This is a genomic window from Actinocrispum sp. NPDC049592, assembly GCF_040675465.1.
In the GTDB taxonomy this organism is placed as follows: Bacteria; Actinomycetota; Actinomycetes; order Mycobacteriales; family Pseudonocardiaceae; genus Kibdelosporangium.
The window spans coordinates 113,838-225,834 of sequence record NZ_JBFAPA010000021.1 but is presented as its reverse complement, the minus strand read 5'-3'; the positions used below and the strand labels follow the sequence as shown (position 1 = coordinate 225,834).

Sequence of the window (111,997 nt, the reverse complement as noted above, 5' to 3'; positions counted from 1 at the left end):
GTTTCGGGCGGTTAGTTGCCAGACTCTTTTTCGGCGGCGGCGAGGGCGGCTTCCACTCGTTCGCGGGCGCCGGCGAGGTGGCGGTCGCAGATCTTGGCCAGGGCCTCGCCGCGTTCCCAGAGGGCGAGGGAGTCCTCAAGGGACAGCCCGCCCGCCTCCAGCTTCTGCACGACGTCCTGCAGCTCGTCGCGGGCCTGTTCGTAGCCAAGTTGCTCGTCGGTCACTTGATCATGCTTCCTACGCGCACCACCGCGGTGGCGACGGCCTCGTCGTAACCGACGAATGCCTCGGCGAACTCGGCGCCGTCCCGTTCGGCGATCGCTTCCTCGATGCGTTCGCGGGCCTGGGTTATCCGCACACGCAGCCGCGAACCGTCGCCGTACCACCATGCCGTGCCGGCGTAGATCGCCGTGGTGTCGGCCAGTTCGCGGAGCCTGGCGGGCAACATCCGGCGCCCCGGTGAGTCGCATCCGCCCAGCAGGGCCGACCAGCACTCGGCCGCCGCGGCATCCGCCTGCTCCGCGCTGCGGCGGACCAGATCGGCTCCGGTGCTCGCGGCCGCGGACATAGTCGATGGAAGGAAGGCCGGCCTAGTCGCCATCGCTGTCTCCCCTCCCCGGTCCAACTGACCCATCTACTGCTTCCTCGGACACCGTCGCGTACACGGCACCATCGCCGACCCGTACCCGCAGCGTGGTTCCGGGTGAGGCGTCGGTTACCGAACGTAGAACCCTGAGATTCTCATCCGAGGTGACGAATTGCACAACCGCGTATCCACGAGCCAGCGTGGCGGCTGGACCGAGGGTCGTCAAGCGGGCTTTGGTCCCGTCGATCAGGGCCCGTTCGTCCCGGAGCCGCGAAACGATCTCCCGGCGGGTCCGGTCGCGCAGGACTCGTACCTGCTCAGCGTGCCTTTCCAGCGGTTTCAGCGGGTCGGCGAGCACCGGGCGGGAACGCAGCTGGTCGAGCAAACGACGTTCACGATCCACCCAGCCGTGTAGTGCGCGCCGGGCCCGGTCGCGGAGCGTGCGGATACGTTGGCTTTCTTCTGCCACATCGGGTACGACCCGCTTGCCCGCGTCGGTCGGGGTGGAACAGCGGAGATCGGCCACATGGTCGAGCAGCGGCGTGTCCGGTTCGTGTCCGATGGCGCTGACGACGGGCGTGCGGCAATCGGACACCGCTCGGCACAACGTCTCGTCCGAGAACGGCAGCAGATCCTCGACGCTGCCGCCGCCACGGGCGATGACGATCACATCCACCGCCGGGTCCTTGTCCAGAACGGACAGTGCGTCCAGGATCTGCGGCACCGCCAAAGCTCCTTGCACCGCAACGTTTTCCACCCGGAACTGGACCGCGGGCCAGCGCGCGTGCGCGTTCACCAGCACATCGCGCTCGGCGGCGGAGGCACGCCCGGTGATCAGGCCGATCGTCTTGGGCAGGAACGGCAGCCGGCGTTTGCGGGACCGGTCGAACAGCCCCTCGGCGGCCAGCAGCCGGCGCAACCGTTCGATCCGCGCGAGCAGCTCACCGATCCCGACCGCCCGGATCTCGTCCGCGCGCAGGCTGATCGTGCCGCGGTTCATGAAGAACGTGGGCTTGGCGTGCACGACGATCCGCGCGCCCTCGCTCAGCGGCGGCTGGAAGTCCCGCAGCATGCCCGTTGGGCACGTCACGGTCATGGACACGTCTGCGGCGGGATCGCGCAGCGTCAGGAACGCCGTCTGCGTGCCAGGGCGCATGGACAGCTGGGTGACCTGTCCCTCGACCCAGACCGTGCCGAGCCGGTTGATCCACTCGGCGATCTTGCGCGCGACTGTCCGAACCGGCCAGGGCTGCTCCGCGGTTGTTTGTTCGGTCACTGCTCTTCGGGCGGTGAAGCGGCCGACACCGAGGTGATGCGGCGGGTGAGCATGCCGATGAACGACGGCCGGGCGGCGTTGCCCTCCTCGTAACGCAGTAACTCCTGCAGTTCCGCGAGGGAGAACCCGCGGAGTCTGGCCCGCAGCTGCGGCAGGGTCAGCTCGTCGTAGTTGGGCAGGCCGGCGGGCGGCTCGACGGCGTCCTCAGCCTCGGAGATCGCGGAGGACTCCATCTCCCACGGGTCGGGCGCACGGCCGTTGGTCTCCGGCTTGCTCACGTCGTAGGAGTCGATGTCCTCGTCGAAGGTGGCCCATTCGGGGGTCTCCTCGACCGGGCGGAACGCCGCCAGCGCCTCGTCGCCCTTGATCGCCAGCGCGGTGACGTGCTGCTGCACCCGCATGGACAGCTGCATCGCCTGACTGGCAACCGTCACCGGCAGGCCGACAAGCTTTTCCGGCAGCTCACGCGCCCGCTCGACGGCGGTGGCGGCGAGCCCGGCGGCGACACGGATCGGCAGCGGCAGAGGCGTCATGGTGCATAGCTTCCCGCAGACCGGCGTGATTACCCAACTGGGACACAGGTCACTTTGGGTACGCCCGTACCCTGGGAGGTATGAGCGATACGACCAAACGGGTGCTGCTGGCCAAGCCGCGCGGTTACTGCGCGGGTGTGGACCGAGCGGTGGTCACCGTGGAGAAGGCGCTCGACACGTATGGGCCGCCGGTGTACGTGCGCAAGGAGATCGTGCACAACCGGCACGTGGTGGAGACCCTGCGCGAGCGTGGCGCCATCTTCGTCGACTCGACCGACGAGGTGCCCGAAGGCGCGCTGGTGGTCTTCTCGGCCCACGGGGTGTCCCCCGAGGTGCACACCAAGGCCGCCGACCGCGGCCTGCGCACCATCGACGCGACCTGCCCGCTGGTGACCAAGGTCCACATGGAGGCCAAGCGGTTCGCCCGCGACGACTACGACATCCTGCTGATCGGCCACGAGGGCCACGAGGAGGTCGAGGGCACGGCCGGTGAGGCCCCCGAGCACATCCAGCTCGTCGACACCGCCGAGGACGCGGCCAAGGTCCAGGTGCGTGACCCGTCGAAGGTGATCTGGCTGTCCCAGACGACCTTGTCGGTGGACGAGACGATGGAGCGCGTGGACCAGCTGCGGGCCCGTTTCCCGATGCTGTCCGACCCGCCCAGCGACGACATCTGCTACGCCACGCAGAACCGCCAGGTGGCCGTGAAGGCGATGGCCGCGGAGTGCGACCTGGTGATCGTCGTGGGCTCGCAGAACTCCTCGAACTCCAAGCGCCTGGTGGAAGTCGCGCTGCAGGCGGGCGCGCGGGCGTCCTATTTGGTCGACTTCGCCCACGAGATCGCGGAGGAGTGGCTCGACGGCGTCACGACCGTCGGTGTGACGAGCGGTGCCTCGGTTCCGGACAACCTGGTGATGGACGTGCTCGCGTTCCTGGCCGAGCGTGGCTGGGAAAGCGTCGAGGAGATCACCACCGCGAACGAGAAGATCGCCTTCGCCCTGCCGCGCGAACTCCGCAAGGACCTTAACCCCACCAAGTAACCGCTCGGGTTTACCGGTTGCGGTGGCTCCACGGTCGGTCCGTTGTGGCCTTTGGCTGCGGGCGAGTAGGACCGCGAGCAGCCATGTCCGATGCGGACGATCCGATGTTCCTGACGCGGGCCTTGTCGGCGTCGGGAACATCGACTGCGGAATAACGGACATGGCCGAGGCGATCCGTAGGTCGCCGCGCTTCAGTGTTATCCCTTGGCGTCGGCACGTGGTCTCTAGTGGAATGCCGTCCGCGAGCTGACTTCTGGCGCGTCCTTCGGCATGCCAGTGAGGGCGCCCGAGTTCAGGCTCGATGCCGCGAACCACTCAGGTTTGCCCAAGCCGGACTGACCGTCCGCGTGCCCTCGAACGCGCAGGTTTGTCAGTATCGGACCAACTGTCCCGGCTACAGCGGCGCGCTCAAGTTCTGGCTGGGCTGGCAAAAGATGGCGCCTATGGGCGCTCGTGTGCGGCGACCGGGACGGATTTCGGGCTAGGGCCTTCCTGATGGGTCTCGGTCGATGAAAGCCGGGATCGAGGTGGCGTCAGTGGCCGCCTCGGCCCGGCTCATCCCGATCGAGATCCATCACAGAGACGCCTAGTCCAGGTAGTCGTCCTCGCGCGGACGGCGGCGCTGCTGGGGGCGGGGTTTGCCGCCCTGCTCGCGGGGGCGGGGCGGGTTGCGGCGGGGTGGGGCCTCGCTGCGGCTGCCACGGTCACCGCGATCGCCACGGTCCCGGCGATCGCCTCGGTCGGCCGAACGTTCGTCGCGGTCGCGTGGTGGGCGGCGCTGGGGGCTGCCCTGTTCGCGGCGGCGGATCTGTGGGGCGGCGCGGTCCTCCCGCGGACGGCGGTCGTCCCGGGACCCACGGCCGTCCCGGCTCGAACGGTCGTCGCGGCTTGCACGGTCGTCTCGGGCGGCGCGGTCGTCACGGCTGCGCCGCTCGCCCCGGTCGGCGCGGTCATCGCCCGATGGGCGCTCTCGATCGCCGCGAGAGCCGCGCGCAGGGCGGTCCTCGCGGTCACGGGACGGGCGACGCGCAGGCTCACGCCGGGACGCACGACCGTCGTCCTCGGCATCTAAGCGCCCCGCGCGGGCGTCCGGATCGCGCTGGGTGAGCAGGCGAACCACACCGAGCACGATCGTCGCCACGGTCGCGCCGGCCATCCACGGGAAGCTGCTGGCCAGCGGCAGGCCGACCTCGAAAACCAGCTTCTTCACGCCGGTGTCCGTGCCGGTGCTGGTCCGGGACATCAGCTGGATCGGCACGAACGTCACCGCGAAGATCAGCGGCGGCTGGACCATGGGGCCGAACAGGTTCCGGCGCCGCACGAGCAACACCGCGAGCACGCAGCCGGCCAGGAACGCCACCTGGTACACGCCCAGTGAGGTCAGGCGCTCGTCGTCGACCAGCCGGGCACGGTCGAAGAACGCGCCGATCGCGGAGAGCACCAGGGCCAGCAGGACAGCAGCCCACCAGGGCAGCCCGCGGAAGCTGCCGAAAGCGGGACGATCGTCCCACTCGACCTCGGGCGTGTCGGAGTCAAGATCGCTGTCGCGATCGCGCGTGGCGGTCACGCTTCCACACGGTAGACGCTCCAACTGCGCGTGCCACTGACCAGCCGCCTGTAGCGAGCCGGTTTAGCCCGTTCGGTGTGATTCCGGCCACTCAAGTGGCCTGCTTGTTGGCTACTTCAGCCGCACCTCCTACTCGGCGTATACATCAGTTGACCTGCATAGATGCTTCTTGTTGGCTGGCCGCGGGGCGTCGCCGCGAATGGCATCTGGGAATGAACTGGCATCCAGCTCATGTCCGCGCCACGTGCACGCTGCTACCCGGCCGGAGTCGCGGTTCAATCGGCTACCGGTTCGTCCTCCCGCTCGGCCGCGCCCGCGTTGATCTCGTCGGCCCGGCGGACTGCGGCGATGGGCGTGGGACTGGCGGCCGCGTCGGTCAGGGGCGTCACCGCCGAGCGGAACCCCTCAAGCGCGTCGAGCTCCCGTCTCCGGGCGGACAGGAACCGCTGAAGGTGCGTACTGGACAGGTTGACCGCGTCGATCGCCGCACCGGCCATCCGATGGGCGTTGGCGGCCTGCGCGCGCACCGCCTCCACATCGGCGGCGAGCGCCCGTTCGGTCGCCGCGAACAGCGCTCCGGACGCGATGACGGCGAAACCCGTTGGGCCGCAGAGGAAGACTCTTCGGTCCAGCAGCCAGCGCAGCAGGTTCGGGTCGGTGTCCAGCGCGGCGACGACAGCCGCGTCGGACGGGACGAACATGATCGTGCCGTAGATCGCGTCCGCCCACCGCTGGTAGCCCTTGGCGGCCAGTTCCGTTGCCCGCGAACGGATGTTGCGGACATGCACCCGCAACGCGTCGAGCCGCTCCTCCGCGTTGTCCGTCTCCACCGCCTCGGCCCAGCACGCCATGCTGGCCTTGGCGTCGACCGGCACCCGGCGGCCGTCGCCGACCAGAAGCACCAGGTCGGGCCGGGCCGCACCGCCACCGGCCAAATCGGTCTGCACGGTGAAGTGGATGCCCTCGCGTAACCCGAGCGCCCTGGCCGTCTCGACGAGTACCTGCTCGCCGAGCTCGCCACGGCCGGAGATGGACGCGAACGCCACCTCGTAGCGCCGCAGCGCCGTGTGCTGCTCATCGGAACGCGCCCGCTCGGCGGCGAGTTGCTGCATCGCCACCTCCGCGCGGTGCATCCCATCGGTGTAGAGCCGCCACATCGCGAACACCGCACCGATGAGCAGCAGCGCCAGAACGATCACTGCCCAGGCCAAGATCCCGCTTCCTTCCCGCTCGTCCCGGGTCTGCTGACCCGGTCGCCCCCCCATCATGGCGCGGGGGTCTGACAATTCCGGTTCCGGCACGCTGGAGCTGGGGATCGGGACACGCCGGGGGCGGTGACGGGCTTTGCCGGGCGGGCCGCTTAACTTGGAGCCCATGAGGTTGCTGCACACGTCCGACTGGCACGTGGGGCGGACCTTCCACGGTGCGGACCTGCTCGTCGAGCAGGAGACGGTGCTCGGCGGCCTGGCGGACATCGTGGCCGGCGAGCGAATCGACGTTGTTGTGGTCGCGGGCGACATCTACGACCGCGCGGTGCCGTCGGCCGAAGCCGTGCAGGTGTGCGCCCGCGTGCTCGCCCGGATCCGTGAGGCCGGCGCGCAGCTGGTGCTGACGCCCGGGAACCACGACTCGGCACCCCGGCTGGGGGCGTTCGGGGAGTTCGCCGCGGCCGGCGGCCTCCACCTGCGGACGCGCATCGCCGACATCGACCGCCCGGTGTTGCTGCAGGACGAGGACGGGCCGGTGGCGTTCTACGGCATTCCTTACCTGGAGCCGGAAATCGCCCGTCACGCGTTGAACATCGCCGAACGCGGCCACACCGGTGTGCTGACCGAGGCGATGAACCGGGTCCGCGTGGATCTCGCGCAGCGGCCGGGAATCCGGTCCGTTGTGCTCGCGCACGCGTTCGTGACCGGCGGTGAGCCGTGTGACTCCGAGCGGCCGATCGCGGTGGGTGGGGTGGAGCAGGTCCCCGGGTCGACGTTCGACGGTGTCAACTACGTCGCGCTCGGGCATTTGCATGGCGCGCAACAGCTTGCGGACCACCTGCGGTACTCCGGCAGCCCGCTGGCGTACTCGTTCTCCGAGGCGAGGCAGCACAAATCGGTGTGGATCGTCGACCTTGACGAGTCTGGACTGTCTACTGTGGAGCGCAGGAGCCTTCCGGTGCCGCGCCCACTGGCCAGGATCACTGGTCCGATCGAGGACGTCCTGGCCGATCCTGTACACGATGAGGTGAAAGACCACTATCTCTCGGTCACGCTCACCGACCGCGTGCGACCGGTCGACGCCTTGCGGCGCTTGCAGACGCGGTTCCCGTACGCCGTGCACATGGAATGGCAGCCGGAAGGCGGTCGTGCCGGGGAGACCTTGCGCTATACCGAAGCCGTGCGTAACCGGACGGACCATGAGGTCGCCTGTTGCTTCGTCGCCGACGCCCGGGACGAACCCACTGAGCGCGAACAGGGGTGGCTGGCCGAGGCCCTCGAGGCCGTCTACGCGGCGGAGGGCACCAAATGAGGCTGCACAGCTTGGAAGTGACGGCGTTCGGCCCGTATCCCGGCACCGAGTCGGTCGACTTCGACGTGCTCGGCGCGGACGGGCTTTTCCTGCTGCACGGCGAAACCGGCGCGGGCAAGACGACTCTGCTCGATGCCATCGCATTCGCACTGTTCGGCCGGGTACCTGGGGTGCGCAACGAAGCGCGGCGGCTGCGGTGTGACTACGCCGACAACGACACGCTGACCGAGGTCAAGCTCGAACTCACGATCCAGGGACACCGGCTGCGGATCGTGCGCAGCCCGGAGTACGAGCGGCCGAAGAAGCGCGGCGACGGCATGACCAAGCAGCAGGCCAAGGTTTCACTCGTGTGGGTGGGAGATCCACCGAGCGGGTACGAGCGCGACGGCCTGATCCGGATCGAGGAGGTGGCCAGGACCGTCGAACGGCTGCTCGGCATGGTGGCCGAGCAGTTCTTCCAGGTTGTCCTGTTGCCCCAAGGGGAGTTCGCCCGGTTCCTGCGCGCGGACACCACCGAGCGCGAGCACCTCCTGGAGAAACTCTTTGGCACGGACCGGTTCGCGGAGGTGGAGCGGTGGTTCCGCGACCGGCGGACCGAGCGGTACCGCGTGCTGGAGACGCGCCGGGCCGACGCCATGCGGCTCGTCGCCCGCGTCGCGCAGGCGGCCGGCGAGGAGCCCCCGGAGGACCACGCGGCCGACGAGGACTGGCTCACGGTGATCGCCGAGCGGCTCGGTCAGGCCGAGTCGTCGGCACGGGAAAAAGCCAAACTGGCAGGGGAAACGGCCGCCGCCGCCGAGCAGGCGCTGACTCGCGGCCGGGAATTGTCGGTGCGCGTCGCTAGGCTGCGCAACGCACGCGCTGAGCTTGCAGAGTGCGAGCAGATGTGGCCACAGCAACAGGAGTGGATCGCCGAGCGGGCGGCGGCTCGGCGGGCAGTCCCCGTTGTGGTGGCCAACCGGGCGGCCGTCCAGCTGCGCGCCGAGCTGGCGGACGCCGAACGGGCCGCGGCCGACGCGATCGGTGCGGCCCGGCGAGCCGGGTTCAACCGGGTCGACGCGGAGGAGCCGGTGCTCCGTGAGGAAAGTGCCCGCCTGCGTGAGGAGGCGGGTGGGCTCGCCCAACTGATGGAGGAGGTCAAACAGCAGAAGAAGGCACAGAACCGGCTCACCAGGCTGATCAACGCCGAATGGGACGCGGACGTCAAGGTCAACGACCTCGAAGCGGAACTCGTCGCACTGCCGGAACAGTTGCGAGCGGCCAGGGAGCGGCTCGTGCTGGCCAGCGAGGCGGCCGCCCGGCTGGACGGGCTGACCGCCCGGAAAGCCGAGCTGGTCACGCGGATCGCCTTACGCGGCAAGCTGCTCGACGCCGAGAACGCGGTGACGAGGACCGAGAGGGGCCTGCAGTCGGCCATCGACGTGCACCAGCAGGCACGCGAGCGTTCGCTCACCGTGCGAGCCCGCCGGCTTGAGGGCATGGCCGCCGAACTGGCGAGCCGCCTGGCCGACGGCGATCCGTGCCCGGTATGCGGATCGCCCGAGCACCCGGCGCCCGCGCAGACCGTTCCCGGAGCGGTCAGCGAAGCCGAGGAGGCGGCGGCCACGGCCGCGGAGCAGGACGCGCAGTCCAAGCGCGCGGCGGCTGAACGCGCGCATCAGGCGGCGGTCCTGGACGTGGCGGGGTTGCGTGAGCGGCTCGGTCCTGACGAGGACGAGGCGGCCGAACTGTCCAGAGTGGACGAGGAACTGACCTCCGCGTCCGCGCTGGCGGCCAACCGCGTTCCGGAGCTGGACCGCGTCCGTGAGCTGGACGAGCGGACGGCGTCCATCTCCGGGCTGCTGTCCGCGGCCAAGCAGGAGCTGGTCAGCGTGCGCACCGAACGGGAGCAGCTGGGCAAGGTCGTCAACGACCGGGCCAAGCGGCTGGATCCCGCACGGGGCGAGTACCCGGACGTCCGGGCTCGCCGCGAACACCTGGTGGCGCAGGCCGACGCGGTGGCCGAGCTGGTCCGTGCGCGGGCACAGTGCTCGCAGCTGCGGACCCGCGTGGCCGCGCAGACCGCCGAGGTCCAGTCCGCCGCGGCCGAGGCCGGCTTCGCGGACGTGGACACCGCGCTGGCGGCTGCCCGCGATGAGCTGCGGCTGGCCGATCTCGACCGGATGACCAGCGAGCTGGACAACCGGCGTGCGGCCGCGCGTGCGGTGCTCGCCGAGCCCGAGCTGGCCGATGTCGACGCCGAGGTGGTGATCGACCTCGAGGGCATGGCCGATGACCTGGCGACCGCCAGGGAGGCAGCCGACGCCGAGGTCGCGGTGCTGCGCGAGGTCGAACGGCGGTCCGCGGACGTGCGTGCGCTCGCGATGCGCCTGCGAGCCGAGTGGACGGCGTTGACACCCGTCGAGGCCGAGTACGCGGAACTCGCGGCGTTGACGGATGTGGTGAACGGACGTGGTCAGAACGCCCGGCGAATGTCGCTGCGCTCATACGTTCTGGCGGCGCGGCTCGAAGAGGTCGCGGTCGCGGCGACGGCCAGGCTCAGCCGGATGAGCCAAGGGCGGTACTCGTTCGTGCACTCCGACGCGGCCGGTTCGCACGGCACCCGCGGCGGCCTTGGCCTGGACGTGCTGGACGACTACTCCGGCAAGATCCGCCCGGCCAAAACCCTGTCCGGCGGCGAGTCCTTCCTCGCCTCCCTCGCCCTCGCACTCGGCCTGGCCGACGTCGTCGCCGCAGAAACCGGCGGCGCCCTGCTGGACACCCTCTTCGTCGACGAAGGCTTCGGCACTCTCGACGCCGACACCCTCGACGAAGTGATGGACACCCTCGACGAACTCCGCGCCGGCGGCCGCGTAGTCGGCCTGGTGTCCCACGTGGAGGAACTCCGCCAACGGATCCCCGTGCGACTACGAGTACGCAAGGCGCGCAGTGGCTCGACTTTGGAAGTCGTTGCCTAGGTCGCCGTGAGTGCTGCGGCTACGGATCCGGTGCGGGCTGTGGGGTGCGATAGGCGCTATGAGCCGACGTAGGGCGCTATGAGCTGACGCTGGGCGGTTGCCTGAGCCGGTTGGCTGGTTGGGGAGCGGCTGGGTCTGGGGATCCGGTCGATGCGAGTGCCACAGGTGTGCGCGGTGGCGCGGTGTGGTTGAGGTTTCGCTGAGTTCGGGGGGCGCGTTCGGGCTTCGGGCTGGATTTTCGGGGCTGCGGACCGGATTTCTCGGGCACGGGCTGGATCCCGGGGGCACGGGCTGGATCCCGGGGGATCGGGCCGGAACTCGCAGGTTCGGGCCGGATGTCGCGGGTTCGGACTGGGTGCCGGGGGATTGGGCTGGACATCGTGGGATTGAGCTGGGTGTTGCGGGATTGGGCCGGACGTCGCGGGATTGAGCTGGGTGTTGCGGGATTGGGGTGGATCTCGGGGGCCGGGCTGGATGTCGCGTAATCGGCTGGATCTGGGGGGCGGCCTGGATCTTGGGAGGATGGGGCCGGATGTCGAGGGATTGCGCTGGGTGTCGCGGGTTCAGGCCGGATCTCGCGGATTCCGGCCGGATTTGGGGCGGTTCGGGTTGCGCTGGACTTGGCGGTTCGGGCTGGGTTTGTTGTTGTCCGGGTGGGGGTTGAGGGGATGTGGTGGGGTGTTTGGTGGGTAGGGGCGGCGTTGTCGGGGTGAAGGCTACAGAGACGAGGGTTGTGGGGTCAGGATTGCTGGGATGAGCGCTGTGAGGTCAGGACTGGACGGGTGCGGGTTGTGGGGTAGGGGTTACAGACCTGATGGGGGTGGGATTGGAGGAGTGCGGGGGTGGAGTGGGGTTTGCAGGGCTGATGGGTATGGGGTTGGAGGAGTGCGGGGGTGGGGTGGGGGTTGCAGGGTGAGGGGGTGAGGTTGCGAGGGTGGGGTCGGCGGTGTGGAGGTGCATGGTTGCGTAGGAGCGCCAGGGGCGCCAGGCGCAGGAGTCGTCCACTGTGGACATCAGGATGTCCGGGGAGCCCAGGACTCTCATGTGGATCAGCGCGATTGTTTGGGGTGGGACGCCTAGGGTTTCCAACTGGGTGGTCAGTTCCGTTGGGTCCACGCCTACGTGGATGTCGAGGTCGCCGGTTGCCAGGGCGGTGCTGACGGTGTGGGCGAGGCCTGTTGTGCCGGCGGCGATTTGTGCGGGTGTGGGGAACAGGGCTGTCAGGGGGTCGTCGGGGTGGGGGAGGGGTTCAGCCAGGGCTGTGAGGGTTTCCGGTGGGGTGAGGGCGCGGAGCAGGGTTTCGGCGCCGTCGACGCTGCCCGGGACACGGATGCCCGGGCGGTTGGCGACCATGAGGGCGAGGCGGGGGTCGGCGCTCAACAGTTCGTCCACCGCGCAGGGGTCGGCGTCGAGGTCGAAGAGACGGCGGAGGCGGGCCACCGCGCTGCCGAGATCCCGCATGTCCGACAACCTCAGCGTGCAGTCAATGTGGTCGGGCATCGGGACCAGATGGGCGGTCGCAGTGCCGTGCGGCAGCCGAAGCGTACGCGCATAGGAGTCGGTGACCACCTCGATCCCCGGCAAGGCTTCGGCGCGCAGGAAGTCCAGCAGGCCCTGGGCGTCGAAAGGCGGGCGGAACGCCAGCCGGAGGTTCACCTTGCCCGCAGCCGCGGTAGTACGCCTGCGGCGCGCGCCGACACGCATCTGGGTCGGTGTGGCCGCGAACACCGCGCGGATGGTGTCGTTGAACTGGCGGATGCTCGCGAACCCCGCCGCGAACGCGATGTCCGCGAAGGACAACCCGGTCGTCTCGATGAGCAGGCGGGCCGAATGCGCGCGATGGGCCCTGGCCAGGGCGAGGGGGCTCGCGCCCAGTTCGGCGGTCAGCATCCTGGTCACGTGCCGCTCCGAGTAACCCAGCCGAGTGGCCAGGCCTGCCACGCCCTCCCGCTCCACCACACCGTCCGCGATCAGCCGCATCGCGCGTCCGGCCAGGTCAGCGCGCAGGTTCCACTCCGGCGACCCGGGCACCGCGTCCGGCAGGCAACGTCGGCACGCTCGGTAACCAGCGGACTGCGCGGCGGCCGCGGTCGGGTAGAACTCGACGTTCCGCCGCTTCGGGGTGGTCGCCGGGCAGGACGGGCGGCAGTAGATCCCAGTCGTACGGACCGCCAGGATGAACTGGCCGTCGAACCTCGGATCACGGGAGGCGACGGCGCGGTATCCGCGTTCGGCATCGACGAACATGCCCTCACGCTACGTCCGCCCGCGTCGCACGACTGGCGGAAATCGGACGCGGCGACCGGCAGCCAGCGCCCGGGGCACGGGTGTGGTGAGGGCGGCACATAGACTCGTTGGTGTGAGTCTCACCCTCGGTATCGTCGGCCTGCCGAATGTCGGCAAGTCGACGCTGTTCAACGCGCTGACCAACAACGATGTGCTGGCGGCGAACTACCCGTTCGCGACCATCGAGCCGAACGTCGGTGTGGTGCCGCTGCCGGATCCGCGCCTGGACAAGCTCGCCGAGATGTTCTCCTCCGAGCGCACCGTCCCCGCGGTGGTGTCCTTCGTGGACATCGCGGGCATCGTGAAGGGCGCGTCCGAGGGCGCCGGGCTGGGCAACAAGTTCCTCGCCAACATCCGCGAGGCCAACGCGATCTGCCAGGTCATCCGGGTCTTCGACGACACCGACGTGATCCACGTCGACGGCAAGGTCGACCCGTCCGACGACATCGAGACGATCAACACCGAGCTGATCCTCGCCGACCTGCAGACCGTCGAGAAGGCCTTGCCGCGCCTGGAAAAGGAGGCGCGCACCAAGAAGGAGGCGCGTCCCGCGCTGGAGGCGGCTCAGAAGGCACAGCAGGTGCTCAACGAGGGCCGCACCCTGTTCTCCGCGGGCAAGGAGGTCGACGCCGAGCTGCTGCGCGAGCTGAGCCTGCTGACCCTCAAGCCTTTCCTGTACGTCTTCAACGCCGACGAGACCGTCCTCGCCGACGCCGACCGCCGCGCCGAGCTGGCCAAACTGGTCGCCCCCGCGGACGCCGTGTTCCTGGACGCCAAGGTCGAGGCCGAGCTGCTGGAGCTGGACGAGGAGTCCCGCATCGAGCTGCTGGAGTCCATCGGCCAGGACGAGCCCGGCCTGCACTCGCTGGCCCGCGCCGGGTTCCACACCCTGGGCCTGCAGACCTACCTCACCGCGGGCCCCAAGGAGTCCCGCGCCTGGACGATCAAGCAGGGCGCGACCGCCCCGCAGGCCGCCGGCGTGATCCACACCGACTTCGAGCGCGGCTTCATCAAGGCCGAGGTCGTCTCCTACGCCGACCTCGTCGAGGCCGGGTCGATGGCCGCCGCGAAGGCCGCTGGCAAGGTCCGGATGGAAGGCAAGGACTACGTCATGGCCGACGGGGACGTCGTGGAGTTCCGCTTCAACGTCTGACGGGTCAGGCGTTCGAGCGCTGACGCCGGGCGAAGCAGTGATGGGCGTGTTGAGCACAATGCCGGTGTGAGTACCGGATCGTTCGCCGAGTACCTGGCCACTCTGGGCGAGAACGTACTGGCCGAGTTGTTGCAGGCGCGACCGGATGTGTGCGTTGAGCCGGTGCCGCGCGGGTTCGAGCAACTGGCGCAGCGGCTGAGCGGACCGGAGTCGCTGGTCGCGGCATTGCAGTCGGTCGACCGGGACGCGATTGTCGTCGGGCAGTCGGTTGCGGCACTGGGGTCGACGGCCACGGTGGACGCGATCGTGCGTCTGGTGGGAGCGCCAGAGGCGACCGTGCGGGACGTGCTGGGTGAGTTGTGCGGTCGGGGACTGGCCTGGTTCGCGGCCGAGACGGTGTCCTTGCCCGAGCGTTTGGCGATGCACTGGTCGGCGGAAACGGGTGGTGGCCGGTCGGCTGCGGCGATCGCCCGGTCGGTTCTGGTCGAGGATCTGCGGTCGGCGGTCGAAGCGTGGGGGATCGAAGCAACCGGACTGCGCAAGCCGGAGTTGATCGCCAGGCTGGTCGATGTGTTGTCCGACTTCCGCCGGATCGTCACCGTGGTGCGCGATCTACCGAAGCCCGCACGCGACCGCATTGACCAGTTGCGCGGCGGATATGGCCAGTACTACCCCGGCTATGCGGTGCGGAACGGCCCTGGCGCGTCGGCCGACCGGATGTTGGTCGCGGCCGGTCTGGCGTTGCGGTTGAACGGGCACTGGGAGATGCCGAGAGAGGTCGGGGTCGCGGCGTGGCTGGCGCAGCGGGAGTTGCTGCTGACCGGACGGCCGGAGCTGTCACTGGCCGAGGCGACCGCGGAGACGGCCCTGGTGGCGGCCCAGGCGGCGATACCGGATTTCCTTCGTGTGGTCGCGGCATTGCTGGAGGAGGCGGAGTCGAGCTCGATCGCGGCGCTGAAGAAGGGAGGCGTCGGATCGAGGGAACGAGCACGGCTGGCCGCGAAGCTGGCGGTGCCCGCTGATGTGCTGGCGTTGGGTATCGACCTGGCGTACGCAGCCGGGCTGCTCGGGCACGTGGATACGGGATATGCGCCGACAGAGCGGTACGTGGAGTGGCGAGACGCGTCGCAGGCCCATCGGTGGGCGGTGCTGGCCAATGCGTGGTTTGCCTTGGAACACGCGCCGACCAGCCGGGAAATACAAGGGGACAAGGAAGTTCCGCCGCCGCTCCCGGTGGCTTCGGCCGCGGGCGGGATTCGCCGCGCGATGGTGCACGCGGCGCTCAGCGGGTTCTCGGTTCGATCGGCGGGCGCACATGTCGACTGGTTCTTCCCGCTCCATGGCTACGACGACGCCCAGCTGAAGGACAAGGCGGCGGCCACCCTGCGGGAGGCGGAGGTGTTAGGCGTTGCCGCCGCCGACAGGGTGACCGAGTGCGGTGAGGCGTTGTTTGCCACGACCGAGCGCGCACTCGATCCCACGGAGGCGGTCAACGAGCTGGCCGATCGAGTCGCCGGGGTGCTGGTGGAGCCGCCCTGCACAGTGATCTTGCAATCGGATCTGACGGCGGTGGTGTCCGGCCGGCCGCCGGAGGCGGTGTCCCGCCTGCTGAGGGCTGCGGCGGTGAGCGAGACCTCCGGTGCAGCCGGGGTATGGCGGTTCGGCCCGGCCAGTGTGCGTGCGGCACTGGATTCCGGATGGACGGCCACACAGCTGTTGGCCGAGTTGACGGCGTTGTCGGATCGGCCGTTGCCGCAACCGTTGGAGTACCTGATCACCGATGCGGCACGTCGGCACGGACAGGTTCGTGTGCGTGGCACGCGATCTGTCGTGCTGGCCGACGAGGCCACGGTCACGGAGATCCTGCACACCCGGTCGTTGGCCAAGTTGCAGCTGGCCCAGGTGGCACCGACGGTGTTGTGCAGTCCTCTTGACCTGGACGAGGTGCTGACCCGGCTGCGAGCGGCGGGATTGTCCCCCGTCACGGAGGACACGTCGGGCAATGTGATCGTTGAGATTCGCCCGGAGCACCGTGCGTCCACCCCGGACGTCTCGATGCGGGCGGCGTCCCGCGCCCGGCTCAGTGCGGCAGAGCTGGCCGAGCGGTTGCTCGCCGACCCGGCCGGCGAGATCAGCGGTGGAGCGGACATCTCGGACACGTTCGACCGGTTGGCGGGTCTGAACCCGGCCTTGGACGAGGCACAGCTGATGGTGCTGTCCGATGCGATCGACCACCAGCGTGATGTGCGGATCACCTACCGGAGCAAGACCGGTGGCCGGACGGTCCGCGAGATCCAGCCGTACGAGCTGCACGATCGGTGGCTGGACTCGTGGTGTTATCTGCGTGCCGCCCAGCGGGAGTTCACTGTGGCCAACATCGAGTCGGTCGCCCCGGTCGGGTGACTCTCGGTGCAGGCTGGCATCACCGCCTGAGCAGGTCATAGGCGGCCGCGCCGATCAGTTCCAGGGATACCTGGAGCCGCTCGGCGCTGACATTGCCGGCGATGGTGTCCTCGGGGGTGTGGTAAGTCGGTTCGAGGACAGCGGGGCCGGTTTCACCGCGCCAGCTGAAGTTCCCGGCCGCGATACCGCGTTCGAAGAACGGGACGTGGTCGCTGGAGCCGCGGGCGACCGGGCCGCGCACGCTGGGGTCGTAGCCGAGGCGTTTGGCAGCGGCGGCAACGGCTTGCGTCGTGGCGTTGTCAGCGCCGTCGACTGACAACAGCCAATACACCGTGGCAGGGTCGTAGCTGGTGGCGACCATGTCGTTCTGGAAACACCCCTCGATGCGTTGTGCGTCGGCGTCGGTGAGCTGGTTGACGTAGTGGCGCGAGCCGAGCAAGCCGTACTCCTCGGCGCCCCACAGCGCGAACCGCACCGTTTTGGTGGTCGGCAGGTGGCGGAGGACGCGGGCGAGTTCCAGGCACAGCACGGTTCCGCTGCCGTCGTCGTTCGCACCCGGGGAACCGGGGACGCTGTCGTAGTGGGCGCTCACCATCACGACCCCGTCGTCGCGGCCGGGCTGTTCGGCAATCACGTTGTGAGACATGAGGTTCTTGTGCTGCACGGCGGACACGCGCACGAGAACCTGGCCGGTGCCAAGGCGTTGACGCAGCCGCTCGACGTGGACCTGGGCGAGGCCGAGCACCGGGATGGACACCGGTGTGGCGAGGGTGGGGGAGAACGCGCCCAGGCGGCGAGCCGGGTCCGGGCCGATCCGGCCGAGCAGTACCGCGACCGCACCTCGTTGCGTGGCAAGGAGATATGCGTCCGCGTTGTTCTGCACCGCGGCGATCAGGACGATCTTGCCGGTCAGGTCGGCCGGTAACGTGCTGCCGTCGCCGACGTCGACCACGAGGGCCTCGCGGGTGACGTCCTGTAACCCTTGCGGCGACGAGCCGGTCTGCCACATGTCGTGCCCCACCTGCACCGAGCCGAGGAACTTGTCCGCGATCGCGAACGGCTGCACGGTGACCTGGTACCGCAACCCCCGCAGCACCCCGGCGATGTAGTCCTTGGCGCGCAACTCTCCTTGCGTCCCAGCGATTCTCGGGCCGATCTGGTCGCTGAGCACCCGCAGGTGCTCGAGCGCCCGCTGCGCCCGTACCCGCGCCACCACCGGGTAGTCGCTGAAGGTCAACGCCGGGCCTCGCACCGCGCCTGGGCGTGGCCGGGTCGCAGCCGAGGCCGCCACCGGGTTCAGGCCGATCGCCGCCAGGGCCGCCGTGCCCACCAGTACGTCACGTCTGCGCATCGAACATCCCCTTCACCCACCGTGAGATCCTCCTCCCACCTAACGGGCGAACCGGACAAACAACAACCTCCGATCGGGGTGCTTTCCGGCGCCCGGACGCCGGACTAGCCTCGTGCGGGTCAGGGGGACGTACCTGAGAGGCGGAACGGCGATGAGCGGCCGTGTCGTGCACTTCGAGATCCCGTTCGACGACGGGGACCGGGCTCGTGGCTTCTACCGGGAGGCCTTCGGCTGGGACATGATGACCATGCCGGATGGCGAGTACACCCTGGTCACAGTGGGTCCGACCAGCCAGGAGACCGGACCGACCGAACCCGGCTACATCAACGGCGGCCTGACCGGCCGCGGCACCGTCACCGGGCCGTCGCTCGTCATCGACGTCGAGAACATCGAGGACGCCCTCGCCAAGATCGAGGCCGTCGGCGGCAAGACCGTCACCGGCCGCACCTCCGTCGGCGACTTCGGTTACTCCGCGTACTTCAACGACACCGAGGGCAACCTGATGGGCCTGTGGGAGGCCCGCCGAGGCTGAGGCTCAGGCCTCACCGGCGACCAGCGCCCGCAGATCGATGGTGACGTCGAACGGGACCGGGCGGACGAGCTCGTCGCGGGCGATGCTCACCGCGATGTAGGCGCTGGTCGGCCGGTCCAGCTCGTACACGTGCACTACCGGCGGTAGTGCGGCGTGCCTGGGCGGCCCGGGCAGAGCGGTCAGGTGGCGACGACAGGGGCGAACTAGTCAGAACCTCAGTCGGGCGTGGATAGCGTTCGTGGCGCTGAAGCAAGACCCCCAAAACTGAAAGGCAATGCCATGAGTGGCCGCGTCGTGCATTTCGAGATTCCGGTGGACAACGACAGCCGTGCTCGTGAGTTCTACTCGCAGGCGTTCGGGTGGCAGGTCATGGAGGTTCCGAACGTCGGCTACAACGTCGCGGTCACCGGGCCGACGACGGAGCAGACCGGTCCGACCGTTCCCGGTTTCATCAACGGCGGTCTGCTGGACCGGGGTGTCGGCGCGGTGAAGCAGCCGGTCATCACCATTGGTGTGGACAGCGTGGACGAGGCGCTGGCGGCGGTCGAGAAGGCCGGTGGCAAGACGATCACTACCCGTGAGCCCGTCGGTGACCTGGGCTTCTCCGCCTACTTCGCCGACCCGGAGGGCAACATCCTGGGTCTGTGGGAGTCCAAGTAGGGATTACGCCGAATGGCCGTGTTTCGATCTCCGCGCACCGGGAATCCATAGCGCAGGACCCATGGAGGTGTCATGATTATTCTCGGTGCGATCCTACTGATCATCGGTTTAGTGGCCGGAATCTCGATTCTGACCACCATTGGTGGGATTTTGCTGGTCGTCGGCGTTATTCTGACAATTCTTGGCGCCGTCGGCCGCCCGATCGGCCGCCGGACCTACTATTAACGGCTGACCTGGGAACGGTGCTCCGTGCGCGCGGACGGAGCACCGTTTCCTATTGCATCAGCTCGATGACCGAATCGATTTCGGTCGCGAGCGCCACGTCCTTCGCGGTCAGGCCGCCGGCCGAGTGCGTGCTCAGGTGGAACACCAGGGTGCGCCAGCGGATGTCGATGGCCGGGTGATGGTCGTCGTTCTCGGCGATCTCGGCCACCCGGTTCACGACCTGGATGGCCTGCATGAAGCTCGGCAGCTTCACTGTCCGTACAAGCGTCTTCTCGTCCTGGCTCCACTCGGTCAGCCGGGTGAGGGCCTCCTGGACCTGGTCATCGGTGAGCAGTTCGGCCATTGGTCCATGGTGCGCCTATGCTCACGGTTCTGCCACGGGAGTCCGGTCATGCCGGGCTGAGAGGAAGGCGAAGTAGAGCCTTCGACCGTATGAACCTGATCCGGGTCATGCCGGCGCAGGGACGGGAGGACGATGTGAGGCGTATAGCGGCGGCCGCGTTCGTGCTGGTCACGGCTGCGGGGTGTTCCCTGTCCACGGGAAGCGCACCCCAGGACAACAGTGTGACGCTGGTGACGCACGACTCGTTCGTCGTGCGCAAGGAGCTGCTCGACGAGTTCCAGAAGACCTCTGGCCTCAAGGTCGAGGTCCGCAAGACCGGTGACGCGGGCGCGCTGACCAACCAGCTCGTGCTCACCAAGGCCAACCCCATCGGCGACCTGGCCTTCGGCGTGGACTCCACGTTCGCGTCCCGTGCGCTGCAGGAAGGCGTGTTCGAGCCGTATGCGAGCCCGGACGCCACCAAGGGGCCGCAACGCTACAAGGTCGACGACAGCAACCGGATGACCGCCGTGGATGTCGGCGATGTGTGTGTGAATGTGCACACCCCCGGTTTGAAGGGCGTTCCGGAGCCCAAGACCTTCGAGGACCTGGCCGACCCCAAGTACAAGGACATGTTCGTCGTGGAGAGCCCGGCGACCTCGTCCCCCGGCCTGGCGTTCCTGCTCGGCACGATCAAGCACTTCGGCGAGAACGGCTGGCAGGACTACTGGACCAAGCTCAAGGCCAATGGCGTCAAGGTGGCCGACGGCTGGGAGACGGCCTACACCCAGGACTTCTCCGGTACCAAGGGAACCAAGCCGATCGTGGTGTCCTACGCGTCCTCCCCGGCCGCGACCCCGGACACCAAGGCCCTGCTGGACACCTGCTACCGGCAGGTCGAGTACGCGGGCGTGCTGACCGGCGCCAAACGCCCCGACCAGGCCAAGAAGGTGCTGGACTGGCTGATCTCCCAGCAGTTCCAGGCCGAGGTGGCCGACCAGATGTACGTGTACCCGGCGCGTGAGGGCGTCGCGCTGCCGGACGCGTGGCAGAAGGCCGCGCCGCTGCCGCAGAACCCCGGATCGCTGCCCGCGGACGACGTGCAGCGCAACCGGGAGAGCTGGGTCGGCACGTGGCGCTCGCTCGTCCAAGGGTAGGTGTCATCCTGGTGGCGTTGCTGCCACTGGGATTCCTCACCCTGTTCTTCGCCTGGCCGGTGATCGCGATCATCGGCCTGGGTCTGCGTGGCAACGTCCTGGACACGCTGTTCGGCGCGGACACGTGGAAGCTGGTCGGGTTCACCGTCGGACAGGCCGCGGCGGCCACTGTGGTCGCTCTGCTGGCCGGGATGCCGCTGGCGTATCTGTTGGCGCGCATCAAACTTCCGGGCATGGCGGTCGTCCGGGCGGTCGTCCTGGTGCCGTTCGTGTTGCCGACAGTCGTTGTGGGACTGGCGTTCCGGTCGTTGATCCCGGACGGCGGCGTGCTCGCGATCGTGCTGGCCAACGCGTTCTTCAACGTCGCGGTGTTCGCGCGGACCGTTGGCGGGATGTGGGCCGGGCTCGACCGCCGAGCCGAGGACGCGGCCCGGGCGCTTGGCGCGACCAGGTTGCGGGCGTTCACGTCGGTGACGTTGCCGGCGTTGGCGCCCGCGATCGGGTCGGCTGCGGCGGTCGTCTTCCTGTTCTGCTCCACCAGTTTCGGCGTCGTGCTGATCCTGGGCGCGGCCGAGTTCCGCACGCTGGAGACCGAGATCTATCTCCGCACGGTCCAGCTGTTCGACCTGCCCGGCGCGGCGGCGCTGTCGTTGCTCCAGCTCGCGGCCGTGATCGCGGCGCTGACCGTCGGCGCGGTCCTCCGGCGACGACGCGAGCAGGCGGTCAAGCGGCGCCGGCCCGAGCCGCGCCGGCCCGAAGACGGCGAGTGGGTGGTGGTCGCGTTGGCGTACGGCGTGATCGCGCTACTGCTGACGCCCATCGTCAGCCTGCTCGGTCAAGCGAGCTGGGCCGGGATTCAGGCGTTGGCGAGCAGCGGGACGATCCTGGAAGTGTCCGGTGTGGACGCTGCGATGAACTCGCTCCGGACGGCGACGGACGCCACCCTGCTCGCGCTCGTGTTGGGCGTGTTGTCCTCGATCGCGTTGACCCGGCTCAGGCGGACAGTCGAGGTGCTGGACATCGCGATGATGCTCCCGCTTGGCGTGTCCGCCGTGACCGTCGGCTTCGGGTACCTGATCACCCTCGACGCACTTCCCGGCGACCTCAGGACATCGCCGTTGCTGGTTCCACTGGCGCAGGCGATCGTGGTGACACCGTTGGTCATCCGAATTCTGTTGCCTGTTCTACGTTCGGTGGATGACCGTCTCCGTCAGGCTGCGGGAACGCTGGGGGCGAGCCCGGTCCGGGTCTGGATGGAGGTCGACGTTCCGTTGGCGGGCCGGGCTTTCGTGACCGCGGCGGCGTTCGGGTACGTGGTCGCGCTGGGCGAGTTCGGCGCGACCAGCTTCCTCGCGCGGCCGGACGCACCAACGCTGCCGGTGGCGATCGGCGCGCTGATTTCACGGCCGGGGGAGCTGAACAACCAGATGGCGTATGCCGCGTGCACGTTGCTGATGGCGGTCACGGTCGCCGTCGTGGTGCTGATCGAACGCTTTCAGACCAGCGTGGGGGAGTTCTGATGACCCTCAACATCCGGGGCCTGACAGTCAGGTTCGGACAGATGACAGCCGTTGACAACGCATCGTTGAAGATCGGCAACGGCGAGGTCGTGGCCCTGCTGGGCCCATCGGGCTGCGGGAAGTCGACGCTGCTCAGATCGGTCGCGGGCCTGGAACCCGAGGCCAAGGGCGACATCCGCTGGGGCGACGAGGACCTCACCAAGATGCCCGTGCACAAACGCGGGATCGGCCTGGTCTTCCAGGACGGCCAGCTGTTCCCGCACCGGGACGTCGCCGGGAACGTGGCCTTCGGCCTGCGGATGCACCGGATCAAGCCGACCCAGCCCCGCGTCGACGAACTCCTCGACCTCGTCGGCCTCAGCGGCTACCAGAAACGCCGGGTCACCGACCTCTCCGGCGGTGAACAGCAACGAGTCGCCCTGGCGCGCGCCCTCGCGCCCAAGCCTCGGCTGCTCCTGCTCGACGAACCCCTGTCAGCCCTCGACCGCGCTCTCCGCGAGCAGCTCGCGCTGGATCTCGCGAGGCTGCTCCGCAAAGCCGGGACGTCGGCCCTCGTGGTAACCCACGACCACGACGAAGCCTTCACCCTCGCGGACCGGGTCGCCCTCATGCGCACCGGCCGGATCGTGCAGACCGGGACGGCGGAACAGGTCTGGCGCAGCCCCGCGGACGAGCAGACAGCGAGGTTCCTGGGCTGCGAGCTGATCGAGGACGCGGTGATCACGAACCACATCGCCGAGTTCGACCTCGGCCGCGTCGAACTGCCGTGGGCGCAGGACGGCCCGGCGCGGATCGGCTTGCGCCCCAACGCTCTCGTCGCCGATCCGGAGGGCGCACTAGAGGGCGAGGTGAGTGGCAAGGTGCACCGCCGCGACCACGTCCGCCTGCTCGTCAAGATCGAACACCGGGAGGTGGACGCCGTCGCGACCATGGCCACGGCCCCCGAACCGGGCCAGAAAGTGCGCCTGCGGCTGGATTCGGACGGGCTAGCCGTCCTTGGTGACCATGCGGGCTAGGGCCAGCGAGTAGCCGATCGAGATGTAGCACAGCGCCCGCAGCAACCCGGTGACCAGGCCGTCCCACGGCATCGGGTCACGCAGGATGTCCACTATGGAGTCCCAGCTTTGGGTGATCAGGAACGGTTTCAGCCAATCCAGCACCGGGATGTTGCTGAGCAGGCCGAACACGAACAGGCCGCCGATCACCGAGGCCATCACGATCAGCGGGTGTTCGGTCGCCGATGAGACCGCGAGGGCGATCGCGCCCACGGCCCACATCTGCACGATCACCCAGCCGGTGGCCAACGCCACGCGTCCGAGCCCGTCGCCCAGCGACAACGTCGACCCGGAGATGGTGACCAGCCCGTTCGGCCCGGCGATGATCAACCCCGTGATGACCGCGATCACCGAGGTCATCACCGTCGCGGCGGCCGACACCACGGCAACCCCGAAAGCCTTGATGGCCAACAATCGCGTGCGGCTCACCGGAGCCAGCAGCAATCCGCGCAAGGTGCCGTGCGAGGCCTCACCGGCCAGGGCGTCCGCCGCGGCGATCGTGGTTCCCAACGGCAGGAAGAACACCATGGTCGTGGACAGCACGATTGTCGGCAGGATCAGCCCGTTCCCGGCGATCGCGGCGATGATCGACTGGTCGCCGTTCCCGCCGGCCCGCACCGGCGAGTCAACCACCTGGGTGCCGATGCCGAACGCGATGGGGTACAAGGCGAGCAGGCCCAACAGGATCAGCGTCCGGGGGCGGCGGAAGATCCACCGGATCTCCGAGCGCAGCAACCGCGACACCGGCGCCTTGGCCACCACGAAAGTCATGACGCCTCCGTGAGCTGCGCGAACAGGTCTTCCAGGCCGGTGCGCTGCCGATGTACCTCGTAGACCGGGACATCCGCCCGCACCAGGGTCGCCACGACCTCGGGCGCGGTCGTCGCGGAGAGGTCCACGAGCAACCCGTCCGGCACCGCACGTGCGGGGATCCGGTTGTCCCGCAACGCCTCCACGGCCGCCTCGACCGACGGCGTGGACACGAGCAGGCCCGCGTTCCCGGCTTCCAGCAGGTCCTTCAGCTCACCTTGGGCGACAACGGTTCCCTGGTGCAACACGGCCACGTGCGTGCAGGTGGCCTCCACTTCGGACAGCAGGTGCGACGACACCAGCACGGTCGTGCCGACGGCGTGCAGGTCGGCGATGACCGCGCGGACCTCGCGCGTGCCCGCCGGGTCGAGCCCGTTCGTCGGCTCGTCCAGGACAACGAACTTCCGCGGTACCAGCAAAGCGGCGGCCAGGCCCATGCGTTGCTTCATGCCGAGCGAGTAGCCGCGATACCGGCGACCGGCAGCGGCGGACAGGCCCACACGCTCCAGCGCCGCGTCGACCGCGCCCGGGATCTCCTTGGAGGCGAGCAGCGGCTCGGCCGCCGCGCAGCGCAGCAGGTTCTCCCGGCCGGACAGGAACGGGTGGAACCCCGGCCCCTCCACCAGCGCCCCCACCTGCGGCAACACCGAGGCGGCCGCTTCCGTCAGGGACATGCCGAACAGCTCGACCTCCCCGGCGGTGGGCTGGGTCAGCCCGAGCAGCATCCGGATCGTGGTCGTCTTGCCGGACCCGTTCGGCCCGAGCATGCCCAGCACCGCGCCCTCGGGCACGTCCAGATCGACGTGGTCCACCGCGACCGTGCTGCGGTACAGCTTGCGCAGGCCGCGCGTCCTTGCCGCGAAAGACGGGGTGGGTGCGGCGTCGGCCGCACCCACCCCGGTTGTCTCAGCGAATGTCACTTCACTCCGAGTGCTTCGACCAGCACCTGCTCGGGCACCGCGCCGACCGCGACCCGGCCGTCGTCGGTCACCAGAGCGGTGGCCACCTTGGTGCTGAAAACGTACCCGTTGACGCCGGGGTACGAGACCTGCTTGCCGAACTGCTTGAGCAGGGCGGTCACGTCCATGCCCTTGCCGCGGCCGTTGGGGGCCTGGCTGAGCATGCCGTTCAGGTCACCCGGAAGCTTGGCCACGAACGTGGTGTCCCAGCCGTCGCCGACGGTCTTGAGGTTGAGGCTCTGCAGGAGGCCTTCCATGTCCTTGTGCATGGCACCGGCGTCCGGCTTGTCCTTGGCGGAGCGCTCCTGCACGGTCGCGCCGGCCGGCGGGGTGAACTTGAACAGGCTCGGGTCCTGCGGACCCACGGTGAGCTCGGTGAACTCGACCTTCAGGGCCGGGTCGGACTGGCCGTTGGCCAGCACCTCGGCGCGCAGCGGCAGCCTGGTCTCCGAGTCGACCGCCAGCCGCAGCTCACGCAGCAGCGTGCGCTCGGTCGGCTTGGGGGTCACGACCAGCTCGTACGCCGGGCGTCCGGCGACGCGGGCGGTGCCGTCGACCTTCACGTCGCTGTACTGGCGGACCAGGTTGAGCGCGTCCTTGCCGAAGGTGGCCGCGTCGGTGCCGGTGGGCACCTTGCTGGTCAGGTCACCGTGCGCGGACTTGGTGACGGTCTTCTTCGCGGAGTCCCAGGCCCACAGCGTGGTGCCGTCCTCGACGAAGGTCTTCTCCGAGGTCTTGCCCGGCAGCGTGGCGCGGAAATGCCCCTGGCCGTCGGCGTAGACCGATGCGGCGTTGGTGCCCTGCGGCAGCAGCTTCATCGGCAGGCCGAGGTTCTCGGTCGCGCTCACCTTGCCGGCCAGCGCCGGGATCTTGCCCTGCGCCACGGACTGGACCAGCTCGTCCGCGCTGATCTGCGGCAAGGAGGGCGGTGGTTCGTTGGCGCCGGCCGGCATGGCCAGCACGCCGAGCCCGATCACGCCGGCGAGCACCCCTGCCCCCGCGACGGTCAGTACCGTCTTCTTGGTGTTCATCGGTCATCTCCCCGATCGATTGCCTTGATGTTCCCGCACCGAGAGAGTGCCCGCCAGCACCTGAGATGAGGCTGAGAGGCTGAGAGAAGGCTCAGAAATCCCTGCCGGTTTCCTGTCGGACGGGCATGCTGTGCCCGTGAAGCCTCGGGTGCTGGTGGTGGACGACGAGCCGGGTGTGCGCCGGGCGCTGCAGCGTGGCCTGACCGCGGAGGGCATGGACATAGTGGTGGCCGCGGACGGCCCCAGCGCCCTGCAGATGGCCCGGACCGGGTCGTTCGACGCGATCCTGCTGGACATCATGCTGCCCGGTCTGTCCGGGTACCGGGTGTTGCAGACGCTGCGCAACGAAGGTGTCCGCACACCGGTGCTGCTGGTCTCGGCGAAGGACGGCGAGATCGACCAAGCCGACGGGCTGGACCTGGGCGCCGACGGATACCTGGTCAAGCCGTTCTCCTTCGTGGTCCTCGTGGCCCAGGTGCGGGCCTTGCTGCGCCGGGGCTCCGCCGAGGGCTCGGGACAAAGACTCAGATTGGGCGAACTTGTCGTTGACCGTGCGTCACGACAGGTCAGTATGGCGGGCGAACCTGTGTCGCTCAGCCCACGCGAATTCGCCGTATTGGATGTTCTTGCCAGTCGCGCTGGGTCCGTGGTCACCAAGGACGAGCTGCTGAGAGCGGTGTGGGGTGACGAACAGGCCGCCACTCGCAACGCCGTCGAGGTCTACGTCGGCTACCTGCGGCGCAAGCTGGACGCGGTCGGCGCGGGCTCGATCGTGCGCACAGTGCGGGGACACGGCTATCTTGCGTCCACCGGAGAGATCGACGCAGTGATGGGGACGTGAACGTCAAAGCAGTCTGGCTCCGCCGCAGTGTGCGGTTCCGCATCACCACCATGGCCACCGTGGCGACGCTGCTGATCCTGTTGGGCCTGGCCTGGTACACCGGCGGCCGGATCGGGTCGCTGCTCATCGATTCCGCTGACCGTGAGCTCCAGCCGATCCTGACCACCGCGGTGAACGACGTCGTCGCCGGGCGGAAGCCGAGTGCAAGTACGCCGTACGTGCAGGTATCCGTGCTGGACACGGCCGGGACAGCGGTCAACGGCATGCCGCAGCCGGACCTGAACGAGCGCGATGTGCGTGAGCTGAAGGCCGCCGAGCCGATCCTCCGCTTCCGCGACGACCCGCCGACGTACTGGGTGGGCACGGTGGCAACGGCACCCGACGGCAACCAACGGCTCGTTGTCGCAGGTACAGGTCTTACGGGGTACGTACAAGCCCAACGGCACGGGACGAACTGGCTGATGATCGCGGCCGTCCTGGGCGCGGTCGCCACCGGCATCGCCACGTGGTTCTCCGTGCGGTCCTCGCTGAGACCCGTCGAGCGAATGCGCCTCGCCGCGGCTCGTTTGCCTGCGGGACAACGACTACCGCTGCCGGACTCCGACGACGAGCTGCGTTCCCTGGCAGGGGCGTTGAACGGGTTGCTGGCGCGGCGAGACGAAGCCACCGAGCGGCTGCGGAAGTTCACCGGGGATGCGGCACATGAGCTGCGTTCGCCGGTCGCGTCGATCCGGGTGCAGGCCGAGGTCGCCGTGGCCAACCCGGATCCCGAACTGTCCCAGGAGGTTCTCGCCGAGATCGTGCGCGAGTCCGAGCGACTGTCCACTTTGGTGGACGGGCTGCTGACCCTGGCACGGTCGGACGCGGGCGAGGTACCCGCCGCGCAGCCGGTGGACCTGGTGGACGCGGCCCAGCAAGCGATCGCGCGGTGTGCCAACGAGTCCGTGCGGATCACCCTGCAGGCGCCGACCGGTTCGGCGTGGGTTCAGGCCGCGCCGACCGAGGTGGACCTGGTGCTGGACAACCTGTTGCGCAACGCCAGGCTGTACGCGCGGGCGCAGATCACCGTGTCGGTACTGCCCGCGGGCGGTTCGGTCCGGCTCCTGGTGGACGACGACGGCCCGGGCATCGCGGCCGAGCACCGGGACAAGGTGTTCGACCGGTTCTACCGGGTCCAGGACGACCGGGCGAGGCAGACCGGCGGATCCGGCCTTGGCCTCGCCCTGGTCGCCGAGGTGGTCCGCCGGCGGGGCGGGACGGTCCTGGTCACCGAGTCACCCGACGCCGGGGCCCGGCTCCAGGTGCGCTGGAAGAGCGTCTAGCTGACCTTCACTGCTCCGGATGGGCACAGCGTGGCCGCCTGACGGACCGCGTCCTGCTCGTCGGCGCCCGGCTCCGGCTGCAGCACCGTCACGATGCCGTCGTCGTCCTGGTCGAACACCTCCGGCGCGGTGAGCACGCACATGCCGGCGCCGACACAGATGTCCTTGTTTCCCTCAACATGCATGAGTCTCTCCTACCACGATCGCCGCTCCCCGCGCATAGTGCGGCCGCGGCGACTTGTAGTTCCCTTCGAGGGTCACCAGGTGACCGGGAGTTCGTTCACGCCCTGGATGGTGGTGGCCGGGCGCAGGACGAGCTCCTCGACCGGCACGGCCAGCCGCAGCGTGGGGATCCGGTCGAACAACGCGGTCAGGGCCAGTTCGAGCTCCATCCGCGCCAGGTTCTGGCCGAGGCACTGGTGGACGCCGTACCCGAAGGCCACGTGGTGGCGGGCCGGGCGGCTGATGTCGAACTTGTCCGGGTCCGGGAACGCCTCCGGGTCGCGGTTGGCGAGCGAGCTGGCGATGATCACGCCCTCGCCCGCCTTGATCACCGCCCCGCCGACCTCGATGTCCTCTGTGGCCACCCGGAACGGCCCGATGTCCACAATGGACAGGTAGCGGAGCAGCTCCTCGACCGCGGTGGTGATCGCCTCCGGCCGGGACCGCAGGTCGGCCAGCTGCTCCGGGTGCTCCAGCAGGGTGATCACGCCGAGCGAGGTCATCGACGCCGTGGTCTCGTGCCCGGCGATGAGCAGCAACACGGAGTTGCGCACCAGTTCGTCGGTGGTCAGCGCGCCGGTGGCGACCTGCTCATCCTTCAGCCGCGCGATCAGCCCGGGTGGCGGGTCCTCGATCAGCTTGCCCAGGTACTCCTTCAGCGCGGTCATGCTCGCCTTGGCCTGCTCGGGCGATTCGGCCTGCAGCAGCGTGCGGCTGTGGGTCTGGAAGAAGTCGTGGTCGGCGTAGGGGACGCCGAGCATCTGGCAGATCACCATCGACGGGATCGGCAGCGAGAAGTGCTTGACCAGGTCGGCGGGCGGCCCGGCGGCCAGCAGGTCGTCCAGTGCGTCCTGCACGATCTGCTCGATGTGCGGCCTGAGCTCCTTGAACCGGCGCACGGTGAACTCGGAGATCAGCATCCGCCGGTAGTAGTTGTGCTCGGGGTCGTCCATGCCGATGAACCCCGGCTGCTCCTCGCGGACTGCCTTGAACCGCTCGGTGAGGATCGGGAAGCCCTCGCGCCGCCGGTCGGCCGAGATGCGGGGGTCGGCGAGCAGTTTGCGGGCGTCGGCGTGGCTGGTGACCGCCCACGCCAGTGTGCCGTCGTAGAGCCGGACTCGTTGCAGGGCAGGGCCTTCGCGCAGCTCGTCGTAGGCCGGGGACGGGTGGTAGGGACAGGTGCGTGCCTGTGGGAAGTCGACCGTCATCGGTAAAGCCCCCTTTAAGAAACGTTGCGTTCTCTATCTCTGACGGTAGACCTCACGGGATAGAGAACGCAACGTTCTTTCAGGAGGACTTGGTTACCAATTCACTGGCAGCGCGTTCACTCCCTGGATACTCGTGGCCGGATGCACGGGCAAGTCCTCGACGGCCCCGTCCAGGCGAAGTGCCGGGATGCGCCGGAAAAGCGCGGAGAGTGCCAGTTCCAGCTCCATCCGGGCGAGGTTCTGGCCCAGGCACTGGTGCACGCCGTAACCGAACGCGACCTGCGGGCGGGCCTGCCGGGCGACGTCGAACCGGTCCGGTTGGTCGAAAACCCCCGGGTCGCGGTTGGCCATCGAGGTGCTGAACAGCACGCCTTCACCCGCCTTGATGGTCACATCCGCGATCTCGATGTCCTCGACGGCGATCCGCGCGGGCGAAGTGTCCACAACGGACGTGTAGCGCAGGATCTCCTCGACCGCGCCAGCCGGATCCTTGTGCAGCTTGGCGAGTTCGGCGGGGTGGTCGAGCAGGGCGATCACGCCCAGCGCGATGGTCGATGCGGTCGTCTCATGCCCGGCCACCAGCAGGATCAGCGCGTTCTCGACCAGTTCCGGCCCGGGCAGCTGGTCCTTCAGCCGGGCCAGCAGCCCGTCCGGCGGGTCGGCGACCAGCTCGCCCATGTACTTGTACAGCGCGCCGGTGGCGGACATCGCCTCTTCGGGCGAACCGGCCTGAAGCATGCGCCGGCTGTGGTCCTGGAAGAACTCATGGTCGTCGTACGGGACACCGAGCAGATGACAGATGACGATAGACGTCACCGGTAATGCGAAATCGCGTACGAGGTCGGCGGGCGGCCCGGCGGCGAGCATCGCGTCCAGCCGGTCGTGCACCGTCCGTTCGATCAGCGGACGCAGGTCCTTGAACCGGCGCAGGGTGAACTCCGGGGTGAGCATCCGCCGGTAGTGGCCGTGTTCCGGCGGGTCGAGGAACACGAACGCGGGCCGTTCGGCAGGGGCCGCCGTCCGGCGAAGGACCACTGGGAAGCCGTCGCGGCGACGGTCGGCGGAGAGCCTCGGGTCGGCGAGTAACCGCCGGGTCTCCGCATGCCCCGTGACCAGCCAGGACCCGGTGCCGTCCGGCAAAGTCACGCGGTGCAGGGGCGAACCGTTCAGCGCGCGGTAGGCGGGCGGCGGGTCGTAGGGACAGGCGCGGGCTTGCGGGAAGTCGATCGGCATGTGGAACCCCCACGGTTTTAGAGAGTCCATTTAAGCTGTTCGCCGTGCAGGTGGACCACCGCAAGGGGCCGCGCCGCCGGGGCGAGGTCCTGGAGGAAGCGATCATGCAGGCCGCCCTGGCCGAGCTGGCCGAGGTCGGCTACATGAACGTGAGCATGGAACGGATCGCCGCGCGCGCCCGGACCAGCAAGGCCGCGCTGTACCGGCGCTGGCCCGACCGCGCCCACCTGATCGTCGACTCGTACGTGCGGTTCGTGGTCGACGACGTCGACATCCCGGACACCGGCAGCCTGCGCACGGACCTGATGGTGCTGTTGCGCCAGCTGGCGAACGTGATCACCTCGCCGGTGGTGATGATGCTGTTCGGGCTGCTGGTCGACGCCGGGGACAACGGCGAGCTGCGGGCCGTGATCCGCGAACGGGTGGCCACGCTGAAGCCGGTGCTGATCAGCGACATCCTCGAGCGCGCCCGCGCCCGCGGCGAACTGCGCAAGCCGCTCACCCGCCGCCAGTCGACGCTGCCGATCGACCTGCTGCGCAACGAGGTCGTGCAGATCCTGCTGCGCGACGGCCCGGCCGGCGAGATCCCCGACTCGACCATCGAGGAGATCGTCGACGAGATCTTCCTGCCCCTGGTCCGCGCCTGATGCCGGTCCTGCGAGCGACCGCGCTGGTGCAAGCCCCGGCCCGGACCGTCACCGGCGCCCTCATCGACGCGATGTCCCGGCGCGCTTCGGTTGTGTCCGTGTCGGATTTCGCGGCTTCCGCTGTGCTGCCGCCTGGTCCGTTCCGCTCGGGTGAGGTCAGCGGGGTCTGCGTCCAGACCGGCGCGGGGACGTTGCTGACTTGTTCTTTTTCTTGGGAGGGCGGGGTTTTCTGGTTCCGGCGGCCGGTGCTGTCCTTGCTCGACGGACTCGTCGACGGGGTTCAGGCGCGCGCTGAGACACTTGCCGACGCGCGTGTCGTGGTGGGCGCCGCGGTTGTGCGGGATGGGCTGCTTCTGGCTCAGCAGCGGGCGTTTCCGGACTCCGCCGCGGGGAAGTGGGAGCTGCCTGGCGGTCGTGTCGACCCCGGTGAGACCGACCACGAGGCTCTGGTTCGCGAGTGCCAGGAGGAACTCGGCGTCACGGTCTCCCCGGCTGATCAGCTCGGACCCGACGTGATCCTCCCCAATGACAAGCTTTTGCGCATCTACCAGGCCACGATGCCCGCCGACGCGACTCCGGTCGCCGTGGAGCACAAGGACGTCCGCTGGCTCACGGAGTCCGAACTGGACGGTATGGACTGGCTCCCCGCCGACCGCGTCCTGCTGCCTGCGCTGCACGCCTTCGTGAGTGGTTTCGCTCGTTGGGACAAGCAAAACCACTCACGAGGCGCTTCAACCGAGGCCGGCTACTCTGAGGGCGGCTTCGAGGCGGTGTGAACCTCGTTCGGCGGCGTGCGCGGCCCCGGTGGCCCGGATCCGGTCCAGCTCGGCCGGGTCGTCGAGCAGGTCCAGGGTTCGTTTCCGGATCCCGGACAGCTCCTCGATGACCGCGTCCGCGGCCTGGTCCTTCAGCGCCGAGTAGGTCGTGATGCCCGCCGCGGCCTCGGCGGGGGACCGGCCGGTGCAGGCGCCGAGGATCTCCAGCAGGTTGGCCACGCCGGGCTGCTCGTCCGGCCGGTACTCGACCCGGTTGGCGGTGTCGGTGACCGCCCGGCGGAACTTGCGGCGGACCAGGTCCGGGCTGTCCAGCACGAACACCACGCCCGCGTCGTCCCGGCTCGACTTGGCCATCTTGCGGCTGGGGTCGGCCAGGTCCCGCACCCGCGCCGCGACCTGCGGCACCACCAGGTCCGGCACCACGAAGACGTCCCCGAACGTGGTGTTGAACCGCCGCGCCAGCGCCCGGGCCAGTTCCACGTGCTGCGACTGGTCCTCGCCGACCGGCACCTCGTCCGCGCCCTGCAACAGGATGTCCGCGGCCATCAGCACCGGATAGGTGAGCAGGCCCAACCGGACCGTCTTGGCGCCCGCGGACTTCTCCTTGAACTGGATCATCCGGGCCACCTCGCCGAACGTCGACGTGCACTCCAGCACCCACGTCAGCGCCGTCAGGTCGCGCATGATGTCGGACTGCACGAACACGCTGGCCGGCCTGATGCCCGCGCCGATCAGCACGGCGAGCATCTCCCGGGTCAGCGCGCGCAGGCGTTGCGGGTTGTACGCCGTGGTCATGGCATGCAGGTCACTGACGAAGTACAGGTCGTCGGCGGTGCCCTCGGCCGCCCACCGGCGGATGGCGCCGAGGTAGTTGCCGAGCTGGGCGCGGCCGGACGGGGTGGCACCGGAAAGCCTGGTCATGGGGTCCTCCTTGGCTCGTCGCCACCCGCCGGAGGACATCAAAAAAAGCCGCCCGGTCGGGCGGCCCTTGGCTGGTTGAGCTCAGCTCACGTCAGGTCGGCCGCCTCCGCGGCCCACCAGGACTGGAGCTGTGCGCTGTGCATGGCGTGAGCGTATCAGGTCAGGGCTCGTATAAAGAACGCGTATATGCCGGAATCGTTTCGTACCCGGACCGAGGGCACCGGCGTACCTTAAATGGCATGTATATCGTGATGCTGGCCTACAAGGCGCCCCGGGAGGAGATCGACTATCTCCTCCCCGATCATATCGAGTGGCTCACCAGGCAATACGACGCCGGATACTTTCTGTGCTCGGGCCGTCAGCCCTCGCACAGCGGCCGAGTGATCATCACCCGCCCGATGCCCCGCGGCAAGCTCGAGGCGCTGCTCGCGACCGACCCGCTTGACCTGGCCAAGATGGTCACCCATCAGGTGGTGGAGTTCGAGGCCACCCGGACCGCGCCAGAACTCGCGAGGGTGAACGAGGCCCTTGCCAGCTGAAAAGATTCGGCCAGTATCGAACTGCCCGGATCGACCGTTCGCCGGTCCGGGCCTGACCTCGCGGGAAATTGCACACGAGGTCTTGTTGACCATTCTTTTACCTTTTTCCGGCGAATTCCATCGCCACGTGCACCCGCACGTGCACAATGCGTTTCCGGGGGCGTCGCGCCCCTGTCGCGGACGCTGGCGCCGATCTCCATCCGTGCCTTGGAGCATCCCCCTGTCCCCGCGCATGTCAAGCGGACACACCCGGGTGTGGCCGGGCCGCTGACGGCGACCGGCGGGGAAGTGGTTGGACGCCGGGCAGGTGAAGTTCGCGGGTCTAGGCGGCCAACTTGGCCTTTGCCTTGCGCAGCGCGAGAACCGGGCATTTGCCGCACCGGTCCGAGGACCGGCAGCACTTCTTCTTGACCTTGCCGGCCTTCATCAGGCGTTTCACCCGTTCTTGCGGGGTCTCGCCCTTGTGCTTCTTCTTGCCCACGCGCGCTCCAGGTCGGTCATACAGACGCCTGACTGAGGCTAGGCTAACCTCTCTTGATCGTCCTGTGGGGCTGGTCACACAAGATCTCAGGGTACCCTTATGAGCGGGCCCGGCAGGGTAGCTGAGGCCTGCCTCCAGCACGATGACCTACAGGAGCCCCCGCGTGCCCGCATCAGCCACCGTCAGCAGGACCAGGACGGACCTGCGCAACGTAGCAATCGTGGCACACGTCGACCACGGCAAGACCACGCTCGTCGACGCGATGCTGCGCCAGTCCGGCGCGTTCAGCGAGCGCGCCGAGCCGGTCGACCGGGTGATGGACTCCGGTGAGCTGGAGCGTGAGAAGGGCATCACGATCCTGGCGAAGAACACCGCCGTGCACCGCCAGACCCCCGACGGGGCGGTGACCATCAACGTGGTCGACACCCCGGGGCACGCGGACTTCGGCGGTGAGGTCGAGCGCGGGCTGGCCATGGTGGACGGCGTCCTGCTGCTCGTGGACGCCAGCGAGGGCCCGCTGCCGCAGACCCGGTTCGTGCTGCGCAAGGCGCTGGCCGCCGGCCTGCCCGTGGTGCTGGTCGTGAACAAGGTGGACCGTCCGGACGCCCGGATCACGGAGGTCGTGGAGGAGGCCCACGACCTGCTGCTGGACCTGGCCGGCGAGCTGGAGCTGGAAGACCTGGACAGCGTCCTGGACCTGCCGGTGGTGTACGCCTCGGCCAGGGCCGGCCGCGCCTCGCTGACCGCGCCCGCCGACGGCGGCCTGCCGGACAGCGAGAACCTCGACCCGCTGTTCGACGTGCTGCTGCAGCACATCCCGGCGCCGACCGGCGACCCGGACGCGCCGCTGCAGGCCCTGGTGACCAACCTGGACGCGTCCAGCTTCCTCGGCCGGATCGCGCTGTGCCGCATCCACGCCGGCAAGATCCGCAAGGGCCAGACCGTCGCGTGGCTGCGCGCGGACGGCTCCGTTTCCAACGTGCGCATCGCCGAGCTGCTGATCACCGAGGCCCTCGACCGCGTGCCCGGCGAGTTCGCCGAGGCCGGTGACCTGGTCGCCATCTCGGGCATCCCGGAGATCACCATCGGCGACACCCTGGCCGACCCGGACGACCCGCGGCCGTTGCCGCGGATCACCGTGGACGAGCCCGCGATCGCCATGACCATCGGCGTGAACACCTCGCCGCTGGCCGGGCGCAACGGCGGCACCAAGCTGACCGCGCGGGTGCTGAAGTCGCGTTTGGACAGTGAGCTGGTCGGCAACGTGAGCATCAAGGTGCTGCCGACCGAGCGCCCGGACACCTGGGAGGTCCAGGGCCGCGGCGAGCTGGCGCTGGCGATCCTGGTGGAGACCATGCGCCGGGAGGGCTTCGAGCTGACCGTCGGCAAGCCGCAGGTGGTCACCCGCACCATCGACGGCACCCTGTGCGAGCCGTTCGAGCGGCTGACCATCGACGCCCCCGAGGAGCACCTCGGCGCGATCACCCAGCTGCTCGCCTCGCGCAAGGGGCGGATGGAGCACATGGGCGGCCACGGCACCGGCCGGATCCGGATGGAGTACGTGATCCCGGCCCGCGGCCTGATCGGGTTCCGCACCGAGTTCCTGACCGAGACCCGCGGCACCGGCATCGCCAACCACATCTTCGAGGGCTACCACCCGTGGGTGGGCGAGCTGCGCACGCGGCACAGCGGCTCGCTGGTCGCCGACCGGACCGGCCCGATCACCGCCTACGCGATGATCCAGCTGGCCGACCGCGGCACGTTCTTCGTCGAGCCCGGCCAGGACTCCTACGAGGGCATGGTCGTCGGCGAGAACCCGCGCGCCGAGGACCTGGACGTCAACGTGGCCAGGGAGAAGAAGCTCACCAACATGCGTTCGTCCACAGGCGACGAGCTCGAGCGCCTCGCCCGCCCGCGCAAGCTGGGCCTCGAGGAGGCCCTCGAGTTCTGCGCGAGCGACGAGTGCGTCGAGGTCACGCCGACGGTGATCCGGGTGCGCAAGCTGATCCTGGACCAGACCCAGCGCGCCCGCGCCCGCTCCCGCGCCAAGACCCAAGCCTGACCGCCGGTCCACAGAGGACAGACAAAACCCCAGCTGACCCCTCGGGAGTGGTTTCGGTCGTTCCAACGGCCGAAACCACTCCCGAGGGGTTTATGCGTGAATTCGTGGGTTCACAGGCTGCGCTCAGCCGGACCTGGGAAACTCGGGTGCATGGGTTCGGCGAAGGTGGAACGATTCGGCCTGACCTGGGGAGGGCGAAGCGTGCGGGGAGCCGTTGCCGTAGTCGCGGCCGTGCTGATGCTGGCGGGGTGTTCCAACACGCCTCCGGCCCCGGTCGTCGGCACGGTGGCGCCGCGCCCCAGTGCCGCGCAGCCGGCCAAGCCGGGCGAGATCGTCGTGGGGGTCGACAGCATCACGGGCGGCTACAACCCGCACGTGCTGGCCGACCAGTCGACGATCACCACGGCACTGTCCACTTTGCTGCTCCCGTCGGCGTTCCGGCCCGCGGCCGACGGCACCCCCCAGCTCGACCGCACGCTCATGGTGTCCGCGGAGGTCACCAAGACCGAGCCGTACACGGTCACCTACCGCCTGCGGGGTGACGCGTCCTGGTCGGACGCCTCGCCGATCGCCGCGGAGGACTTCCTGTACCTGCGCGAGCGGATGCGCGACGAGCCCGGCGGTGTCGACTCGGCGGGCTACCGGCTGATCTCCGACATCAAGTCCGACGAGGGCGGCAAGGTCGTCCAGGTCATCTTCTCCGCGCCCTACCCCGGCTGGCGCTCGCTGTTCTCCAACCTCCTGCCCGCGCACATCCTCAAGGACGCCCCGGGCGGGTGGGACCAGGTGCTGGAGACCGGCTTCCCGGCCACCGCGGGCCCGTTCTCGATCAAGCAGCTCGACGTTCCCCGCGGCGAGATCGTGCTGGAACGCAACGAGCGCTACTGGGACCAGCCGACGATAGCCGATCGGGTGATCCTCCGGCGATCGGACGCCCCGGGACTCACCGATGCGTTACGAACCGGCCACGATCAGCTCGTCGTAGCAAGGACCGACGCGGCCGCGGTCGGACTTTTCACCGCATTGGGCGACAAAGTCGCCGTCAAGGCCGCACCCAGGCCAACAGTCGCCACCATCGTGCTCCGCCCGGTCGGACCGGACCTGCAGGACGAACGCGTGCGCACCGCGATCACCCAGATCCTCGACCGGGACGCCCTGATCAAGGCGGGCACCGGCGGCGGACCCGGCGAGCGCGTGGACGCGCTGACCCTGGCGCCCTCCCAGGTCGGCTACGCCGCGACCGACCCCCAGCCGCACGACACCGCCGCCGCGCAGACGGGCCTGACCCAGGCCGGATACACCCTGTCATCGGGTCTCTGGACCCGGGAGGGCAAGCCGCTCAGCGTGACCCTCGGTGCCCCCGCCGACAAGGAGCCCTACCTCAGCATCGCCAAGGAGGCCCAGAAGGAGCTCGCAGGCGCGGGCATCCAAGTCAAGTTCGTCACGCCCACCGCCGACCAGCTCTACAAGCCGGCCACCGAGGCCAGCGCGAACATGCTGGTCGCGCCGCGTGCCGTCGGCGACAACCCGGCCAGCGTGATGGCCTCGATGTACGGCTGCCCGGCGCCCAAGCCGGTCGACTCGAACGTCACCCCGCCGGGCAACCTGGCCGGGTTCTGCGACCAGAGCCTGCAGCCGGCCATCGACGCGGCGCTGACCGGGGCGATGTCGCTGCCGGACGCGATCGGCATCGTGGAGCCACGTGTGTGGCGCCAGTCGGTTGTGTTCCCCCTCTACCAGCTGGCCGATTCGGTGGCCGTCCGATCGGAGTTGTCGGTCGGCGAACTGACCGCGCCGCTGAATGCGCCATTCGGATCGGCGGTGACCTGGCACAGAAATCCGAATTGACACCAACGCGCGCTCCGTACCGGATCGGCTGCGTTTTCATACCCGCCGGTAACGGAGGCGTTGCCTTCCGCTATCGACGTGTCACCCTTTGGTCACGATCGGCCCGTCACCGGTGACCCAGACCATTTGGGTTCCTAGCGTTCTGGCGCATGCGCTGACCCACGGCCGTTGGGCGCGTCTTAGAGTGATGGGTCCTCCATGAGCGGAGATCGGCTCTACGGAGGAACCCTGTGCTAGGAGGGCACGTGTCAATGAGGAGATCAAAGGCAGTCTCCGCGATCGCGCTGTTCGCCGCCGCGTCGCTCGTGCTGGGAGCCTGCGGCTCCAGTGGCGACAACTCTGGTGGCAGTGGCGACTCCAACCAGCAGCAGAACCAGAAGCCCGGGGAGATCGGCGGCGCCGACAAGGTCTACAAGCGCCCCACCGTCCCCGACATGGGCGAGGTGACCACCGTCGTCGAAGAGGGCTTCCACGACTACAACAACCTCATCGGCGCGACCAACAACGCCTCGAACCTCTCGGCGACTGTCGCGATCCTGCCCTCGCCGTACGTCGGTGTGTACGACAACGGCCAGTTCGAGCAGCAGCTCGATGGTGACCTGATGGACTCGGTCACCGTGAAGTCGAAGGACCCCCAGGTCGTCGAGTACAAGTTCAAGAAGGAAGCGAACTGGGAAGACGGCCAGTCGATCGGCTGCAAGGACATCTACCTGCAGTTCCTGGTCCGCGGCAAGGAGACCGGCACCAAGTTCGACTCCTCGACCGCGGGCTACGAGGACATCAGCAAGGTCGACTGCGCGGACAACGACAAGACCGCGACGCTGACCTTCTCCAAGCCGTTCGCCGACTACCGCGGCCTGTTCTCGTTCACGAACAACGACGCGCTGCTCCCGGCGCACATCTGGGAGAAGCTCGCCGGCGTCGCCGACGTCACCAAGCTGCAGCGCACCAGCCCCGAGCTGGTGGCCGACAAGGCCGTGAAGGCCTACACCGAGGGCATGCTGGGCTGGGACCCGTCGTTCGGCATCTCGGGCGGCCCGTTCAAGATCGCGAGCACCGACAAGCGTGACACGCTGGTGCTGGTCCGCAACGACAAGTACTGGGGCCCGAAGACCGGTCCGTCCAAGGTCACCATCCGGACGAACACCAACGCCCAGTCCGCGTCGCAGCAGCTGCAGAACAAGGAAGTCCAGGCGATCAACGTCCAGGCCGACGGCCCGACCGCGATCCAGCTCAAGTCCGTCCCCTCGGTGAAGACCATCGCCCAGGGTGGCCAGACCTACGAGCACATCGACTTCAACATGGCGCGTCCGCTGTTCAAGGACAACCCGGAGATCCGGATGGCCGTCGCGAACTGCATCGACCGCGGCGCGCTGCTGGACAACCTGATCAAGGACATCGACCCGAACGCCAAGCCGCTGGGCAACTTCGTGTTCATGCCGAACGAGGCGGGCTACGAGGACCACTACGGCGACATCGGCAAGGGTGACACCGCCAAGGCCAAGAAGCTGCTCGAGGACAAGGGCTGGGCCCTCGGTCCGGACGGCATCTACGCCAAGAACGGTGTGAAGGCCGAGTTCACCCTGGGCTACAAGACCATCGACCGCCGCAACAAGACCTGGCAGCTGGTCAGCCAGAGCTGCAAGAAGGCGGGCATCCAGATCAACAGCGGCCAGAAGGACCAGTTCAACGCGGACGACCTGCCCGCGAGCGCCTTCGACGCGGCCCTGTTCGCCTGGGTGGGTGGCCTGACCAAGTCCAGCGCCTTCCAGAACTACCAGACGAAGGAAAAGGGCGGCAACGCCAACTACAACAACTACTCCAACGCGCAGGTCGACGACCTGTGGGCCAAGGCCAACAGCAACCTGGACTTCGCTGACCGCACCAAGCAGCTCAACGAGGTCGACAAGCTGATGGCCGCGGACATGGCCTCGGTGCCGCTGTTCCAGCTGCCCGACTACGCCGCCTACGACGGTGGCATCGGCGCCATGGGTCCGGACGGCAAGGTGGGTGACCTGTCCTTCCTCAACTTCGAGGGTGGCATCACCTGGAACCTCTGGGCATGGACCAAGCGCTGATCATCGGCGAGGTTTCCGACTGGTCATAAGCGAGGGGGCCGGTGCCACGAGCACCGGCCCCCACTCGCATGAAATTGTGCCTACCCTGGTGCACACACTGCCGGGGGCGGTCCTCTAGGAGTAGAAGTGCTGCGTTATATCGTGCGGCGGATCCTGATCTCGATCCCGCTGCTCATCGTGGGCTCGTTCCTCGTGTTCGGACTGGTTCAGGGCATGGGCGACCCGCTCGGCGAGTGGAAGCTGCAGAAGCCGAGGTCGCCCCAGGAGATCGAGCTGGCCTACCAGCAGACCGGGTACAACGACCCCTTCTTCGAGCGCTACGTGAACTGGGCGGGCGGGTTCGTCACCGGGGACTGGGGTAAATCGGTCATTCCCGGCAGTGGGTCGAAAGATGTGAAGGAAGAGGTGTTCCACGGCCTGTGGACCACCGCCCGGCTGGTGATCGGCGCCGAGGTCCTCGCCCTGCTCATCGGCATGGCGATCGGTGTGATCGGGGCGGTGCGGCAGTACTCGATCTTCGACTATTCGGCCACCGGTGTCGCTTTTGTGCTGTTCTCCATGCCGGTGTTCTGTATCGGCCTGATGCTCAAAAGCGCGGCAATTCCCTTCAACGACTTCCTGCAATCTCTCGGTATGGAGAGATGGATTACCACCGCCGGACCACCACCAGGTGGGTTCAGCGGTGGTTTCGGTCATCAGATAGGCCAGTACGTCGGCACGTTCCTGTTGCCGACGTTGTCTCTCCTGGCCATTCAGTTCGCGCTCTACAGCCGTTTCCAGCGGGCGTCCATGCTCGACGTGCTCGGCCAGGACTATGTGCGCACGGCGCAGGCGAAGGGCCTTTCCAGCGGCCGGGTCATCTTCCGGCACGCGTTCCGCAACGGCCTGATCCCGGTGATCACCGTGTTCGCGGTCAACTTCGGCCAGCTCATCGGCGGGGCGGTGATCACCGAGACGGTGTTCAACTGGTCCGGCATGGGCAGGCTGCTGATCCGCAGCATCAACGAGAAAGAGCCCTACATGGTGCTCGGCGTGGTCATGGTGACCGCGATCGCCGTAGTCATCTCCAACCTGATCGCGGACATCCTGTACGCGTACCTCGACCCGAGGATCCGTCTTGGCTGACCCAGTAACCACCACGACAGCGGCGCCGTCGGCCACGGCGGCAGCCGGCCTGGACATCGCCAAGCCGCGCAAGCAGTGGCAAGTGATCCTTCGCCGCTTCTTCCGGCACCGGGCCGCGATCGGCGGCCTGATCATCTTCGTGCTGCTGATCCTGTTCATCTTCGTCGGCGGCGCCATCTGGAAGTACCAGGCCGCCGACCTGAACCTGGGCCGCTACAAGGCCCCCAGCGGCGACCACCCGTTCGGCACCGGGCAGATCGGTGACGACCTGTTCGCCAAGGTCATCCGCGGCACCGGGTTCTCCATGCAGATCGCCATGGTCGCGGCCGCTCTCAACACGATCCTCGGTGTCGTGCTCGGCTCGCTGGCCGGCTACTACCGCGGCTGGGTGGACAGCGCGGTCAGCCGGCTGACCGACCTCGTGCTGGTCATCCCGACCTTCCTGATCGCGGCGGTGCTCTCCCGCGGCACGTTCTCCACCGAGGAGATCGCCCGCGGCGGCGGCGCCAGCAACTGGTTCCAGGTCGCCATCATCCTCGGCTTCACCAACTGGATGACGGTGTCGCGGACCGTGCGCGGCATGGTGCTCTCGTTGCGGGAGAAGGAGTTCGTCGAGGCCGCCAAGGCGCTCGGCGGCGGCCCGACCCGGGTGATCTTCCGGCACATCCTGCCCAACACGATGGACGTGGTGATCGTCAACGCCACGATCTGCGTGGCCCAGGCTGTGCTGCTGGAGTCGGCGCTGTCCTTCGTCGGCCTCGGGGTGAAGTACCCCGACACCTCGCTGGGCCTGCTGATCAACGAGAACCAGAACGAGCTGATCGTGCACCCCTGGCTGTTCTACTTCCCGTTCCTGTTCATCGTGCTGATCTCGCTGTCGGTCAACTTCATCGGCGACGGCCTGCGGGACGCGTTCGACCCACGGCAGAAGAGGGTGCGGGCATGACCGACGACTTCGGCGACTTCGGCGACACCGCGCTCAAGGCCGGTCAGGCGGATCGCGCCACCGAGCACCTGCTGGACGTGCGGGACCTGTCGGTTGACTTCAAGACCGAGGACGGCGTGGTGCACGCGGTGCGCAACGTGTCGTTCTCCCTGGCACAGCGCGAGGTCCTGGGCATCGTCGGCGAGTCCGGCTCGGGCAAGTCGGTGTCGTCCATGGCGCTGATGGGCCTGCTGCCGCGCACGGCGAAGGTGACCGGTTCGATCAACTTCCAGGGTGACGAACTGGTCGGCCTGACCTACAAGCAGATGCGGGCCTACCGGGGCAACAAGATCGCGATGATCTTCCAGGACCCGATGACCTCGCTCAACCCGGTGTTCACCGTCGGCTACCAGCTGGCCGAGGCGTACAAGGCGCACCACAATGTGTCCAAGGCGGCGGCCTGGGCCAAGGCGGTGGAAACCCTTGCGCTGGTGGGTATCCCGCAGCCGGACCGGCGGGCCAAGCAGTTCCCGCACGAGTTCTCGGGCGGTATGCGCCAGCGCGCGGTGATCGGCATGTCGATCATCAACGACCCCGAGCTGATCATCGCCGACGAGCCGACCACGGCGCTGGACGTGACCGTGCAGGCGCAGATCCTGGAGACCCTGCTGGAGATCCGGGACGAGACCAACGCGGCGATCATGATGATCACGCACGACCTCGGTGTGGTGGCCGGCATGGTCGACCGCGTGCAGGTGATGTACGGCGGCACGATCGTGGAGACCGGCGGCGTCAACGAGGTGTTCGAGACACCCCGGATGCCTTACACGGTGGGGCTTCTGGGGTCGATCCCGAACCCGGCGATGCTGGGCAGGCGGCTCACCCCGATCAAGGGCGCGCCGCCGTCGCTGATGAACCTGCCCAGCGGCTGCTCGTTCTCGCCGCGCTGCCCGCTGGCCGTGGCCGAGTGCCACGACGGTGAGCCCGAGCTGGTCGGCACGGGAGCACCGGGCCACAGTGCCAGGTGCATCCGGTGGCAGACGCTGGCCGGGATCGAGGATCCGCGCAAGCTGTTCGCCACCGAGGAGATCGGCGTGGTGGAGAACCCCGCCGGCCTGGTCGAGGAGCTGCCCGACATCGTCCAGGTCGAGGACCTGGCCGATGTGGAGAAGCGGCTGGAGCAAGCCGAGGAGAACTCATGACCGCCCAGGCACAGGCCACCGCGGCGCAGACCGGGACCGCGCCGCTGCTGGAGGTCAAGGACCTCGTCAAGGAGTTCCCGGTGCGGGGCGGCGGGATCATCCCGCGCACCGTCGGCTACGTGCACGCCGTCTCCGGTGTTTCGTTCACGGTCGCTGCGGGGGAGACCCTCGGCCTCGTCGGCGAGTCCGGCTGCGGCAAGTCCACCACCGGCCGGGCCGTGCTGCAGCTGCACAAGCCCACCTCGGGTTCGGTGAAGTTCGACGGCCGGGAACTGACCACGCTGGGCGGCCGCGAGCTGCGCGGGGTCCGGCGGGACATGCAGATCGTGTTCCAGGACCCGTACGCGTCGCTGAACCCGCGCTGGCAGATCAACGACATCGTCGCCGAGCCGTTCAACATCCACGGCCTCGAAGGTGGCGCCGCAGCTCGTCAGCAGCGGGTGGACGAGCTGCTGGAGCTGGTCGGGCTCAACCCGGAGCACCGCAGCCGCTACGGCCACGAGTTCTCCGGTGGCCAGCGGCAGCGCATCGGCATCGCCCGGGCGCTGGCGCTCAACCCGCGCATGGTGGTGCTCGACGAACCGGTGTCCGCGCTGGACGTGTCCGTGCAGGCCGGTGTGGTGAACCTGCTGGAGGAACTGCAGGAACGGCTCAACCTCGCCTACCTGTTCGTGGCGCACGACCTGTCCGTGGTGCGGCACATCTCGCACCGGGTGGCGGTGATGTACCTGGGCAAGATCGTCGAGATCGGCCCGCGCGAGGACATCTACACGCGCCCGACGCACCCGTACACGCAGGCGTTGCTGTCCGCCGTGCCCGTTCCCGACCCGCGCGCGGAGAAGGAACGGCAGCGGATCGTGCTGACCGGCGACGTGCCCAGCCCGGTGAACCCGCCCTCGGGCTGCCGGTTCCGCACCCGCTGCTGGAAGGCGCAGGACATCTGCGCGACCGAGGAGCCGCCGCTCGTGGCCCACGGGTCGGGTGGGCTGGTCTCGGCGTGCCACTTCGCCGAGGAACGCCAGGTCCTCTGAGGCGCTCACCCGGAACGGGACACCGGCGTCCCGTTCCGGGTGAGATCGGCGTTCTCGCGGGTACTCCGAGGGCTCGTGTCCCTCGTACCCGGAGGTCCGTCATGCCAGCCTTCCTGCGGCAACTGCCGTTGCGCCTGACCGCGGGCGCCTACATCCTCAACTCGGGGCTGTCCAAACGCCAGGCGGACGAACTGTCCGCCAAGCACCTGCAGCAGATGGCGTCCACCGCGTACCCGGCGATGGCTCGCATGGAGCCCGCCCGGTTCGCCGCCCTGTTGTCCACAGCCGAGGTTGTCCTGGGGAGCGCCTTGCTGGTCCCGTTCGTTCCCGGGCGGGTGGCCGGCGCCGGGCTGACCGCGTTCGCGGCCGGCCTGCTGGGGCTGTACCTGCGCATCCCGGGCCTGCGGGAGAAGGGCGGCCTGCGGCCGACCGAGCAGGGGATGGCCCTGGCCAAGGACGTGTGGCTGCTGGGAATGGGGCTTTCGCTGACGTTTGGCGAGTGACCTTAGGCTTGCGGGGTGACGTTGACTGCTCCACCCCGGCTGCTCATGGTGCATGCCCACCCGGACGACGAAAGTCTGTGGACCGGCGGCACCATCGCCCGGTACGCCGCCACCGGTGCCCAGGTCACGCTGGTGACCTGCACGCTCGGTGAGGAAGGCGAGATCATCCCGCCCGAGCTGGCCCTGCTGGAGGCGGCCGAGGCGGACCAGCTGGGTGGGTACCGCAACGCGGAGCTGCGCAACGCCTGCGCGGCCCTCGGCGTGGTGGACCACCGCTACCTGGGCGGGATCGGCCGGTGGCGGGACTCGGGGATGGTCGGCGTCGCGTCGAACGCGCACCCCCGCGCGTTCATCCAGGGCGCGCTGGAGGTGCAGGTCGCCCAGCTCCGGGAGATCCTCGACGCGGTGCAGCCCGACGTCGTGGTCACCTATGGCCCCGACGGCGGCTACGGCCACCCAGACCACATCCGCGCACACGACATCACCATGGCAGCGTGCACATCCCAACGGGTTTTCCACGTCGTGACGTCCAAAAAGGCCACCGACGCCGGAGTCCAGGAGCTGTCGGCAGTACAAGACCTGCCCTACCGCCTGCCCTACCCGGGCGAACTCCCCGTAACGGACGACGCCAAGATCACCTGCGTCGTCAACATCGCGGACCATCTCGACGCCAAACTCCGGGCCCTGCGTGCCCACCAAACCCAGATCTCTGTGTGGCAGGACGACTCCGGCTGGTCCTGCTACGCCCTGTCCAACGGCATAGCCCAGCCCATTGTGGACAGTGAGTACTACATCCTCGCCCGCGGCGACGGCACCGACGCGTCCACGGACCTGTTCGGCGGCCTCTGATGAGCGTGCGGACCCTGGTGCACCTCGCCGGGTTGGTGGTGCTGAGCCTGGTGCTGGCGATCCTGGAGGTGCTGTACCTGCCGCTGCGGTTCGACGGGACGTTCCTGCCCAACTGGGACGGGTTTCCGCTGCCGATCACCGTGGCCGTGGCGTTGGTGACCATGCCTTGGTTGGTGGGTCGGGCGGGGCGGCTCTCGCCACGGCTGCTGGTTGCCGGGGCGCCGTTGGGCGTGTGGCTGGTGTTCGTGCTGGTGTCGGCTTTTCCCGGGCCGGGTGGGGATATCGTGCTGGTTCCTGACTGGCGGGCGCTGCTGCTTTTGGGCGGTGGGGCCTTGTCGGGGGCCGTGGCTTTGGGTGGCGTTTTGGGGCGGGCTGCTCGGGCCGCCGCTGGGAAGTCTTCGTCCTGAGTGGACACCCGGTTTTTGGACCTGGTCGGCCTTGTGGGTGGACAGGGTGGCTCCTGTGGCTGGGGCGCGGTTCGGTTTGACATGGGTCCCGTCGATGGCCCTGCGGCGGTCCATAGTGGGGCTACGCCTAGTGCTCACGGTCGGTCAAGGCCGAGTTGGGACCTGCCGCGCTGGAAAGCTCAGGACCCTCGCCACCCATGTAAAACCGAACCGCGCTCTGTGCCTGCTCCACGTCGACATGGCCCGCTGTACGTCGATGCCGTCTGCTGCGCGTTGACGCGGCCCGCTGCGCTTCGACACGGGCTTTCGTCCATGCCGATGTTCCCGTTCCTATCCGCTTGGGGCCTCGTTATGCCTGTGTCTCAACACCGCTGCGAGTCCGCGCCCGCGTTCTGCACCCCGAATCGATTTGGTTTCGTCCGGGTCCGAGTTCCACCAAGTCTGCGTGTCATCCCCGAACTGGTTCCTGACCATGCCTCAGCACCCGCCGCGAGCGTGCGTTTGGCATCTCGAGTCGCTTTGGGTTGTCCCGGTCCGAGGCCGCAGTGTCTGCGTGTCACCTGAACTGGTTGCCCACCATGCCGCAGCATCGCCACGAACTCGCGCTCAGGCTCAGCGCCCGAACCATGCCCGCTCTCATGTAGCACGCGGATCGAACGGTGCCTGTCCTCGCTCCGCTGAGTAGGCACTCGATCCGGTCCGGGCTGAAGATCGCGGATCACCCGGACGCCTCCGGCCCCCGGAATCCAGCCTACCGAGCAACTCTGAGCCGACTCCGTGCTCAACGCGGATCTGTGGACAACCACGACACCTGTGGACAACTGCCGCCAATTCGATCTTGCCGCTCCGATCCTGTCGGTGCCTGCCGATAGTGTCGATTTCGGGGGCCGGAGGCAAGGCTCACGCAAACCGCCGCGTCGGCCCGGGATGGGCCATGCTGGGGGTATGAGGGTGACGGTGCTGGGGAGTTGTGGGGCGTGGCCGGAGGGTGGGCGGGCGTGTAGCGGGTTCTTGGTGGAGCATGAGGGGTTCCGGGTCGCGTTGGATCTTGGGTTTGGGGTGGCGTCGCGGTTGTTCGAGGTGTGCGGGGCCGAGGGGCTTGGTGCGGTGGTCATAACGCATGAGCATCCCGATCACTGCGTGGATCTCAACGCGGTGTTCCGCGCCCGGTACTACGCGAAGGCGCCCAAGATCCCGTTGTTCTGCACCCCGGGTGTGGTGCGGCGGCTCAGTGTCGTGGAGCCCAGTCCGCCGCTGGACCAAGCCTTCGACATCCACGACCTGCCCGGCGAGTACAGCGTGGGTCCGTTCCGGCTCACGGGAATGCCGCTGCCGCACCACGTTCCCAACGCGGGCATCCGGATGTCCACAAAGGACCACACGCTTGCGTTCACCGGTGACACCGGGCCCTGTGCAGCCCTCGAAGAGCTGGGGCGCCAAGCGGATCTGTTCATCGTCGAGGCCACGGTCACCGAGCCCCAGGAGTTCCTGATGACCGCGACCCAGGCCGGGGAGGCCGCCGCGAAAGCCGGGGCGAAACGGTTGATGCTCACCCACTTCTGGCCCGGCTCGGACCGCGACCAGGCGGTTGCCGACGCGCGGACCACGTTCGGCGGTGAGGTGATCGCGGCGAACGAGGGCATAACCGTCGAACTGGGCGGGTACCCTCCCAGCCGTGGCTGAGGCGATCTCCGATGAGCGGGTGGCGGCTGTGCTCCGCGTGTTTGTGCGGGGCTGTGCGCCGATGGTGCAGCGGTTGCGGGAGGACGGGGAGCCCGTCGAGATCGACGCCGACGAGGCCGAAGTGGACCGGAGCCTGCTCGACAAGGTCAAGGACCAGCTGGCGCAGGTGAAGTTCCCGGGCTCGGACGCGTGGGCCAGGATGAACCCCGACGACCGGTCGGACTGGTGGGTCAGCCGCGTCGGGCGGCTGACGGCTCTCGTCGCGTCGTTCACCGGGCTCGCGGGCGCGATCGGGGACCGGTTCCCGCTGCAGGACATGCTCGGGTCGGCCGGGCAGGGATTGTTGTTGTGCGCCATCGCTTCCGAGCACGGGGTGGACGACCGGGGCACGCGAGTGCGGCTGCTCGCGAGTGTGTTGTTCGAACGGGACATCGCCCCGGAAGTGGCGCGGGGCAAGGGGGATGACGCCGCCGACGAGGAGACGGTGCAGCAGCTCGCGGCCGATGCCACGGTCGGTGAGGTCGAGGAACCGCCCAAGGGCAAGAAGTTCGGGCTCAAGGCGGCCGCGAAGATCCTGTGGCGGCAGGGCCGGATGCTGATGGCCATCTCCGACGAACTCGGCAAACGCCCGCAAGGACGCTTCTACCACAAGGCTTTGGGCATGCTGCCGGTCGTCGGGATGGCGGGCGACTACCTAGGCGAACGCTCAGCGCTCAAGCGCGCGGCCAAGGCGGGCAACAAATGGCTGGTCCGTCACGCTGCTGGCACCCAGTAGCGATACCTGTGGTGCTCGGCGCACCCTAGGCGCTTGTACAGCTCGATGGCAGCTGTATTGCCTGTAGCAACCTGTAGTGCCTGCCGTTGAGCCCCACGCGCCACAGCCCACGCGTACAGCACACGCAACAACCCACCGGCGAGACCGAGCCGTCGGTGCGACGGGCGCACGGCAAGTCGCGAGACATGCAGCAAGTCCCCGATGACCGCGCCACGCACGGCACCCACGACAGCCTCGTCGTACGACACGACGCCGTAGCCAACGCAGGGGTACGAACTGAGCACGTGTCGCTGAGCGTCACTGGGGGTCGTCGAACCGGCGGTGAGTTCCCACCATTCGGACGAAGGTGTGGCGTTGACCACGGCGCCGGGGAATTCTCCTGGGCTCAGCGGGCCGGTCATCACCAGGGACTCCGCGCCGCCCGGATGGGTCTCGTCGACGTGCCAACCGGCTGCTTCGATACCCGCCTCCGCGGGCGAGCCCACGACCACGTGCGCGCACGGCCCAATGCCGTGCGCGTGAGCGAACTCGACCGTCCTGACCAGCGCATCCGCGATCGGCATCCCAGGGTTTCCCAAGGTCAGCGTGCTGTTGGCGCGCCCGGTGAAGCCGCCCGCCGCCCGCATCCGCCACCCACCCAGCGGTATGTCCACCTGAGCAGGCCAGACCGAGGCGCAGTCGCGTTCTAGTCGAACAATGGGTTCCACGTGCCCCATTGTTCAGAGGCCCTCACTGAGATCCGGGTCACGCTGTGGCACCGGGTCTCCGCCGACAGCGGCGACGGGGGATACTGACGGCAACGCGCTTCCCGAACGGCGCGTGAACACCTGCTGGGAGAAGGAGCAGAGCACCGTGACCTACGTCATCGCCGAGCCCTGCGTCGACTTGCTCGACAAGGCGTGCATCGAAGAGTGCCCGGTCGACTGTATCTACGAGGGTGACCGGATGCTCTACATCCACCCTGACGAGTGCGTCGACTGCGGTGCCTGCGAGCCGGTGTGCCCGGTGGAGGCCATCTACTACGAGGACGACGTCCCCGACCAGTGGAAGGAATACACCAAGGCGAACGTCGACTTCTTCGACGAGCTCGGCTCGCCCGGCGGCGCCTCCAAGGTGGGCAAGGTCGCGGCCGACCCGCAGTGGATCAAGGACCTCCCGCCCGTGGAACACGAGCATTGAGCCTGCCCGACTTTCCGTGGGACTCCCTGGCCGGGGCGAAGGCCCGGGCCGGGGCCCATCCGGACGGCATCGTGGACCTGTCCGTCGGCACCCCGGTCGACCCGGTGCCGGACAAGATCAGGGCCGCGCTGGCGTCCGTCTCCGACCGGGCCGGCTACCCCACCACCCACGGCACGCCTGAGCTGCGCCAGGCCGCCGTGGACGCCCTCGGCCGTCGGTTCGGCATCGGTGGCATCGACCCGGTGTCCGTGCTGCCCACGATCGGCTCCAAGGAACTCGTCGCGTGGCTGCCGACGCTGCTCGGCGCCGGCCCCGGCGACCTCGTCGTCATCCCCGAGCTGGCGTACCCGACGTACGAGGTCGGCGCGCTGCTGGCCCGCGCGGAGGTGCTCCGCGCCGACGGCCTGACCCTCGTCGGTCCCCGCCGTCCCAAGATCATCTGGCTGAACTCGCCGTCCAACCCGACCGGCAAGGTGCTGCCCGTCGAGCACCTGCGCAAGGTCGTCGACTGGGCCCGCGAGCGCGGCACCATCGTGGTGTCCGACGAGTGCTACCTGTCGCTGGCCTGGGACACCCAGCCGCTGTCGATCCTCGACCGGGACGTCTGCGGCGGGGACCTGACCGGCCTGATCGCGGTGCACTCGCTGTCCAAGTCCTCCAGCCTGGCCGGCTACCGGGCGGGGTTCGTCACCGGCGATCCCGCGCTGATCGCGTCCCTGCTGGAGATCCGCAAACACGCCGGGATGATGGTGCCCCGCCCCGTGCAGGAGGCCATGACGGCCGCGCTGTCCGACGACGACCACGTCGACGTGCAGCGCGAGCGCTACCGAGCCCGGCGCGCGGTCCTGCGGGCCGCGCTGGAGCGCGCTGGGTTCCGGATCGACCACTCACAGGCCGGGCTGTACCTCTGGTCCACCCGCGGTGAGGACGCCTGGCAGACGGTGGACTGGCTGGCCGAACGGGGCATCCTGGTCGCGCCGGGCACGTTCTACGGCCCCACCGGCGGCCAGCACGTGCGCGTGGCGCTCACCGCCACCGACGAGCGGGTCGCGTCAGCCGCCGAACGTCTCTGAGAACTCGTCCACGGCCGCCCACTTGTCCCGCCACTGGGCGCGGTAGGCGACGCGGCGGGCGTGTTCGCGTTCCACCAGGCGACCGGCCACGAAGATCACCTCGGGGTCCTCGTGGCCGCCCATCAGCCGGCGGATCGTGTCCTCGGCGACGGCGGCGTCCTGGTGCTCGCCGAGCACCTCCTGGAACCCCTTAGTGGCCTTGATCAGATCCTTCGCTGGCTGCCCGACGAGCTCGGCGGCGTAGCGCAAGCGTTTGCCCTTGATCCGCAGCGCGTGCAGGTCGTCGTCCGGCGGGTCCTCACTCAGGGCACGGACGGCCTTGCGCAGCTTGCGGTAGGGCCGGTTGATCACGTCGACGACGGCGGAAGCCTTCTTGGCCTGGCCGTTGGCCGCGGGGGTGGAGTTGGCGGCGTCCGCAATGGACACCAGCAGCGCGGTGTAGCGCTTGGTGCGCAACGCGGCGAGCATCCGGCGGCGGGCCGCGCGGCGCTCGGCGACCAGACCGGCCAGCAGCCGCTCCACCGCGGCGCGTTCGTCGTCCTCGAACGCGGCGGCCTCGGCGCGCAGGCGTTCCAGTTGGACGTCGATGTCGCGGACCGGGCCGAGCATGTTGCCCAGCCACTTGAGCTCGGCCTGCAGGTGCGCGGCGGCCTCGCCGAGGGCCCCGCCCTCCGCGGCGACCGCGGCCCGCAGGCGGCGGACGGTGACCCGCATCTGGTGCAGGTCCTCAGGATCCACTCCGGACCGGGTACCCGCCTCGTACGCCAAGAGCGCGCGCAGCTGGGAGTCCAGCCGCGCGCGCACGTGTACAGCGGGCGGGTCCTTGCGTCGTGCGGTGGTCGGTTCCGGCCCGAGGCCGAGCTCGACAGGGGTGAGGAAGGTGGTCACCCCATGAATGGTAGGTGAACGGAAAGTGTGCGCAGGGGATCAATCGTTGGCGTGCAATGCGGCGTTCAGGTCAATCCCGGTTCCCTTGCGGGGCACCACCTCGACCGCGCCGGTGCTCGAGTTGCGGCGGAACAGCAGTCCGTTGGAACCGCTGAGGTCCTTCGCCTTCACCAGCCGACCGTCCGGAAGGGACACTTTGGTGCCCGCGGTGACGTACAGGCCCGCCTCGACGACGCAGTCGTCGCCGAGGGAGATGCCGATCCCCGCGTTGGCGCCGAGCAGGCATCGCTCGCCGATGGTGATCGTTTCCTTGCCACCACCCGAAAGTGTGCCCATCACTGACGATCCGCCACCGATGTCGGACCCGTCGCCGACCACAACCCCTTGGGAGATCCGGCCCTCCACCATCGAGGAGCCCAGCGTCCCGGCGTTGTAGTTGACGAAGCCCTCGTGCATGACCGTCGTCCCGCTCGCCAGGTGCGCGCCGAGCCGTACCCGGTCGGCGTCGGCGATGCGAACACCCGTAGGCACGACGTAGTCCACCATCCGGGGGAACTTGTCGATCCCGTGCACGGTCACCGCGCCACGGGCACGCAGCCGCAGCCGCGTCTCCGAGAACCCCTCGACCTGGCACGGGCCGTGGTTGGTCCACACAACGTTGGACAACAGGCCGAAGATCCCGTCCAGGCTCACCGTGTTCGGCGTGACCAGCCGGTAGGAGAGCAGGTGCAGGCGCAGGTAGACCTCGTACGCGTCGTTCGGCGGGTCGGCCAGCGACGTGATCCCCGTCCGGACCGCGATGACCTCCACCCCCCGGTCGTCGTCCGGCCCGAGCAGCGCCGAGATCCCGGCGCCCAGCTCCTCGGCCGCCTCCTGCTCGGACAGCCGCTGCGTCCCGGGCGCGGGCGCCTCACCGAGTTTTGGCTTCGGGAACCACGTGTCCAGGACCGTTCCGTCGACCGTCACCGTGGCGAGGCCGACGCCGAACGCGCCCCCCACCTCAAGACTCTGCTCACTCACACAGCAACGGTAACCAACGCCAGTTCACAGGCCCACGAACGGGTTGCTGATGGTCAGCGTCCCGAACGCACGGCCGTCCTGGAGATCCTCGGACAGCAGCGTCGTGGCGCCGGAACGCAACGCGGCCTCGATGATCAGCGAGTCCCACCAGGAGATCTGGTGTTTTTCGGCCAGCGCGCTGGCCGACACGAGCAACTGGGCGTCGGTGTGCATGACGCACCATTCGCTGTAGTCGGCCATGAGCTGCCGTGCCTCGCGGTGGCTCAGCGGCTTCTTGATCTTCTTGGTGGCAACCGAATAGAACTCCTGCAGGACTTGAGTGCTCAGCACGCCGCGGTCAGACCGCCACAGCTCCCGGATGATCCGCTCGGCCACCGGCCCGCGGACTGCGTCGGTCTCGTCGTAGGCATGGACAAGGACATTCGTGTCGACGAACACCAAGTCGTCGGTCATTTCCATCGGTCGTAGAGATCTTCCCTGGTCCAGGTGCGTGCGCTGGGCTCCCCAGCTGAAGAGTCGCGGTGCGCGGGCAGTGCGGCCAACGCGCGTTGCCGGGCGTCTTCGTAACGCCGTGCGGCTTCCGTCATCGAAACGATACTTTGCGTCACCAAGCCGCTGACCGAGGTGCCCTTCTTCGCGGCGAGCACCTTGGCCTCCTGGATGACCTCTTCATCCAGCTGGATCGTGATGTTCCGCTTCATGGGCCACAGGTTAGCGCGTGGACCACGTGAAACGCACGTGCCGTAGCGTTGCGGGTGTGACTGTGGAGCTGGAGCTGGGTGGGGATCCTGTCGAGCTGACGCGAGTGCTGGTGGACATTCCCAGTGTGTCCGAGACGGAGCAGGAGCTGGCCGACGCCGTCGAGCGGGCGCTGGCGAAACTTGGCCACCTGGAGGTCACCAGGTCGGGCAACACGGTTCTGGCGCGCACGAACCTGGGCCGCGCACAGCGCGTGATCCTCGCCGGGCACCTGGACACCGTCCCCATCAACGACAACCTGCCGTCCCGCCGCGAGGGCGACATCCTGCACGGCTGCGGCACGGTCGACATGAAGGGCGGGGACGCGGTCATGCTGCACCTCGCCGCCACGGTCACCGAGCCCCGGCACGACCTGACCTTCGTGTTCTACGACTGCGAGGAGATCGAGGCCGCGCGCAACGGTCTCGGCCGGATCGAGCGGGACCTGCCCGAATGGCTGACCGGCGACCTGGCAGTTGTCTGTGAACCGTCGAATGGGGTCATTGAGGCCGGGTGCCAGGGAACTATTCGGGTGGAGATCCGTACCTCGGGCAAGCGCGCGCATACGGCGCGGGCATGGATGGGCGTGAACGCGATTCATGCGATGGCGGCCGCGTTGCGGCGGCTGGACGAATACGAGCCGCGCATTGTCGATATCGATGGCTGTGTGTATCGCGAGGGTCTGCAGGCGGTGAAGATCAGCGGCGGGGTGGCCGGGAATGTGGTGCCCGACGAGGCCGTGCTCACCATCAACCACCGGTTCGCGCCGGACCGTTCGCCGGGGGACGCCGAGCGGCACCTACGGGAGGTGTTCGACGGCTTCGACCTGCGGGTCACCGACCTCGCCGCGGGCGCGCTGCCCGGGTTGCAGGCGCCGGCCGCGAAGGAACTGGTCCAAGCGGCGGGCGGTGAACCCGTCGCCAAACTCGGCTGGACGGATGTGGCCCGGTTCGCCGCGCTGGGCATGCCCGCGGTGAACTTCGGACCCGGCGACCCGACATTGGCGCACACCCAACAGGAGCACGTGGATGTCCGCCAGATCAGTGAGTGCGCTCGTGTACTCGTGCAATTCTTGAGCTAGTCACCGGATGGACGGACCGGCGGGCCTAGAATCAAGACGATGACGATAAACGAGGATCGCCCCAAGGAAAAGCAACGGGGCCCGGTGACCCTGCGCAGGGCGCGCAGTGACGAACCGACCACAACAGACCAGCGCCTCCTGGACTCCCGCGGCCCGTCCGCGTGGGTGCACACCGACCCGTGGCGGGTCATGCGCATCCAGGCCGAGTTCGTGGAGGGCTTCGGCGCCCTGGCGGAGGTGCCCCGCGCGGTGACGGTGTTCGGCTCCGCCCGCACCCCGCGCGAACACCCCGAGTACGAGCTGGGCCGCAAGATCGGCGCCGCGCTGGCCGAGGCCGGTTTCGCGGCGATCACCGGCGGCGGCCCGGGCACCATGGAGGCGGTCAACCGCGGCTGCTCCGAGGCCGGCGGGCTGTCCATCGGCCTCGGCATCGAGCTGCCCTTCGAGCAGGGCCTCAACCCGTGGGTCGACCTGGGCGTGAACTTCCGGTACTTCTTCGTCCGCAAGACGATGTTCATCAAGTACGCGCAGGCGTTCATCTGCCTGCCCGGCGGGTTCGGCACCCTGGACGAGCTGTTCGAGGCGCTCACCCTGGTGCAGACCAAGAAGGTCACCAAGTTCCCGATCGTGCTGTTCGGCACCGAGTACTGGGGCGGGCTGCACAGCTGGCTGCAGGACGTGGTGTTCAAGAGCGGCAAGGTCGGCGAGAAGGACCTCGCGCTGGTGCACGTGACCGACGACATCGACGAGGCCGTGCACGTCGTCGAGGACGCCTACCGGGCATGGGAGGAAGTCCACTAAACCGCTCGACACCCGATGGGATCATGCTGGGGTGAGCGATCTCGCGGTGTGCGTGTTCTGTGGTTCGACCAACGGCCGGGGCGAGCGGTACGCGGAGGTGGCCGCCGAGGTGGGGCGGCTGCTCGCCGAGCGTGGGATCACCGTGGTGTACGGCGGTGGCCGGGTCGGGACCATGGGTGTGGTCGCCGACGCGGCCATGCGGGCCGGCGGTGACGTCGTGGGCGTGATCCCGGACGGTCTGTTCGACCGGGAGATCGCGCACTCGGACGTCACCGAGCTGCACGTCGTGGCGAACATGCACGAGCGCAAGGCGAAGATGGCCGCGCTGTCGGACGCGTTCCTGGTGCTGCCCGGCGGGATCGGCACGCTGGAGGAGCTGTTCGAGGCGTGGACGTGGGCGCATCTGGGCATCCACGGCAAGCCCATCGGCCTGCTCGACGTCGACGGCTTCTACCAGCCGCTGGTGCAGATGGTGGACCACATGGTCACCGAGGGGTTCCTCAAGGCGGAGTCCCGTGATTTCGTGCGGGTCGGCACCGATGCGGCGGAACTTGTTGACGCCCTCGTGCGTTGACACGAGGGCGTTGTTCACCAATCGCGATCAGGCTCCCGCGAGCGTGCGCAATGTGCTGATCGACGGTGCGAAGGCATAGATCGTTCCCTCCGTTCGCACGAATTGGGCGAAATGGAGCCTGGTGCCTTCCGGCTTGCTGTCGAGTTTGAGCGTGACGTCGCTGTCCTTACCGATCACCGGGTCGGTTCCGGCGTCTTTTCCGGGTGGGAAGCCGACGTTGTTGATCCACGCCTGCTGCAGGAACTCGAACTGGCCGGCGAGGTCGGACATATAGGCGATGAAAACCAGGCCGCGGTCGGCATCCGGACCATGTCCGGCGCCGCTGGCGGGGTCGAATGGTTCGCCGTACGGAATTCCTCGGCGCATGATCCGGCGCGTGTCGGCCACCACATGACCGGGTTCGAAATGGTCGCGCGGGTTGGTTTTCCGGATGTGCGCGAAAACCGGCGTGGTGTGGCCGTCGGGGTCGTCGGCGTAGCTGATCAGGTTGTCGTCGGGCGCGCCCGGCTTGACCGGCGGCTCGGCGTTCGGGTTGTGCGCGACCGACGCGCCGGACCGCCAGCGGCCCACCGCCCGCGCGGCGACCCACTCCGCGCCGGAGTCCGGCGGCAGCGCGACCTGCTCCTGTTCCAGCTTCTTGCGGGCGGCCTCGACCTGCGCCCACCAAGCCGGAACGTCCTGCGCGAGGCGCCGGACGACCTGGAACGAGCCGTTCTTCGTCCACTCCGGCAGCGGCAGCGGGTCGCCCGCCTTACGGGGGAAACCCAGCACGAAGTCACCCGCTGGGATGATCCGCGTGCCCGGCTTGCCCGCGACCTGCTCGGGGTGCTGCGGGTCGGGCCGGTCGAAGCCATCGACCCCCGGCTGGCTGATGCCGTCCTTGAACCCGAAGTGCTCGTGACCGCTGCGTTCCCCCGGAAGAGTGGCCCCCACCTGCTCGAACACCACCGTGAGACCCGCGCGGGCGGCCGCGACCCGCAGCTCGGCGGCCCGGACCTCCAGCAGCTGCGGGGAGTCGGATGCGACCGTGAGCACGGCGTGCACCGGCTGGTCGGGCTTGCCGAACAGCCACCGCTCCGGCGCGCTGTCGCCCTCATCACCGTTGATCGCGGCACGCGCAAAACCACCCTGCACGAACGCCTCGACGGTGGGAATGGTCTGGTCGGGGAAAGGTTCGGAGCCCATCAGGAACTTGAGCCCGGGATAAGTGAGACTCAGGTTCACCCAAGTGGCTTTCAGGCCGATGGGGTCGGTCCCGGCGAGATTGTGCCGGGCGGTGCTGAACTCGGTGTTGAATGCGGCGACCTGAAGCGTGGTGGCCAGCTGCGGAATGAGTTTGGCGAGCCATTTCCGCACGGATACCGCGTCGTCCGGGAAACGGAGGAGGACCACGTTCTCGTGGTCCTTGCGGAAACCGGCAAGAATATCGCCCTGGATCTCGGTGGAGGTGCGGAGTGGCAACTTCTGGGCAGCCGCGTCCGCGGGAACATCAGTCATGGTAAATCCCCCTGATGGTGGGTGGACGAATCCCCTTGTGGTCGTCCCCCTTACTTCCAGTGAGCCGAAAACCCGGCGCACCGTCAAGGCGATTCGCTCGTTCGAGCAAAGAATAGTCCAGTTGGCCCCAGCGATGTCTACTCAAAGGCACAAGGCCGCCACCGCGCTAGATTCGCCATATGAGCAGCCGAATCGCAGTCGTCACCGGCGCCAACCGAGGGATCGGCCTGGAGATCGTGCGCCAGCTGGCCGCCGCAGGAGACACGGTCCTCCTCGGATCCCGCGACCTCACCAAAGGCCAAACCGCCGCAGCCCACCTCACCGCCGCCGCGCCCCGGGGTGACGCGGCGCGATCGCCCGGCGCGCCGCAACTTGGGGGTGGCGCGATCCGGGGTGAGGCAACCCACGTTGAGGGCGGCGCGACCTGGGGTGAGGCGCCCCATATCGAGGGCGCCGCGACTTGGGGCGAGGCAACCCACGTTGAGGGCGGCGCGATGTGGGGTGAGGCAACCCACGTCGAAGGCGGCGCGACTTGGGGTGAGGCGGCGCGACCGCACGGTGCCGCGACCAGAGGCGGTGCGGCCCAACCCGACGGCGGCGCCACCGATTTCCGAGGTTCTGTAGGCCCTCCGCAGGGTGAGGTTCACCCCATCGAACTCGACGTGGCCAACCCCGCCCACGCGGAGGCGTTGGCGCGGACCCTCGAATCGCGCTTCGGCCGCCTCGACATCCTGGTGAACAACGCCGCGATCCACTACGACACCTGGCAGTCCGCGAGCGGCGCGGATCTCGACGTGGTGCGGGAAGCCTTTGAGACCAACGTTCTTGGCGCCTGGCAGGTGACCCAGGCGGTGTTGCCCCTGCTCCGCCGCAGCGAGCACCCGCGGATCGTCAACGTTTCCAGCGAGGCGGGATCCCTGGCGAGCATGGGTCCCTGGGCGCCGGCCTACAACGTGTCGAAAGTGTCCCTGAACGCCCTCACGGTAATGTGGGCCAAGGAGCTTCGCGGGATTCTGGTCAACTCGGTGTGCCCGGGGTGGGTGGCCACGGACATGGGTGGGCCTGGTGGGCGTCCGGTGCGGGAGGGTGCCGCCAGCGTCCTGTGGGCGGTCAACCTCCCCGACGACGGCCCGACCGGCGGCTTCTACCGCGACGGCCACCCCATCCCCTGGTAGCCCAGCCCCTTCGATTCCAACTCCGCTGACCACACGCCTGTCGACTCCGGGTCCGCCTGCGTGTCCGCCGGGTCCCCCGCCGACTCTCGTCGGGTACTGCCTCGACCCGCGTGGCCACCAGGCCCGAGAGGCCCCACGAGATCGCTGACCTGATCACGATCCTGATGTCCGGGCAGACCCCTGGGCCCGCGGTGACTCACGTTCCGTTGGAGTGTTTCCCGCGGGTCCGTGGCGTGGTCGGCAGTGGGGCGAGGCGCGGCTCGGTGGGTGAGTGGAGTTGGGGCCGGGTGGGTGGGTGTTGGGGTGGGTGTGTTGCGCGCTCGCTGCGTTCCTTGCTTACAGAGCGCTGTACTGGCGAGTATCGGACGTGACCGGCGTCACATGTGGATAACTCGCTCAGGGAGACTGTCAGGCGGCTGCGTCGGGGCGCTTGTGGTAGGTGTCCACGTATTCCTGGCCGGAGAGTTCCATGATCGCGTACATGATCTCGTCGGTGGCGGCGCGGCGGATGGCGGGGGAGGCGGCCATGCCGTCGTACCGCGAGAAGTCGAGGGGCTTGCCGATCCGCACGGTCACCTTCGCGGGCCGCGGCCACTTCTGGCCGGGACGCTGGATCTTCTCGGTCCCGATCAGCGCCATCGGCACGACCGGGGCGCCGCTCGTCAACGCGAGCTGCCCCACGCCGGTGTGGCCTCGGTACAGCCGGAGGTCCAGCGACCGGGTGCCTTCCGGGTAGATACCGAAGATGCCTCCGCGAGCCAGGACCTCGCCGGCGACGCTCAGCGCCTCGAGGCCCGCGCGCGCCTGCCCGCGCTGCACGGGGATCTGGCCGATGGTCCGCATGAACGCGGTGCGCAGCCGTTTGATCGGCGACTTGCCGACGAAGTACTCCTCCTTCGCCAGGAAGTTCACCTGCCGCGGGATCACCAGCGGGATGATGATCGAGTCCATCACGGACAGGTGGTTGCTCGCCAGGATCACCGCACCTTTCGCCGGGACGTTCTCCACCCCGGTGATGTCCGGCCGGAACACGACCTTGGCGATCAGGCCGAGCAGCCACTTGAGCGCGCGGTACAGCACGATGAGCCTCCTGCGGTGAGCGTGCTTCCACTCTAATCGTCGGCCCATGGGTGACCGGTTAAACACTGGTTGCAGTAGGTAACCGATCTATGGTCGAAGGGTGGATCGCGCGGCGAAGGACTGGTTCGGCACCCGGACGTGGCAGGACCCCAGGTGGGCTGACCTGCCGAAAGGTGGCCGCACGGTCAGTGTGGTGCTGCCGGCGCTCAACGAGGAGAAGACGGTCGGGCAGGTCGTGGAGAGCGTGCTGCCGCTCGACGGTCTAGTGGACGAAGTCGTCGTGATGGACTCCGGGTCCACCGACCGGACGGCGGAAGTCGCTGCTGCTGCCGGAGCACGGGTGGTGCGCCGGGAGGAGGTCCTGCCGGGGCTGGAACCGTTGCCGGGGAAGGGGGAGGTGCTCTGGCGGTCGCTCGCCGCGACGACCGGCGACCTGATCGTGTTCCTGGATGCCGACCTGGTCGAGCCCGATCCGGGGTTCGTGCCCGCTTTGCTCGGTCCGTTGCTGACCGTGCCGGATGTCCACTTGGTGAAGGGTTTTTACCGCAGGCCGTTGCGGCTGGAGACCGAGCACGGCGGCGGCCGGGTCACCGAACTGCTTGCGCGGCCGTTGTTGTCGGCGTTGCGGCCGGAGCTTTCCGGTTTGGTGCAACCACTTGGCGGCGAGTACGCGGGCACCCGCGAGTTCTTGGAGAAGGTCCCGTTCGCGGCTGGGTACGGCGTGGAGATCGGGCTTCTGCTGGATGCGCACCGGCTCTACGGGCTGGACGCGATCGCGCAGGTCAACCTGGGTGTGCGCAAGCACCGCAACCGCAACCTGCAGCAACTCGGTGTGATGGCCAGCCAGATCCTCGGCACGATGCTCACCCGCTGTGAGATCGACGCGCAGACCAGGGAGTTCACGCAGTTCGTGCAGGTCGCGGGCGAATGGCTGCCCGACACAACGGACATCCTGGTGGCCGACCGGCCGCCGATGCGCGAGGTCAGCGGGTCAGCCGGAACTCCAGGCGTGCGGGGTCGTTGGGGAGGGGCTGCTGCTCGCCGGTGCGACGGAAACCAAGGGTGACATAGAGCTTCTCCGCACCCGGGTTGTCCTCCGCGACCCACAAGCCGACGCTCGGCCGGTCGGCGGCCCAGTTCAGGACGGCCTCGATCGTCGCACGGGCCAGGCCGGTGCCGCGTGCGCTCGGATGTGCCCATACGCTAACGATTTCCGCGGTTCCGTCAGGCTGGGGCAGGCCGACGGCCAGGGCGAGGAGCTTGCCGTCGCGGTAGCCGAAGAACGTCGCGGAGTTCTGCAGGCGTTGGCGCCACTCGGTTTCGGTGAGCGCTGTCTCGCGGTCCAAAGTAGACGCGAAGGCCTGCGGTGCGTCGGTGAGCGCGGCCAGCCGGATCTCCCGGTAGGCGCTCCAGTCGTCCGGTCCGGCAAGCGTCACCTCGTTCACACGGCCGACTCTATGCGGTCCTGGGAAATCATTTTCGCGGAACCGCGCCAAGTGATCTCGCCATCGGCCATCGTCACGACATCCTCGAAGCCACGAATGTGCTCGGGCCGGTGGGTGACCAGGACGACGGCGCGGTCTCGGTACCGGGCGAGGATGTCCGCGAGGATTTCGTCGCCTTGCTGGGGTTCGAGGCTTTCGACGGGCTCGTCGAGCAGCAGGATCTGCGCGTCGGCGAGCACGGCGCGGGCGAGGACGAGGCGCTGACGCTGGCCGCCGGAGATCGTCTCAGCGGTGATCTCGGTGTCCCAGCCGTCCGGCAGCGACCCGATCCACCCGTCCAACCGGACTAATCGGGCGACTTCGTCCAGGTCGGCCTGGGTGATCCCCTCGCGGGCGAAGGTCAGGTTCGTGCGGACGGTCGTGGTGAAGATGTGTGCGCCGGCCATCGCGCCGACGGCGCCCGGACAGCGCCTCGCGATCGCCTTGAGGAGGGTCGACTTTCCGGCTCCGCTGGGTCCGATGACGGCGATGTGCTTTTCGGGGACCAGTTCCGGCGCCGGACGGTCCGGGGTGGACGGTCCGGTCAGCAGTTCTCGGACTCGTTCCACCGACGGACGCACCTCAACCCAACGCGCGGCGGCGGCCGTCAGCGGAACGAACACCTCCAGTCCGGCGAGCACCGCGAGCGTGATCGCGGCACGCGCCGGAGCCGACGCGTCGGTGGTCAGCAGCACGGCAAGTACTGTTCCACTGTGGACGGTCGTGGACAGTGCGCCAAGTGGCAGTGTCTGCCGCTCGGCATCGGCCAGCACCTTCGCCGCGGCCTCGGCCTGCCGCAGTTTCCGTTCGGTAGCGCCGTAAACGGCGAGTTCCGGGGCTCCGCGCTCAAGATCCACGGCGTGGTCTGCGAGCCGTGCCCGCGCGGCAACACTCCGCTGCCCCGCGCGTCTGCTGGCCATCGCCGACAGCCCCGGCAACACAATACCCGTCAGAACCAAACCGCATGCGAGTACAATTGAACCCGTCACCGCTATCCCTGCAATACCAACGACAGTGGCAACCATCGCGGGAACCAGGCACCGCAACAACGCGTCCTGATAAGCGTCCACATCGGACACAACTCGGGTGAGTGCGTCGCCTTCCCGGACGTCCCGTCGACGCACCAAAGCCTCATAGACCCGGCCTCGAAGCTCGGCAAGAGTTCGCAGCACAGCGGAATGCCCAGTCAGGCGCTCGACATAGCGCAAACACCCACGGCTGACAGCCAATGCTCGCACCACGACAACCGCCACCGAGAGCGCGGCCAGAGGCGGCTGTTCGGACGCGCGCACGATCAACCAGGCAGCCGTTCCCGCGAGCGCGATTCCCGCGACCTCGGCAAGAACGGCTGCGCAACCGGCCAGAACGAGTCTTGTCATCCGATGCGCACCACCCGGTCTGTTTCCGGCAGGATCGCCGGGCGGTGGGCCACGACGAGGGCGGTTTTGCCGTGGAGAATCCGGCGGCTGGCGCTGAGCACCGCTTGTTCTGTTGTCACGTCGAGTCTTGCGGTGGGCTCGTCGAGAAGGGCCAACGACGTGTCCGGGCGAACGAGCGCGCGGGCGAGAGCGACTCGTTGACGTTCACCGCTGGACAATTCGCGGCCCTGAGCGGTGAGCGGCACGGTCAATGCGGCTTGCCTTGCGGCTTCGGCGATCTCGTCATCGGTCGCATGAGGGTGCGCCAAACGGATGTTGTCGGCGATGGGAGCGGCAAGCAGCCACGGATTCTGTGGCAGCCACGAAATTCTGGTGTGCCAATCGGAAGGGGCGATCTCACGGAGGTCAGCGTCACCGATCAGGACGCGGCCCGACACGGGTTCGGCGAGGCCGAGGACGACAGACAACACCGTGCTCTTCCCGGCGCCGCTTGGTCCGACCAGAGCGATTCGGTCGCCTGGGGCGACCGTCAGCCAGAAGTTGCGCAACGCTGGTGTGTCACGGCCTGGGTACTGGACGGTGACGTCCTCCAGGGTGATCTTCGCGGTCCGCAGGTCGGGTGGGCGCGCAGTTGTCGTTGTGGTGCAACGAGGTTCGGGCAGAGCGAGGACCTCCTTGAGGACCGCGAGGCCCTCGGCGGCGGCGTGGAACCGGGCTCCAGCTGCCCGCAACGGAACAAAAGCCTCTGGTGCCAACAACAACACGAGGAGTGCCGTATGGAGATCAATGCCACCTGACAGCAAGCGCAATCCGACAGGGACTGCCACCAAGGCGATCGACAGGGTCGCGACGAGCTCCAGAACCAGCGACGACAGGAACGCGATCCGCAGAGTGCGCATGGTCGCGGTGGCGTGCTGGTGGGCGATCGAGCGAACGATCCCGGCCTGGAAACCGGCCCGTTTGAACAGCACCAACGTCTCCAGGCCGCGTACGACGTCCAGGAAATGACCACCCAGCCGGGAAAGCAGCGCCCACTGGCGTTCGGTCCGGCGCACGGTGTGCTTGCCGACCAGGATCGCGAACACCGGTACCAGCGGCATGGTGGCGGCGATGATCAGCGCGGAGGTCCAGTCGGCGACGAACAAGCAGGTCAGCACGGCAATCGGCACGACCGCGGACACCACGAGCTGCGGCAGGTACCCGGTCAGACAAGGCCCGACGGCGTCGATCCCGCGGGTCACCAGCACGGTCCGCTCGCCGCTCCCCGACCGCAGCACCCGGGAGCGCAGGAAAGTCGTTGTGGCGGCGGCGAACCGCGCGGAAGTCCGCTCCTGCGCCCACACAAGCAACCCGCGGCAGGCCAAAGCGGCGACAGGCAACGCCAGCCAGACGCTGCCGGTCAGCAGCCGGGCCAGAAATTCCCCTTGTACAACGATCGCGCACGACGTGCATACAGCTTGTATACAAAGTGTATACAGGTACCGGCGTAAGCCGGGGAGCGAGGGCATGGCGGCCTACCAGAACAATCTGGCGCGATCGTTGCGGAACGCCCACCACGTCATCACCTGGAACGCGATCACCACCGGGACCACTGGCAACGCCAGCCAGCCGACCTGTGACAACGTCTCCGCCGAAGAACTCGCCTCGGCGAACGCCAGATCACGGCCACCATCCAAAGAGGACACCAGAATGTCCGGCGAGTGCGCGATCCCCACCACCAGCACCGGCAGCCCGCAAGCGAAAGCCATACACACGAAGGCAGTCCGCGAACCCATGGTCCACCCCGCGGCCAGCACCAACAGGATCACCGCGAATGCCCCGGCCAACGCCCACCCAGGCTGAGCGACCTGCACCGACAGGAAAACGCTGCCCACAGCGGCGACAATCGCGACCACACAAGGCAGCACGAGCATCCGCCCGACCCGGGAAGCCCGCCGCGCCAACACCTCCGGCGCCCGCATCGCCAGAAACGCGGCCCCATGCACGGTGAACAGCGCGAACATCGCCACCCCGAAAAGCAGCGACACTGGCGTCAACAAACCCGAGAAGTCCCCGGTCGGATACCCGTTGTCCCCCAACGGAAGCCCCTGCAAAACCGCCCCCAACACAACACCCCAGCCGACACTGGTCACCACCGCGCCCACGGTGATCAGCATGTCCCAGAACTCCTTGCGCCCCAGAGCGAGCCGGCCGCGCAACTGCACCGCCACGGTGAACACGACCACCCCGAGAACGGTCGCCAGCACTACTGGATAAGCCCCGGCGAACAGCCGCGCCTCCAGCTTGGGGAAAATCCCCAGCAACACCCCGGCGAACGCCACCAGCCACACCTGGTTGCCGAGAAAGAACGGCCCGCCGGCGCCGAGAACGTGCCGCCGCTGGTCCTGGTCCCGCCCGATCAGCCGGAGCAGAACCCCAGTCCCGTAGTCGTATCCCGCCAGAGCGAAGTACCCGGCCGCGAGCACGGCCAATGTCACAGTCCACATGGAACAGACCTCACAGACTCATGGCGGGAACCGGAGGAAGGGCTTCCAGCGTGTCCGGCTGAGGACCGCGGCGGGCCACCCGCGCGATCAGCACCCAGTTGGTCACGGCGAGCCCGATCAACACAGCCGTGAAAGCGATGAACGAACCCAGCATCGTGCCCGGCGAGACATCTGAAACCGCGTCCGAAGTTTTCAGAAGACCGTTGACCACCCAAGGCTGCCGCCCCATTTCGCGGAAATACCACCCGCACAAGGCCGCGATGAACGGCAGGGGGATGGTTCCCACGAGGACGTACATCGGGATGCGCCACCGCTCGATCCAGCTCCGGAAGCACAGCACCAAAGCCACCGCGACGATCAGGTACAGCAGGAACCCGAGGTTCATCATCACCTCGAGAAACGTCCCGATTCCCTTGGGCGGCAGGTAATCGCCCGGCCCGAACCGCGCCTCGCCGATCGCCTGCGCCGCGGCGCGTTCGGCGTCCGAGCCCAGTTTCGCCGGCTGAACCCGCCGGAGCACGTCGAACTGGCTGAAGCCAAGGCCGATCACCATGGTCGCGCCGACGGTGGCGGCCACCAGCCCCAGCCGCAGTGACCGCCGGAAGAACTCGATCTCCTTGGTCCGCTTGAGAAAGTGGTAAGCACTGATCCCGGCCACCAGCACGCCACCGGCCAGCAGCGCCGCCGACAGCAAGTGCCCCAACGCGGTCCACAGGGCCGGGTTGGACATCAACGCGCTCAACGAGGTGAGGTGCGCGGTGCCGTCGGAGACCGTGTACCCCACCGGGTTCTGCAGGAACGAGTTCGCCACCATGACCCACAAGGCGGACGCGTAGGCGGTCGCTGTCACCAGCCAGATCAACGCCAGGTGCAGCCCGCGCGGCAGCCGTCCCCAGCCGAAGATCCACAGCCCCAGGAACGTGGACTCCAGGAAGAACGCCACCAGCGTCTCGATGGCCAGCGGCGCGCCGAACACGTCCCCGGCGAACGCGGTCAGCCCGGTCCAGTTGAGCCCGAACTGGAACTCCATCACGATCCCGGTCGCGATCCCCAGCACGTAGTTGATCACGTAGATGTGCCCCCAGAACCGCGTCATGCGCAGGTGAACGGGGTTGCGGCTGAAGTGCGCGCGGGTCTGCGACACCGCGACGAGCGTCACCAGCCCGAGGGTGAGCAGAACGAACAGGAAGTGCAGCGAGGTCGTGGTGGCGAACTGCAGTCTCCCCAGAGTGACTGTGCCCATGTCGACAAGCTACATGTAGCGGACCTACTTATCTACTGATTCGGGGTGGGCGATGTGACCTTCAACCCGTAGACTCGCTACGTATGAAGCCGGATGTGCTCCGAGGACATCTCGACGCTCTGCTGCTGGCCACGCTCGACGGAACGAGGCTGCACGGATACGCGATCATCGAGGCATTGCAGCTGCGCAGCGGCGGTGCGCTCGACCTGCCCACCGGAACCGTCTACCCGGCGCTGCGCCGGCTCGAGCGGGCCGGGTACGTGGCCAGTGAGTGGAGCACTGTCTCCGGCCGTCAGCGCCGTACCTACCATCTGACCAAGGCCGGGCAGCGAGCGCTGATGCAGGAACGCACCGCATGGCGCGAGTTCACGGCGGCGATCGAGGGCGTACTCGGGGAGGGCCCATGGCCGGCGCAGGCGTGATCGAGGACTATGTCGCCGATCTGGGCTTACGGCTGCGCGGGGACAAGCGCGCCAAGCTCGACCTGCTGACCGAGGCCCGCGACAGCCTGGAGGACGCCGCCGAGTGCTATCGCGAGGCTGGGCTGTGCGCGCAGGACGCCGAACGCCGGGCGGTCGACGAGTTCGGCCCCGCGCCGCAGATCGCCCGTGACTACCAGGCCGAACTGGCCGTCGCGTACGGCGCCCGCACGCTGCGGTCGATCCTGCTCGTATTGCCGGGGGCGAACCTGCTCTGGGAGCTGACCCGGATGATCTGGTTCGGCCCGTGGGAGAACTTCCCGGGTGTGCCGCCGCCCAGCTGGTACTACATCTTCACCCAGCTCAACGACACCATGTCGTGGGCGGTCGCCGTCGCCACCGCGCTGGCCCTGCTGGTCGGCCGGTTCTGGTCCCGCCGCACCACCGACACGTGCCTGGTCGCCCGTTGTGTCGCCGGTGTCGCGCTGACCGCCATGACGGCCGCACTGCTGGCCAGTACCGCGCTGTTCGTCGCCACGGCCTGGTTCGACCCGGGCCGGATGTTCAACTCACCGGCGCTGTTCCTAGCCGGGGTGATCTCCTTCACGGCGCTCATCCGGCTCACCGTGATGGCCCGTAGAACGGCCAGCTTCTGCGTGTGACGCGGAATGTCGTACCCGGGTGGCAAGATTGCGCCCGTGACCACCGCTTTGTTCTACCTCGTCGTCATGGTCTTCGTGGCGGCGGTGGTGTTCCTGCTCGCGTCGGTGCTCTTCGGCCGTGGGGAGGAGCTGCCGCCGTTGCCGCCCGGCGCGTCACCGACCCGGCTGCCCGCCGAGGACATCTCCTCGGATGACCTCAGGGCGGTGCGGTTCCAGATGGTGCTGCGGGGTTACAAGATGTCCGAGGTGGACTGGGTGCTGCGGCGGCTGGGCGACGAGATCGACGGGTTGCGCGCCCGGGTCGCCGAGCTCGAGGAGCAGCACGACGAACAGGCGGCGGCCCAGTGAAAGAGAGGGTCCGCTGTGCCTGGGCGAACTCCACGCCGGACTACGTCGCCTACCACGATGACGAGTGGGGCACACCACTTCATGGTGTGAACGCGATGTACGAACGGCTGTGCCTGGAGTCGTTCCAGTCCGGCCTGTCCTGGATCACCATCCTGCGCAAGCGGGAGAACTTCCGGGCCGCCTTCGCCGGGTTCGACCCCAAGCTGGTGGCCGAGTTCACCGACGCCGACCGGGACCGGCTGATGGCCGACGCCGGGATCGTGCGCAACAAGGCCAAGATCAACGCGGCCATCCACAACGCCAACGCGGTCGCCGAGCTGGACGTGCCCTTGGACGAGCTGCTCTGGTCGTTCGCGCCCAGGCGGCACCGGCGGCCGAGGTCGATGGGGGAGGTGCCCGCGGTCACCGACGAGTCCAAGGCCATGGCCAAGGAGCTGAAACGAAGGGGTTTCGTGTTCCTCGGACCGACCACCTGTTACGCGCTGATGCAGGCGACTGGGATCGTCGACGACCATATCGCCGCGTGCTGGCGGGCGAAGTCGAAATAGCCGGGAATTCGGTGTTGTCCATCGTTGGCAACAATCGTGAGGATGGTGTGAGAGCGTGACCAGCTCGTTACCGAACGGCTGTGAACAATCGGTTCCGGCGTGTCGCTCTTCGGCGTGTCGCGGCGCGCGCCCGGTGTGACCGGATGTTGTCGCATGTAGACGCCCCACCAGGAATCCGTCACTGCCGGTCGGCCGGTGGTAACCAAACGACACGCAAAAGATCGGTTCGATTTCGTCGCGGTGAGTGGATAGGAGAGAATGTCGACTAACCACGACTGGTGGACCCGGTCGCGGTGGGCAGGCTATGACGGAGGGAGCACGCTATGGCGGCCATGAAGCCCCGGACCGGTGACGGTCCCCTCGAGGTGACTAAGGAGGGTCGGGGCATCGTGATGCGCGTCCCACTGGAGGGTGGTGGGCGACTCGTCGTGGAGATGTCACCGGACGAGGCCAGCGCCCTGGGGGACGCGCTGAAAGCCGCCGCCGGCTGACATCGTCCAAGGCCAACCGCGCCCCGGTCTCCCTGCTGGAGCCGGGGCCGCGTCACGTCTCAACCCAAGGGGGTAGTTGGTTTTGCGCACGCCGGTGCCGTCGTTACCGAGCCCGATGCCGGACATCGAGGTGGCCGTCCAGCCACGTCGTGGCCTGCCCGTCGTCGTCCTCGCCCGCTCGGGTGAGGACGCGTTCGCACCGCTGCTCGGGCCGGGCGGTGCCGACCTCGGGCCCGACTGGGCCGAGGCGGTCGGGCTGACCGGCAAGGCCGGTGAGGTGCACACCGCGGCCACGCACGGCGCCGGGATCCGCTGGGTCGCGGGGATCGGCGACGGCGAACCGCAGCAGTGGCGCAAGGCCGGTGCCGCCCTCGTGCGGGCCTTCGAGTCGCGGGCGTCGTCCGACGCCGACGCGGGCCGCCGGGTGACGCGTGCGCTCCAGCTGACCCTGCCGCCCGAGGCGGGCGCGGCCGAGGTCGCGGAGCTCGTGCTGGGTGTCAGCCTGGGCGGTTATCGGTACCTGGTGAGCGCGAATGCGCCCAAACCGCGGCTGCGGACGCTCCGGTTGGTCGTGGGGGAACCAGGCCAGTTGGAACCCTTGCGGACGGCCGCGTCCCGGGCGTCGGCGTTCGCGGCGGGCACGACGGCCACGCGCGACATGGGCAACACCCCATCCAACGTCAAGGACCCGGCCTGGCTGGCGAACACCGCGGTGAAGCTGGCCTCGCAGCTGCCCGGGCTGACGGTGAACGTGTACGACGAGAAGTGGCTGGCGGCCGAGGGGTTCGGCGGCGTGCTGGCGGTCGGCGGCGGCTCCTCCCGGCCGCCGCGGTTCGTCACGCTGACCTGGTCCCCGGCCAAGGCGGCCGGCCCGCACATCGCGTTGGTGGGCAAGGGCATCACGTTCGACACCGGCGGCATCTCGATCAAGCCCGCGGATGGCATGCACCTGATGCGGACCGACATGTGCGGCGGCGCATCGGTGATCGCCGCCCTGGTCACGGTCGCGCGGCTGGGGTTGCCGGTGCGGGTGACCGGGCTGGTCCCGTTGGCGGAGAACCACGTCTCCGGGTCGGCGTACCGGCCGGGGGACATCGTGCGGCACTACGACGGGCAGACCACGGAGGTCAGCAACACCGACGCCGAGGGGCGGATGGTGCTGGCCGACGCGCTCGGGTACGCGGTGCGCAAGCTCAAGGCGGACGTGCTGGTCGACGTGGCCACGCTGACCGGCGCGATGAAGCTGTCGCTGGGCACGCGGATCGGCGGCCTGTTCGCCAACACCGACGACATCGCCGCGCGGGTCATCGACGCGGGTGAGCGGTGCGGGGAGGCCTGGTGGCGGATGCCGCTGCTGGCCGACCTCGACGACGACGTGGCCAGCGACATCGCCGACTGGCGCCAGTGCCCACCCGGGCCCGGCGGCATCACGGCCGCGTTGTTCCTGCAGAAGTTCACCGGCGGCCTGCCCTGGGCACACATGGACATCGCCGGCCCGGCCCGGTCGGACAAGGTGTTCGACGAGGTCGTCCCGGGCGCCACCGGCTTCGCCACCCGCACCCTCGTCGAGTTCGTCGCCTCCTACGCCTAGCCCGAACCCGCGTGTCCCACGTTCACGGCCCCCGTGTCCCACATTCGTGGCCCCCGAAATCTCCCCTCAACGGAGATTTCGAGGGCGGCGGGTGTGGGACACGGGGGCGGCGGGTGTGGGACACGCGGGTCAGTCGCGGGCTTTGGTGAGGGCGTAGTCGCGGAAGGCTCGGACGGCCGGGGCCAGGTGGTCGTGGGCGGGCCAGGCGAGGGCGACCAGGCGGGCGGCCTTCGGCGTCACCGGGATCTCGACGAGACCGGGCACCGGGTGTTCGGCCACGGGCAGCAGGGCAACACCGAGGTCGGCGGCGACCAGGCCGCGCACGGTGTCGCTTTCCTGCCCCTCGAACGTGATCCGCGGGGTGAACCCGGCCGCCGCGCACAGCTCGTCGGTCAGCTGCCGCAGCCCGAACCCCTGCTCCAGGCCGATGAAGTCCTCGTCGGCCAGCTCGGCGATGCGCACCTTGGTCCGCCCGGCCAGCCGGTGCCCGGCCGGCAGGATCAGCTTGAGCTCCTGGCGCTGCAACGGTTCCCAGGCCAGCACCGGGTCCTCCGGCGGCGGGCCGAAGAAGCCGAGGTCGACCTCGCCGGTGCGCAGCAGCTCGACGATCTCGTTCCGGCTCGACTGCACCAGCCGGAACCGGACGTGCGGATGGTGCGAGCGGAACGCCCGGACCAGCTCGGGCACCAGCGACCGGCCGAGCATGTGCAGGAACCCCAGCACCACCCGGCCGCACTCGGGGTCGACCTCCTCGGTGACCCGCCGGGTGCCCGCCTCCAGCGCGCCCATCGCCGATGTCGCCGCCTCGACCAGCAACAACCCCGCGCGGGTCAGCCGCACCCCGCGCCCGTCCTTGACCACCAGCGGCGAGCCGACCTCCTCGCCGAGGGCCACCAGCCACCGGCTGACCGTCGGCTGCGGCACACCGAGGCGTTCGGCCGCGCGGGTGATCGTCCCCTCGGTGGCGAGCGCACGCAGCATGGCCAGCCGCGGCGCGATCGACGCGGCCAGCCATTCCGACTCATGCGACGGCGTATCAATAACCACATCGTGCCGTATTGGACGTATGAATTCCACCGGCCTAGCGTGACCTTTCGTGGACCGGATAACCGTTGGTGTCACCGCGGGCGGACTCGCGAGTTTTGCCCTGCTGTACGCGCCGCAACCGGTTCTGCCGCAGCTCGCCGCCGACTTTGGGATTTCGCCCGGCCAGGCTTCGCTTGTCGTAGGGATCGCGACCGGTGCGCTCGCGCTCGGTGTGATTCCGCTTTCCCTGCTCTCGGAAATCACCGGGCGGCGGCCGGTCGTGCTTATGTCCGTCGTGATTGCCGCGCTGCTCGGTCTGGTCATACCGGTGCTGCCGTCGTTCGGGGCACTCGTCGCGGTTAGGGCGGTGCAAGGGCTGGCGCTCGCCGGATTTCCCGCGGTCGCCATGGCGTACCTGGCCGAGCAAAACAAAATCCACGCCATTGGCATGCTGATCGCCGGGAACACCTTCGGCGGGATGACCGGCCGGCTGGTGGCCGGGCAGGTCGGCGGCTGGCGGGAGGGCATCGGGATCGTCGCGGTGCTGGCCGCGGTGGCCACGATCGTGCTGATCCGCACGCTGCCCAAGGGCGATCCGCGACCGAAGCGCCAGGGCATCCGGCTGCGGCCCGCAGTGAACAAGCCGATCCTGCTGGCGCTCTACGCGGTCGCGGCGCTCGGGATGGGGTCGTTCGTGGCGCTGTACAACTCGATCGGGTTCCGGCTCGCCGCACCGCCGCTGGAGTTGAGTCCCCAGCTGGCGTCGCTGGTGTTCCCGTCGTACGCGATCGGTGGCGTGTCCTCGGCGGTGTTCGGGCGCGTGACCACCAAGCACTATGTCCTTTTTGGCGGGCTCGGCGTGATGGCTCTGGGCGTGCTGGTCACGATCGCCGATTCGGTCGTGGTGATCGCGGTGGGCTTTGTGTTGATCACAACGGGCTTCTTCGCGGCGCACGCGGCCGCGGGCGGGTGGGTGAACCTGGCCGCGCCGGACAAAGGCCCCGCCTCGGGCCTGTACACCGGCGCGTACTACGCCGGTGCGTGCGTCGGCGGGACCGTGGGCACCGCGATCTACGCGGCGTGGGGCTGGACCTCGCTCGCCTTGGTGTCGGGGTCCTGGCTGGCGCTCGCCGCGTTGGGCGTCTTGCTGGCCGGCCGCCGGAACACCTTGTCCAGGGCGAAGAACTTGAGCAGGAAGACCGGGGCACCGCTGGCCACGTAGGTGATCACCAGGCCGACGGTCCGCCAGCCGCGGTCGTCGATCAGCGGCGCCAGCACCCAGTCCATGCCGGTGGTGATCAGGATCGACAGCGCGCCACCCGCGGCCGTCACCACGACGTAGGCGACGATCTCGGTGGTACGCCCCTCGGCGCCCTTGTTGCCCCACGCCCAGTGCCGGATCAGGAAGAAGTGCGGCACGGCACCGACCAGGAACGCGACGGTGCTGGCGGTCATCGCGTTGCTCTCCCAGGTCCAGTACATGACCAGGAGGACGACCTGGCTGATGCCCGTCGCGAGCAGCGACGCCATCGTGTACCTGGTGAAGATCCGCCTCACACCTCGAGACTTCACCTCACTCACTGAAAGTGCTCTCAGGCAGGACCAACCTGTAGATATCGACAGTTTGGGCGGCGACTGTCGACCACGCGAACTCGTTCACCGCACGGTCCCGGCCGGCCTGGCCCATCGCCTGCGCCCTCGACGGATCCCTGAGCAACACGTTGATCGCGTCGGCCAGGCCCTCGCGGTACGCCTCGACGCTGTGCTCGTCGTAGTGCACCAGCAGCCCCGTGTTGTCGTGGTCGACGACCTCGGGGATGCCGCCGACATCCGACGCGACGACCGCGGTTCCGCAGGCCATGGCTTCGAGGTTCACGATGCCCAGGGGTTCGTACACCGACGGGCAGACGAACACCGTCGCATGGCTGAGCACCTGCCGGACCTCTGCGGGCTGCAGCATCTTCTGGATCCAGAACACCCCGTCGCGGGACTCCGCCAGCTCGGCGACGGCCGCGCGAGTCTCCTCGGCGATCTCCGGCGTGTCCGGGGCACCCGCGCAGAGCACCAGCTGTGCGCCCGGGTCCAGCCGGTGTGCGGCGGCGATCAGGTGGCCGACGCCCTTCTGCCGGGTGATCCGCCCGACGAACGCCACGATCGGCTTCTCCGGGTCGATCCCGTACGACTCCAGCGCGTCGGTCTCGGTCACCGGGTGGTACGCGGCCGAGTCGATCCCGTTGCGCACGACGTGCACCTTGGCCGGGTCCAACGCGGGGTAGCAGTCCAGCACGTCGGCCCGCATCCCCTCGCTCACCGCGATGATCGCGTCCGCCGCCTCGTACGCGGTCCGCTCCACCCACGAGGACAACCGGTAGCCGCCGCCGAGCTGCTCGGCCTTCCACGGCCGTCTCGGCTCCAGCGAGTGGGCGGTGATCACGTGCGGCACACCGTGCAGGATCTTGCCCAGATGCCCCGCCATGTTGGCGTACCAGGTGTGGGAGTGCAGCAGCTCGACACCGTCGGTCGCGGCCGTCATGGCCAGGTCGACCGACAGCGTCTGCAGCGCCGCGTTGGCGTGTTCCAGCCCCGGCGCGGGGTTGTGGGCGAACGCGTCCGGTCTCGGCGCCCCGAACGCGTGCACGTCCACCTCGATCAGTTCCCGCAGCCTGGGCACCAGGAACCCCACATGCACACCCGCACCGCCGTAGACCTCCGGCGGGTACTCCCGTGTCAGCAGACCGATTCGCACAGGTCATAACCGTAGTTGCTGAGGTGGCGGCAATGCTGCTCCCGGGTGAACATCACGCAATCGGGCTTTGGCGGGTATTTCGGCCTGGCAGTGATCGCGGACGCACGACTAGTGTGCCGAGGTGTGAAAGGTCAGCCTTCTGTCCTCGGAATCGTGCTCGCGGGCGGGGAAGGCAAGCGGCTCTGGCCGCTGACCGCCGACAGAGCCAAGCCGGCCGTCCCGTTCGCCGGCAACTACCGGCTCGTCGACTTCGTACTGTCCAACCTGGTCAACGCCGGCTTCCGCAAGCTGTGCGTGCTGACCCAGTACAAGTCGCACTCGCTGGACCGGCACATCTCGACGACCTGGCGGCTGTCGAACATCCTCGGCGAGTACGTCACGCCCGTCCCGGCCCAGCAGCGCCTCGGCAAACGCTGGTACACCGGCAGCGCGGACGCCATCTTCCAGTCGCTCAACCTGGTCAACGACGAGCGGCCGGACCACATCGCGGTGTTCGGCGCCGACCACGTGTACCGGATGGACCCGTCGCAGATGGTCGACCAGCACATCGACTCCGGGCTCGGGGTGACCGTCGCGGGCATCCGGGTGCCGCGGGCCGAGGCGCGCGCGTTCGGCTGCATCGACTCGGACGCCACCGGCAAGATCACCCGGTTCCTGGAGAAGCCGCTGGACCCGCCGCACGTGCCGGACGACCCGGACGTGACGTTCGCCTCGATGGGCAACTACATCTTCCGCACCGAGGTCCTCGTCGAGGCCCTGCGCGCGGACGCGGCCAACCCCGACTCCGACCACGACATGGGCGGCGACATCATCCCGATGCTCGTCGACGACGGGAACGCGGCCGTCTACGACTTCGACGACAACATCGTGCCGGGCGCCACCGAACGCGACCGCGGCTACTGGCGTGACGTGGGAACGTTGGACGCCTACTACGACGCCCACATGGACCTCGTGTCCGTGCACCCCGTCTTCAACCTCTACAACATGGCCTGGCCGATCCGCACGGCCACACCACCGTTGCCGCCCGCGAAGTTCGTCAACTCCGGTTCGGCGGTGGAGTCGATCGTGGGTCCGGGAACCATCATCTCCGGCGCCTCGGTGCGGGACTCGGTGGTCAGCGCGGACGTCGTGATCGACGACGGGGCGGTCGTGGAGGGCAGCGTCCTGCTGCCGGGGGTGCGGATCGGCAAGGGCGCCATCGTCCGCAAGGCGATCCTGGACAAGAACGTGATGGTCGCCGACGGCGCCCAGATCGGCGTGGACATCGAGGCCGACCGGGAGAAGTACACCGTCAGCAGCGGCGGCGTGATCGTCCTCGGCAAGGGCAGCCGCGTCAGCTGAGGCTCCTTGGCGCGGCGGGCTGCTCCGTTGCCTACCCGGACGGCCACGAAAAGCACGACCGCGATGACGACGGCAGCGATCACCACGGTCGGCGGGCAACGAGATCACGCTGCGGAACAACGGGATCATCCGGCCGCCGACCACCGAACTCGCGGTGGTCCAGGTCGAGGAAATTCATCAGGTCGACCGCCCATTCGGTCAGCGGAGCGGGCCGGACAATGAAGTACACCGCCGGGCCATACTGCGGAAAACCTCAGTCCGCTCGGGGGAGGGGGCCGCTACGTTGACCTGGTGGACCCGAGGAGCTGACGACACGCACGGTCCTACGGCGGCGGCGCCGGACTGTACGTCGTGACCTACCTCGGTGGCTGACCCAGCCTCCCCGCCGATCTGTGGCTGGGACGGTTCAGAGCTTCTTGGCCGCCACCAGCAGGCCGTCGCCCACCGGGAGCAGCACGGGCACCAGCCGGTCGTCGTCCCGGGCCAGCCGCGCGACGTCCCGCAGCGCCTGAGTGTCCGCATCCTGGCTGGTGGGGTCGGCCACGCGCCCGCGCCACAGGACGTTGTCGAACGCGATGACGCCGCCGGGGCGCAGCAGCCGCACGCCCTGCTCGAGGTAGCTGGGGTACTCGGTCTTGGCCGCGTCGACGAACACCATGTCGTAGGCCTCGTCGGTCAGGCGCGGGAGCACGTCCAGGGCGCGGCCCATGATCAGCCTGGTCCGGCCGGGGCCGAAGCCGCCCGCCGCGTACGCCTTCTTGGCCGCCGCCTGGTGCTCCGGCTCGACGTCGATGGAGGTCAGCACGCCGTCCGCGGCCATTCCGCGCAGCAGGTACAGGCCGCTGAGCCCGGCGCCCGTGCCCACCTCGACCACGGCCTTCGCGCGCAGTGTCGCCGCCAGGAACCGCAGGGTGGCACCGCCCGCCGGGCCGATGGGCACGCAGCCCAGCCGGGTGCCGGCCGCCCGTGCGGCGGCCTGCGCGTCGTCCTCGGCCAGGTAGTCCTCGACGTAGCTCCGCAGCCCGGCCGGCCATTCGGGTGTCACGACATGCGAGGTTAGCGTTTCCGGCCGCCGATCCTGCGGCGCCAGACCGCCGGAATTCTCAGGTTCTCCACAGCCTGTTCTCACGAGTCCCCTAACACGACCGGAGAAGCTATCGACATCAAGGGGAGTCTTTTCAGCCGAAGTGGGGAACACCGTGAACGACGCAGCCGTTGAGCAAGCGAGTGGGCAGTTGAGTCCGCGGGAGGATACCGACTTCATGACGAGCCAAGCCGACGTCGCGATAGCGGAGCCGGTCGAGCTGGACGACCAGCCGGCCTGGACGCCGCCGACCTGGGACGAGGTCGTTCGCGAGCACGCCGACCGTGTTTACCGGCTCGCCTACCGGCTGACCGGCAACTCCCACGACGCCGAGGACCTGACCCAGGAGACCTTCATCCGGGTGTTCCGGTCGCTCGCGTCGTACAAGCCGGGCACCTTCGAGGGCTGGCTGCACCGCATCACCACGAACCTGTTCCTCGACATGGCGCGCCGCCGGTCCCGGCTGCGCATGGAGGGGCTGCCCGAGGACACCGACCGGCTGGCCGGGGACGACCCGTCGCCGGAGCAGGTGTACTCCGAGACCCACCTCGACCCGGACCTGCAGGCCGCGCTGGACGAGCTGCCCCCGGAGTTCCGGGCCGCGGTCGTGCTGTGCGACGTGGAGGGTCTGTCCTACGAGGAGATCGGCGCCACTCTCGGCGTGAAGCTGGGTACTGTTCGCAGCCGGATCCACCGCGGCCGCCAGGCGCTTCGCGCCTCGCTGGAGCGCCGCCGCGCACTGACCCGGGAGGCGTCCGCATGACCGATCTGCGCGGGTGGAACCTGCCCGAGCAGCACCTGCTGCCGGACGCGATCGTCGCGTTCGTCGACGGGGAGCTTTCCCCCAGTGCCCACGCCCGGGCGATGGCCCACATGCAGGGCTGCCCGAGCTGCGCCACCGAGATCGCGGCGCAGCGGCAGGCCCGCGCGCGGGTGCGCACGGCCACCACGCCGACCGTGCCGCTCGGCCTGCTCGCCGCGTTGCAGGCGATCCCGCAGAACACCGAACTTCCCGAGCTGCCGGACGAGCTCGCGATGACCGCGGACGGCCAGCTCGTGGCCGTCCAGCGCCCGGACCGCGCCGGCCGCGCCGCCAAGACCCCGCTGGGCTCGCAGCCTTTAGGATCCGGGCCGCGCCTGGGACAGGGACCAACCGTTCTGGGCCGCGGCCGTCGGACAGCGCAGGGCGCGGGCGTCGTCGTGTCCGGCCTCATGCTGGGCGCCCTCGCCTTCGTGGCCCCTTCCGGCACACCGGCGGCGAGCACTGACACCCCGCGCGCGCCGCGCTTCCACCACACCGTGCCCGCCGCGGCGCCGGTGCTGGTCGCTCCCGGGGCGATCGTCCGCTAAAAGACCACTCTCGCAAGGCGGGGCCGGGCCGATCATGAGGTCCGGCCCTAAGACTTTCTCCGGTTGGAGCAATCGTCGTGACTGCTGGTCACACGATCTTGGGCAAGAGTGTGATGGCGTCCCACACCATCAGGGAATGGCCGGTCACTGACGGCACCCGCCACACTATGTGAATGGCGTTGACGGAATTGCAGAGCCGCAAACTCGACCGCGCATTCACCCAGGTCGATATCGACGGCAACGGGTACATCGAACGGGAGGACGTTCTCGGGCTCGGTGCCCGCCTCCTGGTCAATTTCGCCGAGGCGCCCACCTCGGCCAAGGGCAGGTTCGTGATCGATCGGTTCAGTGACCTGTGGGATGCGCTGGTCGGCGAACTGGATGTCAACGGCAACGGCCGGCTTTCGCCGGAAGAATACGCCGAGGGAATGCGTGCCGCCTTTATCGAGGGTCCGCATTTCGCCGAGGTTTTCCTGCCCGCGGCCGAGTCGATTGTCGAATTGTGCGACACCGACGGCGACGGCACGATCGAGTTCGCCGAGTTCCAGGCCATGCAGGAGGCGTTCGGCACCGCCACCGAAGATGCCGAGGCCGCGTTCGTCCGGCTCGACCGGGACGTCAGCGGCTCGATCAGCACCGACGAGCTCAGCGAGGCCGTGCGGGCGTACTTCACCGGCGACGACCCTGGCGCCCCAGGGAACTGGCTGTTCGGGCCGCTGCCGGGCCGATGAGCGTTGCCCCGCTGCTGGCCCTGACCTCGGCGGATCCCTGGCTGGCCGCGCCGAGTCGCAGCCACCGCGACGTCCCGGCGGTCGCCGGCGCCGCGCTGCGGTGGGCCCAGCGCAACGGCCTTCGTGACAGCCAGCGGTTCATCGAGTTCGCGAGCCGGGCCTTCCCGGAGACCAGACCGGACCGGGTCGCCTTGTTCGCCGAATGGCTGATCTGGGTGTTCCATTTCGACGACGAACTCGACGAGGGTGCGCTCGGCCGCAATCCCGCGGAGGTCGCACGATTCTGTGCGAACCTCGCCGAATCGGTCCGCTCGCCCAGTGAGAACCCGTTGCAACGCGCGTTCGCCCAATTGTGGAACCGGACCGTCCCTGGAATGAGTGAGGTCTGGCGGCAGCGGTTCGTCGACGATTTCCTGCGTTATGTGCAGGCCATCGAAAAGGAGGCGGAGAACCGGGAGCTGAAACGTGTCCCGGATCTGGCCGGGTATCCGGACCTGCGCCGCTGTATCGCCGGGCCGTTCATGTACGACCTGATGGAACCGGTCATCGGCGTCGAAGTTCCACCGGAGATCGCCGAAACCGATGTCTGGTGGACATTGGTGAACGGCGCCATCGACGTGATCGCCTGGAGCAATGACATAGCCTCACGAGAAAAGGAAACCGCACATGGGGACGTGCACAATTACGTGCTCGTCGCCGCTCACCACCTGGGCCTGGACGACGCCGCGAGCTGCGCGTGGGTGGTGGACCGGATCCAGGAACGCCTGCGGGACATGCACACCGCCGCCCGGCAGCTGCCCGCCCTGCTGCGACCGTTGCCACACAAGCAGGCCCGGGACACCAGCAAGGTCGCGTGCACCCTGCTCGGCGCGCCCCGCGGCCATCTCGACTGGCTGTGCGAGTCACCGCGCTACGCGGCTGACTCACCGGGCTTTCACCAGATCGGGGCGATGCTAGGCGGTGATGAGCCAGCAGCCTGAGCAGGAGCCGCGTCCCGAGTCCGGCGCGGACTCGTCGCCCCCCGACCGACTCGGCCCGCGGCCGTTGCGGCAGCCGCCGGTGGACCCGGCGTCGGCAGCGGTGTTCGGGCGGCCCTCCGGGGTGGACGGTGCGTTCGCGCGGTCGTCCTCGATGAACGGCAGCCACCCGCAGATGCGTTCGGCGCCGCCGCCTGCGGACGCGTTGGTGGACGCGTTCAGCCGGCCGCCGGAGCTGGGCGACGTGCTGCTGCAGCGTCCGCCGGTGGATCAGCAGCCGGACGGGCAGCCGGAGTCGCCGCTGTGGTCTCGTGGCGGCGACCCGTGGCGTGACCCGGGTGCGGGCGCGATGATCGGGCCGCCCGCGGTGGGTGCGCCCGCCGAGGAGGCGGAGAGCAAGCCCAAGCTGGGGCGCGGCTACCAGTTGAGCGTTCCTGAGCTGCTGTTCGGGCGCCGGGTCAAGCCGACCGCGTTGATCGTGCTGGCCGTGGTGGTGCTGGTGATCGCGGCCGCAGGTGGCGGTGTCGGCTGGTGGATCGCGCAGGCGGGCAACGACCTGACCAGCGACGTCAGCCTGGTGCCGGTGGACCAGAACGCCAGCCCGGACCGGTCCGCCGACTCGATCGCCGGGGTCGCCAAGCGGGTGGCGCCCGCGGTGGTGTCCATCGAGTTCCGCAACGACCAGACCGGCGGTGTCGGTTCCGGCGCGGTGATCGACGGCCAGGGCTACATCATCACGAACAACCACGTCGTCGAGTCGGTCGCCAAGGACCCGACGATGAAGATGACCGCGGTGTTCCAGGACGGCAGCCGCGCGGACGCCAAGATCGTCGGCCGCGACCCCAAGACCGACCTGGCGGTGATCAAGGTGACCGTGAACAACCCGACGGTCCTGCAGTTCGGCAACTCCGACCAGCTCGCCGTCGGCGACCCGGTCGTGGCCGTCGGCTCGCCGCTGGGCCTGTCCAACACATTCACCCAGGGCATCGTCAGCGCCCTGCACCGGCCGCGGCTGCTGCCCGGCAACGGCGGCGATCCGCCCGTCGCGTACGACGCCATCCAGACCGACGCCGCGATCAACCACGGCAACTCCGGTGGCCCGCTGGTGGACATCCACGGCGCCCTGGTCGGGATCAACTCGTTCATCGTGGCGCCGAGCGAGGACGGCGGCTCGATCGGCCTCGGGTTCGCCATCCCGGCCAACGACGCCCGCGTGATCGCCGAGTCGCTGATCAAGACCGGGCAGGTCAAGCACGCCGAGATCGGTGTGAACGCGGTCACCGACGTCAGCGCGGGCAGCTCCCAGGGCGCGCGTGCCGCGAACGTCGCCGACAACGGTGCCGCGGCCAAGGCGGGCATCAAGGAGGGCGACGTGATCATCAAGGTCGGCAACCGCATCGTGCGCAACTCGGCGGAGCTGACCGTGGCCGTGCGCGCGAACAGGATCGGCGACACGGTCCCGGTCGTGCTGGTGCGGGATGGCCGGGAGATGACAATCAACGTGGTCCTGCAGTCCGACTGAAGTCGGTAAGCTGGGCGGGGGCGACTGCGGAGGTTGAGCGATGTTCGACAGCATTGGCTGGGGCGAGATCCTGGTCCTGTTGCTGGCCGGTCTGTTCATCCTCGGCCCGGAGCGCCTGCCCGGCGCCGCGGCGTGGCTCGGGCGCAGCATCCGCAAGGTCCGCGAGTTCGCCACCGGCGCGCGTGACCAGCTGCGCAACGAGATGGGCCCCGAGTTCGACGAGCTGCGCAAACCCCTGGAAAACCTCCGCGAGCTGCGCAACTTCGACCCCAAACGCATGGTCACCCAGCACCTGTTCAACGACGAGCCGGCCAACGGCACCAAACCCAACGGCTACACCCCTCCACCCGCCGCGCCCACCACCCAGCCCCCGCTGAGCCCCGGCGAAAAACCCCCCTTCGACCCCGACGCCACCTGACCGGCGGCCGTCAAAGGCCCTCCATCATCCGGCGGAGCCCCACCGCGCTGAAGGCCGCCTGAGCGGCCCCCGAACCGCCTCGCCTACCCTCCGCCATCCCGCCGAACCCAGCCACGCCGAAGACCACCGTCCGGGCCACTCATCTGCTGCGCACCGCAGCCATCGTCCCGGCGGAGCCGCTGGAGGCCGCCGGATCGGCTATCCGATCGCCGAGCCCAGGCGCCGCATCTGTGCGGAGGAGCAGCCCGGCGGTCGGCATCCGCTTCGGTCAGGGCTGTGGCCGACTCTTCCCATCCTGCGAGCCCGGCCATCCCGCCGGTAGATCGATCACGCGGCGACGCACGCCAGCTGCTGCCGCAGGCCCTCCGCGGCCATGGTGCGGCACTGTTCGACGTACAGCCCCAGCGCCTGCCGCCAGGTCCGCTCGGCCTCGGCCTTGTGCCCAAGCGCGCAGTGCAGGCGGCCGAGGTGTTCCAAGGTCTCGGCCTCCTCGTACCGCGCGCCCAGTTGCTGGCACAGCACCAGCGCGTCCCGGTAGAACCGCATCGCCTCGGCCGGCGTTCCGGATCGGTGCGCGATCAGGCCGAGGCTGGTCAGTGCGGAGGCCCGGCCTTGGCGGTTGTCGTTTTCGGTGAACAGCGCCAGGGCCTGCTCGCAGGCGGGGCGGGCGTTGGCCAGGTCGCCGAGCATGGCGCGGTGCCAGCCGATCCGGTTGAGCGCCTCGGCCTCCCAGACCGGGTTTCCCATGGGGCTGAACAACTTCAGCGAACGGCTGGCGTGGTCGAGAGCGATCTCCGAGTCGGATGTGAGCCAGCTGAGGTCGTAGTGGGTCCGTGCCTCGCCGACGCGGTCGCCGATCTCGCGGGTCAGCACGAGGGCCCAGCGTAGGTGTTCCTTGGCCTCGGCGGTCAGCCCCGCACGGATGGCGGTCTGGCCGAGCAGCCGGTGCGCGAGGGCCTGTGCCGGGAGGTCGAGGCGTTGGGCGGCGGCCAGAGCGGCGCGCCAGGTGGTGAGCTGCTCGTGGATACGCCCGCGCCGCCACAAGTACCCGTGCAGCACCCAGGCAAGCTCCCACACGAGGGGGTCCCAGCGGTGCTGTGAAGCTGTGGCCTGTGCTGCGAGTAGACACGGGAGTTCCGCGTCGAACCACGCCATGGCATCGGTGTCTGTAGCGAACTGGGGTACTGCGTAAGACGGGCCGCAGATGGTGATGGGGTAGCGGTGGGGGAACAGCACGCGCTCACCGACGTGCGCCGCGTGCACGTAGTACGACACCAGGTTGCGCACTGCGTCTAGACACGTGCCCTGTTCCGCCGCATACAGCCGTACAAGGTCGTGCATGCGGTAGCGCCCGGGTGCGTACTGCTGCACAAGGTGCGCGTTAGACAGGTCCTGTAGGACTTCGCGGGCTACGGGCTCTGGTAGGTCGGTCAACGCGGCTGCCGCAGGCAAGGTGATGCTCGGTCCGGGGATGTGGCCCAATGCGCCGAACACGCGGGCCGCCTGCTCCGGAAGTGCCTGGTACGACCAGGACATCACCGAACGCAGGTTCGCGGACAGCTCGCCGCCATTGAGGACATCCAGCCTGCTGTCCTCGAGTTCCTGCGCCAACGACTCCAGCCGGAACTCGGGATGCATCGTCGCCCGCGCTGCCACAATTCCCAACGCCAACGGCAGTCCCGCGCACTGATACATGAGCTGGGCGACTGCTATGGGTTCGTCGGCCATACGGCGACTGCCAATGTGGCCCGCCAGTAGCTCGTACGCCTCTTCGTCGTCGAGAACGTCCAACTCGACCGGACGTGCACCGTAGCCCACGACGAGTCCCGTCAGCCTGTGGCGCGACGTCACCAACACAGTGCACGTAGAACTGCCGGGCAGCAACGGTATGACCTGTGAGCTGTCCACCGCGTTGTCGAGCAGGATCAGCATTCGCTTGGTGGACACCATGCTCCGGTACAACGCCGTCATCGCGTCCAGGTCCACAGGGATGCTAGTAACCCCTAACCCATCTAACAGCCCACGAACCGCTGTATGCACCGGCGTCGGCGCCCCAGACGGGTCAAACCCCCGCAGGTTCACATACAACTGACCATCCGGGAACTCATCCAACCGGTCCTTCGCCCACCTCAACGCCAGCCACGTCTTCCCGATCCCACCCATCCCACTGATCGCCGAGATGCCCATTGTGGACAGTTGGGCCAGCGCGGTCCGGCGCCCGGCGAAGAACGGCGGGATCGAAGGAAGCTGCCGCGGCACGGACAGGTTCTGCTGCAGTGGAACGGGTTTTGCCGCTCCAGGCAGCCTGATCCACGCTGGCACGGTCGTCTCCTTGACCGTGACCGTCTCCGGACGGTAGGTCTCCGGGTGGCTCGCTGGGTGGTGGCGGATGACATCGGTGAAGAAGTAGTCGGAAGCGATCATCGCCAGCACCGCCCGCGACCCGGCCAGCGCCGCCTTCAACGCGGGCGCATCCGCCAGCCGGAACGCCAGGTTCACCGCCGCCGAAGTCACCCCGTGCCCGTCGTAGTTCACCTCACCTGCATGCAGCGCCAACCGCATCCGGATCTGCTCCTCGGGCCGCCGTCCGCGGTTGTGCGCCTGCAGCTCCTCGACCAACGTCCGGGGCAGATCCACACAGAACCGGGCCTTCGCAATCCCAGGCGGCGCCAGCAGGAACACCCCGTCCCCGCGGTCCTCCTTGCGGCAGACCTCCCACACGATCCCCGCCCGCGCCAATGCCCGACGCAGGACGCGGTACATGCCGTCGCGGATCCGGAGCTGAAGCCGGTTCGTCCGTTGTGGATCGCCAAAGCCCGCCACATCAACGACTACGATCGTGCGGTGCACCGCCGAGCAAGGTCTGGGCCACCACGGGGACGTCATCACGGCGTTCACATGGCGCGCGAGCCAGTTCACGCCGCTGGCCAGCAGTTCTGATGCAGGGTCGCCCTCGGATGCGTACATGGCCGCTCCTCCAACACCCAGATCGGTCTCGGCGCGCCCTCCGGAAGATCGCTGGTGCTAAGTGTTACGTAACACTAGAATAGCAACTACGTTGCTTAATTCTCGGGGACAAATGGGTGCAATTCTGGAGGCTACGTGGCTGGCGGCGTCCCCACCGTTCCCCGGCGGCTGTTAGGCGATGCCATCCGCAGGCTGCGCCAGCAGTCCGGTAAGACCCTTGACGAAGCAGCCGCGGCGATCGACAAGAACCGCGTCCAGCTGATCCGCGTGATCGAGGGCAACGGCCGCATCACCGCCGAGGACCTGGCGACCCTGCTGGACTACCTCGGGGCCGGGGCGAAGGAGAAGCGGGAGCTGCTCGAACTGGGCGTCGAGGCCCGCAAGCGCTCCTCCCGCAGGCGGTACGCCGATGCCCTGCCAAGAGAGTTCGAACGGTTTGCCCAGATCGAGACCCTGGCCACCGAGATCTGGCACTACAGCAAGGGAGTCATTCCCGGTCTGCTGCAGACCGAGGACTATGTGCAGGCGCAGATGTCCATTGGGGACGGTGTGTGGTGGGAGCCGTCCTGGAAGGAGCGTCGCAACCGGATCGACTACCGCCTCAACCGCCAGCGCGAGATGCTTGGTGCCGACCCGCCCAAGGCCCTGCGGTTCATCATCACCGACGACGCCCTGCGGACCGAGATGGGCAGCCCGGAGGTGATGCGGGCACAGTTGGCACACCTGCTGCACGTGATCGACCGCTACCCGAACATCGACATCCGCGTGATCTCGTCGACGGTGCCCGGCAACCCCGCGCCCGAGAGCGGGATGGTCCTGTTCTTCTTCGCCGAACCGTTGCGGCCGATCGGCAACATGCCAGTGTCCTACGGCCCCTCGAACTTCTTTGAAGAGACCCCCGACACGCACAAGATGGCGGTGGCGTTCAACCTGCTTCAAGAACTCGCCATGAGTTCTGCGGAATCGCGATTCATGATCGAGGAGCTGTTGTCGGACGGGTAATTTCCGCACCTTTTTGGCAGGCTTTCGAGAATTTCGGCTGAGACGCCCGCCCGGTCGTCAGACCGAAATTTATGGTGATAAAATCAGAGAATAACCTCGACTGGTCGGACCACTCCTGCGTTATCGTGTGGCAGGTGTCGTTGCGGGGATCGGTCACGTTGCTGCTGGTGGGTGGCGTGGATAGGCAGGTCGCTCACGGGGAACCAATGGTTGGTCTAGACCATTGCGGCTTTGTCCGGCTTATCCTCAACAGGATATTGTCCTATACCTCGTAACATGGCCGCATTTGGGGTGCCCTGAAGTGAAGTCGGAAATCGGGCCAAGCTAATTTGCTCCTCTATCCTTGTTTTCTTGAACGATCTAGGAGCAAGCGGCCATGGCACGAGCCAATGTTTGGTTCACGAGTAGCTTCAGCGGGCCTGGCAGCCCGAACTGCGTGGAAGTGAAGATCACCGCGCAATCTGTGCTCGTGCGGGACACCAAACATCGAGACGGCGGCATGCTCCACATCGGACAGCAGGCGTGGGCCTCGTTCGTCCGGTTGACCGCAGGCCAGTAGGCCCCTGGGGCGGACCCCAGGGGCGCAGCGATCACCTGCCCGCTGGGGTCACCGAAAGCATGCGGCCTGCCAGGCCCCGCGCCCGGACCGTGAGGCGCTTGGCGATGTCCTTGAGCACGACCGACGCGGGTGCCTCAGGCTCCGAAGTTACGAGCGGGGTGCCGGCGTCGCCGCCCTCCCGCAGCCGGGTGTCCAGGGGGACCTGACCCAGCAGGGGGACATCCGAGCCGACGGCGCGGCTCAGCGAAGAGGCCACGGTCTCGCCTCCGCCCGTCCCGAAGATCTCCATCTTGGAACCGTCCGGCATCTGCAGCCACGACATGTTCTCGATGACGCCCGCGATGCGTTGGCGGGTCTGCAAGGCGATCGCCCCGGCGCGCTCGGCCACCTCGGCGGCGGCTTGCTGGGGGGTGGTGACCACCAGGATCTCGGCGTTGGGGATCAGCTGGGCCACCGAGATGGCGATGTCGCCAGTGCCCGGCGGGAGGTCGAGCAGGAGAATGTCGAGGTCGCCCCAGAACACCTCGGCCAGGAACTGCTGGAGGGCACGGTGGAGCATCGGGCCGCGCCACACCACTGGGGTGTTGCCGGGGGTGAACATCCCGATCGAGATCACCTTCACGCCGTTGGCCTGCGGCGGCATGATCATCGACTCGACCCTGGTCGGTTTCCCGGTCGCGCCGAGCATGCGCGGCACCGAGTGGCCGTAGATGTCGGCGTCGACCACGCCGACGGACAGTCCCCGCTCGGCCATGGCCACGGCGAGGTTCACAGTGATGCTGGACTTGCCGACCCCGCCCTTGCCGGAGGCGACGCAGTACACGCGCGTCATCGAGCCCGGCTCGGCGAATGGGATCTTCGGCTCGTCGCCGCGCAGCGACTTGCGCATGGCGGTGCGCTGCTCGTCGTTCATCACGTCCAGCTCGACGCGCACATCGGTCACGCCCTCGACGGCGGACACGGCGGTGGTCACATCGCGCGTGATCTTGTCGCGGAGCGGGCAACCGGCGACCGTCAGGTACACCGCCACGTCAACGGCACCGCCGGGGTGCACGGTGACGTCCTTGACCATGCCGAGGTCGGTGATCGGCCGGTGGATCTCCGGGTCCTGGACGCCCGCGAGCGCCGTACGGACCGCTTCGACAGTTGGTAGCACCTTTCTCATGCTACGGCGGCCAGAACGCGACCAGCCGGGCCGCCCGTACGACAGGGCACTGTGCAGTCACTTGCGCGCGTTCCGTAACATCGGGAAATGTGCCGGAGTTAGCGGCAACCCGGTTGCCCAGCCGAAGCGAAATCGACGCTTGGCGCTCCTTCCTGCGCTCGCACGCGAAGGTCACCCGGTGCCTGGAGGCGGAGCTGCTCGCCGAACAGCGGCTTTCGCTCGGCGCGTACGACGTCCTCGCCCAGCTCGCCGAGGCCGCTGACCAGCGGCTACGCATGGCCGAGCTGGCCGAGGCGGTGCTGCTGTCAAGATCAGGAGTGACCCGGCTGGTCGACCGTCTGGAACGGGCGGGCCTGGTCATCCGGGAACGCGTCGACGGCGACGGCAGAGGCGTGGTCGCACGCCTCACTCCGGCGGGCGCGAACCGCCTCGGCACCGCCGCGAAGACACACCTGGCGGGCGTCGTCCAGCATTTCGTGACGTTGCTGACCGAAGAAGAACTCGCCACCATCGGCGCCCTCTGCGAACGCATAGCCCAAGCCCAGCACTGACCACCATTAGCGGGCTCACCCCAGCACCAGCGCGACCCAGCCTCTGGATGACGCGCCCCTCACCTCTGGGTGATCGGCCGTCAAAACTGTCGGTGGCCTGCGGTAATGTTGAAATTGGGGGAACCCCGGGTCGAGAGCACCGATCTCTCCCTGGAGCGTTGGGCTATCCACAGTCCCGCCGCTCTGTCCACAGGGCCGCTGTTTCAGTACAGCCGTCGCGATCTGGACCATGCCGACCCGTACAGTCTCGTCGGTTAGCGCCGCGCCGACCCGATCTGCACCGTCCGGTTTACGCATAGTCCGGCCGCTGGCCGCAGCCCCGGCACGGCCGACAAGGTGTCGTTTGTGCCGCGGTGGCCGAGCCTTCCTGTGGCCGCGCAGTCCGGAATCCACGCAGTCCGGAATCGTCGCGCGATCCGTGTGGCTGACCCTCTCGCGGATTCCGGAATCGCGCCGGAGCCACCGTCAGTTCGCTCGGTCCTGCCAGGCGGGGTTGTCGCGGACACGCTCCGCGGTCGCGCGGGTGGTGCGGGGTTTGACGTGGAGGTCTTTGCGGAGTTGGTCGAGTTCGCCGCGGAGGTAGTCGCGGGTGGCGACTTCGCCGACGGCGATGCGGAGGGCGGCGAGTTCGCGCGCCAGGTATTCGGTGTCGGCTTTGGTCTGGGCGGCGCGTTGGCGGTCTTCTTCGAGGGAGATGCGGTCGCGGTCGTCCTGGCGGTTCTGGGCCAGCAGGATCAGCGGTGCCGCGTAGGCCGCCTGGGTCGAGAACGCCAGGTTGAGCAGGATGAATGGGTATGGGTCCCAGCGCAGGGACACCGCCGCGAGGTTCAGGCAGATCCAGATCACCACGATGAGGGTCTGCCAGAACAGGAACTTGCCGGTGCCCAGGAACCGGGCCAGGCGTTCGGAGAACCGGCCGAACGCCTCCGGGTCGATCTCGAACCGCAGCCTGCGCGGCCGCCGCGGCTGGTCCAGCCTGCGGCGGGTGGTCACCTCAGGCATCGGCGCTCGCCTCCCACAACCCGTTCTCCCGCCAGCCCTCGGGCAGCAGGTGGTCCAGCACGTCGTCCACGGTCACCGCGCCCAGCAGGTGCTCGCCCTCGTCCACGACCGGCGCGCACACGAGGTTGTACGCCGCGAAGTACCGGGTCACCTCGGCGAGCGATGCGGTCGGCGGCAGTTTCGCCAGCTCGGTGTCGAGGGCACCCGCGACGAGTTCGAACGGGGGTTCACGCAGCAGTCTTTGTAGGTGCACGCAACCGAGGTAGCGGCCGGTTGGCGTCGCGGTGGGCGGCCGGGTCACGAACACCATGCTCGCCAACGCCGGGGTGAGGTCGGGGTTTCGTACGCGCGCCAGGGCTTCCGCGATGGTGGCGTCGTGGCTGAGCACCACGGGTTCGGAGGTCATCAGACCACCCGCGGACTCCGCCGAGTACTCCAGCAGGCGCTTGACCGGCGCCGACTCCTCCGGCTCCATCAGGTCCAGCAGGCGGTTCTTGTCCAGTTCGGACAGTTCCGCCAGCAGGTCAGCCGCGTCGTCCGGGTCCATCGCCTCGAGGATGTCGGCGGCGCGTTCCTCGTCGAGGTGCGCCAGCACGTCCTTCTGGTCCTCTTCGGGCAGTTCCTCGATCACGTCGGCGAGCCGTTCGTCGTCCAGCGCGTCGGCGACCTCGTAGCGGCGTTTGGCCGGCAGGTCCCGCAGCGCGACCGCGACGTCGGCCGCCCGCATGTTCTCGAACGTGGTCAGCAGTTGTTGCGCCCCTTGGGGTTCGGACTCCATGATGCCCGGCCCGCTGACGTCCTCCCACTTGATGACCCGCACCGGCCCGCGCCGCCCGAACCGGCCCAGCCGCTCGCGCACCGCCACCCGGCCGAGCACCCAGTCGCGCGTGCGGGTCGGCTCCATGCCCACGTCCTCGATCACCGCGGTGGTCTCGTCCGCTTCGATCACCACGTGCGCGTCCAATAGCTGGCCCAGCACGCGGATCTCGTTGATGCGCTGGTGGAAATGCCGCATGTTGACCGAACCGGTGGACAACGTCACCGCCGACGGCTCGATCGACGTGACCCGCAGCATCGGCACGAAGATGCGCCGCCGCGTCGCCAGCTCCACCACCACACCGAGCACCCGGGGCGGCTGCCGGTCCGTGCGGAGCCCGGCCACGATGTCGCGGAGCCTGCCGATCTGCTCGCCGTCCGGCCCGAACACCGCCAGACCCGCGAGCTGCGCCGCGAAAACCCTGTTCGTGCCAGCCACGTCCCCAGGCTAGCGGCCACCCGATCACCGCGCCCGGGAGACTGGGGGCATGGACGCAGGCAGCTGGTACGTGCTCGTCGAGACCAACCACACCGGCCAGGAAGGGCAGAACCACGCCGGCGCGATCACCGAGACCCGGCCGTTCCGCACCCGCGAGGAGGCGCTGGCCGATGCCGCCCGCCTCACCCAGACCTACCTGAAGCCCAGGGTGATGAAGGAGAAGGGCCGGTGGATCTTCCGCACCGGCCCGGAGTCCTGGCTGGTGCTGAGCCAACGGGCCATGCACCGCCCGTACTTCCGCGTGTGGGTGGCCTACCTGGAACAGTTCATCCCCAGCTGATCCCGGGAACGGCCGCGCAGGCCCACGCGTCTGAGTGGCATGTCGAGACCGCAGGATCCCGTACCGGTGACCGGGTGGTACGTCCTCATCGAGGAGACCGTTGGTGGCGGCGACAGCCAGCGGTGGTCGCTCACCACGATCCGGCGGTTCGCCAACCGGGACGAGGCGCGGTGGCACGCCGCTGATTTCGCGCGCACCTACCAGCCGCGGCACCCCGCCATGCCGCGCAACCGCAGGGTGTTCAAGATCGGCGAGGACAGCTGGGTGGTGTACATCGAGGGCGCCATGCGCACCTACCACTTCCGGATCTTCGTGGCGCAGTCGGAGGAATGAGCCCGGGCGGCCGGCATGGAGGGGGTGCCGGCCGCCCGCCCCGGCTACCGCGTGCTCAAGACCCGCTGGTCATGGACCGCGTACCGATCGCGAAGAACCCCGGCGGGCAGCCGCTGGGCCGGCGGGTGTGACCGCCAGCCGATCATCTGCCTGCGCCGCTTTCTCAGGCGTAGCATCGGAACCACGAGAGAATCGGTGGTGCACATGCTCGTCGAAATTCTCCTGGGGATCGCGGCGCTCGGCGGGGTCTGGCTCGGTAGCAGCGCGCGGGTGGTCAAGCAGTACGAGCGCGGCCTGGTGTTCCGGTTCGGGAAGGTGCACAAGCAGCCGCGGGATCCGGGACTGGCGTTCCTGATGCCCGTCGCGGACCGGATGCGCAAGGTCAACATGCAGGTCGTGGCGATGCCGGTGCCCGCGCAGGAGGGGATCACGCACGACAACGTCACCGTGAAGGTCGACGCGGTGGTGTACTTCCGCGTGATTGACCCGGTGCAGGCGATCGTCAGCGTGGAGGACTACCGGTACGCCATCGCCCAGGTCGCCCAGACCAGCCTGCGGTCGATCATCGGCAAGAGCGAGCTGGACGACCTGCTGGCCAACCGGGAACGGCTCAACGAGGGCCTCGAGCTGATGATCGACAGCCCGGCGCTGGAATGGGGAATTCACATCGACCGGGTCGAGATCAAGGATGTCGCGCTGCCCGAGTCGATGAAGCGTTCGATGTCCCGGCAGGCGGAAGCCGAACGGGAACGGCGGGCGCGGGTCATTTCCGCGGACGGCGAGTATCAGGCGTCACAGAAACTCTCCGAGGCGGCGGCGGTGATGGCGAACACACCGGCCGCATTACAGTTACGTCTGCTCGAGACCGTCGTTGAAGTGGCTGCGGAGAAGAATTCGACACTCGTGCTGCCCTTCCCGGTCGAGCTCTTGAGGTTTCTCGAAGGTGCCGCAGGCGCGAACCAGAAACCAGCGGCGGAGATCACAGAACAATCACAGGAGAAATCCGGATAACTACTCGCTGTCGATGGTTGTTATGAGCCCGGCCACAAAAAGCGTGATCAATTTGCCATTTCCGGGGGTCGGCGGGCAACGCTGGTCGGCATGAGCAGACGCATTCGGATCTTCCGCCGGCGCGAGCAGGACGACCTGCTGGAGCGCAGCCTGCGTACGTGTCCTGCCTGCCACCAGGACGTGCACGTGTTCGCCGCCGGCTGCCGGCACTGTGGCCAGGAGCTGGAGCTGCTGGCCGGCTGAGAGGCGCTTCACACTGCGGGACTCGCCCGAACGGCGATACTCAGCGGTAACTGACGCCGACGAGTAGGGAGCGGATCATGGCTCGCCTTGCCCAGACCGCCGGGCTGACCGACATCCAGCGCGAGATCCTCGCGACGGTCCGCGGCTTCGTGGACAAGGAGGTCATCCCGCACGCGCAGGAGCTCGAGCACGGCGACACCTACCCGGCCGACATCGTCGAGGGCATGAAGGAGATGGGCCTGTTCGGGCTCACCATCCCCGAGGAGTACGGCGGCCTTGGCGAGTCCCTGCTGACCTACGCGCTGGTGGTCGAGGAGATCGCCCGCGGCTGGATGAGCGTGTCCGGCGTGATCAACACCCACTTCATCGTGGCGCACATGATCAAGCAGCACGGCACCGAGGAGCAGAAGCAGTACTTCCTGCCGCGGATGGCCACCGGCGAGGTGCGGGGCGCGTTCTCGATGTCCGAACCGGACCTCGGCTCGGACGTCGCGGCGATCAAGACCCGCGCCAAGCGGGACGGTGACGAGTACGTCATCGACGGCCAGAAGATGTGGCTGACCAACGGCGGCAGCTCCACGCTCATCGCCTTGCTCGCGAAGACCGACGAGGGTGGCGAGAAGCCGCACCAGAACCTGACCGCCTTCCTCGTCGAGAAGCCGTCCGGGTTCGGCGAGGTGCTGCCCGGGCTGACCATCCCCGGCAAGATCGACAAAATGGGCTACAAGGGCGTGGACACAACGGAAGCGGTGTTCTCCGGCTTCCGGGTGCCGGCGAACCGGGTGCTCGCCGAGGCGCCCGGCAAGGGCTTCGCCCAGATGATGGACGGCGTCGAGGTCGGCCGGGTCAACGTGGCCGCGCGGGCCTGCGGCATCGCGATCCGCGCGTTCGAGCTGGCCGTGGACTACGCCCAGCAGCGCCGCACCTTCGGCAAGCCGATCGCCGAGCACCAGGCCATCGCGTTCAAGCTGGCCGAGATGGCCACCAAGGTCGAGGCCGCGCACCTGATGATGGTCAACGCCGCCCGGCTGAAGGACTCCGGCGAGCGCAACGACGTCGAGGCCGGCATGGCCAAGCTGATCGCCTCGGAGTACTGCGCCGAGGTCACCCAGGAGTCGTTCCGCATCCACGGCGGCTACGGCTACTCCAAGGAGTACGAGATCGAGCGGCTGATGCGGGAGGCGCCCTTCCTGCTCATCGGCGAGGGCACCAGCGAGATCCAGAAGACCATCATCAGCCGGGGCCTGCTCCGCGAATACAAGAGCCGCGGGTAGCACACCCCCGGACGTTCCTCTCACCACACCATTAGCGTGTTGTGTCCGGAGTTGGCAGGATGGACACATTCTGCGTCTGGTGGGAGAGGTGAACGGGCGTGACCGGTGGTTTTTCCGGGCAGGGGCGGCCCAATCCGGGGTTGCCGCGGCTGCCGACGCCGCCGACGGGCTGGCCGATCGGGTCGTACGAGACCTACGAGGGCGCGCAGCGCGCCGTGGAGCACCTGGCCGGTGCGGACTTCCCGGTCACCGAGGTGACCATCGTGGGCGTCGACCTGATGCTGGTCGAACGCATCGTCGGCAGGCTGACGTGGAGCAAGGTACTCGGCACGGGCGCGCTGTCCGGCGCGTGGTTCGGGTTGTTCGTCGGCATCCTGCTGGCCTGGTTCTCCACCCAGTCGGTGTCGCTGATCCCGGTTCTGGTCGGGGTGGCCGCCGGTGTGGTTTTCGGACTGACTTTCGCCGCGGTGAGTTACGCCTCCACTCGCGGGCGCCGCGATTTCGCGTCGGCCAGTCAGCTGGTGGCCGGGCGATACGACGTGCTTTGCCAGCCCCGTAACGCCGAACGGGGCCGGGACCTGCTGGCCAAGTTGTCAATGCGCCCATCGGGTGGTACCCGATAACGACTTGATGGAAACCTAACCTTCGCATTCGGCGAACCGCTTGCGAGGGGTGATCAAGCCGCCTAGGTTCAGTGAACCTGAACGCGTTACAGGTGAGATTGGGCACATCGCGTTCCGGGGCACAGCGAGGTGCCGGGCAAGCGGGGCAGCCCGGCTTCTCGCCAGAACGAGGAGGCAGGGTTCTGATGCGTAGCGCCGGCAGGGGCAGGCGCCTTGTCGCGGTGATGGGAACGGCATTGCTGTCCGGTTCCCTCGTCACCGCATGTGGGTCCAGTTCGGGGATAACGCTCAATGTCTACACCGCTCCCGAACAGGTCTTCGACAAGGTCGTCGACAAGTGCAATCAGCAGGCCAATGGCAGATACACCATCGTCTACAACAAGTTGCCACGTGACGCCGACAGCCAGCGTGAGCAGATGGTCCGCAGGCTGGCGGCCGACGACTCCGAAATGGACATTCTCGGTCTCGATGTGGTGTGGACGGCCGAGTTCGCCGAAGCGGGCTGGGTTCTGGAGTGGACCGGCCAGGACAAGGCGGAGGCCGAGAAGGACGTGTTCCCCGGCCCGCTCAAGACGGCCACCTGGAACGGCAAGCTCTACGGCGCGACGAAACAGACCAACGTCCAGTTGCTGTGGTACGACGACCGGCTGGTGAGCACCCCGCCGAAGACGTTCGACGAGATGATCTCGCAGGCGCAGCAGCTCAAGTCGCAGGGCAAGCCGTACCAGATCCTGATGACCGGCGCCAAGTACGAGGGCTATGTGGTGCAGTACAACACCATCGTGTCCTCGACCGGCGGACACATCCTGTCCGACGACGGCAAGAGCGTCGCGATGGACGCCGGCGCCATCAAGGGCCTGGAGACCATCAAGAAGCTGGCCACCTCGGGGGTCACCAACCCGTCGTTGAGCACCGCCAAGGAACAGAACATCCAGAACGGTTTCGAGGCGCCCAACAGCCAGGCGGCGTTCCTGCTGAACTGGCCGTACGCCTACAGTTCCATCCAGGCGGCCAACCCCGACCGCGCGGCCCACTTCAAGTGGACGAGCTACCCGGGCATCGACCCCGGCACCCCGACCAAGGTGACGGTCGGCGGGCTGAACCTCGCGGTGAGCTCGTACTCCAAGCACCCGGCCGAGTCGTTCGACGCGATCAAGTGCCTGCGCTCCGCGGACAGCCAGCGCTACCAAGCCATTCTCGAAGGTCTGCCGCCGTCGATCAGCACCGTCTACGACGACCCGAGGCCAGCCGACCCGTCGAAACCGGCGGACGACAAGAACAATCCGACGATGGACACCGCGTACCCGATGAAGGACGCGATCATCGACGCGTTGCAGGACTCGACGTCCCGCCCGCTGACACCCGCCTACCAGAACGTCTCCACGGTGATCTCCACCGTGCTGTCGCCGCCCGCGAGCATCGACCCGCAGAACACCGCGGCCCGGCTGCGCCGCGAACTGCAGGACGCTCTTGACTCGAAGGGGGTTCTGCCGTGAGCCACGCAGCACCCGAGACCGACGCCGTCGAACCGGTCGTCCCGGAGACACCGCCGAAGTCCAAGAAGCAGAAGGAAGTCCTGTCCGAGGGCAAGCGGGCCGAGCGCAAGCTGGGCTGGCTGCTGTGCGCGCCCGCGGCGATCGTGATGGTCCTGGTCACCGCGTGGCCGATCATCTACTCGATCTGGTTGTCGTTGCAGCGCTACGACTTGCGGTTCCCCAACGCCACCCAGTTCGTCGGCTTGGAGAACTACGCCACCGTGCTGAGCAACAGCTACTGGTGGGACGCGTTCGGCATCACCGTGCTGATCACCGTGATCTCCGTGGTGATCGAGCTGGTGCTGGGCATGGCGCTCGCGCTGATCATGCACCGCACCATCGTCGGCCGTGGGCTGGTGCGCACGGTCACCCTTATCCCGTACGGGATCGTGACCGTGGTGGCGGCCTTCTCGTGGAAGTACGCCTGGCAGGACACCACCGGGTACCTGGGCCAGCTGCTGGCGCCGGGCGACGACCTGCTCAGCGAGAAGGTGCCCTCGTTCCTGATCGTGGTGCTGGCCGAGGTCTGGAAGACCACACCGTTCATGGCGCTGCTGCTGATGGCCGGTCTCGCGCTGGTCCCGGACGACCTGCTGAAGGCCGCGGCGATGGACGGCGCGAGCGCGTGGCAGCGGTTCACCAAGGTGATCGTCCCGGTGATGAAGCCGGCGATCCTGGTGGCGCTGCTGTTCCGCACACTCGACGCGTTCCGCATCTTCGACAACCTCTTCGTGCTCACCGCGGGCACGTCGTCGGTGTCGGTGGAGACCTACAACAACCTGATCCGCGGGCTCAACCTCGGTATCGGTTCGACGATGTCGGTGCTGATCTTCATCACGGTGGCGATCATCGCGTTCCTGTTCATCAAAGTGTTCGGTACCGCGGCACCGGGCTCGGATCCGGGAGGTAAGCGCTGATGGCGACCGTCGCCGTACGGACACCGGGCCGGGTGACCCGGTGGACCATCGTCAACGTCATCGTCGTGGTCTACGCGCTGACGCCGGTGCTCTGGATCCTGTCGCTGTCGTTCAAGACGAAGGACACGCTCACCGACGGGAGCTTCATCCCGAAGTCGTGGACGCTGCAGAACTACGCCGACATCTTCCAGACCACGGACTTCCTGCGGGCGTTGCTCAACTCCATCGGCATCGCGCTGATCGCCACGCTGATCGCGGTGGTGCTCGGCACGATGGCCGCTTACGCCATCGCCCGGCTGGAGTTCCCCGGCAAGAAGGCACTCGTCGGGATCTCGTTGCTGATCGCCATGTTCCCGCAGGTGTCGCTGGTGTCCCCGCTGTTCAACATGGAACGCGGGCTGGGCATCTTCGACACCTGGCCGGGCCTGATCCTGCCGTACATCACCTTCGCGCTGCCGCTGTCGATCTACACGCTCTCCGCGTTCTTCCGGGAGATCCCGTGGGAGCTGGAGAAGGCGGCCAAGATGGACGGTGCCACCCCGGCGCAGGCGTTCCGCAAGGTGATCGCGCCGCTGGCGGCGCCCGGCGTGTTCACCACGGCGATCCTGGTGTTCATCTTCTGCTGGAACGACTTCCTGTTCGCGATCTCGTTGACGTCGACGAACGCGGCGCGGACCGTGCCGGCCGCGCTGCAGTACTTCACCGGTGCGTCGTACTTCGACGACCCGACCGGGACGACCTCGGCCGCGGCGGTCGTGATCACCATCCCGATCATCCTGTTCGTGTTGTTCTTCCAGCGTCGCATCGTCGCGGGGCTGACCTCCGGCGCCGTGAAGGGTTGATCATGGCTGAAATCGTGCTAGACAAGGTGACCAAGCGGTACCCGGACGGCGCGCTCGCGGTGTCCGAAGTGGACTTCCAGATCGCCGACGGCGAGTTCATCATCCTGGTCGGCCCGTCCGGCTGCGGGAAGTCCACCACGCTCAACATGATCGCCGGCCTGGAGGATATCTCCGAGGGCGAGCTGCGCATCGACGGGCAGCGGGTGAACGAGAAGGCGCCGAAGGACCGGGACATCGCGATGGTGTTCCAGTCCTACGCGCTGTACCCGCACATGAGCGTGCGGGAGAACATGGCGTTCCCGCTGCGGCTGGCCAAGGTGGACGATGCCACGGTCCGGGCGAAGGTGGAGGAGGCGGCCAGGACGCTGGACCTGACCCAGCACCTCGACCGCAAGCCCGGCAACCTCTCCGGTGGCCAGCGCCAGCGGGTGGCGATGGGGCGCGCGATCGTCCGCAGCCCCAAGGCGTTCCTGATGGACGAGCCACTGTCCAACCTGGACGCCAAGCTGCGCGTGCAGATGCGGACCTCGCTGTCGAAGCTGCAGAAGCAGCTCGGCACGACGACCGTGTACGTGACCCACGACCAGACCGAGGCGATGACCCTCGGCGACCGGGTCGTGGTGCTGCGCAACGGGTTGGTGCAGCAGATCGGGTCGCCGCAGTTCCTCTACGAGCACCCGGCCAACCTGTTCGTGGCGGGCTTCATCGGGTCGCCCTCGATGAACTTCCTGCCCGCGACGCTGGCGGAGGGCCAGGTGAACTCCCCACTCGGGCAGTTCGCGCTGACCGACCGCGTGCGCCGCCTGGTCGAGGCCGCCGACGCGCCCCGCGAGGTGATCCTCGGCATCCGCCCGGAGCACTTCGAGGACGCCCACCTCCTCGACGAGGCCGCCAAGGCCGGCGGCGGCACCTTCACGGCGCACGTCGACGTCCTGGAGTCCATGGGGTCGGACAAGTACGCGTACTTCACCGTGGAAGGCGACCAGGCCACCTCACAGGAACTGGAGGAGCTGGCCGCCGACTCCGGCTCCGCGGACGTCCCGGCAAGCGGCTCCCAGGTGGTCACCCGCCTGTCCGCCGCGTCTGAGGCGGCCGAGGGCTCGTCGCTGGAGATCTGGTTCGACGCGGACAAGATCCAGCTCTTCGACCCGGCCAACGGCAAGAACCTCACCTACACGGAGTAAACATCCCTCTCGTCAGGCCCGTGTGCTTCCGGCACGCGGGCCTGACGCTTCGTACCCGGAGATCACTCGTTCAGTCGCCGAAATCGGGCCCGCTGAAGTGCGACTATTACATGGGGTGATCTTCATGGCGGAGAATGTCACTGTGGGTTGGCAGGTGCCGGTCGATGTGACGGACTGGCAGCTGACGGTCGAGTCGCGGGCCCGGCGGGTGCGGGCGGATCTCGCCGCCCTGCCCGGCAACACCACGACGGAGGCGGCCAGGACGGCGGCGGCGGTGTCGCTGCGGATCGTGGACGAGGCGCTGCGCAGTGCGGACCGGAAGTGGTGGCGGTCGGGCGCTTCGTGGTGGTCGGGCTGGTACATCGAGCGGGCGTGGCGGGCGCTGCACGAGGCCGAGATCTACCTGGCGGCGGCCGATCCCGAGCTGGAGGCCCGGTTGCCGGGGCTCCGGGCGCGCATCGGGCTCTATCTCGAGGAAACCGACCCTCGGCGGCTCGCGGTCGAGGCGGAGAACCCTGACCGCGCAGTGGTGATCGACGCGCTGCGGGCGGCCTTCGACGCGTCGGACGACTCACACGCGGCGGCAAGAGCGTTGCGCAACAAGCTGTTCGTGATCAGCGTGGCCCTGTTCGTGCTCAACAGCGTGCTCGGCCTGATCGGCATCCTCAAGCCCGGCCTGATCCCGATGTGCATCCCACCCAACCGCGGCACGCTCATCGCCACTCTTTGTCCAACCGGGACGGCCAGCGCAAGCGGCTGGGATGTCTGGCTCGTGCAGTTGTTCGGTGCTCTGGGGGCGACGATTTCCGTTGTCCTGCTGTTGATCCGGCGCAGACCGGACCTGTCTCCGTACGTGCTGGTCGGATACCAGGCGCTGGTGAAGATCCTGCTCGGGTCGGCGCTGGCGGTGGTCGGCATGCTGGCGCTGGGCGCGGGTCTCGTCAGCGGCATCGTCTATGTCGGCTCGCAGGCCGCGCTTCTGTTGTGGGGAGTCATCTTCGGCTACGCCCAGCAGGTCGGCACCAGGCTGCTGGACAACTACGCGGACCGGTTGATGGACCAGGTCCGCCCGCTGCCGGAACGTTTCACACGGTAGCCAGCGCCAGCCGGCGAGCCTGCCAGTTGTCCACTTCGGAGGTGTCCGCGAGCTTGTACCGGTGCAGGGCGGCCATGTCGATCAGGTTCTTGTCCATCCGGGACATCGATCCCGTCACCAGGTCCAGACACGGCCGCACAATGGAGCCGACCGAAGGGACCTCCGTGGTGTTGTGGTAGTCCTCTGCCCAGGCAACGTGACAGGCGATCTGGCACGCGGCCATGGACGGGGACACCGCGCCCAGAGATTGGGCGTGTTCCCAGGCCCACACGCCGAACTCCACCTGGGTGGCAACGGGAACGTCCCACCACCGCACCAAAGCCATTGGGGTGACGGCCATGCAGTTCGCCAGCCACCACGCGTTCACGTCTTCTGGGCCGGGTTTGTTGAAGTAGAACCACTCCCGGCGCTTGCGCGGCGGCATCCGGCTCACCAGGGCCATCATGTCCCGCATGGCCCCTTCCTGGTTGCGGTACCGGTGGCGCACCACGGGAGAGTCGAGGAACGCCGATTTGAGCGACCGGACCTGCCCGTCCGCGCCCACCACGACGATCATCTCCGAGGACGGCTGCCAATGTGTCTGCACGCCGTCCAACGCCGTCGACACATGAACCAGCGGAACATCAAGCGCGGCAACCAGTTCGGCGAACGGCGCCCGGCTGACCCGGACCTCGAACCCCTGCCCCCACAGGCCGCGTTCCAGCGTCCGGCGGGCCCGGTGGAACGTGACCACGTCGTACTCACAGGCGGTCTCCCAGCACCTGTGGGCCTCGTCCCGCAGCACGCCGTGGATGACCTCCCGGCTGTGGCTCGAGTCGAGGCCGAACAGCGTGCCACTGCGGACAACCTCCGCGAGCGCGTCCATTGGCCCATTGTCCGGCCGGGAGAACCACTAGATCATCGGAAAGTCCGGTGGTTTCCCCAGTTCACTGGTCGCGGAGGGCGGCGATCACGTCGTCGTCCCACCGGTGTGTCCTCATCAGACGGTACCGGCGCTCGCTGACCGCCAGGTACGCCTCGGCCTCGGTCCGGCCGCCGACCAGCCCGGCCTGCCGCAACATCGCCACCACGGGGGAGTACTCCTCGACGTACCACCTAGCGGCGACCGTGGGCCGGTCCAGGAACCTGCACTCGTCCTGCATCAGCCGGAACCCCCACGCCTCAACGGTTTCGCTGAGCACCGTGTACCGCCACGGGTCGCTGAGCACGACCGCGGCCCGCGCGGCGCCGGACAACGGCACGCGTTCCAGGAACAGCCGCCGGTCCGCCTTGACGATCAGGTCGCCGCGGAACCGGATGCCCGCCGCGGAGATCTTGGTCTGCACCTCGATCACGTAGGCCTCGATGGTGTCCTGACCCAGCGCGAGCGCGACCGACACGCGGTGGTGCCCGTCGGACACGAAGTGCAGGTCGCCGACCCGGTAGACCTCGATCGGCGGGATCGGCTCGCCGCGCCGCTGCGCGACCGCGAGGCGCTCCCAGCGTTCCCGCATCCGCCCAGAGGTGGGCCGGAACCGGCGGTCGAAGTCGCGGGTGCGGTCCACGCTGCCGACGATCGAGTCCAGCCGGATCACCCGCAGCCCGATCCGCCGTTCGCCCTGCCGGCCGAGCGCGTCGACCACCTCGGTGAACGGCAGCATGATGTTGACGTCGTCGGGCTCCCGGCGCAGCCACGCGGCCAGCCGGGACAGCACCTGCCTGCGGCGCACGCGCAGGAAGTCGTTCTCCGCGTCCGCCCGCGGGAACCCCGTGTCACCGTGCACCTTCACCTCCCGCGCCCGTCCCTATCTCCAGGATCCGGTAACCGACAGTGTTGATCACCCGGGTCCCGTTCAGCCGCTGCTCCGGCAGGTCCTGCCCATGTGGGTGAATGTGGCCGTGCAACAGCACGGCCGGCCGCAGCTGGTGCACCGCTTCGTGCAGGCAGCTGAACCCCTGGTGCGGTGGGTCCTCCGCATCGCCGACGCCGCGCGGCGGCGAGTGGGTCAGCAACACGTCGACGCCACGCCCATCCCGACGGTACCTGCGCCTTGTCGCCCGGACGAGCGATTTCACCCGCCGCGCCTGCTGACGCTCCGTCCACTGGTTGGGCCCGGCGCTGTACCGGATCGACCCGCCCAGCCCGGCGATCCGCAACCCGGCCACGTCGACCACCCGGCCGTCGGAGTCGACCCAGCCCTGCGGGCCCGGCCAGCGCGCCGGGAACCCGCCGCGGGTCCACATCCCGTGCGAGCGGGAATATCCGCCCAGGTCAGCGTCGTGGTTGCCGGGAACGAGCACACACGGCCGTTCCAACGCGTTGGCCAGGTACTCCAGGTAGTCGAATGGAAGGTCACCGGCCGCCAGCACCAAGTCCACCGAATGGCGGCGTACCTGGTCGGTCCACAGTGCTTCTACGACTTCGTCGGAAACCGTCAGCACCCTGGGCATTGCCCGAGCCTACGGAAGGTTCCGGCCAGTTGCGCGGAAGTGATTCCTTCACCCGATCGCATGGACTAACGTCACCGTCGGAAACGATGGTCAGTGTCGCCATGAGGGAGGGCACACCCGTGCCGGCGAACCAGAGTGGACTCTTAGGCATTCTCGGCAACTACTACCAGGGGCTCATCCAGCGCGTCCAGGGACTGGGCCAGGGCTCGCAGCACCAGCAGCGGCTGACCGACGACCACTACGTCACCGGCGGCACGAACTGGAACGGCTACAGCCTCGAGACGCTGATCAAGTTCGTGGCCACCCAGGCCAACCCGGCGCAGCTGGAGTTCCTCGCCGACACCTGGCGGCGGCAGGGCGACAAGCTCTCGTCCAGCGCGGACAACCTGCAGCAGTCGCTCGTCCGGCTGATGCAGTTCTGGGGCGGCGCGGGCTCGGAGGAGGCGACCAGGACTGTCGCCCGCAACGCCAGCTGGATCCAGAGCCTGGGGCAGACCTCGTCGCAGATCGCCGAGCCGGTTGACGACTCGGGCGGCGCGTTGCGGTCGGCGCAGAGCACGATGCCCGGCGCGCCCAAGGGCGGGTTCTGGTCCGGGCTGGGTACCGCCGGCGGTGCCGCGGCCGCCGGGTTCGCGATCGGCGGCCCGTTCGGCGCGGCAGCGGGTGCGGTGCTCGGCGGGATCGCGAGCGCGTTCGGGTTCGGCAACAGCAAGAAGAAGCTGAAGAAGAAGGCCGTCCAGACGATGTCGCGGTACGAGACCGCGATCCTCGGCATCGACCGCGCCACGCCGCAGTTCAACCAGCCGCAGGACGGCATCGTCGACCCGATCTGGAACCGGCCCACGCCGCCGCCCGGCGTCGGCGTCCTGCCCCCGGGATACACCATTCCCGGCGTGGGCGGACCGATGCCCGGCCCGCGCGACCCCGGTGCCGGCCCAGGGACCCTGCCCGGCATAGGAACCTTGCCCGGCATGGGAACCACACCGTCCTTCGCGGACAATCCCAGTGCGCGGTGGAACTCGTTGACCGGCGCCGGCCCGTACGGCGGCATGGGCCCGGGCGGCGGCGCCGGGTTCGGCCTCGGCGCGACCGAGGACATGGCCGCACGCAACAGCAGGCTGCTGGCAGCGGGTGGCGCGGGGGCGTTCGGCGCCGGTGCCATGCCGCCGATGATGGGCGCCGGTGGCGGCCGGGGCATGGACATCGAACGCGGTGCCTCGCGGTACGGCAAGGCCGGTGGTGCCTCCGGCTACGGACCGGGCGGCATGGGCGCGGGCGCGAACAAGGAAGAGGACCAGGAGCACAAGCGGCGCTTCCCGGTCGAGGAGGACTTGTTCACCGGCGACCTCAAGGCCGCCCCGCCCGTCATCGGCCTGTAGGAGGGGACCCATGTACGACGACAGCCCGACCACGGCTCCGGCCCCGGTCCCTTCCATGCACGGGGACCAGGGGTGGGAGGTCTCACCGGAGATGGTGCGCGAGTTCGCCGCTGCCGTCGCCCAGGTGAAGGCGGACATCGACGCGGTGCGCCGCGAGGTCGCCGAGTTCCGGGACCCCGCGTTGGCGCCAATGCTCGGGACTTCACCGCCCGCCAAGGAGTTGTCGGAGAAGTTCGCCGACCGCATCGCGGGTGAGGCCGGCCTCGCGGGACAGCTCGAGACGGCTTTGGCCAACCTCCAGGAGTTCGTCGACGGCGCCGAGAAGACCGCCGCCAAGTACCAGGAAACGGACGCGGTCGCGCGCGATGGCTTCCGTGAGTGAAGACGCGGTGCTCCACCCGGTGGAAGTGGACCTGCTGTGCACTTTCGCCGAGGTGGAGGCGCCTTTCCCGTTGGAGATCCCCAGCTTCGGGTCCACTGACGCGGAGCGGGCCTTGCTGTTCCAGGGGGCCCGGGCGCAGTTGATGGAGCGCGGGCTCGCGGACGCCGAGGGACCGGTGGGGCTGGCGGACGAGTTCGTGCACCTGCTGCGGTTCGGCAATGGCGTGCTGGATCTCGTTGTGGCGCAGGAGAAGACCACTGTCGGCGCCTGTGTTCTGGTGGACCGGACGAGTGCGCTGATCGTGGTGCAGCGGGCGGAGGAGGAGACCGGCTCTGTCCTTTTGCGACAGTTGTCTTTGGACGATGCCGTTGATGAGCTGATGCGGATCATTCCGCGGCTGGATCCGGCTGGGATCGCGCCGTTTACGTTGCCGCGGCGGGCTTTGCAGCTGGCTTTTGATGCGTTGACGGCGTCACTGCCGACTGAGGACGGGGTTCAGCCGGTGCAGCTGGATCCTGGGCAGGTTGAGGAGATCTTCGCGCGGTATGGGGTTGACGATCGGGTTTCGCGGCGGATGGTTCAGTATTTGCAGCCCGTATGGGGGAATGGGCAGGCTGGGGTTGCTGTTCGGTCGAACGGGGCTGAGGAGGAGTGGCAGCGGGTTGGGGATGAGGTTCGCTGGCTGGACACTCCCCATGGGCGGTTTCAGCTGGCTGGGGACTCGGAGTGGATGAGCGTGAATCCTTTGGCTCCTGATGAGACCCGTGCTGCGCTGCGGAAGCTGGCTGCGCACCTCCGGTAGAGGGCGCTTCTTTGGCTGCGTCTCCTGGGTTGGGGCGCCTGAACATCCCGCGAGGCCCTTGGGGCGCGGGATGTCGGGGTGAGACGTAGGTGTGTGGGTGTTATCTGGGGGTGGTGATTTGGGTGTCGGTGGGCATTGTCTGGGCGCGGGCGCCGTTGGGGTTGTTGGCGATGGACATGGTGATCAGTACCAGCCACGCGAGGATGATGGCGATGGCCCAGAACAGGGGGTTGAGGATCAGCCGGGTCATGGTGATGACCTCCCTGGGGTGTACAGGGTTCCGATGGGGACTCGGGGGAGCCGGGCGCTGGGGCCCGGCTAGAGCCATCGGTTGCGGCGGAAAACCCGGTGCAGGAACAGGCACACCAGCAGGGTGAGCAGGCCCACGGCCGGATACCCGAACTGCCAGTGCAGTTCGGGCATGTACTCGAAGTTCATCCCGTACACACCCGCGACCATCGTGGGGATAGCGATGATCGCGGCCCACGCGGTGATCTTGCGCATGTCGGTGTTCTGCTGCAGCGTGATCTTGGCCAGGGTGGCGTCGACGAGGGTGTTGAGGAGGTCGTCGAACGCCGTGACGCGCTCGGCCACGGTGGTGAGGTGGTCGTCGACATCCCGGAAGTAGGACCGCACCTGTTCGGGGACCAGGGGGGTGTAGCCCTCGGCGAGGCGGCGCAGCGGGTTGGCCAGTGGGGTCACCGCGCGCTTCAGCTCGAGGACCTCGCGCTTCATCAGGTAGATCTGCTCGGAGCTGACCTGGGACCGGGGGGCGAAGATCCGCGCCTCCATGTCCTCGATGTCGTCCTCGAACTTCTCCGACACGTCGAGGTACGAGTCCACCACCTTGTCGGCGATGGCGTGCAGCACCGCGGCCGGGCCGACCTTGAGGCGCTCGGGCTCGTTGTCCAGCTCGGTCCGCAGGGTGGCCAGGCCGGAGTGGTTGCCGTGCCGCACCGTGACGATGAAGTCGTGGCCCAGGAACGCCATCAGCTCGCCGGTCTCGACGATCTCGTTGGTGGTGTCGGGAGAATCGTGCTCGACGAACCGGACTGTCTTGAGCACCATGAAAAGCGTGTCGTCGTAGCGCTCGAGCTTGGGCCGCTGGTGCGCCTGTACCGCGTCCTCCACCGCCAGCTCGTGCAGCCCGAAGGTCTCCGCGATGCCCTTGATCTGCTCGCTGTCCGGCTCGTGCAGGCCGATCCAGACGAACCCCTTGCCGCGCTTGCGAACCTCGGCGATCGCCTCGGCGTGCGTCCACCGCCCGGGCAGCCGCTCACCATCCCGGTACACCCCGCAGTTGACGACATAGGCCGACAGCGGGATCGGGATCGGCGCGGACGTGCGGCGGTCCTTGTTCCCGCGCAGACCGCCGAGCGGACGGAGCGCAGCCATGATGGCCTCCCTGGGTGTCGAGCTTCCGGGCGTGCGACGCGCCGGAGGGGACTTGTGGTCCAGACCTCCGGCCGCAAGCGTCCCGGCCGGTACTCCAGGGGCCTGTCGAAGGAGCTAAAGGGCCCTGCCGGAGGGGACGCTGCTGGTACTCGGTGCGCTATCTGTGCCACTCACGGAACGTCCTCACCTCCCAAGGCCGGGCCTGTGTGAGCGTTGGGTCGCTCACACACCAGTTGCACAGGATACTCCCGGTGCACCCACACTGTCGTCCACGCCCAGCTCCAGCGTTACACGGAGGTAGTTCAAGTGCAGTTCGGCCGGTACTACGAGGAATTCGAGGTTGGCGCTGTCTACAAGCACTGGCCAGGCAAAACGGTCACCGAGTACGACGACCACCTGTTCTGCCTGCTGACGATGAACCACCATCCGCTGCACATGGACGCGCACTACGCGGCGGAGACAACCGACTTCGGCAAGAACGTCGTCGTCGGGAACTACATCTACTCATTGCTGCTGGGCATGTCGGTCCCCGACGTGTCCGGCAAGGCGATCGCTAATCTTGAAGTGGAGTCGCTGAAGCACGTGAAACCGACGTTCCACGGTGACACCATCTATGGCGAGACCGAGGTGCTGGACAAGACGCCGTCGAAGTCCAAGGACGACCGTGGGGTGGTCTACGTGGAGACACGTGGGTACAAACAGGACGGAACAGTCGTGTGTGTCTTTCGTCGCAAGGTGATGGTTCCCAAGCTCTCCTACGGTGAGGCCCGCGGCGGCGAGCAGCCGGGCCGTCCGGAGCCGCACGCCTGATGGCCGCGCTCGAGCTCGCGAAGAAGCGGCTGCGGCACTTCGCCACCGAGGAGGCCGCCGGCATCTCGCCGCTGTACGAGCTGCTGGCCGGCCACGCCGCCGAGGACGACGAGGTAGCGGCCCTGCTCACCGCGGCGCCCGACCAGTTCGCCCACGGCACGCTGTTCTTCACCGCGGCACAGCGCCTGGTGCAGGCTGAGCCGTGGATCGAGCTGGCGAACTACTACCTGACGATGGGCGGCAGTTTCGGCCCGGACGACCGGGTGTGGCCGCTGTTCCGCTCCTTCGTGCTCGAGCGCGCCGGGAAGATGACCGAGCTCATCGCCACCCGGACCACCCAGACCAACGAGGTCCGCCGCGCCACGACCCTGTTCCCGGCGCTGGCGGACGTCGCCAAGCAGGTCAAGGGTCCGATCGGGCTGCTGGAAGTGGGCTGCAGCGGCGGGCTGCTGCTGGGCATCGACCGCTACGGCTTCCGCTACCAGAACGAGGACGGCGAGCAGGTCAACGCCGGCCCGGCGAAGACCCCGTTGGTGCTGACCTGCGCGGTCTCCGGCGCCCCGATGCCGCGGCTGCCGAAGAAGCTGGTGGTCGGCGCCAAGATCGGGCTGGACCGGCGGCCGATCGACCTGGCCGACGAGGAGGAGCTGGCCTGGCTGGAGGCGGGCATCTGGGCCGACCAGCCGGAACGCTCCCGGCGGCTGCGGGTGGCCGCGGAGCTGCAGCGCAAGGACCCGCCCGCGCTGGTCGCGGGCGACGCCGTGGACGACCTGGCCGCGGCGGCCGCGAACGTGCCCGCCGACCTGCCGCTGGTGGTGATCACCAGCCACGTGATGCCCTACCTGCCGGACGAGCGGCGCAAGGCGTTCATCGAGGCGCTGGGTTCACTGGCCGCCCAGCGGCCGCTGTGGTGGGTCACCCAGGACCACTACCGCGGTGCGATGGCCTACCTGGCCCCAGAACGCACGGAGTTCGTGCAGACGCTGGACAGCAGCTGGGGACTGCTCGCGGTCGTCCAGTGGGCCGCTGGGGCCCCTTCCGCCCGCTTCCTGGGACGCACCGGCGCGCACGGGCAAACCCTTGTGTGGCTTTAGATTCATGCGCGGGGAAGCATGTCCCACTCCCGCAATGTGGGAGCCAGTCCAAGTGTGAGCAAATTCGTCCGTTCGAGTGTGGTGAACGCCTCCAGGTCGACCCAGGCGGCGTCCGCGGCGTCGTCGCCCGCGGTCAGCGACCCGCCCGTGACCTGGCACTCGTAGTCGTGGATCTCGTACACCCGGCCGGCCGGGTGACGGTGCCGACCAGACGGCCTACCGTCACCGTCAGTCCGGTTTCCTGGACCAGCTCACGGACCACGGCCTCGCTGTCCGACTCGCCCGGTTCGACCCGTCCGCCCGGGATCGACCAGAGGCCTTTGCCTGGGTCGTGCCCCCGCTGGACCAGCAGGAGACGCCCCTGTGTGTCGTGCATCACCCCACCGACACACCTGATCTTACGAATCTGACCAGTATCCATGAACACGCAGCGTAGCGATCAAGGATTCATCCCACGACCCGCTGGACCAGGTGCGGTACAACTCTCGTCAGCCGACCGCTTAGTGCGGTACAACCTTTTCAACAGGCGCCATTGGGTGCGAAGAAGAGACGGGGTTGGTCATCGTGAACACGAAGAAAATTCTCGTGTTGACCGGAATCGCTTTGCTCGTGTTCTTCCTGGTTACTCAACCGACGCAGTCCGCGGGCATCGTGACGAACATCATCAACACGCTCAAGGACGCGGCGGAGGCGGTCATTTTGTTCGTGCGTAGTGTGTTCAGCGGCTAGGCACGAGATACTGGACACATGTTCGCGCCCAGGGATCCCGACGAGTACCTGCTCGACTCGGAACGACGTGTCATCAGGGTGCGCAGGCACTGGGCCGCCTTAGCGTGGGACATCTTCGAGACGGCGGCGCTGCTGGCCGTCGCCGTGATGGTGTCCTACGTCCTGCCGCCCGGGATGTGGCTCATCCAGAACATCCTCTGGTACGCCGCCTTGATCGTGCTGCTCCGGTTCGCCTACCTGGTCCTTGACTGGTGGGTGGAGCGGATCGTGGTCACGGACAAGCGGTTCATGATGACCACCGGGGTCTTCACCACGAAAGTCCTGATGATGCCCATCGGGAAGGTGACCGACCTCACCTACGAGCGGTCCTGGGTGGGCCGGCTGTTCGGCTACGGCACCATGATCGTGGAGTCGGCCGGCCAGATCCAGGCGCTCAACCGGATCAACTACCTGCCCAAGCCGGAACAGGTCTACGACGCCATCTCCGAGCTGGTGTTCGGCGACAAGAAGGCACAGGCCGAGCGGTTCTCGATGATCAAGGCCCGCAAGGCCGCCCTGGGCAAGAAGGCGAACGGTTAACGATCGGTGAACCCGCATCCAGCATCATTGGATGCGTGGTCATCGACCTGCACACACACTCGTCCGTGTCCGACGGCACCGACACGCCTGCTTCGCTGATGTCCGCCGCGGCCTCGGCCGGCCTCGACGTGATCGCGCTGACCGATCACGACACCACGGCCGGCTGGTCCGAGGCAGCGGCGGCGCTGACGCCCGGGCTCACGTTGGTGCGTGGCGCCGAGCTGTCCTGTACCTCGCCGAACGGCAGGGGCGGGACGGCTACGGTCCACCTCCTGGCGTACCTGTTCGACCCGTTGGCGCCGGCCATCGTGACCGAGCAGTCCCGGCTGCGCGCGGAACGGCGGTCCCGCCTGCTCAAAATGGCCCGCCGGATGGCTGAGGACGGCTATCCGGTGGATCCGGACGCCCTGATGGCCTCGCTGCCGCCCGACTCGCCCGCCGGCCGCCCGCACCTGGCGATGGCGCTGGTGCAGGCCGGCATGGTCGCGACTGTCGACGAGGCGTTCCAGTTCTTCCTGAACTCACGCGGCCGCTACCACGTCAGCCGCCGCGACACCCCCGTGCACACGGCGATCCAGATGGTCGCCGACGCCGGCGGGGTGACGGTGCTGGCGCATGCGTTCGCGCACCACCGCGGGCCGACGGTGACCGCTGAGGTGATCAAGGAGCTGGCCGGTGCGGGGCTGACCGGTCTCGAGGTCGACCACCCCGACCACGACCTGGCCACTCGTACTCAGCTGGGCGCGCTGGCCGACGATCTCGGGCTGGTCCGGACGGGGTCGAGCGACTACCACGGGACGAACAAGACGATCCGGATCGGCCAGGACTCGACGTCCCCGGAGGCCTTCGAGGCCCTCGTCGCCCACACCACCGGCACCCCACTCATCACCGGCTGACCCGCGTGTCCCACATTCGCCGACCCCGTGTCCCACGTTCGCCGACCCTGTGTTCCGCATTCGTCCGCGCGAGCGGAGATTTCGGTATCGGCGAACGTGGGACACGGCGGCGGTGAACGTGGGACACGCGGGGGATCAGGGGTGTTTGGCGGGTTTGAGTTGGTGGAGGGTGTGGCCGGTCGCCAGTTTGAAGAGGCGTTCCGCCCGGGGGTAGCTGAGGCGGGATCGGCCGGTGGTGGGGCAGAGGTCGGCCGCGTCCGGGAGCCGGGCGGGGCCGGGTTTGCGGTCGGCGAGGAACAGCGGGCCGCGCGTGCGGTCGCCGAGCAGCTCCGGAAGGAGCCGTGCGGTGGCCGAACGCCAGCTCACGCCCGATGTCGCGCGGCGATCGTCGAGGTCGAGATCCTCGACGTCGAGGGCGAGCACGGCGGTGACGGCCGCGCCGGACTCGTGCAGCAACAACCACAACGCCTGTTCCCGCAACGGAGCCTGGCTGCAGGCCTCGTCGATCTGCTCGCGCGTCAGGGGTTCCGGTGTGGTCGTGTCCTCGGCGCGCCGCGGGAGGTCCGGTTCGAGGTCGAGACCGGCCCAGGCGAGGTAGGACCGGATCGTGGCCCGATGGCGGTTCCACGTCCGCGCGGCCGCTTTTCCCCAGCTGACCTCGAACACGCCCTCGATCTGGTCTTTGGTCAGGTCTGCCAACGGGATGTCCCCGATCCGGGAACACAGCCGGTTCAGGGTCTGCGCGTAGGACCTTCTCGTGACCGCGTCCAGGGTTTCCAGGTAGTCCTTTGTGGACTCGACGAGCGCTGGTCCGGTCCTCGCCGGGATCGCGGCGGCCCGGCGGAGCAGAAACGCTTGCTCGGCAACGTTCTTGGTCAATGAGGCGGCCCGCGCGAACTCCACCCGTGCTTCGGCGAGCCGTCCCAGCTTCAGCAGCAGGTCACCGCGAACCCCTGGCAGCAGGTGATAGTCCTGCAGGTGCCGGTTCGCCGTCAACGCGTCGACCAGTTCCAGCCCGCTCGCCGGACCATGAGCCATGCCAACGGCCACAGCGCGGTTCAGGTGGACGATCGGTGTCGGCAGCAGCCGGACCAATGCCTGGTACAACGCGGCGATCTGCACCCAGTCGGTGTCCTCCGCGCGTCGGGCTTGGGCGTGGCAGACGGCGATCGCGGCCTGTAAAACGTATGGGCCAGGCGTGCCACCGATCTCGCGTGCTTTCAACATCGCCGTGAACCCGCGGCGGATCAACAGCTGATCCCAGCGGCCGCGGTTCTGTTCGTGCAACTGCACCGGTTCGCCGGACGGGCCGGTTCGCGCCTTCTCTCGCGACGCCTGGATCTCCATCAGGGCAACGAGTCCGTGCACCTCGGCGGACCGTGGCGCGGCGGCGGCGAGCAGCCAGCCCAACCGCCTTGCCTCCAAACACAGTCCGGGGCGCATCAGGTCGTCGCCGGAGGTCGCCGAGTAGCCCTCGTTGAAGATCAGGTAGACCACTTCGAGGACCGAGTTCAGCCGCGCGTCCAGCTCGGACGGGACCTCGAACGGGACGTGCTGCGCGGCGAGCGTCTGCTTGGCCGCCGCGATCCGTTGGGAGACAACGGGTTCCGTGGTCAGGAAGGCGCGCGCGATCTCGGCCGTGGTCAGGCCGCCGAGCAGCCGCAACGTCAAAGCCACCCGGGCCTCCGTCGGGAGGACCGGGTGGCAGGACATGAACATCAGGCGCAGGACGTCGTCGTCTTCGGGCTCCTGCGTGTCCTGGTCGCGGACGAGCTGTTCCTGTTTCTCCTCGAACCGTTGCGCGCGGCGGATGTGGTCGATCGCCCGGCGTTTCGCGATGGCCATGAGCCAGGCGCCCGGGTTGTCCGGCACGCCCGACTCCGGCCACCGCTCCAGCGCCGCCACCAGCGCGTCCTGGGCGAGCTCCTCGGCGAGGCCCACGTCGTGCACCATCCGGGTGAGGCCCGCGATGATCCGGCTGGACTCGAGCTTCCAGACGGCGTCGACAGTGCGGTGGGCGTCCATCCTC

General features: G+C 68.3%; 116 protein-coding genes, 2 pseudogenes and 1 riboswitch (1 of these 119 running past the window's edge). Of the genes and pseudogenes, 71 read left to right on the top strand and 47 right to left on the bottom strand.

Annotated elements, in window-relative coordinates:
- Positions 1-11 precede the first annotated feature (11 nt).
- From AB0J95_RS41335 to AB0J95_RS41320, 4 genes are read right to left on the bottom strand one after another with little or no spacing between them, the layout of a single operon-like run.
- Positions 12-224 carry an exodeoxyribonuclease VII small subunit gene (locus tag AB0J95_RS41335; RefSeq protein WP_364770603.1) on the bottom strand — a complete coding sequence of 71 codons (213 nt, stop codon included), beginning with the start codon at positions 222-224 and terminating at the stop codon, positions 12-14.
- The gene (locus AB0J95_RS41330) at positions 221-601 is read right to left on the bottom strand and encodes a sugar ABC transporter substrate-binding protein (protein ID WP_364770601.1); all 381 of its coding nucleotides are present in this window, start codon (positions 599-601) and stop codon (positions 221-223) included. The genes AB0J95_RS41335 and AB0J95_RS41330 overlap by 4 nt, the downstream gene beginning before the upstream one ends.
- Entirely contained in the window at positions 591-1,862 is a 1,272-nt protein-coding gene (xseA, locus tag AB0J95_RS41325) for an exodeoxyribonuclease VII large subunit (RefSeq protein ID WP_364770599.1), read from the bottom strand. Before xseA ends, AB0J95_RS41330 begins: the two co-directional genes overlap by 11 nt.
- Entirely contained in the window at positions 1,859-2,395 is a 537-nt protein-coding gene (locus tag AB0J95_RS41320) for a lipid droplet-associated protein (RefSeq protein ID WP_364770597.1), read from the bottom strand. Before AB0J95_RS41320 ends, xseA begins: the two co-directional genes overlap by 4 nt.
- Before the next feature lie 80 nt (positions 2,396-2,475).
- Between AB0J95_RS41320 and AB0J95_RS41315 the strand changes: the two genes are divergently transcribed.
- A complete protein-coding gene (locus tag AB0J95_RS41315) occupies positions 2,476-3,435 on the top strand; it encodes a 4-hydroxy-3-methylbut-2-enyl diphosphate reductase (RefSeq protein WP_364770595.1) in 960 nt (319 codons plus the stop codon).
- A 586-nt stretch (positions 3,436-4,021) separates the two neighbouring features.
- On the opposite strand, the gene AB0J95_RS41310 is transcribed toward AB0J95_RS41315, so the two are convergent.
- Together AB0J95_RS41310 and rmuC are read right to left on the bottom strand one after the other, a co-directional pair.
- Positions 4,022-5,002: a DUF6542 domain-containing protein gene (locus tag AB0J95_RS41310; RefSeq protein ID WP_364770594.1), complete on the bottom strand. Its 981-nt coding sequence runs from the start codon at positions 5,000-5,002 to the stop codon at positions 4,022-4,024.
- 275 nt (positions 5,003-5,277) lie between these two features.
- Positions 5,278-6,267, bottom strand: coding sequence for a DNA recombination protein RmuC (gene rmuC, locus AB0J95_RS41305; RefSeq protein ID WP_364770709.1), 990 nt, complete (start codon positions 6,265-6,267; stop codon positions 5,278-5,280).
- Positions 6,268-6,376: 109 nt separating this feature from the next.
- Between rmuC and AB0J95_RS41300 the strand changes: the two genes are divergently transcribed.
- Positions 6,377-7,522 (top strand): exonuclease SbcCD subunit D, encoded by a 1,146-nt coding sequence (locus AB0J95_RS41300; RefSeq protein ID WP_364770592.1) that lies wholly within the window; start codon positions 6,377-6,379, stop codon positions 7,520-7,522.
- Positions 7,519-10,479, top strand: a complete 2,961-nt coding sequence (locus AB0J95_RS41295) for an SMC family ATPase (protein ID WP_364770590.1) — start codon at positions 7,519-7,521, stop codon at positions 10,477-10,479. The genes AB0J95_RS41300 and AB0J95_RS41295 overlap by 4 nt, the downstream gene beginning before the upstream one ends.
- 768 nt (positions 10,480-11,247) lie before the next feature.
- Here the strand turns inward: AB0J95_RS41295 and AB0J95_RS41290 are convergent.
- Positions 11,248-12,726 (bottom strand): AlkA N-terminal domain-containing protein, encoded by a 1,479-nt coding sequence (locus AB0J95_RS41290; protein ID WP_364770588.1) that lies wholly within the window; start codon positions 12,724-12,726, stop codon positions 11,248-11,250.
- A 112-nt stretch (positions 12,727-12,838) separates the two neighbouring features.
- On the opposite strand from AB0J95_RS41290, the gene ychF reads away from it, so the two are divergent.
- Together ychF and AB0J95_RS41280 are read left to right on the top strand one after the other, a co-directional pair.
- On the top strand, positions 12,839-13,918 hold the full coding sequence (gene ychF, locus AB0J95_RS41285; protein ID WP_364770586.1) for a redox-regulated ATPase YchF: 1,080 nt from the start codon (positions 12,839-12,841) through the stop codon (positions 13,916-13,918).
- Between the two features lie 66 nt (positions 13,919-13,984).
- Entirely contained in the window at positions 13,985-16,321 is a 2,337-nt protein-coding gene (locus tag AB0J95_RS41280; RefSeq protein WP_364770584.1) for a helicase C-terminal domain-containing protein, read from the top strand.
- 19 nt (positions 16,322-16,340) lie between these two features.
- On the opposite strand, the gene AB0J95_RS41275 is transcribed toward AB0J95_RS41280, so the two are convergent.
- On the bottom strand, positions 16,341-17,672 hold the full coding sequence (locus AB0J95_RS41275; protein ID WP_364770582.1) for a M20/M25/M40 family metallo-hydrolase: 1,332 nt from the start codon (positions 17,670-17,672) through the stop codon (positions 16,341-16,343).
- 151 nt (positions 17,673-17,823) lie between these two features.
- Here AB0J95_RS41275 and AB0J95_RS41270 point away from each other — a divergent pair, with 151 nt between their 5' ends.
- Positions 17,824-18,204 (top strand): VOC family protein, encoded by a 381-nt coding sequence (locus AB0J95_RS41270; protein WP_364770580.1) that lies wholly within the window; start codon positions 17,824-17,826, stop codon positions 18,202-18,204.
- Positions 18,205-18,207: 3 nt separating this feature from the next.
- On the opposite strand, the gene AB0J95_RS41265 is transcribed toward AB0J95_RS41270, so the two are convergent.
- The gene (locus AB0J95_RS41265) at positions 18,208-18,333 is read right to left on the bottom strand and encodes a hypothetical protein (protein WP_364770578.1); all 126 of its coding nucleotides are present in this window, start codon (positions 18,331-18,333) and stop codon (positions 18,208-18,210) included.
- A 150-nt stretch (positions 18,334-18,483) separates the two neighbouring features.
- Between AB0J95_RS41265 and AB0J95_RS41260 the strand changes: the two genes are divergently transcribed.
- Both AB0J95_RS41260 and AB0J95_RS41255 read left to right on the top strand, forming a co-directional pair.
- On the top strand, positions 18,484-18,864 hold the full coding sequence (locus tag AB0J95_RS41260; protein ID WP_364770576.1) for a VOC family protein: 381 nt from the start codon (positions 18,484-18,486) through the stop codon (positions 18,862-18,864).
- Positions 18,865-18,936: 72 nt separating this feature from the next.
- On the top strand, positions 18,937-19,089 hold the full coding sequence (locus tag AB0J95_RS41255) for a hypothetical protein (RefSeq protein ID WP_364770574.1): 153 nt from the start codon (positions 18,937-18,939) through the stop codon (positions 19,087-19,089).
- A 49-nt stretch (positions 19,090-19,138) separates the two neighbouring features.
- On the opposite strand, the gene AB0J95_RS41250 is transcribed toward AB0J95_RS41255, so the two are convergent.
- Positions 19,139-19,432, bottom strand: coding sequence for a 4a-hydroxytetrahydrobiopterin dehydratase (locus AB0J95_RS41250; protein ID WP_364770572.1), 294 nt, complete (start codon positions 19,430-19,432; stop codon positions 19,139-19,141).
- A gap of 24 nt (positions 19,433-19,456) precedes the next feature.
- A riboswitch (TPP riboswitch) is annotated at positions 19,457-19,572 on the top strand.
- Between AB0J95_RS41250 and AB0J95_RS41245 the strand changes: the two genes are divergently transcribed.
- The 3 genes from AB0J95_RS41245 to AB0J95_RS41235 all read left to right on the top strand — a co-directional run bounded on the left by AB0J95_RS41245 (position 19,567) and on the right by AB0J95_RS41235 (position 23,104).
- Positions 19,567-20,568: a thiamine ABC transporter substrate-binding protein gene (locus AB0J95_RS41245; RefSeq protein WP_364770570.1), complete on the top strand. Its 1,002-nt coding sequence runs from the start codon at positions 19,567-19,569 to the stop codon at positions 20,566-20,568. Its footprint overlaps the riboswitch before it by 6 nt.
- Positions 20,569-20,585: 17 nt before the next feature.
- Positions 20,586-22,088, top strand: coding sequence for an ABC transporter permease subunit (locus tag AB0J95_RS41240; protein ID WP_364770707.1), 1,503 nt, complete (start codon positions 20,586-20,588; stop codon positions 22,086-22,088).
- A complete protein-coding gene (locus AB0J95_RS41235; RefSeq protein ID WP_364770568.1) occupies positions 22,088-23,104 on the top strand; it encodes an ABC transporter ATP-binding protein in 1,017 nt (338 codons plus the stop codon). Before AB0J95_RS41240 ends, AB0J95_RS41235 begins: the two co-directional genes overlap by 1 nt.
- Here AB0J95_RS41235 and AB0J95_RS41230 read toward each other — a convergent pair.
- Genes AB0J95_RS41230 through AB0J95_RS41220 form a run of 3 tightly spaced genes read right to left on the bottom strand, consistent with a single transcriptional unit; the run spans position 23,075 to position 25,943 of the window.
- Positions 23,075-23,914, bottom strand: coding sequence for an ABC transporter permease subunit (locus AB0J95_RS41230; RefSeq protein WP_364770566.1), 840 nt, complete (start codon positions 23,912-23,914; stop codon positions 23,075-23,077). The two genes, AB0J95_RS41235 and AB0J95_RS41230, sit on opposite strands and share 30 nt — an antisense overlap.
- A complete protein-coding gene (locus AB0J95_RS41225; protein WP_364770564.1) occupies positions 23,911-24,873 on the bottom strand; it encodes an ABC transporter ATP-binding protein in 963 nt (320 codons plus the stop codon). Before AB0J95_RS41225 ends, AB0J95_RS41230 begins: the two co-directional genes overlap by 4 nt.
- Positions 24,870-25,943, bottom strand: coding sequence for a sigma-E factor regulatory protein RseB domain-containing protein (locus tag AB0J95_RS41220; RefSeq protein ID WP_364770562.1), 1,074 nt, complete (start codon positions 25,941-25,943; stop codon positions 24,870-24,872). The genes AB0J95_RS41225 and AB0J95_RS41220 overlap by 4 nt, the downstream gene beginning before the upstream one ends.
- A gap of 136 nt (positions 25,944-26,079) precedes the next feature.
- On the opposite strand from AB0J95_RS41220, the gene AB0J95_RS41215 reads away from it, so the two are divergent.
- Both AB0J95_RS41215 and AB0J95_RS41210 read left to right on the top strand, forming a co-directional pair.
- The gene (locus AB0J95_RS41215; RefSeq protein ID WP_364770560.1) at positions 26,080-26,784 is read left to right on the top strand and encodes a response regulator transcription factor; all 705 of its coding nucleotides are present in this window, start codon (positions 26,080-26,082) and stop codon (positions 26,782-26,784) included.
- 50 nt (positions 26,785-26,834) lie between these two features.
- Positions 26,835-28,106, top strand: a complete 1,272-nt coding sequence (locus AB0J95_RS41210) for a HAMP domain-containing sensor histidine kinase (RefSeq protein WP_364770705.1) — start codon at positions 26,835-26,837, stop codon at positions 28,104-28,106.
- Here AB0J95_RS41210 and AB0J95_RS41205 read toward each other — a convergent pair.
- From AB0J95_RS41205 to AB0J95_RS41195, 3 genes are all read right to left on the bottom strand, one after another.
- Positions 28,103-28,291 carry a (4Fe-4S)-binding protein gene (locus tag AB0J95_RS41205; RefSeq protein ID WP_364770558.1) on the bottom strand — a complete coding sequence of 63 codons (189 nt, stop codon included), beginning with the start codon at positions 28,289-28,291 and terminating at the stop codon, positions 28,103-28,105. The two genes, AB0J95_RS41210 and AB0J95_RS41205, sit on opposite strands and share 4 nt — an antisense overlap.
- Positions 28,292-28,363: 72 nt before the next feature.
- The gene (locus AB0J95_RS41200) at positions 28,364-29,536 is read right to left on the bottom strand and encodes a cytochrome P450 (RefSeq protein WP_364770556.1); all 1,173 of its coding nucleotides are present in this window, start codon (positions 29,534-29,536) and stop codon (positions 28,364-28,366) included.
- A 93-nt stretch (positions 29,537-29,629) separates the two neighbouring features.
- Positions 29,630-30,769: a cytochrome P450 gene (locus AB0J95_RS41195; RefSeq protein WP_364770554.1), complete on the bottom strand. Its 1,140-nt coding sequence runs from the start codon at positions 30,767-30,769 to the stop codon at positions 29,630-29,632.
- A 44-nt stretch (positions 30,770-30,813) separates the two neighbouring features.
- Between AB0J95_RS41195 and AB0J95_RS41190 the strand changes: the two genes are divergently transcribed.
- The gene (locus AB0J95_RS41190) at positions 30,814-31,416 is read left to right on the top strand and encodes a TetR/AcrR family transcriptional regulator (RefSeq protein ID WP_364770552.1); all 603 of its coding nucleotides are present in this window, start codon (positions 30,814-30,816) and stop codon (positions 31,414-31,416) included.
- On the top strand, positions 31,416-32,192 hold the full coding sequence (locus AB0J95_RS41185) for an NUDIX domain-containing protein (protein WP_364770550.1): 777 nt from the start codon (positions 31,416-31,418) through the stop codon (positions 32,190-32,192). Before AB0J95_RS41190 ends, AB0J95_RS41185 begins: the two co-directional genes overlap by 1 nt.
- On the opposite strand, the gene trpS is transcribed toward AB0J95_RS41185, so the two are convergent.
- Positions 32,148-33,113 carry a tryptophan--tRNA ligase gene (trpS, locus tag AB0J95_RS41180; RefSeq protein WP_364770548.1) on the bottom strand — a complete coding sequence of 322 codons (966 nt, stop codon included), beginning with the start codon at positions 33,111-33,113 and terminating at the stop codon, positions 32,148-32,150. The genes AB0J95_RS41185 and trpS overlap by 45 nt on opposite strands.
- Positions 33,114-33,352: 239 nt before the next feature.
- On the opposite strand from trpS, the gene AB0J95_RS41175 reads away from it, so the two are divergent.
- Positions 33,353-33,652, top strand: coding sequence for a YciI family protein (locus AB0J95_RS41175; RefSeq protein ID WP_364770546.1), 300 nt, complete (start codon positions 33,353-33,355; stop codon positions 33,650-33,652).
- A 322-nt stretch (positions 33,653-33,974) separates the two neighbouring features.
- Here AB0J95_RS41175 and AB0J95_RS41170 read toward each other — a convergent pair whose 3' ends face one another.
- On the bottom strand, positions 33,975-34,133 hold the full coding sequence (locus tag AB0J95_RS41170) for a hypothetical protein (protein ID WP_364770544.1): 159 nt from the start codon (positions 34,131-34,133) through the stop codon (positions 33,975-33,977).
- A 163-nt stretch (positions 34,134-34,296) separates the two neighbouring features.
- Here AB0J95_RS41170 and typA point away from each other — a divergent pair, with 163 nt between their 5' ends.
- The 12 genes from typA to AB0J95_RS41110 all read left to right on the top strand — a co-directional run bounded on the left by typA (position 34,297) and on the right by AB0J95_RS41110 (position 48,621).
- Positions 34,297-36,195 (top strand): translational GTPase TypA, encoded by a 1,899-nt coding sequence (typA, locus tag AB0J95_RS41165; protein WP_364770542.1) that lies wholly within the window; start codon positions 34,297-34,299, stop codon positions 36,193-36,195.
- A gap of 201 nt (positions 36,196-36,396) precedes the next feature.
- Entirely contained in the window at positions 36,397-38,043 is a 1,647-nt protein-coding gene (locus tag AB0J95_RS41160; protein WP_364770540.1) for an ABC transporter family substrate-binding protein, read from the top strand.
- 251 nt (positions 38,044-38,294) lie between these two features.
- Complete coding sequence (locus AB0J95_RS41155; RefSeq protein WP_364770538.1) at positions 38,295-40,121, top strand: ABC transporter family substrate-binding protein; 1,827 nt, start codon at positions 38,295-38,297, stop codon at positions 40,119-40,121.
- A 126-nt stretch (positions 40,122-40,247) separates the two neighbouring features.
- Complete coding sequence (locus AB0J95_RS41150) at positions 40,248-41,246, top strand: ABC transporter permease (RefSeq protein WP_364770536.1); 999 nt, start codon at positions 40,248-40,250, stop codon at positions 41,244-41,246.
- Complete coding sequence (locus AB0J95_RS41145) at positions 41,239-42,192, top strand: ABC transporter permease (RefSeq protein WP_364770534.1); 954 nt, start codon at positions 41,239-41,241, stop codon at positions 42,190-42,192. Before AB0J95_RS41150 ends, AB0J95_RS41145 begins: the two co-directional genes overlap by 8 nt.
- The gene (locus AB0J95_RS41140) at positions 42,189-43,373 is read left to right on the top strand and encodes an ABC transporter ATP-binding protein (RefSeq protein WP_364770532.1); all 1,185 of its coding nucleotides are present in this window, start codon (positions 42,189-42,191) and stop codon (positions 43,371-43,373) included. Before AB0J95_RS41145 ends, AB0J95_RS41140 begins: the two co-directional genes overlap by 4 nt.
- Entirely contained in the window at positions 43,370-44,404 is a 1,035-nt protein-coding gene (locus AB0J95_RS41135) for an oligopeptide/dipeptide ABC transporter ATP-binding protein (protein WP_364770530.1), read from the top strand. The genes AB0J95_RS41140 and AB0J95_RS41135 overlap by 4 nt, the downstream gene beginning before the upstream one ends.
- A 101-nt stretch (positions 44,405-44,505) precedes the next feature.
- Complete coding sequence (locus tag AB0J95_RS41130; protein WP_364770529.1) at positions 44,506-44,907, top strand: hypothetical protein; 402 nt, start codon at positions 44,506-44,508, stop codon at positions 44,905-44,907.
- 15 nt (positions 44,908-44,922) lie between these two features.
- Positions 44,923-45,756: an N-acetyl-1-D-myo-inositol-2-amino-2-deoxy-alpha-D-glucopyranoside deacetylase gene (gene mshB, locus AB0J95_RS41125; protein ID WP_364770527.1), complete on the top strand. Its 834-nt coding sequence runs from the start codon at positions 44,923-44,925 to the stop codon at positions 45,754-45,756.
- Positions 45,756-46,163 carry a hypothetical protein gene (locus tag AB0J95_RS41120; protein WP_364770525.1) on the top strand — a complete coding sequence of 136 codons (408 nt, stop codon included), beginning with the start codon at positions 45,756-45,758 and terminating at the stop codon, positions 46,161-46,163. The genes mshB and AB0J95_RS41120 overlap by 1 nt, the downstream gene beginning before the upstream one ends.
- Before the next feature lie 945 nt (positions 46,164-47,108).
- A complete protein-coding gene (locus AB0J95_RS41115) occupies positions 47,109-47,846 on the top strand; it encodes an MBL fold metallo-hydrolase (protein ID WP_364770523.1) in 738 nt (245 codons plus the stop codon).
- Positions 47,839-48,621, top strand: a complete 783-nt coding sequence (locus tag AB0J95_RS41110; RefSeq protein ID WP_364770521.1) for a hypothetical protein — start codon at positions 47,839-47,841, stop codon at positions 48,619-48,621. The genes AB0J95_RS41115 and AB0J95_RS41110 overlap by 8 nt, the downstream gene beginning before the upstream one ends.
- Here AB0J95_RS41110 and AB0J95_RS41105 read toward each other — a convergent pair.
- Positions 48,600-49,274 carry a GNAT family N-acetyltransferase gene (locus tag AB0J95_RS41105; RefSeq protein ID WP_364770519.1) on the bottom strand — a complete coding sequence of 225 codons (675 nt, stop codon included), beginning with the start codon at positions 49,272-49,274 and terminating at the stop codon, positions 48,600-48,602. The two genes, AB0J95_RS41110 and AB0J95_RS41105, sit on opposite strands and share 22 nt — an antisense overlap.
- A 199-nt stretch (positions 49,275-49,473) precedes the next feature.
- Here AB0J95_RS41105 and fdxA point away from each other — a divergent pair, with 199 nt between their 5' ends.
- Both fdxA and dapC read left to right on the top strand, forming a co-directional pair.
- Positions 49,474-49,800, top strand: a complete 327-nt coding sequence (fdxA, locus tag AB0J95_RS41100) for a ferredoxin (RefSeq protein ID WP_364770517.1) — start codon at positions 49,474-49,476, stop codon at positions 49,798-49,800.
- Positions 49,797-50,873, top strand: a complete 1,077-nt coding sequence (gene dapC, locus AB0J95_RS41095; protein ID WP_364770516.1) for a succinyldiaminopimelate transaminase — start codon at positions 49,797-49,799, stop codon at positions 50,871-50,873. Before fdxA ends, dapC begins: the two co-directional genes overlap by 4 nt.
- Here dapC and AB0J95_RS41090 read toward each other — a convergent pair.
- From AB0J95_RS41090 to AB0J95_RS41075, 4 genes are read right to left on the bottom strand one after another with little or no spacing between them, the layout of a single operon-like run.
- Entirely contained in the window at positions 50,853-51,761 is a 909-nt protein-coding gene (locus AB0J95_RS41090; protein ID WP_364770514.1) for a CHAD domain-containing protein, read from the bottom strand. The two genes, dapC and AB0J95_RS41090, sit on opposite strands and share 21 nt — an antisense overlap.
- A gap of 39 nt (positions 51,762-51,800) precedes the next feature.
- Positions 51,801-52,781: a 2,3,4,5-tetrahydropyridine-2,6-dicarboxylate N-succinyltransferase gene (gene dapD, locus AB0J95_RS41085; protein ID WP_364770512.1), complete on the bottom strand. Its 981-nt coding sequence runs from the start codon at positions 52,779-52,781 to the stop codon at positions 51,801-51,803.
- Positions 52,782-52,805: 24 nt separating this feature from the next.
- Positions 52,806-53,234, bottom strand: coding sequence for a PIN domain-containing protein (locus AB0J95_RS41080; protein ID WP_364770510.1), 429 nt, complete (start codon positions 53,232-53,234; stop codon positions 52,806-52,808).
- Positions 53,231-53,482, bottom strand: a complete 252-nt coding sequence (locus AB0J95_RS41075; protein WP_364770508.1) for a DUF6364 family protein — start codon at positions 53,480-53,482, stop codon at positions 53,231-53,233. The genes AB0J95_RS41080 and AB0J95_RS41075 overlap by 4 nt, the downstream gene beginning before the upstream one ends.
- A gap of 62 nt (positions 53,483-53,544) precedes the next feature.
- Between AB0J95_RS41075 and dapE the strand changes: the two genes are divergently transcribed.
- The 3 genes from dapE to AB0J95_RS41060 are packed head-to-tail and all read left to right on the top strand — an operon-like array spanning position 53,545 to position 55,975.
- Positions 53,545-54,600 carry a succinyl-diaminopimelate desuccinylase gene (dapE, locus tag AB0J95_RS41070; RefSeq protein ID WP_364770703.1) on the top strand — a complete coding sequence of 352 codons (1,056 nt, stop codon included), beginning with the start codon at positions 53,545-53,547 and terminating at the stop codon, positions 54,598-54,600.
- Between the two features lie 39 nt (positions 54,601-54,639).
- Entirely contained in the window at positions 54,640-55,401 is a 762-nt protein-coding gene (locus AB0J95_RS41065) for a TIGR00730 family Rossman fold protein (protein ID WP_364770506.1), read from the top strand.
- Positions 55,402-55,432: 31 nt separating this feature from the next.
- On the top strand, positions 55,433-55,975 hold the full coding sequence (locus tag AB0J95_RS41060) for a TIGR00730 family Rossman fold protein (protein ID WP_364770505.1): 543 nt from the start codon (positions 55,433-55,435) through the stop codon (positions 55,973-55,975).
- 27 nt (positions 55,976-56,002) lie between these two features.
- Here AB0J95_RS41060 and AB0J95_RS41055 read toward each other — a convergent pair whose 3' ends face one another.
- Positions 56,003-57,472, bottom strand: a complete 1,470-nt coding sequence (locus AB0J95_RS41055; RefSeq protein WP_364770504.1) for a Dyp-type peroxidase — start codon at positions 57,470-57,472, stop codon at positions 56,003-56,005.
- Positions 57,473-57,651: 179 nt separating this feature from the next.
- On the opposite strand from AB0J95_RS41055, the gene AB0J95_RS41050 reads away from it, so the two are divergent.
- The gene (locus tag AB0J95_RS41050; protein ID WP_364770503.1) at positions 57,652-58,647 is read left to right on the top strand and encodes an SDR family NAD(P)-dependent oxidoreductase; all 996 of its coding nucleotides are present in this window, start codon (positions 57,652-57,654) and stop codon (positions 58,645-58,647) included.
- 408 nt (positions 58,648-59,055) lie between these two features.
- Here AB0J95_RS41050 and AB0J95_RS41045 read toward each other — a convergent pair whose 3' ends face one another.
- Positions 59,056-59,727, bottom strand: a complete 672-nt coding sequence (locus AB0J95_RS41045; RefSeq protein WP_364770701.1) for a lysophospholipid acyltransferase family protein — start codon at positions 59,725-59,727, stop codon at positions 59,056-59,058.
- Positions 59,728-59,827: 100 nt separating this feature from the next.
- Between AB0J95_RS41045 and AB0J95_RS41040 the strand changes: the two genes are divergently transcribed.
- Positions 59,828-60,793, top strand: a complete 966-nt coding sequence (locus AB0J95_RS41040; RefSeq protein ID WP_364770502.1) for a glucosyl-3-phosphoglycerate synthase — start codon at positions 59,828-59,830, stop codon at positions 60,791-60,793.
- Here AB0J95_RS41040 and AB0J95_RS41035 read toward each other — a convergent pair.
- The 5 genes from AB0J95_RS41035 to AB0J95_RS41015 are packed head-to-tail and all read right to left on the bottom strand — an operon-like array spanning position 60,711 to position 66,319.
- Positions 60,711-61,172 (bottom strand): GNAT family N-acetyltransferase, encoded by a 462-nt coding sequence (locus AB0J95_RS41035; protein ID WP_364770501.1) that lies wholly within the window; start codon positions 61,170-61,172, stop codon positions 60,711-60,713. The two genes, AB0J95_RS41040 and AB0J95_RS41035, sit on opposite strands and share 83 nt — an antisense overlap.
- Positions 61,169-62,590 (bottom strand): ATP-binding cassette domain-containing protein, encoded by a 1,422-nt coding sequence (locus tag AB0J95_RS41030; RefSeq protein ID WP_364770499.1) that lies wholly within the window; start codon positions 62,588-62,590, stop codon positions 61,169-61,171. The genes AB0J95_RS41035 and AB0J95_RS41030 overlap by 4 nt, the downstream gene beginning before the upstream one ends.
- The gene (cydD, locus tag AB0J95_RS41025) at positions 62,587-64,098 is read right to left on the bottom strand and encodes a thiol reductant ABC exporter subunit CydD (RefSeq protein WP_364770497.1); all 1,512 of its coding nucleotides are present in this window, start codon (positions 64,096-64,098) and stop codon (positions 62,587-62,589) included. Before cydD ends, AB0J95_RS41030 begins: the two co-directional genes overlap by 4 nt.
- Before the next feature lie 6 nt (positions 64,099-64,104).
- A complete protein-coding gene (locus AB0J95_RS41020; protein ID WP_364770495.1) occupies positions 64,105-65,076 on the bottom strand; it encodes a cytochrome d ubiquinol oxidase subunit II in 972 nt (323 codons plus the stop codon).
- 10 nt (positions 65,077-65,086) lie between these two features.
- On the bottom strand, positions 65,087-66,319 hold the full coding sequence (locus AB0J95_RS41015; protein ID WP_364770493.1) for a cytochrome ubiquinol oxidase subunit I: 1,233 nt from the start codon (positions 66,317-66,319) through the stop codon (positions 65,087-65,089).
- Positions 66,320-66,402: 83 nt separating this feature from the next.
- Between AB0J95_RS41015 and AB0J95_RS41010 the strand changes: the two genes are divergently transcribed.
- From AB0J95_RS41010 to AB0J95_RS40985, 6 genes are all read left to right on the top strand, one after another.
- On the top strand, positions 66,403-66,741 hold the full coding sequence (locus tag AB0J95_RS41010) for a helix-turn-helix transcriptional regulator (RefSeq protein ID WP_364770491.1): 339 nt from the start codon (positions 66,403-66,405) through the stop codon (positions 66,739-66,741).
- Positions 66,723-67,400, top strand: coding sequence for a permease prefix domain 1-containing protein (locus tag AB0J95_RS41005; RefSeq protein WP_364770489.1), 678 nt, complete (start codon positions 66,723-66,725; stop codon positions 67,398-67,400). The genes AB0J95_RS41010 and AB0J95_RS41005 overlap by 19 nt, the downstream gene beginning before the upstream one ends.
- Positions 67,401-67,436: 36 nt before the next feature.
- Positions 67,437-67,748: a DivIVA domain-containing protein gene (locus AB0J95_RS41000; RefSeq protein WP_364770487.1), complete on the top strand. Its 312-nt coding sequence runs from the start codon at positions 67,437-67,439 to the stop codon at positions 67,746-67,748.
- Entirely contained in the window at positions 67,745-68,296 is a 552-nt protein-coding gene (locus tag AB0J95_RS40995) for a DNA-3-methyladenine glycosylase I (RefSeq protein WP_364770485.1), read from the top strand. Before AB0J95_RS41000 ends, AB0J95_RS40995 begins: the two co-directional genes overlap by 4 nt.
- Positions 68,297-68,619: 323 nt before the next feature.
- Positions 68,620-68,787 (top strand): DUF3117 domain-containing protein, encoded by a 168-nt coding sequence (locus tag AB0J95_RS40990; protein WP_084429709.1) that lies wholly within the window; start codon positions 68,620-68,622, stop codon positions 68,785-68,787.
- Positions 68,788-68,902: 115 nt separating this feature from the next.
- Positions 68,903-70,378, top strand: a complete 1,476-nt coding sequence (locus tag AB0J95_RS40985; RefSeq protein ID WP_364770483.1) for a leucyl aminopeptidase family protein — start codon at positions 68,903-68,905, stop codon at positions 70,376-70,378.
- A 129-nt stretch (positions 70,379-70,507) separates the two neighbouring features.
- Here the strand turns inward: AB0J95_RS40985 and AB0J95_RS40980 are convergent, their stop codons facing one another.
- Positions 70,508-71,359, bottom strand: a complete 852-nt coding sequence (locus AB0J95_RS40980) for a LysR family transcriptional regulator (RefSeq protein ID WP_364770699.1) — start codon at positions 71,357-71,359, stop codon at positions 70,508-70,510.
- Positions 71,360-71,474: 115 nt separating this feature from the next.
- On the opposite strand from AB0J95_RS40980, the gene AB0J95_RS40975 reads away from it, so the two are divergent.
- Complete coding sequence (locus tag AB0J95_RS40975) at positions 71,475-72,626, top strand: MFS transporter (protein WP_364770481.1); 1,152 nt, start codon at positions 71,475-71,477, stop codon at positions 72,624-72,626.
- Positions 72,627-72,676: 50 nt separating this feature from the next.
- Here AB0J95_RS40975 and AB0J95_RS40970 read toward each other — a convergent pair.
- Together AB0J95_RS40970 and glgA are read right to left on the bottom strand one after the other, a co-directional pair.
- A pseudogene (locus AB0J95_RS40970) lies at positions 72,677-72,886 on the bottom strand (GtrA family protein); the annotation flags it as partial.
- 91 nt (positions 72,887-72,977) lie between these two features.
- Positions 72,978-74,150: a glycogen synthase gene (gene glgA / locus AB0J95_RS40965; protein ID WP_364770479.1), complete on the bottom strand. Its 1,173-nt coding sequence runs from the start codon at positions 74,148-74,150 to the stop codon at positions 72,978-72,980.
- Positions 74,151-74,273: 123 nt separating this feature from the next.
- On the opposite strand from glgA, the gene glgC reads away from it, so the two are divergent.
- On the top strand, positions 74,274-75,491 hold the full coding sequence (glgC, locus tag AB0J95_RS40960) for a glucose-1-phosphate adenylyltransferase (RefSeq protein ID WP_364770477.1): 1,218 nt from the start codon (positions 74,274-74,276) through the stop codon (positions 75,489-75,491).
- 79 nt (positions 75,492-75,570) lie between these two features.
- Here glgC and AB0J95_RS40955 read toward each other — a convergent pair whose 3' ends face one another.
- Positions 75,571-75,720 (bottom strand): hypothetical protein, encoded by a 150-nt coding sequence (locus AB0J95_RS40955; protein WP_364770475.1) that lies wholly within the window; start codon positions 75,718-75,720, stop codon positions 75,571-75,573.
- Positions 75,721-75,897: 177 nt separating this feature from the next.
- Entirely contained in the window at positions 75,898-76,536 is a 639-nt protein-coding gene (locus AB0J95_RS40950) for an O-methyltransferase (protein WP_364770473.1), read from the bottom strand.
- 217 nt (positions 76,537-76,753) lie between these two features.
- Here AB0J95_RS40950 and sigE point away from each other — a divergent pair, with 217 nt between their 5' ends.
- The 6 genes from sigE (at position 76,754) to tatB (ending at position 81,573) form a co-directional block, all read left to right on the top strand.
- Entirely contained in the window at positions 76,754-77,338 is a 585-nt protein-coding gene (sigE, locus tag AB0J95_RS40945) for an RNA polymerase sigma factor SigE (RefSeq protein ID WP_364770471.1), read from the top strand.
- Positions 77,335-77,925: a zf-HC2 domain-containing protein gene (locus AB0J95_RS40940; protein ID WP_364770470.1), complete on the top strand. Its 591-nt coding sequence runs from the start codon at positions 77,335-77,337 to the stop codon at positions 77,923-77,925. Before sigE ends, AB0J95_RS40940 begins: the two co-directional genes overlap by 4 nt.
- Positions 77,926-78,098: 173 nt before the next feature.
- Positions 78,099-78,656 carry a hypothetical protein gene (locus AB0J95_RS40935; RefSeq protein WP_364770468.1) on the top strand — a complete coding sequence of 186 codons (558 nt, stop codon included), beginning with the start codon at positions 78,099-78,101 and terminating at the stop codon, positions 78,654-78,656.
- Positions 78,653-79,636, top strand: coding sequence for a terpene synthase family protein (locus AB0J95_RS40930; RefSeq protein ID WP_364770466.1), 984 nt, complete (start codon positions 78,653-78,655; stop codon positions 79,634-79,636). The genes AB0J95_RS40935 and AB0J95_RS40930 overlap by 4 nt, the downstream gene beginning before the upstream one ends.
- A complete protein-coding gene (locus tag AB0J95_RS40925; RefSeq protein WP_364770464.1) occupies positions 79,620-81,155 on the top strand; it encodes a trypsin-like peptidase domain-containing protein in 1,536 nt (511 codons plus the stop codon). Before AB0J95_RS40930 ends, AB0J95_RS40925 begins: the two co-directional genes overlap by 17 nt.
- A gap of 40 nt (positions 81,156-81,195) precedes the next feature.
- A complete protein-coding gene (tatB, locus tag AB0J95_RS40920) occupies positions 81,196-81,573 on the top strand; it encodes a Sec-independent protein translocase protein TatB (RefSeq protein WP_364770462.1) in 378 nt (125 codons plus the stop codon).
- 327 nt (positions 81,574-81,900) lie between these two features.
- Here tatB and AB0J95_RS40915 read toward each other — a convergent pair whose 3' ends face one another.
- Positions 81,901-84,540 (bottom strand): NB-ARC domain-containing protein, encoded by a 2,640-nt coding sequence (locus tag AB0J95_RS40915; RefSeq protein WP_364770460.1) that lies wholly within the window; start codon positions 84,538-84,540, stop codon positions 81,901-81,903.
- A gap of 135 nt (positions 84,541-84,675) precedes the next feature.
- Between AB0J95_RS40915 and AB0J95_RS40910 the strand changes: the two genes are divergently transcribed.
- Together AB0J95_RS40910 and AB0J95_RS40905 are read left to right on the top strand one after the other, a co-directional pair.
- A complete protein-coding gene (locus AB0J95_RS40910; protein WP_364770458.1) occupies positions 84,676-85,542 on the top strand; it encodes a helix-turn-helix transcriptional regulator in 867 nt (288 codons plus the stop codon).
- Between the two features lie 376 nt (positions 85,543-85,918).
- Positions 85,919-86,101, top strand: a complete 183-nt coding sequence (locus AB0J95_RS40905) for a DUF397 domain-containing protein (RefSeq protein WP_364770456.1) — start codon at positions 85,919-85,921, stop codon at positions 86,099-86,101.
- A 31-nt stretch (positions 86,102-86,132) separates the two neighbouring features.
- Here AB0J95_RS40905 and AB0J95_RS40900 read toward each other — a convergent pair whose 3' ends face one another.
- A complete protein-coding gene (locus AB0J95_RS40900; protein WP_364770454.1) occupies positions 86,133-87,266 on the bottom strand; it encodes a P-loop NTPase in 1,134 nt (377 codons plus the stop codon).
- 89 nt (positions 87,267-87,355) lie between these two features.
- Here AB0J95_RS40900 and AB0J95_RS40895 point away from each other — a divergent pair, with 89 nt between their 5' ends.
- Positions 87,356-87,817 carry a MarR family transcriptional regulator gene (locus AB0J95_RS40895; protein WP_364770452.1) on the top strand — a complete coding sequence of 154 codons (462 nt, stop codon included), beginning with the start codon at positions 87,356-87,358 and terminating at the stop codon, positions 87,815-87,817.
- A gap of 465 nt (positions 87,818-88,282) precedes the next feature.
- On the opposite strand, the gene AB0J95_RS40890 is transcribed toward AB0J95_RS40895, so the two are convergent.
- Positions 88,283-88,819 (bottom strand): DUF1003 domain-containing protein, encoded by a 537-nt coding sequence (locus tag AB0J95_RS40890; RefSeq protein WP_364770450.1) that lies wholly within the window; start codon positions 88,817-88,819, stop codon positions 88,283-88,285.
- Complete coding sequence (locus tag AB0J95_RS40885) at positions 88,812-90,074, bottom strand: CBS domain-containing protein (RefSeq protein WP_364770448.1); 1,263 nt, start codon at positions 90,072-90,074, stop codon at positions 88,812-88,814. Before AB0J95_RS40885 ends, AB0J95_RS40890 begins: the two co-directional genes overlap by 8 nt.
- Positions 90,075-90,123: 49 nt before the next feature.
- On the opposite strand from AB0J95_RS40885, the gene AB0J95_RS40880 reads away from it, so the two are divergent.
- The 11 genes from AB0J95_RS40880 (at position 90,124) to AB0J95_RS40830 (ending at position 99,472) form a co-directional block, all read left to right on the top strand.
- The gene (locus AB0J95_RS40880) at positions 90,124-90,414 is read left to right on the top strand and encodes a hypothetical protein (RefSeq protein WP_364770446.1); all 291 of its coding nucleotides are present in this window, start codon (positions 90,124-90,126) and stop codon (positions 90,412-90,414) included.
- Positions 90,415-90,453: 39 nt separating this feature from the next.
- Positions 90,454-90,747: a hypothetical protein gene (locus AB0J95_RS40875; protein ID WP_364770444.1), complete on the top strand. Its 294-nt coding sequence runs from the start codon at positions 90,454-90,456 to the stop codon at positions 90,745-90,747.
- A 204-nt stretch (positions 90,748-90,951) separates the two neighbouring features.
- Positions 90,952-91,758 carry a slipin family protein gene (locus tag AB0J95_RS40870; protein WP_364770442.1) on the top strand — a complete coding sequence of 269 codons (807 nt, stop codon included), beginning with the start codon at positions 90,952-90,954 and terminating at the stop codon, positions 91,756-91,758.
- Positions 91,759-91,848: 90 nt separating this feature from the next.
- Positions 91,849-92,001: a hypothetical protein gene (locus AB0J95_RS40865; protein ID WP_364770440.1), complete on the top strand. Its 153-nt coding sequence runs from the start codon at positions 91,849-91,851 to the stop codon at positions 91,999-92,001.
- A gap of 77 nt (positions 92,002-92,078) precedes the next feature.
- Positions 92,079-93,275, top strand: coding sequence for an acyl-CoA dehydrogenase family protein (locus AB0J95_RS40860; RefSeq protein ID WP_364770438.1), 1,197 nt, complete (start codon positions 92,079-92,081; stop codon positions 93,273-93,275).
- A 98-nt stretch (positions 93,276-93,373) separates the two neighbouring features.
- Positions 93,374-93,898, top strand: a complete 525-nt coding sequence (locus tag AB0J95_RS40855; RefSeq protein ID WP_364770436.1) for a general stress protein — start codon at positions 93,374-93,376, stop codon at positions 93,896-93,898.
- 185 nt (positions 93,899-94,083) lie between these two features.
- On the top strand, positions 94,084-95,394 hold the full coding sequence (locus AB0J95_RS40850; RefSeq protein WP_364770434.1) for an ABC transporter substrate-binding protein: 1,311 nt from the start codon (positions 94,084-94,086) through the stop codon (positions 95,392-95,394).
- An 80-nt stretch (positions 95,395-95,474) separates the two neighbouring features.
- Positions 95,475-96,350, top strand: a complete 876-nt coding sequence (locus AB0J95_RS40845; protein WP_364770698.1) for a sugar ABC transporter permease — start codon at positions 95,475-95,477, stop codon at positions 96,348-96,350.
- Positions 96,350-97,192: a carbohydrate ABC transporter permease gene (locus AB0J95_RS40840; RefSeq protein ID WP_364770432.1), complete on the top strand. Its 843-nt coding sequence runs from the start codon at positions 96,350-96,352 to the stop codon at positions 97,190-97,192. The genes AB0J95_RS40845 and AB0J95_RS40840 overlap by 1 nt, the downstream gene beginning before the upstream one ends.
- Positions 97,193-97,194: 2 nt before the next feature.
- Positions 97,195-98,376: a sn-glycerol-3-phosphate ABC transporter ATP-binding protein UgpC gene (ugpC, locus tag AB0J95_RS40835; RefSeq protein ID WP_364770430.1), complete on the top strand. Its 1,182-nt coding sequence runs from the start codon at positions 97,195-97,197 to the stop codon at positions 98,374-98,376.
- A 124-nt stretch (positions 98,377-98,500) separates the two neighbouring features.
- Positions 98,501-99,472 (top strand): hypothetical protein, encoded by a 972-nt coding sequence (locus tag AB0J95_RS40830; RefSeq protein ID WP_364770428.1) that lies wholly within the window; start codon positions 98,501-98,503, stop codon positions 99,470-99,472.
- On the opposite strand, the gene AB0J95_RS40825 is transcribed toward AB0J95_RS40830, so the two are convergent.
- The 3 genes from AB0J95_RS40825 to AB0J95_RS40815 all read right to left on the bottom strand — a co-directional run bounded on the left by AB0J95_RS40825 (position 99,462) and on the right by AB0J95_RS40815 (position 101,902).
- On the bottom strand, positions 99,462-100,337 hold the full coding sequence (locus AB0J95_RS40825) for a hypothetical protein (protein WP_364770426.1): 876 nt from the start codon (positions 100,335-100,337) through the stop codon (positions 99,462-99,464). The two genes, AB0J95_RS40830 and AB0J95_RS40825, sit on opposite strands and share 11 nt — an antisense overlap.
- Positions 100,338-100,398: 61 nt before the next feature.
- Entirely contained in the window at positions 100,399-101,235 is an 837-nt protein-coding gene (locus tag AB0J95_RS40820; RefSeq protein ID WP_364770424.1) for a chromosome partitioning protein ParB, read from the bottom strand.
- A complete protein-coding gene (locus tag AB0J95_RS40815; protein WP_364770422.1) occupies positions 101,225-101,902 on the bottom strand; it encodes a metallophosphoesterase in 678 nt (225 codons plus the stop codon). The genes AB0J95_RS40820 and AB0J95_RS40815 overlap by 11 nt, the downstream gene beginning before the upstream one ends.
- Before the next feature lie 119 nt (positions 101,903-102,021).
- Between AB0J95_RS40815 and AB0J95_RS40810 the strand changes: the two genes are divergently transcribed.
- The 3 genes from AB0J95_RS40810 to AB0J95_RS40800 are packed head-to-tail and all read left to right on the top strand — an operon-like array spanning position 102,022 to position 104,465.
- A complete protein-coding gene (locus tag AB0J95_RS40810; RefSeq protein ID WP_364770420.1) occupies positions 102,022-103,281 on the top strand; it encodes a hypothetical protein in 1,260 nt (419 codons plus the stop codon).
- A 10-nt stretch (positions 103,282-103,291) separates the two neighbouring features.
- The gene (locus tag AB0J95_RS40805; protein ID WP_364770416.1) at positions 103,292-103,663 is read left to right on the top strand and encodes a hypothetical protein; all 372 of its coding nucleotides are present in this window, start codon (positions 103,292-103,294) and stop codon (positions 103,661-103,663) included.
- A complete protein-coding gene (locus AB0J95_RS40800) occupies positions 103,656-104,465 on the top strand; it encodes an ESX secretion-associated protein EspG (RefSeq protein WP_364770414.1) in 810 nt (269 codons plus the stop codon). Before AB0J95_RS40805 ends, AB0J95_RS40800 begins: the two co-directional genes overlap by 8 nt.
- Before the next feature lie 100 nt (positions 104,466-104,565).
- Here AB0J95_RS40800 and AB0J95_RS40795 read toward each other — a convergent pair whose 3' ends face one another.
- Together AB0J95_RS40795 and corA are read right to left on the bottom strand one after the other, a co-directional pair.
- Complete coding sequence (locus AB0J95_RS40795; protein ID WP_364770412.1) at positions 104,566-104,715, bottom strand: hypothetical protein; 150 nt, start codon at positions 104,713-104,715, stop codon at positions 104,566-104,568.
- Between the two features lie 68 nt (positions 104,716-104,783).
- Complete coding sequence (gene corA / locus AB0J95_RS40790; RefSeq protein WP_364770410.1) at positions 104,784-105,860, bottom strand: magnesium/cobalt transporter CorA; 1,077 nt, start codon at positions 105,858-105,860, stop codon at positions 104,784-104,786.
- A gap of 306 nt (positions 105,861-106,166) precedes the next feature.
- Between corA and AB0J95_RS40785 the strand changes: the two genes are divergently transcribed.
- Positions 106,167-106,670 (top strand): MaoC family dehydratase, encoded by a 504-nt coding sequence (locus tag AB0J95_RS40785; protein WP_364770408.1) that lies wholly within the window; start codon positions 106,167-106,169, stop codon positions 106,668-106,670.
- Entirely contained in the window at positions 106,670-107,764 is a 1,095-nt protein-coding gene (locus tag AB0J95_RS40780) for a DUF2332 domain-containing protein (protein ID WP_364770406.1), read from the top strand. The genes AB0J95_RS40785 and AB0J95_RS40780 overlap by 1 nt, the downstream gene beginning before the upstream one ends.
- Positions 107,765-107,766: 2 nt before the next feature.
- Here the strand turns inward: AB0J95_RS40780 and AB0J95_RS40775 are convergent.
- Positions 107,767-108,185: pseudogene (locus AB0J95_RS40775) on the bottom strand (NUDIX domain-containing protein).
- 143 nt (positions 108,186-108,328) lie between these two features.
- Between AB0J95_RS40775 and AB0J95_RS40770 the strand changes: the two are divergent.
- From AB0J95_RS40770 to AB0J95_RS40760, 3 genes are read left to right on the top strand one after another with little or no spacing between them, the layout of a single operon-like run.
- Positions 108,329-108,493, top strand: a complete 165-nt coding sequence (locus tag AB0J95_RS40770) for a hypothetical protein (protein ID WP_364770404.1) — start codon at positions 108,329-108,331, stop codon at positions 108,491-108,493.
- Between the two features lie 18 nt (positions 108,494-108,511).
- Positions 108,512-109,072: a PH domain-containing protein gene (locus tag AB0J95_RS40765; RefSeq protein WP_364770402.1), complete on the top strand. Its 561-nt coding sequence runs from the start codon at positions 108,512-108,514 to the stop codon at positions 109,070-109,072.
- A 26-nt stretch (positions 109,073-109,098) separates the two neighbouring features.
- Positions 109,099-109,968 (top strand): PHP domain-containing protein, encoded by an 870-nt coding sequence (locus AB0J95_RS40760; RefSeq protein WP_364770696.1) that lies wholly within the window; start codon positions 109,099-109,101, stop codon positions 109,966-109,968.
- Positions 109,969-110,103: 135 nt separating this feature from the next.
- On the opposite strand, the gene AB0J95_RS40755 is transcribed toward AB0J95_RS40760, so the two are convergent.
- Positions 110,104-111,993, bottom strand: coding sequence for an RNA polymerase sigma factor (locus AB0J95_RS40755; RefSeq protein ID WP_364770400.1), 1,890 nt, complete (start codon positions 111,991-111,993; stop codon positions 110,104-110,106).
- Positions 111,994-111,995: 2 nt separating this feature from the next.
- Positions 111,996-111,997, bottom strand: a 2-nt sliver of a protein-coding gene (locus AB0J95_RS40750) for a YciI family protein (RefSeq protein WP_364770398.1). 322 nt of this gene lie beyond the right edge of the window; a 2-nt sliver of its 324-nt coding sequence is all that appears in the window; its start codon lies off the right edge, out of view; only part of the stop codon is in view: it crosses the right edge, with 2 bases visible at positions 111,996-111,997.

Bases quoted from the DNA above. Each gene is read 5' to 3' on its own strand.
- AB0J95_RS41330 (WP_364770601.1), bottom strand. From the start codon at position 601: ATGGCGACTAGGCCGGCCTTCCTTCCATCGACTATGTCCGCGGCCGCG.
- AB0J95_RS41320 (WP_364770597.1), bottom strand. From the start codon at position 2,395: ATGACGCCTCTGCCGCTGCCGATCCGTGTCGCCGCCGGGCTCGCCGCC.
- AB0J95_RS41315 (WP_364770595.1), top strand. From the start codon at position 2,476: ATGAGCGATACGACCAAACGGGTGCTGCTGGCCAAGCCGCGCGGTTAC.
- rmuC (WP_364770709.1), bottom strand. From the start codon at position 6,267: ATGGGGGGGCGACCGGGTCAGCAGACCCGGGACGAGCGGGAAGGAAGC.
- AB0J95_RS41300 (WP_364770592.1), top strand. From the start codon at position 6,377: ATGAGGTTGCTGCACACGTCCGACTGGCACGTGGGGCGGACCTTCCAC.
- AB0J95_RS41295 (WP_364770590.1), top strand. From the start codon at position 7,519: ATGAGGCTGCACAGCTTGGAAGTGACGGCGTTCGGCCCGTATCCCGGC.
- AB0J95_RS41290 (WP_364770588.1), bottom strand. From the start codon at position 12,726: ATGTTCGTCGATGCCGAACGCGGATACCGCGCCGTCGCCTCCCGTGAT.
- AB0J95_RS41275 (WP_364770582.1), bottom strand. From the start codon at position 17,672: ATGCGCAGACGTGACGTACTGGTGGGCACGGCGGCCCTGGCGGCGATC.
- AB0J95_RS41270 (WP_364770580.1), top strand. From the start codon at position 17,824: ATGAGCGGCCGTGTCGTGCACTTCGAGATCCCGTTCGACGACGGGGAC.
- AB0J95_RS41260 (WP_364770576.1), top strand. From the start codon at position 18,484: ATGAGTGGCCGCGTCGTGCATTTCGAGATTCCGGTGGACAACGACAGC.
- AB0J95_RS41255 (WP_364770574.1), top strand. From the start codon at position 18,937: ATGATTATTCTCGGTGCGATCCTACTGATCATCGGTTTAGTGGCCGGA.
- AB0J95_RS41250 (WP_364770572.1), bottom strand. From the start codon at position 19,432: ATGGCCGAACTGCTCACCGATGACCAGGTCCAGGAGGCCCTCACCCGG.
- AB0J95_RS41235 (WP_364770568.1), top strand. From the start codon at position 22,088: ATGACCCTCAACATCCGGGGCCTGACAGTCAGGTTCGGACAGATGACA.
- AB0J95_RS41230 (WP_364770566.1), bottom strand. From the start codon at position 23,914: ATGACTTTCGTGGTGGCCAAGGCGCCGGTGTCGCGGTTGCTGCGCTCG.
- AB0J95_RS41220 (WP_364770562.1), bottom strand. From the start codon at position 25,943: ATGAACACCAAGAAGACGGTACTGACCGTCGCGGGGGCAGGGGTGCTC.
- AB0J95_RS41210 (WP_364770705.1), top strand. From the start codon at position 26,835: ATGGCCACCGTGGCGACGCTGCTGATCCTGTTGGGCCTGGCCTGGTAC.
- AB0J95_RS41205 (WP_364770558.1), bottom strand. From the start codon at position 28,291: ATGCATGTTGAGGGAAACAAGGACATCTGTGTCGGCGCCGGCATGTGC.
- AB0J95_RS41200 (WP_364770556.1), bottom strand. From the start codon at position 29,536: ATGACGGTCGACTTCCCACAGGCACGCACCTGTCCCTACCACCCGTCC.
- AB0J95_RS41195 (WP_364770554.1), bottom strand. From the start codon at position 30,769: ATGCCGATCGACTTCCCGCAAGCCCGCGCCTGTCCCTACGACCCGCCG.
- AB0J95_RS41185 (WP_364770550.1), top strand. From the start codon at position 31,416: ATGCCGGTCCTGCGAGCGACCGCGCTGGTGCAAGCCCCGGCCCGGACC.
- trpS (WP_364770548.1), bottom strand. From the start codon at position 33,113: ATGACCAGGCTTTCCGGTGCCACCCCGTCCGGCCGCGCCCAGCTCGGC.
- AB0J95_RS41175 (WP_364770546.1), top strand. From the start codon at position 33,353: ATGTATATCGTGATGCTGGCCTACAAGGCGCCCCGGGAGGAGATCGAC.
- AB0J95_RS41155 (WP_364770538.1), top strand. From the start codon at position 38,295: ATGAGGAGATCAAAGGCAGTCTCCGCGATCGCGCTGTTCGCCGCCGCG.
- AB0J95_RS41140 (WP_364770532.1), top strand. From the start codon at position 42,189: ATGACCGACGACTTCGGCGACTTCGGCGACACCGCGCTCAAGGCCGGT.
- AB0J95_RS41135 (WP_364770530.1), top strand. From the start codon at position 43,370: ATGACCGCCCAGGCACAGGCCACCGCGGCGCAGACCGGGACCGCGCCG.
- AB0J95_RS41130 (WP_364770529.1), top strand. From the start codon at position 44,506: ATGCCAGCCTTCCTGCGGCAACTGCCGTTGCGCCTGACCGCGGGCGCC.
- AB0J95_RS41120 (WP_364770525.1), top strand. From the start codon at position 45,756: ATGAGCGTGCGGACCCTGGTGCACCTCGCCGGGTTGGTGGTGCTGAGC.
- AB0J95_RS41115 (WP_364770523.1), top strand. From the start codon at position 47,109: ATGAGGGTGACGGTGCTGGGGAGTTGTGGGGCGTGGCCGGAGGGTGGG.
- AB0J95_RS41080 (WP_364770510.1), bottom strand. From the start codon at position 53,234: ATGACCGACGACTTGGTGTTCGTCGACACGAATGTCCTTGTCCATGCC.
- AB0J95_RS41075 (WP_364770508.1), bottom strand. From the start codon at position 53,482: ATGAAGCGGAACATCACGATCCAGCTGGATGAAGAGGTCATCCAGGAG.
- AB0J95_RS41065 (WP_364770506.1), top strand. From the start codon at position 54,640: ATGACGATAAACGAGGATCGCCCCAAGGAAAAGCAACGGGGCCCGGTG.
- AB0J95_RS41055 (WP_364770504.1), bottom strand. From the start codon at position 57,472: ATGACTGATGTTCCCGCGGACGCGGCTGCCCAGAAGTTGCCACTCCGC.
- AB0J95_RS41050 (WP_364770503.1), top strand. From the start codon at position 57,652: ATGAGCAGCCGAATCGCAGTCGTCACCGGCGCCAACCGAGGGATCGGC.
- AB0J95_RS41030 (WP_364770499.1), bottom strand. From the start codon at position 62,590: ATGACAAGACTCGTTCTGGCCGGTTGCGCAGCCGTTCTTGCCGAGGTC.
- cydD (WP_364770497.1), bottom strand. From the start codon at position 64,098: ATGCCCTCGCTCCCCGGCTTACGCCGGTACCTGTATACACTTTGTATA.
- AB0J95_RS41020 (WP_364770495.1), bottom strand. From the start codon at position 65,076: ATGTGGACTGTGACATTGGCCGTGCTCGCGGCCGGGTACTTCGCTCTG.
- AB0J95_RS41015 (WP_364770493.1), bottom strand. From the start codon at position 66,319: ATGGGCACAGTCACTCTGGGGAGACTGCAGTTCGCCACCACGACCTCG.
- AB0J95_RS41010 (WP_364770491.1), top strand. From the start codon at position 66,403: ATGAAGCCGGATGTGCTCCGAGGACATCTCGACGCTCTGCTGCTGGCC.
- AB0J95_RS41005 (WP_364770489.1), top strand. From the start codon at position 66,723: ATGGCCGGCGCAGGCGTGATCGAGGACTATGTCGCCGATCTGGGCTTA.
- AB0J95_RS40990 (WP_084429709.1), top strand. From the start codon at position 68,620: ATGGCGGCCATGAAGCCCCGGACCGGTGACGGTCCCCTCGAGGTGACT.
- AB0J95_RS40985 (WP_364770483.1), top strand. From the start codon at position 68,903: ATGCCGGACATCGAGGTGGCCGTCCAGCCACGTCGTGGCCTGCCCGTC.
- AB0J95_RS40980 (WP_364770699.1), bottom strand. From the start codon at position 71,359: ATGCTGCGTGCGCTCGCCACCGAGGGGACGATCACCCGCGCGGCCGAA.
- sigE (WP_364770471.1), top strand. From the start codon at position 76,754: ATGACGAGCCAAGCCGACGTCGCGATAGCGGAGCCGGTCGAGCTGGAC.
- AB0J95_RS40940 (WP_364770470.1), top strand. From the start codon at position 77,335: ATGACCGATCTGCGCGGGTGGAACCTGCCCGAGCAGCACCTGCTGCCG.
- AB0J95_RS40935 (WP_364770468.1), top strand. From the start codon at position 78,099: ATGGCGTTGACGGAATTGCAGAGCCGCAAACTCGACCGCGCATTCACC.
- AB0J95_RS40930 (WP_364770466.1), top strand. From the start codon at position 78,653: ATGAGCGTTGCCCCGCTGCTGGCCCTGACCTCGGCGGATCCCTGGCTG.
- AB0J95_RS40925 (WP_364770464.1), top strand. From the start codon at position 79,620: ATGAGCCAGCAGCCTGAGCAGGAGCCGCGTCCCGAGTCCGGCGCGGAC.
- tatB (WP_364770462.1), top strand. From the start codon at position 81,196: ATGTTCGACAGCATTGGCTGGGGCGAGATCCTGGTCCTGTTGCTGGCC.
- AB0J95_RS40915 (WP_364770460.1), bottom strand. From the start codon at position 84,540: ATGTACGCATCCGAGGGCGACCCTGCATCAGAACTGCTGGCCAGCGGC.
- AB0J95_RS40905 (WP_364770456.1), top strand. From the start codon at position 85,919: ATGGCACGAGCCAATGTTTGGTTCACGAGTAGCTTCAGCGGGCCTGGC.
- AB0J95_RS40900 (WP_364770454.1), bottom strand. From the start codon at position 87,266: ATGAGAAAGGTGCTACCAACTGTCGAAGCGGTCCGTACGGCGCTCGCG.
- AB0J95_RS40890 (WP_364770450.1), bottom strand. From the start codon at position 88,819: ATGCCTGAGGTGACCACCCGCCGCAGGCTGGACCAGCCGCGGCGGCCG.
- AB0J95_RS40880 (WP_364770446.1), top strand. From the start codon at position 90,124: ATGGACGCAGGCAGCTGGTACGTGCTCGTCGAGACCAACCACACCGGC.
- AB0J95_RS40875 (WP_364770444.1), top strand. From the start codon at position 90,454: ATGTCGAGACCGCAGGATCCCGTACCGGTGACCGGGTGGTACGTCCTC.
- AB0J95_RS40870 (WP_364770442.1), top strand. From the start codon at position 90,952: ATGCTCGTCGAAATTCTCCTGGGGATCGCGGCGCTCGGCGGGGTCTGG.
- AB0J95_RS40865 (WP_364770440.1), top strand. From the start codon at position 91,849: ATGAGCAGACGCATTCGGATCTTCCGCCGGCGCGAGCAGGACGACCTG.
- AB0J95_RS40860 (WP_364770438.1), top strand. From the start codon at position 92,079: ATGGCTCGCCTTGCCCAGACCGCCGGGCTGACCGACATCCAGCGCGAG.
- AB0J95_RS40850 (WP_364770434.1), top strand. From the start codon at position 94,084: ATGCGTAGCGCCGGCAGGGGCAGGCGCCTTGTCGCGGTGATGGGAACG.
- AB0J95_RS40840 (WP_364770432.1), top strand. From the start codon at position 96,350: ATGGCGACCGTCGCCGTACGGACACCGGGCCGGGTGACCCGGTGGACC.
- ugpC (WP_364770430.1), top strand. From the start codon at position 97,195: ATGGCTGAAATCGTGCTAGACAAGGTGACCAAGCGGTACCCGGACGGC.
- AB0J95_RS40830 (WP_364770428.1), top strand. From the start codon at position 98,501: ATGGCGGAGAATGTCACTGTGGGTTGGCAGGTGCCGGTCGATGTGACG.
- AB0J95_RS40825 (WP_364770426.1), bottom strand. From the start codon at position 100,337: ATGGACGCGCTCGCGGAGGTTGTCCGCAGTGGCACGCTGTTCGGCCTC.
- AB0J95_RS40815 (WP_364770422.1), bottom strand. From the start codon at position 101,902: ATGCCCAGGGTGCTGACGGTTTCCGACGAAGTCGTAGAAGCACTGTGG.
- AB0J95_RS40805 (WP_364770416.1), top strand. From the start codon at position 103,292: ATGTACGACGACAGCCCGACCACGGCTCCGGCCCCGGTCCCTTCCATG.
- AB0J95_RS40795 (WP_364770412.1), bottom strand. From the start codon at position 104,715: ATGACCCGGCTGATCCTCAACCCCCTGTTCTGGGCCATCGCCATCATC.
- corA (WP_364770410.1), bottom strand. From the start codon at position 105,860: ATGGCTGCGCTCCGTCCGCTCGGCGGTCTGCGCGGGAACAAGGACCGC.
- AB0J95_RS40780 (WP_364770406.1), top strand. From the start codon at position 106,670: ATGGCCGCGCTCGAGCTCGCGAAGAAGCGGCTGCGGCACTTCGCCACC.
- AB0J95_RS40765 (WP_364770402.1), top strand. From the start codon at position 108,512: ATGTTCGCGCCCAGGGATCCCGACGAGTACCTGCTCGACTCGGAACGA.
- AB0J95_RS40755 (WP_364770400.1), bottom strand. From the start codon at position 111,993: ATGGACGCCCACCGCACTGTCGACGCCGTCTGGAAGCTCGAGTCCAGC.